The sequence below is a fragment of the Synechococcus sp. MIT S9507 genome (genome assembly GCF_047304715.1).
Lineage (GTDB): Bacteria > Cyanobacteriota > Cyanobacteriia > PCC-6307 > Cyanobiaceae > Synechococcus_C.
Genome location: NZ_CP138970.1, coordinates 2,307,201 through 2,415,514, shown reverse-complemented (window position 1 = coordinate 2,415,514; position 108,314 = coordinate 2,307,201). Strand labels below are relative to the sequence as shown.

The following is a 108,314-nucleotide window of genomic DNA, read 5'->3' as shown; positions in this document are numbered from 1 at the left end:
GGAGCTCCCAGCAACGGCGCAGATGCGGATGGGGCTTGAGATCAAGCTGCTCCACACGATCCAGGGCGAGGCGCAGGATCAGCAGATGGGAGGGGATCGGTTCCTCATCAGCCACCTCCTGCGGCCAGGGTCCTTCCGGGCAGAAACAATCGCCAGGTGTGGGCCAGGCCCAGACCATGCGACCGGATGGTGACAGGCGTTGCCAATGATCGCGTAACGCCTCAGGTTCCTGCTCAGCGCTGACCAACACTGACGATCCGCGCAGCCGGAACTGTTCTCGCGCCTTGCGGAATAACCAGCACAATTCAACCCTCGGCTGACCGAGCAGCTCCGAAGGCTTGTCACTGCGGGTGTCGGTCAGCAGTTCCAGTTCACCGGCGGAACTCCAACCTCGAAACACCAGGGTTCGCACTCGTGGGGTTCCGTCGTGTGCAGTTGTCGCCAACTGAAGCCAGGTGGTGCCTGGAGAGCGTCCCTCCCGTTGACGAGCACCGCGCAGAAGTGGCCGCCAGGGGGGAAGACTCATCGCCGTTTCGGGATCAGCCGACATCATTCAGCCATGGATCAAGAAACGCGAGCGGGCGCTCCATCGTCGCCGAGAATCCGAGGATGCCACGGTCGCGGTAGATGTAAAGCAGGGAATCGTCGCTATCCAGCAGAAAAGTGCCTCCACGTTGAGTGATGAAACGATCATCGGGTACATAGGTGCTCCAGTGGCGCAGAACCTCGTTCATGTTGCGCAGGCGCAGAGTGGCCAGCTCGAAAGGACGTTGAAAACCCTCACCACCCGCCCGGCGGAACAAGCCAGCTGGAATCGGAGGCAGCACACCGGTCGACACGATTTCATCACCGGCAAAGCGTTGAGCAGCTGAACGGTCACCGGTGTAACCCCGCAACACCTCCGCCAGCGTTCCAGGTGAGCCGATCCCGGCACACATCAACAGAAGCGATGGCCAGGGCCCTCCCGGTGCCTGCAGGCCTGGTGAGAGCTCAAGGGCCTGATGCAACCTGGCATCCGACTCCACCTGGAGGAGCTCCCGTGGCATTCCGGTGAACGCGCAGAAGCGCTCAGCCCCAGCGGAATCGCCGATTGCAATGGCCAGTGGACGAATCCCTGCCTGATCAAGTCTGGGCAGCACAGGCACAAGAGCCTGGGCATATTCCATCGAATCAAAATCACCAAGCTGTGTAAGCAGCAGAATCAGTCGCTTGAGACCCTGATCGCGGGCCTGATTGTCTCCAATGCGTTCCAGCAGGGCTTCCGGTGCTTTCATGACTGGGTTGATGACAGTGCCGACAAGGGATCTGACCTGAACCTCAGCATGGTCTTTTTCGACAACGAACGGTGAGAGACCACCGCCACTTCCTCACAAAGAATGCTTGCCGACGAGCCTTGGTCGGTGCAGCTTGGGGGCAGCACAGACAAGGCTGACCATGGGAAGGGTCCAGAGGTTGGCAGCTCAGCGGCAGGTCACGCCCTACGAGCTGTCGCGCAACATTCTCCAGGAAGCCGGTTATGGGATCACACGCAGAGAAGCGAAGAACGCTGCCGGGCATCGTGGCTATGACGTGATCTTTCCCTGCACGATTGACGGTCAGCCACATCAGAAAATGATGCGGCGATCATGGCTGATCGAACTGGCTGAGCTGGTGCTGGAGGGATTCAAGCCTGAGGAGATTGCCACCAACTATTTCAAACGAGACTTTGATTCATGAAATGGTTTTGATCTGAACTCTTCTGGAAGCTTTCAACTCAACCTGCAATCAAAACCCTCTTTACTATTGAGGAGAAGAGATCAGATCAGCCATCAGGAACAATCTTTCAAACAGAAGTTCCATTGCAGAGCCTCACTCCGAGAGCACGTTTCTCAGCAAACGACATTTTTTTCACATTGCTTTCCTTGATCACCTCATCAACGCAGTGATTGAAATAACGCGCCTGGTTCGCCAGTGGAGAAATCTGGATCGCTCCATAGATCACGGCAAAGATCAACAGCACTGGATAGAGATGTGCGTTGATCAGTTCACGCGCCTGAGACATCGATGAAACCATCACTGACTGCGCGGTAGCAACGAAGACAGCATCGCGTCAAGCGAGAGCCTCATCACCAGTCGCCGAAAGCTGAGTCCAACAGGCAACTCCTGTGGCCATACGGCTCGCCTGAACAGGGTTCGACTACCTGCGAAAACAATCAAGTTGACCAACCGATTCAGGCTGCAAGATCAACGCATTGATCACTCATCATTAACAGCTGCTAGCAAACAACTCTCCACGCACACCTCTGAAACGTGGCCGGCAGGCATCATCCAGCCAAGTGAGCAAAGGCTGAAAGCTGAATGATCTGTCTTGTCTGAAGGCACAAAACCATGTTTGATAACGATGTCTCACCCGGGAGCCCCCGCCGTGATCGGACAAATCAGGATTTACTGCCATCAGAACAAGGAGTTCCTGCTTGTTGAGGTTTCAAGCCGCGATGCCTTGCAACGCACCAAGGAACTCAAGGATCAGGGCTGGGACATCGAAGCTGAAATTCCAGTGTGAGAGCGCAGGAGACGCACCACCCCGAGAGTGGCTTCAAAACAGCGGAGATGAAAGTCAGCTTCGAAAGACCGATCCAAGAGCTGCAACGATCAGCTGGAGCGACCGGCGTCATCGTCATCGAATTTCTGGACCGCAGAATCGATCAACCCCTGGGTGTCGGTGTTGAGGGACGCCACGACAAAAAACACCAGTGACAGCAACCCAGCGGCGATTATCACGACGACGCTGAGATTACTCATCTCAAGATTGCCGTAACGGAAAGCGAAACAGGTCATCGTCGTCAGAACAGCACAGGCCCGATGAACTGGAGCCCATCCACCGCGCCATCAATGTAAGCGCGAACCGGAACACGACCACAACGCTCACGACGAGCGAAGCGGGGAGAAACATTGACACACTTGTACTACACCGCTAGAACAAATGTATCAGCAGAGGATCCATGGCTCCGAGCTCTCCCTATGCACCGTTCAAGGCTGAGGAGTGGATGCGTGCGTCCCTGATCACCCCCAGGAAGCGATGCCAAGCCATGGCTGGATCCAGGACCCCAGCACCCAGGAAACGAAACGGTTCCATGCCGACGAAAAAAGTCGGAACCGCGACCCGAGGGTGTTCGTGGATACAGGGCGACCTTTTCCAGACCAGGCACCTCTGCTGAGCACACGCGTATATCTGAGTCAGGGAACGGCTGAACGTCTCTGGGGTGAACTCCTGCGGGTTGGCTGGCGTCCCTGCAGGCCCCAGTGGTCAGCTGATGCTGAATTCTGAACAGGGAGTCGATTCCGGACGCCAGCGTCGTGTTCAGCCGAACTGGTAATGCTTGCGAACGGGTTGATGAACCTGCCAGGTGCATGACATTCCTGCCGGGAATTCAACAAGGTCGCCGGCACCGAATCGAACCGCCTCACCGTCTTCTGGAGTCACGGTGACATCCCCCTCCAGCAGCAGGCAGGTTTCCCGCTGGTCGTAATGCCAGGGGAAGGAGCTGATTTCACAGGCCCACACCGGCCAGTCGCGAACACCCAGGGCCAGGATCACACTTTCCGGGCAGTTGGCGGTCACACAGATCATCGCGGGGTCGATCGCGGCATCAGCAAACCATGATTACGCGGCACCGCCCCCGCGCATCAAGGCCCGGAGACTGATCACCTGATCGGCCAGCGATGATCACAACTGTGATCGAGTCTGTGCGAAAGCGGTCCATGATCGACTCCGGCGACTACGGCTATCCACCAAGCACCAGGAGGCAGGACTATGTGGTCGTTCTGCTGCAGCTGCTCTGGCGCATGCGCTTCGACCTGCTGTTGCTGCTGTTGGTCACAGTGTTCGTTCACAACGACTGGATCCCCCGCAGCTGGACCGCCGACGAGAGCGTGGTGAGGATCCTGGGAATCGCGGCATCGATTTTCCTCGCCTTTCGCAACACCCACGCAATCGGACGCTGGTGGGAAGCCCGAAAACTCTGGGGGATCGTGGTGAACGTGAGCCGAACCTGGGCCGACACGCTTCGCGCCCATCTCGACAGCAGCAGGCCGCCCGGACGTGAGGAACGCAAATTGCTGCGTCTTCAGGTGGCGATCGTCTGGCAGCTCAACTTTCAACTGCGCAACTTCTGGCAAAGAGATCTGAGACGGTTGCAGGATCAGCTTCTCCAGGATCTGAGGCTGCCCAGCTCCACCAACCTCCGCCAGCTTGGACAGCTGCGGGGGGTCTGGATCGGAGATCTACACCGCCAGGGATTGACCGATGGATTCGGACGTCTGCAGCTGATGCAGGTGGGAAACGCCTGCACGGATGCCATCGGCGGACTGGAGCGAATTCGCAACACACCACTTCCAGCGTCTTACGAGGTGTTCGTCAGACTTCTGAACTGGTTTTTCGTGCTGCTGCTGCTGATGTATTTCCACGACCTGGGGCCTGAATCACAGAGTCGTTTTGGCAGTCTTGTAATCGTGCTGCTTTTCCTGATGGCTGAACGGATCGGTGCCTATGTGGAAGGTCCTTTCGACGCAGATTGCAGCAGCTTTTCCATTCCTCTGGACAGCATCTGCCTCACAATCAGTCGAGACCTGCTTCATCAGGCGACAGATCACGTTCAACATCTGAAATCGGACGATCCCGTGCGCTGGACCTGATCAACACCGACCAGTCATGCAGGCAACGGTTAAGCATTACCCAGGTATTGATTACTGAACTCCCAGGCCACTGAACAGCGATACTGGTAATTCAGACCGGCGATGCCAATCCTTTTGCAGGATGCATCCGTGATTGCCGCTCCTTCCGGCACTTTCGAAAGAAGCTTGTTCAGGGTCACCTCTCTGTTACGACCGCTGCCTGAAATAGATAAGTCAGTGGCAAAAGCACCAGCTCCAAGCCCGAACAGCAACAAGCTCAGCAGAACTGCACTCAGGATTTTCATTGCCGACCGAACCGCTTCTCAAGCACTAGCCACGACACCAATCAGTGGCCAAATGCATGACACATAAGGATCTGCTTTGAATTCCGATGATGCCAACCGGCGGATTCAACGTTGGCGGCTTTGTCTTCATGGGTTCGCATGACTTGGCTCAGCGAAACATAACCAGGAAGACCTCATAGGATGGATGGATGCCCGTATTGTTGATCAACATGTCCTCCATTCTGGTTCAGATCACCATCCCTTTTGTCCTTGCTCTGTTCCATTTCGTTGGACCTGTGCCATCCGACCTGGGTGCTGATGGAGGAAACCTGAGTCCCTGCCCGGGACCCGAGCACTGCGCCAGCAACCTGTGGCAGGTTGCAGATTCATCCTCAGCACTGAAACAGCTTGCCGAGGTGATCGAGACCACTCCCCGCACCGAGATTGTCGACCAGAGCAGCAACTATCTTCACGCCACCTACAGCAGCAGAATCTTTGGTTTCGTTGATGACGTTGAACTCCACGCACGCGACGAAGTCACTCTTGAGGCACGATCAATCTCGCGCCTCGGAGAGTCGGACCTAGGGGTGAATGCACTTCGGCTGGAGAGCCTCGCCGAAACGATCGAAACACTGGACACCTAAACGGATGGACATACCTGTCCAATCAACAACAGTGATTACAGCTGTGTGTCGGGCGAGTCGCAGAGGTGTTGACTGAAAAATCCCCCAGCAGTGCCGATTCAGATGCGCTGTCACTTCTTTCGAAGCGACGGCGGCGGTGCGCTCATTGACAGAACCAATTACCGCCTTGAATCCATCCAGCATTCGCAGATTCATTTTCACTCTGATCACCGGGTATCTGGCGATTTTCGGAGTTCAGAAACTGCCCTATGAGTTTGAGAATCAGTGGCTTGTACTGATTCCAGTTCTGATTGTGGTTTATATCATCACTGTCTGGATGGATGGACTTTTTTTCAAGGATGTTGCTGTGGACGCAACAGCTGAACCCGGAGCCAAGAAAGTTAAGAAGCAGGCAGCGAGCAAGGGCTTTGGCCGATGAAAAGCCAAAGCTCAGAGCGAAACACTGAGCAGCGGCGCCCGAGCAATCAACGGAGCAGCCGGTTTGGTGTCCACGCACACGACCACATTTCTGCGTTGACGAGAAAGTTCGCATGTTCCCCTGCCATGGGTGGCACGACGAGAAACCGAGAGGCAGAGCTGGCACTCCGCCTCTTTTTCATGGGCGGCAGACATAAACAGTCAGAGTTTTCCCCTCATCGGTACTGCGGGTTCCAACCCGATGACAGTGAGCAGCGGCGGGTGGAATTCTCGAACCCACGTGAATGGTGTAATCGGCTCTGACGCCGCTTGCCGTGACAGCGACAAAGGCCGCCAGAAAAAACAGAACCGTGATCAGCAGGGATCAAGGGATCAAAGAGCCGAATTCTGAACACTCCCTGATCGTTCAGCGTATGACGCTGCTGGTCGCATCACCCCGACAGCGTTCTGAAAAAGCCCCCGGTCTCGCCTCCGAGGGCTGATCCAGCACTCTGCACTTCCTCACCATGACTGTTCAGAACGCTGACCCCCTCCCCCGAACAGGGGATCTTGCCCGGAGATGATCAGAAGCTTTTCTGAAGCCACTTGACCACCAACCACCGAATGCATTAGTACAAACGTACTGGCGCTTCAGGGTATGGACGAATGGGAGTACGTCGACGAAGAAGAGCTTCAGAACTGGAAAGGAGCACGGATCTGCCTCACGTGCCAGCACTTCACCTACGGAGTGGACGCTCACTGCCGAACGATGGTGGCCTGCAAGCTCAGACAGCAGCTGCTCCAGCAGGGGGACCACCTGACCAAGCGATGCCGGCACTGGTGTCCCACCTGGCAGGACCAGGCCGGATGGTGTCCGGAGTTCGGCTGACCATCACTGGTGGATCACCATGCTCCGACTCCTGGAGACTCAGCGTCTGCAGGTGGAATGGCGTCTACGCGATGGCCAACCGCAGGTGATACAACAACAAAAACCCCCTGAGCGACCTTGGTCAGCCTTGAACTCCATCCAGGCAGGCGTCTTCAGCTCATTGGCAGACATAAACGGATCGATGAGCCACAGCCAGTGGTCTGGTCTGCGAGACGATCTGGGTCAGACGTCGACGCAGGGCCACGCAGTCGTCGCACTGGCAGGGCTCGTCATCGTGAACACTGGCATGAACCCGGACAGGCTTGAATCTGCTGTTCATGGGAAACGACCTTTTCTCTGTTGTGACGCGCTCTGCGGATTCCGGCCAGCAGTTATCACAATCCTGTGACTGTTTTGCATGAACAAACGGTGCACACCGTTTCATGCAATGGAAGTCACCGCTCAGGCAGCGATCAACTCGGCCAGATCGAGACCACTCTGCAGAGCACCTTCCGCCATGCCGAAGCCAGGCCCTTCGATCCAGTCTCCACAGAAACCCACCTGGGTCTGTCTGCACCATTGCAGTGCATTCGGCAGTCCCGCTTCCAGTGGTTGAGCGGCACCCCAGCGCATCACTCCAAGCGAATGAACACTGGACAACTGCCTCTGCAGGGTTGGCCAGGGCTTCAGCAGATCCGGCAACACAGTCAGCAATCGCTGCTCCTGAACGTTCAGCAGCTGCGGTTGTGATTCAGGTGTGATCAACGCACCATCATCAAGACCGTGCATCACCAGGCCGAGATGTCCCTGCTGCTGCCGCTGAAGCACAAGGCGCTCCACTCCGGATTGCTCTTGAGCGCGAGGCGTCAGCCAGATCTGCCGAGGCAGTGGAGCAGGATCCACCGCCGGAAACTCCAGCATCAGATTCCAGCGGATGCTGGCATTGAGACCGGCAATCCAGTCGAGCGCTTCATCGAGAACAGAATCATGTCCCGCGGGGACGGCCTCACGCAAAGGCACATCACTCCAGCCGAGCATCGCCAGTGAACGCGGGTGAGCGAGGAGCGTTCCGCTCAACACCAGTCGAGCGGAACGAAGTCCACCTGGAAACACCCAGCTCTCATCCACTCTTGAGAGCCCCTGAATCCTCTCTCCGAAACAGGTATCCACAGCATCCCCACCATTGCGAAGCAACGTCTCAGCCACCGACGCCATGGTGGGGATTCCGCGCCAGCGCGGCCCCCGCAGCAGAGGGTGGTCAGGAGGGGCAACGACTTCACCATGGTGATCAAGACCCACAACGGGATCGAGGTCAACTCGAACAACGCCGCGTTGTTCGAGCGAAGTCATCAACCTGCGAAGCTCCCCGCACGGCTCGGCATGAAAGCTCAGGACTGGAGAGCCGTGATCCAGACGCCAGAGCAAATCATCACGCCGCCGCCGAGTCGCACATCGTCCGCCGGGTCCTCGGCCGGCTTCCAGAAGCTGAATGGTTCCTCTCCAGCCCCTGTTGTTCAGAGCCGCCACCAACGCGCAACCGGAAAGACCGGCACCGATCACAACAAGATCAACATCCTTGCCAGGCATCGAGATTGATGAAGAGGTTGTGATTCTGAATGAGCCGACAAAAAAGACGGGTGGCGGCCCGTCTCGACTCTCCTCAAGCACTGTCCGGAGCTGAGCCCCGAACTCGCTTGTTATCGCGCAGGCAGGGCCTTTACGCCTTAGGAATCGATACTCAAAATCACCTGATCAGGGAATGATTGATAATTTTAAAAGGTCTGCCCAGATCTCAGTGAAAATCCTTCTCAACGAGAGCTTTAACGAATGGCGGAAGATCATCAAGCACTCAGAATGGGAACACTGAATTCTGATTTGCTGCGGGCATAAACCAACCGCCATTTCCATGGCAACGTTTCTTGCCATTGACCCGGAATCGAACACCAACAACCTTCTCGGAGTGTGCACTTCAGAGAGCGAGTGCCTCGAATTAATCGAAAATTCCACTGATTCATTACTGATTTTCATCAGTGGGCGTCTGGACGACGAATCCGGCATCAGCCTGGTGAACGCCATTCATGACCAAAGCCTGACTGCATCAGTTGAAGATCACATCACCGTACTGACGCTCAACACGGTCAACCCTTTGCCACTCAGAGATGCACTGAATTCGAACGCAAACATCATTCTGACCCATCGCGGATTTGAAAATTCCACGATTCATCATGTTCTCCACGCTGTGAATCAAAGAATCAATTATGTAGATCCCTTGATCCGCCACATTCTTGATCCAAGCCACTTTAAAAAGAGCGATCTTTTATCAGAGAGAGAGCTTGATGTTCTCGAATTGATTTGCGACGGCATGACCAATCACGAAATCGGGCACAAATTACACATTGCTGACGTCACGGCTCGACAACACGTGCAGGCTGTCATCCGAAAGCTCCACGCAAAAACAGAACCGACAGCGCCGTCAAGGCCATCAGGGAAGAGTTAGTCGAATAGACAAAATCAGATCTCAAGGATTTGCGTCACAGCAAAGTCAATGACGGAAAATAATTATTTCAAGAACTCTGAACACCCAGTGATCTGAACATTAAAAGCTGAATGCGAAGACTTCACCTCCGAAACACTCAGTGAATTCATGCCGCACACCAACTCTCCCGAAAGTCAGGAACCGGCTTCCAGCGAGAGAGCCGAGGTCATTCTTCGCTCTTCACTGGCCAGAAAATCACACCACATGCCAACCAGAAAACTGAGTGTTGACAAGGCACGAACCTGTTCCTTAGAACCTGGTCTGGTGTATTTGAAATCCATGAACATCTGATCGGCGACAGATTGCTGCTCTTTGCAACGTGAATCAATCGACATCAGTCAACCTCTCTCCTGTTTGGACGGAAGTCAGGTCAGCTGGCTGAGCAACAAACACAAACTTTTGTAAACAATCATAACTCGTCCGTGACGTTCAGTGGGTTGGTGGGCTGGGCTCGTCTACTCGCAGCTGAAGTATCAGAGGTGAGGGCTGCGGCATGGCTCCATGGCTAGGTTCCACTTCAGCTTTAGACAGATATGACGCGCACAGTTGCCGTTAGCGGTGCCTCAGGAAAGACGGGCTTCCGCGTTGCTGAGGAAGTTCTGGCTGCAGGGGATCAGGCCAGGCTGCTGCTTCGCCCTGAGTCCAGGATTCCAGCATCGCTGGAAAGCTGTGAACAACATCGACTGAGCTTGATGGATGCGAATGCCCTGGATGATTGCTTGCGCGGTGTGGATGCTCTGGTGATCGCGACAGGAGCCCGGCCATCAGTTGATCTGACGGGGCCGATGAAAGTCGACGCATGGGGAGTTGAGCGCCAGATCGAAAGTTGCCAACGTGTTGGCGTGAGGCGAGTGGTGCTTGTGAGTTCCCTCTGTGCAGGGCGTTGGAAACACCCTCTCAACCTTTTTGGCCTAATCCTGGTGTGGAAGCGTGTTGGTGAACGGAATCTGGAAAACAGCGGGCTCGACTGGACAGTGATCAGACCTGGCGGCCTGAACGAGCGAGAAGATGACCTGGAAGGGGAAGGGGTGCTCTGGACCGGCGCTGACAGGCAGGAGAGCGATTCCATCCCGCGCCGTCTGGTCGCGCGCTGCTGCCTCGAAGCACTGAACACCCCTGATTCCATCGGCAGGATTCTGGAAGTCACCAGCTCACAGCAGCAGCCCGTGGTGAGCCTGCAGGAAGCGCTCGCCAGCTGCTGAAGTCACCGATCGAGACCTGTTTCGATGCTCAGATGTCAGACCGCCAAGCATGATCACGGTCAATGTCTTGAACAGATGAGTGGCCTGGAAACCGACTGAAGCCTGGACCAGCAGCACTCCCCGCTCGGGACGTCGTCATTTCCGCCTGGTTCTGCAAGGCGGCCGTGGCGATGGGCGCTGGGTGGAGCTGGCTTCGTTGCTGGAACCCCAGATGCGACTCAGGCAGAGCTGGAAGCAGCTTCAGGACAAAAGCCAGTGGCAGAGCGGCTGGCAACCGATCCCTGCTGAAGACTCAGACGGAATCTGACCCAAGGGGTCTGGTGGCGATCACTGCAAAAAACGGATCCCCCTTCGCACCCACCCAACCGAGCGGACCGGATTGCTGCGTCTGCTCAGCAATCAGTTCAGGCTTGGGCCACCCCTGAGCCATCATCACCTCCGCCACATAGCGAAGGTGATCGCCATCAGCGCCATCAGTCCAGATCTGAGGTGCCTTGGTGAAAAACATGCGATTACTGAAAGCACAGATGACCTGGCCTTTGGGTCGGGTGATGCGCAGCAGGTCAGCGGCCACAGCCTCCGGTTGCTGCAGATACTGCCATCCAGCAACAATCAACGTGCAGTCGACACTGGCATCATCCAGCGGTAACCGCTGATCACGGTTCAGGTTCTGCACCCAGTGACGGTCAAGACGCGGATTGGCCTGCAGCTCCTGTTCGTTGAGCCCGTGACCGATCACCTGCTCGTAGCGCTGATCGTCCGGCAGGTGACTCACCCAGCTGCTCATCAGATCCAACACCACGGCACAGCTGGGAATGCGTTCGCGGTAGAGCTGAGTCAGCCTCCGGCGGAACGCGTCGTCAAGATGCTGAACAAAGCGGGGATCGCTGTAGAACAGCGCATCATCACTGTCATCGAGCTTGAAGCGCTCGTTGTCGTTCAAGACCTTCACGACCACGGTGAATACCTCGTGTCCAACGTCACCGGAACCTAAAGAAACCATCAACGAAGCGCGTCCTTCACCGGGGAGCCGTGGCTAGTCCAGGGAAGACGTTCACCAACAGATGTAATGGCTCCACACCATGAACACAAGGTCTCCAGTAACGGTCAATCCGCCGTGGCGGAACCGGAACAAATCACCGATTCGAATCTGCGCACCGTCCGGAAGCAATTCGTGGAGGCCATTGATCCACTGCAGAAACAACTGGACGCCACACTGCATGAGCTTGATGAAACCCTTAGGCCGCGCCTTCAGCAACCAGTCAAGGACAAGCCATTGATTGCTGTGGCCGCCGCCGCCGCCGGAGGAGTTCTGCTCGGGGGACTCACGGTGCTGGCACTCCTGGCCGGTGGCCGCACACACACCGATTGATCCGGGAGCTCCGCGATCACTGCAGCAGGAAGCTCTCCGATATTCAGAGAGACAGGCACTCAAGCAGCTGCTTCTGAGCCCTCTGCCCGGTGATCGCGTGGGCGGCCATCGCACCGCTTGCAGCAACCGGAGGAATGCCGATGCCGGGGAAAGTGCTGGCACCGCACTGAAGCAATCCCTTCAGGGGTGTCTGCACACCGGGAAACAATCCTTTGGCAGCCGACAGCGCAGGGCCGTAACTGCCCTGGTGCACCGACAAAAAATGACGATGGGTGAGGGGTGTGCCCTCCATCACGATCCGGCAGCGGCTGCGAATGTCAGGGATGCGCTGCTCGAGAACGTTCCAGAACACCTGGCAGCGTCGCTCACGCTGCTGCTCATAGGCCTCAGTTGATCGTTCCAGGTCACTCCATTGGGCCCAGGGTTCGTTGGCCGGCGTGTAGGCATGCAGAACGTGCTGGCCTGCAGGAGCCATCGAAGCATCAAGTACCGACGGAATCGAAACCACCACGGCATTGCGTTCCGCATCGATTCCCCGTTCCCAGTTTCCGACCCAGACCGTGTGAATGGGCAGATCCTCGAGGCCACGGGCGTCGAATCCCAGATGCAGATGCAGAAAGGAGCCGCAGGCCGGTGTATCCAGACGTTGTCGGCGCCAGGAGGGAGATGTCGATTCCGGCAACAGCTTCGCGGTGCTCCAGGTATCGGCATTGCTCACAACATGCTCTGCAGCAAGCTGCTCGCCGTTGACAAGCTCGACACCGACAGCCCGATCACCATCCAGCAGGATCCGCGTCACGCGTGCTCCAAGGCGCAGGCTGCCGCCGTGTTTCTCAAGTCCGCGCACCAGAGCCTGAACAACGGCGGCACTCCCGCCCTTGGGGAAATCAAGGCAGGCATCAGGTTCAAACCATTCGCCGAACAACGTCGCCATGGCGGCGGCATTGGTATCGGCCATGGGCATTCCACTGATCAGAAAGCACAGCAGATCAACCCAGTGGCGAAGGAAGGGATCCTGAAGGTGACGGTCAACCATCGGCCCGAAGGCCCCGCTCAGGTGGCGCAATGCCGGCAGGTGGGGCAGCAGGCGACCGCTGCGGCGTAACAGGGGTCCAAGACCATCAAGTCCCCCCGGCGGCAGCGCGAGCAGCGGCAGGGCATCTGCGGCGGCAGCGATCGGCTGCAGGACCTCCGCAAAGCTGCGCCACTCCTCCACCGCCGCTGGCCCACGCAGCTCGGCAACAACCTTTTCAAAGCCATCGGCACCGACACCGATGCGCAGATGGCCTTCAGGGAACAGCACATCCCAGTCCCGGTAGGGGATCACCTCCACAGGCTCGTCAAGCGCCTTGAGGATCTGTGCCAGCGGATTACTGCTGGGCCAGCGTCCAAGACCGCTCCAGAGGGAGGGACCGGACTCGAACTGGTAGCCCTGTCGCTCGAATCCATGGGCAGCTCCGCCGGCCTGGCCGTGGGCCTCAAGAACCATGACTTCATGACCCGCCCTCGCACACAGAGCCGCGCAGCAGAGCCCGCCGATGCCGCTGCCGATCACGATCACCTCACACTTGGTGGTCATGGTGTGATCTGCCTGGCGACTGGTCAGTTCATAGCGGGTCAGAGCTGCATTCCGTCACATGAACATCGGCTGTCATCAACGCGTGCCGACGGGATCAGCAGCAAACTGCTTCAGTGAATCAAGAGATCGTCTCCGGCAGTGATCGCTCTTCCACTGATTCTGCTGGGCCTGGCCTGGCTGCAGGAACTGCTCGATCAACTGGTTTTCGCTGGTCGCTGGAACCTTGCAATGGGGCCTGGAAGTCCCTGGTGGACATTGCTGACAGCACCATTCAGTCACGCTGGATTCGGACATCTGCTGGCGAACAGCCTGGCCTTCCTGCCCCTGAGCTACCTCGTGCTGGCCCGAAGCAGAGAGGCCTATCTGGGCGTCTGGATCACCGTGATCCTGATGGAGATTCCGGTCTGGCTGCTCTGGCCGATCGGTGCCCACGGATTGTCAGGTGTGGTGTATGGCCTGCTGGGCTATCTGGTGCTGATCGGCTTTCTGGAACGCCGACCGCTTCCGGTTCTGCTCAGCATCGCTGCTCTGGTCCTCTACGGGAGTGCTCTGCCCGGCCTGCTGCCCTGGGCCTCACCCGCAGGCGTGAGCTGGATCGGACATGCCTCCGGTTTTGTGGCGGGACTGCTGACCGCGCTGGCGATTCATCAGGCACCCACTCAGTCGGGAAACTGATTACTGTCGGAGCCCTCGTCATCGACCTGGGAGTTGAACAGGAAGCGACTGGACAACCGCACCGCGAGAACGGAGGCAGCAGCTCCGTAGCCGGCGAATGTGGCGGCCTGACCGAAACTTCCTTCCTGATAGAGATCGGCATGGAGAAGCAGCCAATCCACGATCGAAGAGGCGGTGCCCCAGATCACAACCCAGACAGAAACGTAAATCACTCCCCTGGAGGTGTTGTTCAAGACTTGAGAACGAGCAATCACGTAACGCTAAGCGAACTTCAATCGCGTCTCAGCCAGGGATCAGCTCCCGCGAACCAGTCACCCAGGTCATCAGTCTCAGGCCTGTGATGTTGCTGATCCGGCTCGACGCTGCCCAGATCGAGATCACTGAGAAGGCTGTCAAGCGCACCGGGATGGCGCCCTGCAAGTTGTTGTCTGCGGGCGCGTCGCAGCCATGAGTAGACAGTGCGATCGCGATCGGCGAATTTCTGGAGATAAACGCGGTCTGACAGGCTGACGCTTGCACCTTCAGCCACTCGCCTGAGGATGGACTGCAGTTTCAGACGGGTGCTGGTGGTGAGCATGTTTCGATCACTCCGCGCTGATGACGTTGTCGCCTGTCATAGCGACAACAATCCCGACGATCAAACCGCTGGGCACCAAAAGACAAGACAACCGTCAATGGCTACAACCATGTCAGTGATGACAGGAAAGAGGATCTTCAATGAGTGAACAGGAACAGCAAAGGCCTGTTGTGATCCAGCAGGGGGGAAACGGCATTGGCCTGGTTCTTGCTGCTTTGATCGTGGGGGGAGCCATCGTCTATGCAGTGAATATCTGGTCCAACACCCAGGAGCAGAAGCTGAAGGTTCCCGCAGAAGCGATCCAGAAAGGCGTTGAATCAGTCAAGGAAGCGATCAAACCCGGGTCTTGAACTTCGCGGGACCAACACTTCAGGATTGGACGTGACTGCACCACTCCACTGAAAAAACTCATTGAAAAAACTCACTGAAAACCATCAAAAAACACATAAAAAGCTTCGTGGCCATCGTTCTGTCAATCACAACGCTGGTCGCGGGCTGCTCTGCCTCGGATCGTTTCGAAGAGAAAACATTCACCAGCAATGGCCCCTACCAACAAGGAACGATCGGGATTGACAGATCAAAACTTCAGACGGTTGTGACATGGTGCAGCCCAACTCTCCTGCAAATGGCTGTTTATGACGATGTCGCTGAGACCTACCCGATGCAGTACAAGCCCTTGGAGGGGAAAGATCATCCGCTTCAGGTCTCTGTGACGGTCTTCCCTCAAGAGCTGCCCTTCAACTATGCAGCGGACTACAGCAAACCAACGCATGTCACCAGTGTCTGCAGCCCCGCGAGCATCCAGACTTCTCTGAGTACTGAGACTGCCGGTTCAGCCGATCTCAATAATGAACTTGGCAGTGCATTTGAAGTGAACAGCGAAAAACTTGTGGCTGCGACCGTGGATTGCACTGCGCGTAAAGCCGGTTATTCAGAAATCGACAACTTTCGCGGTCCAGAGTATGGAAACAGCGGCGGCGTTGTTCTGATCCCAGCAGGCGAAGCTTCCGAAGTGACCGGGGAATGCAGGGATGATATGTTCTCTGTGCAGATCAATCCAATTAAGTCGTAATCGATCAAAGTTGAAGATCAAAAATATGATCAATTCAGAACAGATCAAAGAGAAGCTGGTCTCGGTCAACGGCACTCAAAAGACTTAAGTACTTTGTCGAGAACGATGATGTTTCTCATATGTTGAACTTCAGTGAGCCCGTTCACTCTCATGAACTCGGCAAGTCGATCCGGAAAGTCAATGATTTCACGCCCGGTTTCAACAAACTGGCGAAATGCCGTGAGCAGCTCATCCTTGTTATCGGCTCGCTGAACTGCACAGCAGCACCAATTGACTGCGGCATGCTCCTGCAGCTGATGCTCCCGGACCTGATGCCTTAAGTTTTTGATCACAGCTTTTGTTCGTCTTGCATAAAACGCCCACGCGAGACCGAGACATACCAAAGCGATGGTCTGCAACATGCTCTAAAGGCCACTGAAACAAGACTAATCAGACAGGAACAGAGCGTCAAAAAGACAATTGATTCAGCGGTGACAGCAAGGCAATGTCATGAAAACATCAGCACAAACTGAATGAAGATATTGCATTATCAAACATTCATAATTAAAGTATTATCACTTCTGATCAGCAACGAAGCATGAAGTATTTAATACTGCTAGTCCTTCTGTTTGTCATCGCAATTCTGGGAGCGTATCTGAACAGCCAAACAGAAACCCCCACAGAGAATCAAGACAACGTCAAAACCATCATTGAACTGCAGGTCACAACCTGAAGGCAGACATGCCTCAGATCATCAAGCATGCAAATCCTGAGATCCATGAAGCAGGTTTTCCAGAAGATACAGCTGCACAGATGAGAGCGTTGATCCAGGTTGTTCTATTCAGAAGAATCACCCTCAAGCACCAGTGACTTTTGATCCGGCTTTTGCTCTTCCGCTGACTCCTGAAAGACGATATCGATTTCAGCAACCCAGGCGACAATCGCAATCAAACCGACAGCGGTGCCAATCAGTAAAGCGATACGTCGACTTGACATGCAACCAGCAGAATCAGCTCTCAGCTTAAGGAACCAGGTCAAACCACATAATCAAGACAAAGCCGACCGCAACCGAGGATAAGCCTGTGGACAGCAATGAAAGCACCAGTGAATCACTCAACTCATGCCGCACTTGAAAGTCGAAAGCAGGTGACACGTGAACTCCCCCATAAACCTGACACCTGAATAACGCCGATAACACCAGCCAACCTGAGCTAAGACTGAGAGATGAATGAATGAATGAATGAATGCTTGATCTCAGCCGTCGACAGAAACGATCAAGACATTGGTTGAATGCAAAGAAACAGACACCTGGCAAGACATTTCGCAAATCATCCGCAAGCACGTCAATCGATCATCTCACCTGATTCGATGCCTTGAATTAACGCTTCGGCTACTCTTCCAAGGCGTGTTTTTTGTTGCATGGATCTTGTTATCGCTCTGGGAGTGCCACTTTTACTGTTCCTCGGGCTGACGGTTGTTTTCATCGCTGATGGCGTTCCAAACTGGGTTTACGCCATCAACAGCAGATACAGTCGAAAATTCTGGCTTTATGGAGTGATTGGCTTGAGCACTGTTTCAATACTGATTGCTTTTCTTCGGCGATAAAAACCAGCTCAAATCAATCCGTCTTCAAAGAAAGAGCTCCCTCCCATACTGGGGCAACTTTTCACAATGACTCCTGCAAAGCAATTGCCAACCTTCCAGGACCACAACACAAGAGAGCCGCTGAAACATCCTCAACCGCAATACAAAGACCTCAATGATCTTTGTTCAGTTCTTATACCTCGCACAAAAGTCCTCAATCTGTTCGGCAGACTCTTCAACTTTCATCCCTGGGCCGGTATCTGCAATTCCCAGCCGATCCATCGCTTCTCTGTGACCCAACTCCCCTGAACTGTACCGAACACACGTCCGCCTGTTTTGTCGATCTTCCCACCCACAGGAGATCATCAGCATTATGAAAGGCACAACGAGCAAAGGCCTGATTGACTTCATAAGCAGCGAGTTCTAACTCCAACAGTAGGAGACAAAAAGCAGGCCAGCAGGCAAAGAGCAAAACAGATCAACAGTCCTGCCCGGAAAAACAGATAAAAACATCTTCAGAAAGACACCGACAGGGCCAGTAAGTGAAGCAATTGGCTCAAACAGCTGTTCGATTCCGACGACGATCAAGCCGTGTATTGCTCACCTGAAGTGTGCGATTGAGGTGAGGTTTGATCTCGAGAATGACTCAACCTCCCTCCATCGATTGTTGATGACTGTGCTGGCGGAAAAGATCACTGGCCTCATCACTATCACCACCCTCAGCTTTGTCTTCAGCATCGGGCTGAGTGATGTCGTCCTGACACCCCTTCTGCTCAAGCTCCTGCTGCAGCTCTTCCCTGCGCACCACCCGTGCATAGGCATCACCTGAATCAGAGCTGATCCGGCGCTTTTCGGAGCCCATGAAACCTCAGTTCGACCGCCCGCCAATCTCTCATCCCATCAACGGCGCTGCAATCATGACTTTCGATCATGAGCAGTGATGAAGAAGAGCGAAAGGGCGAGAGTGGTCCTCGACCGGCTGAACGAGCACTATCCCGAAACACCGGTTCCCCTGGATCACAGTGATGCGTTCACGCTTCTGATTGCCGTGCTGCTCAGTGCCCAGTGCACTGACAAAAAAGTGAATGAGGTGACTCCGGCACTGTTCTCCGCTGGACCCACACCTGCTGCCATGGCAGCGCTCGATGAAACAGAGATCCACAGCCACATCCGTCAGCTGGGACTGGCGAAAACCAAAGCGCGCAATGTGCACAAACTCGCCCACATCCTTGTGAATGTCCACAGCGGAGAGGTGCCCAGGAGTTTCGAAGAGCTTGAGGCGCTACCGGGAGTCGGTCACAAAACCGCCAGCGTTGTGATGGCCCAGGCTTTCGGAGTCCCCGCTTTCCCAGTGGACACCCACATTCACCGGTTAGCTCAGCGCTGGGGGCTGAGCAAGGGCGACAACGTCGTGCAGACCGAGGCTGATCTCAAGGCTCTCTTTCCCAAGGAGCACTGGAACCGGCTGCATCTTCAGATCATTTTCTACGGACGCGAGCACTGCACCGCACGCGGATGCGATGGCACGATCTGCAAGCTGTGCCGAGAGCTCTATCCAAAACGCCGCAAGCCGGTGATCTGGCGTAAACCCTGATGCAGCCTCAACACATCACTCCACCGATTGCACTCACCATTGCCGGAAGCGATTCCGGAGGAGGTGCCGGAATCCAGGCTGATCTGCGGGCCTTCATGGCCTTCAGGGTTCATGGCTGCAGCGCTCTCTCCTGCGTCACCGCACAGAACACATGTGGAGTCCTTCGTGTTGACCCCATACCGCCCGAAGGCCTGGAAGCTCAGCTTCGGGCCGTCCGCAACGACCTTGCTGTCGATGCACTCAAAACCGGAATGCTTCTGAACAGGGGGCTTATCCAGACAACAGCTGAACTGCTGAGGAACTGGTCCATTCCCAAGGTGATCGACCCGGTCATGGTGAGCCGCACGGGTGCTGTGCTGCTTGAGGATGACGCGATCGAGGCGCTGCGGGATGACCTGCTGCCGCTTGCGACCCTGCTGACCCCGAATCGCCATGAGGCCCGCCTGCTCAGCGGTATCGAACTGAGCAACGACCATGAGACCGAAAAAGCCGCTGCCTTGATTCATGCCCAGGGCCCTGAAGCGGTTTTGATCAAAAGCGGTAGTGATCGATCGCTGGGAGGCAGGGATCTTTTCTTCAACGGACAGCCCCACTGGCTTGAGGGAACGTGGGTGAACACTCCTCACACACACGGCACAGGCTGCACTCTTTCAGCAGCCATCACAGCAGGGCTGGCTCTCGGTCAGCAGCTGGACCCGGCGATCGCCGCAGCGCGCACTTACGTCAATCGAGGCCTGAGGCAGGCTCTGGCCATCGGACAGGGGCAGGGGCCCATCTGCCACTGGGTATCAGACGAAAAAACTTTTGAAAGCCACTGAGAACAAAAGTCAATGTGCTGTTACATTGCTCAACATCCGCAACGGCACCATGAATCAGCAACAAGCCAGTGACAAGTGGTTCCAGGATTCCGCAGCCCGTGCCATCCATGAGCAACAGCTTGAGCAGGTGGAACGCTTCAACGGACGTGCAGCCATGCTGGGAATCGTGATCGGTGTGCTGACGGAAGCCATCACCGGTCAGGGAATCGTGCATCAGATCGGACTCGGCCCGCTCGTGGATGGGTATGTCGCCTGCAGCGCCAAATATCTTCCTTTCTGCTTCTGACCTCATCGAAGCCCTACGGACCTCAGTACGTCTGCAGGGCTCACTCCTAGGTTGAAGTCAGTCGAACCAGAGGAATGGCTCGCAAGCGGCGCAAACTGAGCAAGGAGATGGAGGCTGAGATCAAGGCGGCCGAGAAAAAGGTTGAATTTGTCTCGGCGATGATCAGAGACATCCGTGAGGAAGACGTTCAGAACGAGTACGCAGAAGCCTTTGCACAGGTCCATGCCGCGTGCACTCATCTGGCTGCGCTTTACGTCACCGATGGCGTGACCGAAGAGAGCGAGGGGACGCTGGCGCTTTACAAAGGCCTCCTGGCTCGGTTTGAGGAGGAATACGAGCTCTGATTCCAACCTCAGGGATCTCGTGGCGCCCATGGCCGAGCCGCAGGAAGCCGGTACAACCGGTGCATCGAGTTCCTTCACGCCATGGCCGATCAGGGCAAAACCACCCCAGAAAGCTCGGATCCCCGCTGGTTCATCCTGATCATGGCCAGCCGCTGGCCGCTGGCTGTGGTCATCGCGGCATGGGCCGTCGCTGTGGCGGCCATTCAGATTCTTCGCCAACCGATTCCGATTGGCTTGCCACTCAATCAGCCATTCCCCGTCCGGCTCGTGGGAGGCATCACCGTTGACCGACTCTCAGCCCCTGTGAGCGTGAAGGGCGATGAACCGCTTCGGATCGAAGCTGACCAAGCATTGCCCGTCAGTGGTGAAGTGGGTGTTCCAAAAGGTGTGGCCGTGACCCAACCGGTCAAGGTTGAGGGTGGTGTGGCTGTTGAGGGTGATGTCGCCGTCAAGGGTGGTGTGGCCGTTGATGGGCCTGTCACGGTGGGAGAAGTCACCGCTCCTGTCAGCGTGAATGGTTCCGACGGAGACCCGGTGATGGTGGGCACTTCCGACGGAGAACTGCTGAATGTGGCAGGGGAAGTGAAAGTGAATTCCGTTGGAGGCAGGATCAACGTGCAGCTGCGCGATGCCGCCAAATCCGTTCTGCCGCTCCCCTGACGCCATGACCAAGCCTTTGGACCATGCGCTGAAATCTCTCAATCTGGCGGTGGTGGGACATCAGGAATGGGTCACCTTTCTTGAGGTCGACGCCCTGCCCAGGCCCGGCCGGATCGGCAGAGCATTCCGCGAGCTGGAGGAACCTGCCGGGGCAGGCGCTGTGATCGCAGTTCAACTGGCACGCCTGACAGGCCGGAAAGTCCTGTTTTTCACTGCGCTGGGACGCGATACGATCGGCCAGCGGAGCGAACGTCGCCTCAGGGAACTGGGGGTTGAACCTGTGGTGGCCTGGCGCGACCAGGCCAGTCGCCGCGGAATCAGCCTGATGGACCCCAGCGGTGACCGTGCGATCACTGTGATCGGGGAACGGTTGATGCCGACAGCCGAAGACAAGCTCGGCTGGGACAGACTTGCAGAATGCGATGGCGTCTTTGTGACAGCCACCGATCGCGAGGGCCTGCGGCAGGCGCGCCGGGCACGGGTTCTTGGAGCGACTCCAAGGCTGGGGCTGGCGGTGTTGCAACAGGCATCGGTGACGCTGGACGCTCTGATCGGCAGCGGCCTGGACCCAGGCGAGCAGGTTCCAGAAAACTGCCTTGATCCGGCACCTGTCATTCGCATCGCCACGGAGGGAGCGGCCGGAGGTGTGCTGATTCCAGGCGGACGCTTTGAGGCTGTGCCCTTGCCGGGAGCGATGGTGGAGTCCTATGGCTGTGGCGACAGCTTTGCCGCTGGTGTCACCGCAGGACTGAGCGCAGGTTGGACCATCGGTGAGGCCGTCAGGCTGGGAGCGCGCTGCGGTGCAGCCTGTGCGACACGCTTCGGGCCATACGGCGATGGCTGATCAGATCACTGTCAGAAAGCATCAAAAAGGGCCATGCCGACCCCGCTCTTAGGCGCTTGGTCAGCTGCCCCTATTGCAACGTCATGATCACATTGAGCAGAGACCAGAAATCATTCAAATGTGATCCGGCAGCGGTAGCGATAGCTCCTGCCTGTTCCAACTCTGACGCAGGATGACTCCTTGATCGTTGCGCCCCGCGGCACTTTCGACAGGAGATTGTTCAATGTGACCTCCTCACTGGTGTGCCCCAGCCTGGTCAGGGTTCTGGGCTCTGCCAGAACCATGGGAGCCAGGGGGAGAATCCCCATGAGAAGGTTGATGAAGAGGGTCTTCAGAACAATGTCAGACATGATCAATGATCAAACCCCATGCCCCTGGTTTTAAGCATCAGGTCGAGCAACAACAACAGATGAAATTTGAATTCACAAAAAAAGAATTCGGCGAATTGATTGCCGCAGCCAAAGAAGCAGGAATTCGCTGGAAGAAAGCCAGAACATTGTGGAAAGTGGGTCATCATGCATACACCAGGCACAATGAACAAGAGCTGAGAGAAAACATCGAGCGCTTCAAACAGACTGAAAAAATGTTGATTGATCGCTACAAGACCGTCACTGGTGATGAATGGCCTGGCTGAATCCGGCAACTGCGATGGTCTGAATCAACTGAGCAGTGATGGGGCCAGAGCTCTGGCGCGCAATAACCAGTCCTTCACACATACGGAAGAAGCTGAAGTGGCCTTTCCGGCTTCGACGTCGCGATAGAGATCGGCAATCTTCCATGCGCTGGTGCGTGGATCATCAGCCGAGCGTGGGATCAGATGCAGATGCAGATGCCGGGCTCCCTCACCAAAGGCAATGACATAGACCCGTTCGCAGCCTGTCACCGCAAGGACCAGCTGGGAGGCGCGTTGCACAACCACGCCCCAGTCCTGCGCTTCCTCAGGTAAAAAGCTGATCGGTCCTCCGATGTGTCGCAGGGAGTCGAGCAGACACCAACCGGGCAGTGGAGCAGGACTGGGATGGTGTCGCAACAACCAGAGATCACTGCGCCAGACCTCATGGGCCTTCAACTCATCCCGATCGCAATGCAGAGCACAGATCGGGCAGGAGGCTTCCTCTGACGGAGAAACCATGACTTCTTGGGAACGACCTGAGCTCACTCTGTCTGCGTCCCAGAAAAGGAGGGGGTTTTCAAGTGCAATGCGCTCTATAAATCAGGAAAGCAGAAGGGCTCGCCTTCATGTCCATCCGTATCGGCATCAATGGCTTCGGACGCATCGGTCGTCTCGCCTTCCGACAGGCCATGGCCTGTCCCGATGTGGAGGTGGTTGCCATCAACGACCTGATCGACCTCGACTACCTGGCCTACCTGCTGCGTTACGACTCAACACATCGCCGTTTTCCAGGTGAAATCAAGGTCGTGGATGGGCACCTGATGGTGAATGACAGTCACATCCGCGTCACGGCCGAACGTGACCCCCGTCAGCTGCGCTGGGGGGAGGTTGGAGCTGACTACGTGCTTGAAAGCACTGGCTTCTTTCTGACCAACGACACCGCCCGCCAACATCTTGAAGCCGGCGCCAAACGTGTGGTGATGAGCGCTCCCTCCAAGGACGACACCCCGATGTTCGTCATGGGAGTGAATCACAACTCCTATGCAGGAGAAGACATCGTTTCCAATGCCAGCTGCACCACCAACTGTCTGGCGCCACTCGCCAAGGTGGTCAACGACCACTACGGAATCGTCAGCGGCTTGATGACCACAGTGCATGCCACCACGGCAACCCAGAAGCCGGTGGACAGCCCTTCACTGAAGGACTGGCGGGGTGGACGGGGAGCTGGCCAGAGCATCATTCCCAGCTCAACGGGTGCAGCAAGAGCGGTTGGGCGTGTGATTCCGGAGCTGAATGGAAAACTCACAGGAATGGCCTTCCGTGTACCGACTCCCGATGTCTCCGTCGTCGACCTGACCGTGAATCTGGCCAGACCAGCCAGTTACGAAGACATCAAGACAACCATGAAGGAAGCCTCTCAAAATGGTCTTTCCGGAATCCTCGGTTACACCGAAGATCCGATCGTCTCCAATGATCTTCTGGGTGAAAGCTGTACCTCAGTGTTTGATGCCGGAGCCGGCATGGCACTCAATGATCAATTCATGAAACTGGTGGCCTGGTACGACAATGAATGGGCTTACAGCTGCAAATGCATTGACCTGATGCAGCACATGGCCAAGCATTCAGCCAGGTGAATCACATCGAATCATTTGGACAAAGCTACTCGTCAAATAACGAGCGGGTATTAAGCAGTGGCAGATTGCTTTTGACAATTCAACAGATGAGCCAAGGATTGTTGACAAGTCCAACGAAGTGGAGCCCAAGCAGCAGTAGTGGAGAGTTCTTCCAGTAATTCCACCTGATCGAAAAGCTGCAAGTCAGCACAAGCCCAGGCAGCTGCAATTCGCGATTTTGTGTATTGCGGGGTTGTCTCCGCGAGAGCCGACCTAATCAAATCTTCTTTTTCCTGTAGTTTGCGCAAACCAACGATGCAAGTCAGATAATAGTGCGTTACATAATCTGACCACAGTCTTTCCTGCATGCTGTCAATCAGCTTCAAACACTCATCACGCTCAATTCTCATCAAGCTTGCTGCAGCACCATACTGCTTAGCCTCGTCACGATGACTGAGATTTTGTTCGATCTCATCCGGTTCATCACCACATTGCCACTCACTTTTGATGTCCAACAACAGAGGGTTGTCTCGCAAAAGTTGTTTCAACAAAATCTGATTCTGCGGATCAGATGCTGAATGATTGACTTCAACAATCTGGAAGAAACTTTTAGCCCTCAATGACATCGAGACTGGAGCTCGAATCAGATCCGGGAGAAGGTCCTCATCTCCTGAGTCTCCGATGTCAATGACGGCAGAGCGCCGCTTGCCAGCAACAAGATCAGTGAGACATGCCACCAACGGCTTCATCTGATTGAATTCGCCGTATAGCGATGCCATACATGCCCTGGCAGCACCGGAGATCAAGAGACTTTCGTGATCACATAAGCTGCCAATTCGTTTCTTAGAGCGAATACTTTTTATGCGAAGCCTTGTGAACAACTGAATAACTGCACGTGCCTGCGTGACCTCTCCATCGAGCAGATTCAGAAGATGGCTTTCTTCTACTTCACTTGGCGACCAGCCAATTCTGATCAATGCCGACAAGGCATTAATCACTGCCTCGGTATCTGAGCACTTCAGGACATCAACTAACGCAGGAATAGCCCTGATGTCTTTTCTTCTTCCCAGCGCCTCGACAGCCTTGCGACGCGTGATTCTGTCAAATAATTCTTCGATTTTGAGATCGCTCGTCGCCCTGATCAAGGCATCCAGAGTTTCATCACAATCACAAAGGCCTAATCGGGTGGCTGCAAAGTAGCGGTCAGAAGGCCTTTCGACAGAATCGGTTCTAGCAAACAATAATTGAAGCGCATCAGACTTTGATATTCCCTGAACTAAAACATCAAAACGCTCTGCCATACCCCTGCTTACTTCAACAAAGAATATCAAACTATCGTCAAACCAAGGGGAATCCAGGCCATCAAGAAAATGCGTTACAGTTTTTAATTACATTTTTCTGGCAATCAAGCAACCTAAAACAATGACAATGAAAGCCATCGCGCTTTCAATAAAAACTCACCCGAGCAGGAAACATGAACTTCTGAAAGCTTCTATCTATCGGGACACATCAAAGCGATACTCGAACAAGTCATTCAAACCTACTTGGAGCGGTGATCAATTAATTCAATGAGATGAGCATCATGCTTGTTGCAGAAGTCTGAAACACACTCACGCAAAATGTGCCCGATAGAAACGCCTTCGATATAACAAAGAAGCTTTAGTTTCTTATGGAGATCATCGCTGAGCTCAAATGTGACTCTTTTCATCTGAAACGATTTGCCTGGCAAGCGTGCGAAAAAAGAAGATTCTTATCACATACATCCTAGATCTTTTAATAAAAAATGGATACAAAAGACAGCACAGTTCACAAAGCTCAATAGCGACTACGCATGTTGCAAGCAAATATTGCAATCACAAGCGTGATGGCATTGAGAGAATCTCAAAGCAGTAAATTGAATAAAACATCCAGGAGCCCAATGTCTAAGGCTGCGCTGCATGCTTTTATTGACAGAGCTAGAGAGGATCAGGCATTTCGGGAGCAGTTGGCCGATCTTGGACCCCAACAAATCATTGATTATGCTGCTCGTAACGGTTTCATGTTCTCCGATGAGATCAAAGGCCGATTCATCAATCGATGTGCTGGTGTTTATTTCTGCCCCCAGGCGATTGAGGTTGGAACTCTTTGCCCCAAATTGGTTCCAGAAGGTTACAAGAATCTGATTCATTACGCTCAATCAACCTGCAGCTCTTCTGAGCTCAAAGAAGAAGAGCACGATTTCAGGTCAGGGCAAAAGTACTAAAGCAATTCAAAAGATTCAAACAGATCAGATACTTTGTTGGCTTTATTTTGATAACCGAAGTTACTTTAAACGCAGGCTTAAGCGCTGCCAGACAACAATCAAATTGCAACTGTCTCGAGCTTAATACTCTTGCTTATTACTCAATTTGCTTGCAGCTAAATACACCAGAGTCGGCGTCGCCGAATCCAAAAGACTTCGAATTTCAATCCAGTTGAATCAAAATATTTTTCTAATTTAAATATTCGTCAACACAACAACCAGCACACATGTATCTTCGAGCAGCAACCATTCTGAGGATTAATCCCTGATCTTTTCATCAGGTCAAAATCATCTGTTGTTGACTTCTCGTGGCAGCAATGGCCAACTTCTGAGCGACCAATGGTCCAACAATTCTTTGATCAAACAGCTGGCTGATCGAACAGCTCGTCAATCAACCAGCCAGCCATCAAAAAGCCCCCTCGTGAGAAGGGGCTTTCCGATTCAGCTAAAGCTGAATCTCTTGGAGACTTCAGCCTCAGCCGATGGCGGGAGCCTGCAGAGCCACAGGAGTGGACTCGACAGCAGCCAGGTCGAGGGGGAAGTTGTGAGCGTTGCGCTCGTGCATGACTTCCATGCCGAGGTTGGCGCGGTTCAGCACATCAGCCCAGGTGTTCAGGACACGGCCCTGACTGTCAAGGATGGACTGGTTGAAGTTGAAACCATTCAGGTTGAACGCCATGGTGCTGATGCCCATGGAAGTGAACCAGATGCCGACAACGGGCCAGGCAGCCAGGAAGAAGTGCAGGCTGCGGCTGTTGTTGAACGATGCGTATTGGAAGATCAGGCGGCCGAAGTAACCGTGGGCGGCCACGATGTTGTAGGTCTCTTCCTCCTGACCGAACTTGTAGCCGTAGTTGAGTGAATCATTCTCGGTGGTCTCGCGAACCAGGGAGGAGGTCACCAGTGAACCGTGCATGGCGGAGAACAGTGCGCCACCGAAGACGCCTGCCACACCAAGCATGTGGAAGGGGTGCATCAGGATGTTGTGCTCGGCCTGGAACACCAGCATGAAATTGAAGGTGCCGGAGATGCCCAGGGGCATACCGTCAGAGAAGGAACCCTGACCGAAGGGGTACACCAGGAAGACAGCGAAGGCTGCAGACAGTGGAGCGCTGTAGGCAACGCAGATCCAGGGGCGCATGCCAAGGCGGTAGGACAGTTCCCACTGACGCCCCATGTAGGCGGAGATGCCGATCAGGAAGTGGAAGACCACCAGCTGATAGGGACCGCCGTTGTACAGCCACTCGTCGAGAGAGGCAGCTTCCCAGATGGGATAGAAGTGAAGGCCGATGGCGTTCGAAGAAGGCACAACAGCACCGGAGATGATGTTGTTGCCGTAGATCAGGGAGCCGGCGACGGGCTCACGGATGCCGTCAATGTCAACCGCGGGAGCGGCGATGAAGGCGATGATGAAGCAGACGGTGGCTGCGAGCAGGCAGGGAATCATCAGCACACCGAACCAACCCACATAAATGCGGTTGTTGGTGTCGGTGACCCACTGACAGAAATTTTCCCAGCTGCCGCGGCGTCCGCTGCGGATTGCAGTAGCCATGAAAGGAAAGAGAACGGAGATGAATCAGCCTTCCAATCGGTCGGCAAAGATTCGTTTCAAGGCTATGGAAATGTCGACTTTTGACCTCTTATTCACATCATTCGAGTCAACTCGCAGCATTGATTCATGACGACTTCATGAACACTTCATGAAGAAAGATGAAGCGGAAGGGCGTGCGTCAGCTGATCTCAGCCCAATCATGCGGGTGTGCAACTGTTGCGGTCCTGAATCCATTCACGGGCCTGCTGAGCAAACCCGGGGAGGTTAAGTCGCTCCTGCTCCGCAGCACGCGCCACCAGCAATGGAGCCTGTCGCTTGAGCTCCTCCAGATCGGGCTCAGCGACGCCGGCATTCAGAGCCATCCAGTCGGCCATGGAAACGCCCACCACGCGGGTGAGATAGGCAGCACTCAACCCCTGCATGGCACCTGCGGCGATCCAGCTGGCCCCATCAAGCTTGGCCAGTCCAAGCAGGGCCTGGCCGCTCAACTCCACAACACCCTGAGCCAGGGCGGCACTGCCCAGTTGCCTGGCCACCACCTGCAGCACCTCGGCACTCCAGGAACATCCCCAGATCGTGGCCATCTCCTTCACCATCAGACCATTGCCCACTGCAACCGCCAACAGATCAACAGAGGGAACCGGTGATGCAATCACAACCCCAGCCACAATCCACTGACTGCGCTGCAGCAACAGGCGGAATCTCTCCCTTCGCAGCGTTTCAAGCTCGGCTTGCCAACGCCGGTGAAGGCTGCTGAGCAGACGTTGACGCGTGCCCTGTCGCACCCGCTGCGAACGCATCAGCTGTTGCCGGACCGGCTGGAGCACACCACGCAGCTCCAGAGCTTCACCGGACCAGGGAAGCAGGAACTGATGCCAGCGCTCCGGCAATTGACAGCACAAAGCCTCGAGATGGTCCTCGGCCGAAAGATCTGATGAGGACCGCAGCAGCAGCCAGACCGGACGATCCGCAGGCAGCTGATCCAACCAGAGCAGATCTGCAGCACGCAGAGGCAGGCTCAGCACGTGCATCAACACATCAAGCTCCTGCAGATCATCAGGCCAGCTCCAGGACCTGGAGGTCACCGGCAGCGGGTTGGCGAGACAGAGATCAAGCGAGCTCACCCCCGCCAACGCTTGCTGCAGATGAACAGTGGAGGGCAAACCTGATCCCTCGGTCGCCACAACACCAAGACTGAGCGGCGCATCAAAGTCTTCGATTCGCCGCAGCTCCTTTTCCCGCGGAGTGCGCAAACCCTGCAGTCCCAGCTCCGCCTCAAGCTCCTCGAACTGACTCAGCACCTCCTCACAGCGCTGGATCCAGCCTTTCAGGGATGCCGGTTCGCGAAAGCTGGGTTGCTTCACAGGCCTGGCCAACCACCAAAGGCCTGCTGCTGCTGCAACACCCAGTCCTCCTCCCGGGATATGCATCACATCCGACAACAGCCACTGACCGGTTCCGATCACACCGACAGACAGCAGTGCTCGCCTGATCAAACCCGACGTCATGGTTCCATCACCCTTCGACAGGGAGGGGATCAACTGGACCGGGAACTGCACTGGGAAACTTCAGATCTGGCCTTCTTAGCTCACCTCCATTGATACAGCCCGGAGAATCCTCAGCCTGCAATCGATCAACAAGTCAGTTCTGTCTGGCCGCTTTAACAGGCAGGTGGGTGCAGTGAGCAGCCGATATCGAACGCAGGCGATCGGAGCAAAGCTGTTTGCAACCGTTCAGGTCACTGTCAGAAGGGCGGTGATGCGTCACACTTGCGCCTGACTCCAGGCCCCAGGCCATGACTGATTCCTACAGCGATTCCCGCCATCAGGGCGGACAGGGTGACAACGGCCGCGACGGCGGTCGTGGAGGCCGCGGAGGACGCGGCCAGGGCAAACGTGAGGGCGGTGGCTTCAGAATCAGACTCAGCGACAACGAGATGCGCTCTGCACGAGCTCTTCAGGAGGCCCTGAATCTCCGCTCAACCGTGGCCGTGCTCGGCTTCGCCGTGCGCACGCTCGGCCAGATGCTTGAAGAGGGGAAGCTGGAGGAACTGGTGGCTGCGCAACGCGCCCAGGGCAATCAGAACAACCGTGGAGGTGGTCGGCGCGATGATGGCCGTGGAGGGCGCCGAGACGGCCGTGGCGAGGGTGGTCGCGGATCAAGGCCGGACCCCTTCGCTCGCCCTGCGAAGCCCCAGCCTCCCGCTCCGGAACCCGAGCCTGAAGAGACCGCCGAAACAGCAGCAGCTGCGGAAGCGGAAGCAACTCCTGAACAACCGGCAGGAGACGACAGTGCAAACCAGGACAGCTCTGCAGAGGCCTGATTGATGGGGCTGCCGCGTGTTCTTTCGGGTGTCCAGCCAACGGGCGCCCTTCATCTGGGCAACTGGCTGGGAGCGATCCGGAACTGGGTTGATCTGCAGAAGGATCACGACACCTTTTTCTGTGTTGTGGACCTGCATGCCATCACGGTTCCCCATGATCCCGATCGACTGGCCCGGGACACCCTCAGCACCGCAGCGCTGTACCTGGCCTGCGGACTGGATCCTGAGCGTTCAACAGTTTTCGTTCAGAGCCAGGTGGTTGCCCACAGCGAGCTCTGCTGGCTGTTGAACTGCGTCACCCCTCTGAACTGGCTGGAGCGCATGATCCAGTTCAAGGAGAAGGCGGTGAAGCAAGGAGACAACGTTTCCGTCGGCCTGCTCGACTACCCCGTGCTGATGGCGGCCGACATCCTTTTATATGACGCCGACCTGGTTCCTGTGGGTGAAGACCAGAAGCAACACCTGGAACTGGCCCGCGACATCGCTCAGCAGCGCATCAATGCACGCTTCGGCAACGCTGAGACCTCCGTGCTCAAGGTTCCAAAACCATTGATCCTCAAAGAGGGTGCAAGGGTGATGAGCCTCACGGATGGCCGCAGCAAGATGAGCAAAAGCGATCCCAATGAAGGAAGCCGCATCACCCTGCTGGATCCACCGGAGCTGATTGCCAAGAAGATCAAACGGGCCAAGACAGACCCTGAGCGTGGCCTTGAATTTGACAATGCCGATCGTCCTGAAACCGACAACCTGCTCGGGCTCTACGCCATTCTCAGCGGCAAGGGTCGCGATGCTGTGGCCCGCGAATGCTCCGAAATGGGCTGGGGCCAGTTCAAACCCCTGCTGGCGGAAGCCACCATTGCCGCTCTCGAACCGATTCAGGAGCGTTACCGCCTGCTGATGGATGACCGTGCTCAGCTGGAGATGGTCCTCCAGCAGGGACGCCAGCGCGCGAGCTCTGTCGCGGACTCCACAGTGAGACGAACACGGGAAGCGATGGGATTTCTCGGCGCCAGCTGATTAATCCTGGACAAATCGAAAAGATTCGCTAATACTTCCAGCCCGATGAGGGCCTCCGCCGCATCAAAGAGCACCGAGGCCAGGGGTTGCGCGCCATCAGGCCGGTCTCGCGAGTCCAGTGCCGAGATCTGCCTGAGCTTTTCTGCTTAGGCATATCGACTGCAAGGCGTCAAGGGAGAGCTGGAGGCCCTCGCCATCAAGCCATGCCATTGACGAGGGTGGCGACTCCTTTGTTTGGAGTTTTTTCGCTTGCTGCATCAATTCACCCAACAGATTCACCCCATTGCGAAGGCCGCACCAAAACTCATTGGTCTCGGCGCCCTCGGCATGGGACTGACGCTGTCCCTGGGTCAGAGCCTGCAGGCGGAACGCTCCAGCGAACGCAATCATCAGAACCGGATGGTTGCCCAGGCTCTGAAGCCACACCGTTCCACAAACACCACGACTGAAAGCATCAGCTCAGCTGCTGCCTCCGGCCAGCGGACAGCGCACTATGCGATCACTCCTGAACGCCGCGCCCTTCTGAATACCATTCGCTACGCCGAAGGCACCTGGAAAGACGGCAAGGATCTCGGCTACCGCATTCTTTATGGAGGAGGTCAGTTTCAGGACCTCTCCCGCCATCCCGAACGTGTGGTCGTGAAGCGCTACACGAGCGCTGCAGCAGGGGCTTATCAGTTCCTGCCAACCACCTGGCAGGAAGTCGCCCACAGGCTCCAGCTGCCCAGCTTCGATCCTGAGCATCAGGACCAGGCAGCGCTGCATCTGGTCAAGAAGCGTGGAGCCTTGCAGGAGATTGATCGCAATGGCCTGACCAAAGCCGCCATGAACCGGCTTGCACCGGAATGGGCCTCCTTCCCAACCCATGCCGGCCGGAGCGCCTATGGACAACCTGTGAAAAGCCACGACGAACTTGTGGCCTTCTACACCACCAACCTGAGTGAGCTTCGCCAGGGCGCCTGAGGGCATGCCTGGTGATCAGGCTTGAGAACCGACTCATCAACAGCAATCAGTCCCCATCAACAGCGGGCTCATCCGGTGGAGCGCGAAACCCTGGCGGAAAGAGCCCAGACCTCCATGACCAGCTGATGCCAGGGAGCCATCGCCTTCATCGATATGGCAACCGGTTCAGATGATGCCTGCAACAGAGAACGGGTTGCAGCGATCGATCGCTTTCCATCAGCAAGACGTTCGGCCAGAGCGACGCGATCGTCAGACGAAAGAACATCGTCAGGACATTGCTCGAGTATGACCTGTCCTCTGGTGAACCAGTGGTCGAAATCTGTCAGCAGCGAAGCAAGGAGTGACCCCAGCAGGTCACCAGCTTCAGCATCAGAGGTCAAGTTGGACGGATTTGGTTCTTTTGAGAGCGTACCTCCACCAATAAGATGACTGCGGCTTGCCGGCTAGTGCAGCGGCCATCAGATCAGATCTCAGGACTCACGCATCCATGCCAGTCGTCACCCTTCCAAACGGAACCACCAAAAGTTTCGAGGGGCCTGTCACCATCGCAGACGTTGCGGCATCAATCGGCCCGGGACTGGCCAAGGCAGCTGTTGCAGGAGTGGTTGATGGTGAATCACTGGACATGGCAATGCCGATCGAAAAAGACGCTGACCTGCGCCTTTTAACAGCAAAAGATGCTGAAGGAATTGACATTATCAGGCACTCTTTTGCTCACCTGGTTGGGCATGCAGTGAAACAGCTTTATCCTAATGCCCAGATGGCAATCGGTCCTGTCATCAAGGACGGGTTTTATTACGATATTGCCTATGAAAAACCTTTCACTCCTGAAGACTTAGAAGCAATAGAACAGCGAATGAAAGAGCTGATTGCCAAAGACTATGAAGTCAATGTGGAGGTGGTGAACCGCAATCAGGCAAAACAAGCATTTGAATCCAGAGAAGAGCCTTACAAGCTGGAAATCGTTGAAGAGATTCCTGATGGAGAAACCATAAAGCTTTATCACCATGAGGAATACACAGACATGTGTCGCGGACCACACGTACCCAACACAAGACATTTACGACATTTCAAGTTAATGAAAGTGTCTGGCGCCTACTGGAGAGGCGACTCCAACAACCAGATGCTTCAAAGGATCTACGGAACTGCCTGGGGAACGGAGAAAGAGCTCAAATCCCACCTGAAGCAACTCGAAGAAGCTGAGAAAAGAGATCACCGTCGCCTCGGCAAACAACTCTCACTGTTTCACATCCAGGACAACGCACCTGGCATGGTGTTTTGGCATCCCCCGGGATGGGCTATCTATCAAAAACTACAACAGTATATACGAAGAAGACTGCGAGAATCGGGCTACCAGGAGATCAGCACCCCTCAGATCGTTGATAGAACACTTTGGGAAAAATCAGGACATTGGGACAAATTCAAGGAGGACATGTTTACAACTTCATCGGAGAACAGAGATTACGCGGTGAAGCCGATGAATTGCCCGTGCCATGTACAGATCTTCAATCAGGGCCTACGCAGTTACAAAGATTTGCCAGTCAGACTCTCCGAGTTTGGCTCATGTCACCGAAATGAGCCATCTGGAACACTTCATGGCTTGATGCGAGTCAGAAACTTTGTTCAGGATGACGGACATATCTTCTGTTCAGAAGATCAAGTTCAGTCAGAAGTATCGAAATTCATCGACCTTGTTTTTGATGTCTACAAAACACTTGGTTTTGACACAATTTCCATCAAGCTGTCAACACGTCCCGATAAAAGAGTTGGCAGCGATGAAGTCTGGGATAAATCTGAAAAGGCACTTCAGGATGCTCTAGAGAACAAAAATCTTGAGTGGGAGCTCTACCCAGGGGAAGGAGCATTCTATGGTCCCAAAATTGAATTCTCTCTGGAGGACTGCCTGGGAAGAGTGTGGCAGTGCGGAACCATTCAGGTTGATTTTTCGATGCCAGATCGACTCGACGCCAGTTTCATCGGGGAAGACGGGTCACGACATACACCGGTGATGCTCCACAGAGCGGTCCTAGGTAGTTTTGAGCGCTTCATTGGGATCCTGATTGAAAATTACGCCGGTGAGTTTCCCTTCTGGCTTGCTCCAGAACAGGTCAGAATCCTTCCGGTGAGTGATGAAGCAAGAAACTTCTCTGAAAGCATTCAGACAAAGCTACTGAATCAAGGCATATCAGCCACTGTTGATGAATCAGGCGAGCGCCTCGGCAAATTGATCCGCAATGGCGAAAAAGCCAAAATCCCAGTGCTGGCAGTGATTGGAGCCAAAGAGGTTGAAAACAACACCGTCAGTCTCAGAAGCAGAAAGAATGGGGATCTTGGAGAACTACCTGTCAACGAGCTGATCGATTATTGCAATCAAGCCAACACCAGCAAATCTGAGGAGACTCTCGCCGCAACAGCGCATTCATGAGACTGAGTGACCTGAACCGATTGAGAACTGCACCATGTCTCAGTGCAAGCGAAAAAAATCTGATCATCTCTGAACTTCAGGCGCAGATGACCCTGTATCGATGGTTCACCGCGGGGATCATGGCTTGCAGCGCAGATCAGGCTGTTCAGTCGCTGCGCCAGCTGGAGCAGCACCTGGCCTGGCCGACTCATCAATTGATGACGGATACCGAGGTTTCCGGTCCGGTTTATCTCAAAGCCAATCAACAGACTTTGAGCGCCAGATTGCGCATTGAACACGGCTTGGGGGAAGGAATCCTGATCAGTGGTCACGGCAATGACAACACTGAGCCGAGTGCCACCTGGGGGCCTCTCCCACTGGATCTGTTTGAACCCACTGCCTGACCTTCCGTCATCCTTTCGCGCGGCAGATCCAATTGGTTGCCGGGTGACGCAGCCAGCTCCAGCCTGAAAGCAGCAGCCCTGAGCAGCATCCATGGCAGCCAAGACCTTCCTGGCAGGCGATCTTGGAGGCACAAAAACACTTCTGTGCGTTTACGCAGAGATCGACGGGCAGCTGAGGAAACAGCACAACCACCGCTACAGATCAGCGGACTGGCCAAACCTCGAGTCGATGCTCAGCCATTTTCTTGAGCAAACGCCTGCGGAGCTGGCGAAACCGGCCGGCAGCTGCATCGCCGTGGCAGGTCCTGTACATCAGGGCAGCGCAAGGCTCACAAACCTGCCCTGGCGGACGAGTCAGTCATCGTTATCAGCAGCAACGGGATTGCAACACCTTGAGCTGGTCAATGACTTCGCTGTTTTGATCCATGGTCTTCCCCATTTCAGCAACGAGCAGCAGGTGGTTCTGCAGACAGGCCGTGACCGATCCAGACCGGCACCTGCTGGAGTGGAGGACGGTCCGGTGGCCATTCTCGGTGCAGGAACCGGCCTTGGCATGGCGCGCGGACTGCCCGCAGCCAGTGGATGGCTTGCCATTCCGAGCGAAGGCGGTCACAGGGAATTCGCACCGCGAACCGATGCGGAATGGGAACTGACGCAATGGCTGAAACAGGATCTCGGACTGCAACGGTTGTCCATCGAGCGCATTGTCAGCGGCACAGGACTCGGACATGTCATGAACTGGTTGCTCAACCGTCAGACGGGACTTGCGCATGGTTTGCGTGATCACGCCCATGCATGGCGCACCATCCCAGCCGGTCAACCCGGTTACGTGGATCTCCCGTCCTTCACCGGCAAAGCTGCCGCGGACGGTGACCCTCTGGCAAGTGAAGCACTCAATCTCTGGCTCGGAGCCTATGGATCGGTCGCCGGCGATCTGGCACTGCAGGAACTCTGTATCGGAGGGCTGTGGATCGGAGGGGGAACCGCCCCCAAGAACCTGGATGGCCTCAGCTCCGAGCAGTTTCTGGAGCCGTTGCGTTCCAAAGGGCGGTTTCGTTCCCTGATCGAAGGATTGACGATCCGTGCGGTCATTGATCCCGAAGCGGGATTGTTTAGTGCTGCCTGCCGGGCACGTGATCTCGAGGAGTCGGGTGGGACACTGGCCTGAGTAGAGCAACAGGGATGGCGCAGCCGCGCATAGGTCAAACCGTTGTGGTGGATGTACCGGCCACAACCGCCAACATCGGGCCGGGCTTTGACTGCCTCGGCGCCGCCCTGGATCTCAACAATCGCTTCACGATGCGGCGCATCGAGGGCCACGGTGAGCGTTTTGAGCTGATCATCGAAGGGCAGGAGGGCTCACATCTGCGCGGTGGTGCTGAAAATCTCGTTTACAGAGCTGCTCAGCGTGTTTGGAAAGCCGCCGGCGAAGAGCCCGTGGCTCTGGAGGCAAGGGTGCGTCTGGCCGTCCCTCCGGCAAGGGGGCTAGGCAGCAGTGCCACCGCCATCGTGGCAGGTCTTGTGGGAGCCAATGCCCTGGTTGGAGAACCTCTGAGTCGGGAGAAACTGCTGGAGCTGGCAATCGATATCGAAGGTCATCCTGACAACGTCGTGCCATCGCTTCTGGGCGGACTATGCATGACAGCCAAGGCCGCCTCACAGCGCTGGCGGGTCGTGCGCTGCGAATGGATGAACAGTGTCAAGGCTGTGGTGGCGATTCCAGCAATCAGGCTGAGCACGAGCGAAGCCCGGCGTGCCATGCCCAAGGCCGTTCCGGTGGGCGATGCGGTGGTGAACCTCGGCGCGCTCACCCTGTTGCTCCAGGGATTGCGCACCGGCAACGGAGACCTGATCTCCGACGGGATGCACGACAGATTGCATGAGCCCTACCGCTGGCGACTGATCAAGGGTGGACAGGAGGTCAAGGAAGCCGCCCTGGCTGCCGGAGCCTGGGGATGCGCCATCAGCGGTGCCGGCCCCAGCATTCTGGCCCTTTGCTGCGAGGAACACGGTGCAGCCGTGAGCCAGGCCATGGTGAAGGCATGGGAGTCCGTGGGTGTGGCCAGTCGTGCACCGCTGCTGAGCCTTCAGACCGCTGGCAGTCACTGGCAGCCAAGGGAGACGGGCTGAGCGCTGATCTGGGTAGAAGTACTCAAGAGAGGCCCTGGAGCTGATAAGTTCAATCACAATTCTGGGAGTTCCATGGACGCCAACCTGCCGCTGTCGGCTGGGTCCGACGCAGGGTTCCCCTGGCTCTCGCTGATCGTGCTGCTTCCCGCAGCTGCGGCGCTTTTGATGCCTCTTCTCCCCGGAGAAGATCAGAAAACCTCACCGATCCCACGCAATCTCACCCTTGCGGTTCTGATTGCGGATCTGGGTCTGATGATCGTTGCGTTCAGCCGTCATTACGACCCGCTTGACAGTCAGCTTCAACTAGTTGAACGCGTCAGCTGGGTGCCTGCAATCGGCCTGGAGTGGTCGCTTGGAGCGGATGGACTTTCGGCCCCGCTTGTTGTGCTCAGTGGTCTGGTCACGCTGCTGACCGTTGCCGCCAGCTGGAATATCACCCACAAATCCAGGTTGTATTTCGCGCTGCTGCTTGTTCAGGCATCAGCGCAGGGCCTGGTCTTCCTGTCCCAGGACTTCCTGCTGTTCTTCCTGGCCTGGGAGCTGGAACTGGTTCCGGTGTATCTGCTGATTGCGATCTGGGGTGGTCAGAACCGTCAGTACGCAGCCACCAAATTCATTCTCTACACAGCTCTGGCATCGCTGCTGATCCTGATCAGCGGTCTGGCCATCGCCAACTCTGGCGACAGCTTCAGCCTCAACATGACGGAGATGGCCCGGCGCTCCCCGGGTGGAAGCTTCGGGCTGCTCTGCTATCTGGGCTTCCTGGTGGGTTTCGGTGTGAAACTGCCGATTTTCCCTCTGCACACCTGGCTGCCCGATGCCCATGGGGAAGCCAATGCTCCGGTCTCGATGCTGCTGGCCGGAGTGCTGCTCAAGATGGGCGGTTACGCACTGCTGCGCTTCAACGTGCAGATGCTGCCCGAAGCCCATCTGCTGCTGGCACCTGCCCTGATCATCCTGGGCATCGTCAACATCGTTTACGGCGCTCTGAATGCCTTCGCCCAGGACAACGTGAAGCGCAGGATCGCCTGCAGCTCAGTGAGTCATATGGGCTTCGTGCTGGTCGGAATCGGCGCTGTTGATGCTCTCGGTCTGAGTGGAGCCATGCTGCAGATGGTCAGCCACGGCCTGATCGCGGCAGCAATGTTCTTCGTCACGGGCTGTTTCTATGAACGCACCAAAACACTCTCGATTCCGAATATGGGAGGTCTGGCCAAAGCCCTGCCGATCACATTCGCTTTTTTCCTTGCCAGCTCACTAGCCTCACTGGCCCTCCCGGGCATGAGCGGCTTCATCAGCGAAATCACTGTTTTCCTCGGCATCACCAGTCAGGAAAGCTTCACCACCTTCTTCAGGGTCACCACCATCGTTCTGGCAGCCATCGGGCTGGTTCTCACCCCTATCTATCTACTGTCCATGTGTAGGAGAGTGTTTTTCGGACCACGAATTCCTGCCCTTGCCTTCGTGAAGGACATGCGACCCAGGGAAGTGGTGATCGGACTGCTGCTGCTTGTTCCGACACTGGTGATCGGCATCTGGCCACGCATTGCCATGGATCTCTATGAGGCATCAACCGATGCCCTGGCCTCCGATCTTGCAAGCCACACAGTTGTTGCTGCCCGTGCCCTCCTCACCACCGGCTGATCATCCATGAGCACTCCAGAACTGCTTCGCGGCGAGGGCCTGCCTCGCTTCGAGGCCATTGACCCCGAGCAGGTCAACAAGGACATCCCCGCACTCCTGAGCTCGCTGAACGAACAGCTGGAATCTCTGGAAACATCGCTGCAGCAGCGGCTGGCCACGCCTTCACCCCTGAGCTGGGACGAACTGATGCCGAGCCTGCATCAGCTCGGGGAACGTCTCCGCTGGAGCTGGGGCGTCGTCAGTCATCTCAGCGGAGTTCGCAACACCCCCGAGTTGCGTGAAGCTCATGCGAAGCAGCAACCAGAGGTGGTGCGCTTCAGCAATCGCCTCGGTCAGAGCCAGGTCCTGCACGAAGCTCTGAGCAGGCTGAAAACAGCTCCTGCTCAAACTCTCGACGGCACACAGTCACGCATCCTCGATGCTGAACTTCTCTCGATGCAGCATCGTGGCGTCGGACTGAGAGGCGATGCGCAGGAAGATTTCAACAAAACAAGCGAGCGATTAGCCGCCCTCTCCACCAGTTTCAGCAACCATGTGCTCGACGCCACGCAAACGTGGAGCCTGGTGATCCATGAACGTGCTCAGCTCAGGGGCGTTCCCGAGCGAGCCCTTGAGATCCTCGCTGCCGCAGCCAGGGAAGCCGGTGATCAGGCAGCTGACGGTTCCGAACCAAGCGCAGCCGAAGGCCCCTGGCGTCTGGGTCTGGACATGCCGCGCTACATCCCGGTCATCACTCACGCCAAGGACCGAAAACTGCGGGAGAGGCTCTACAAAGCGCACGTGAGCCGCGCCAGCAGCGGCGATCTCGACAATGCACCCCTGATCGAGGAGATCCTGCAACTGCGGCGTGAGCAGGCATCGCGGCTCGGCTACTCCAGCTGGGCAGAACTCAGCCTCGCCTCAAAGATGGCCGATGATGTTGCAGCCGTTGAATCGCTGCTGGAAGAACTGAGGGCTTCAGCGATGCCTGTGGCTCAGCAGGAACTCCAGGAACTGCGTGAATGCGCCCTGAGCCATGGGGCTTCCGAAGCCGATTCACTCGCTCCCTGGGATGTGAGCCACTGGGCGGAGCAGCTGAGACGGGAACGTTTTGACCTCGATCAGGAAGCCCTGCGTCCCTGGTTCCCTCTGCCCCAGGTGCTCGAGGGGCTCTTCAGTCTCTGCGAACGCCTGTTCAGCATTCACATCAGGGCGGCAGACGGCGAAGCGCCCATCTGGCATGAGGATGTGCGCTTTTTCCGTGTGATGGACTGCAGCGGCGAGGATCTGGCAGCCTTTTATCTGGATCCGTTCAGCCGTCCCGCCAGCAAGCGCGGCGGTGCCTGGATGGACGAATGCCTCAGCCGCCGGCGCAATGCCGATGGAGATCTCACCCTGCCTGTGGCTTATCTGATCTGCAATCAGACGCCTCCCGCCGGCGACACGCCGAGCCTGATGAGCTTTGAGGAAGTGGAGACCCTCTTCCATGAATTCGGTCATGGCCTCCAGCACATGCTCACCACGGTCGAGCACCCGGAAGCCGCTGGCATCAACAACGTGGAGTGGGACGCCGTGGAACTTCCCAGTCAGTTCATGGAGAACTGGTGTCTGGATCGAAGCACCCTGATGGGGATGGCCCGCCACTGGCAGACGGGAGAGCCTCTGCCGGAGGCCGATTATCAGAAGTTGTGCAGCAGTCGCACCTTCATGCAGGGCAATGGCACGCTGCGGCAGGTCCATTTCGCCCTGACCGACCTGCGCCTCCACAGCCAGTGGACACCTGAGCAGAAGATCAGCCCGGATCAGTTCCGTCGCCGCATCGCTGAAACCACAAGCGTGCTCCAGCCCGTGGAGGAAGACCGTTTCCTCTGCGCATTCGGCCACATCTTTGCCGGCGGATACGCCGCTGGCTATTACTCCTACAAATGGGCGGAAGTGCTCAGCGCCGATGCATTCGCCGCCTTTGAAGAGGTGGGCCTGGAGAAAGATGATGATGTCGCTGCCACCGGCGAACGATTCCGCAACACCATCCTCAGCCTGGGTGGGAGTCTGCGGCCTGCGGAGATCTACAGACGCTTCCGCGGCAGGGATGCGACCAGCGCGGCACTCATCCGCCATACCGGCCTGGCTGCCTCAACGTCCTGACCCCCTCGAGACCTGAGCGATGACAGACGATCAGCTCAGGCTCAGTTCAACATGGGGGCAGTCAGCTGAAGACGGCACCGCACTTGCCCCCCTGATTGAACTTGGTGAAGCTCTGGAGCAGAGCAGCTTGCGCCAAGGCATCAGTCGTGAAGCGTTTCTCAGGGAGCTGCTGAGCGATCTGCACCATCAACGGCTGATGCCGTTGCTGTTGATGCTTCCGCGGCGATGGCGCGGGAGCAGTGCAGACCTCCCGAAGCATCTGCGCGGACTGGGAAGCCTGCTGGAAAACAACCTGGTCAGCCCGCTGCTGTTGGCGACCCTTGCCGATGATCTGCAGCACATGTTGCCTGCGGTCTCCAAAGCCTCGGAACTCAATGCGCTTGATCGCTGGTGTCAGCGACAGATTCCCGGCAGCACCGGACAGACACTGACACTGCCGCAGTCCCTCGACGCACTGTGGGCAATGACGGCGAATACCGGCGAAAGTCTGCCTGCTATTCAACGGAAACCGCCTGGAACGCTGGCGAAGATCAGTGCCATGGGAGGGGTGCTGACCTGGAGCAACCGCGGACTCCCCAACGTGCAGCCAGAACCTGAGCGACTGCGCAACCGTCTGCTTGCACAGATCTTCAACGTGCTGGGGAGCAACCGACTGGACCATTCAGTGACGGCAGCCGAACCGTTCCGATTCGAAGGGGTCAGCAGCGGCCGTGAACTGCTGAAGCACCTCGGCAACCAGGGTTGGCAGTGTTGCGCACGCATCCGCACGAGCGTGGCCAGTTTCGGCCTCGGTGCCTGCACGCGCATCGGAGAACAGTGGGTGCAGATCCCGCTGGCAGTGCCCTACAGAACCGGGCTGATCAATGAAACAGGTGAAGAGATCCAGGCGCTGATGCCCCATGCCTCCCTGGAACTGGAACTGCAGCCTCCCCTGAGCTCCCCGCTTCTGTTGCAGTACTACCAGGGCGTTGAGGGATTGAACGGCTGGGCCGCCCTCAACGAACTGCATCGTCCCTGGCAGAACGACCGAAGCAACGGCACGGTTGCCTATCAATCCAGTGAACTCAGAGGGGAACAACTGGCTGAAACCCTCGATCTCTGCGAGCTGATGGGAGCTGTTCACAACAGTGAAGCCAGGTTCAGTCACCTGCATATGGGTGGATACGGAGCACTGGGTTTCTGCATTGATTCCACGGCCCTGCTGGAGCAGGCCATCACCGGACGAACCAATCTCTTTCCCCTGACGCTCGGAGACCTGTGGCGGCAGCGACTGCAGCGTCAGCTTCATCAACAACTGGAATCGGGTCTGCAGGCGACGGATGACAGCGTGAGCCGCTACCGCCTCTCCCTGGACCAGCTGCCCCAGGACCTCTGCCACAACAGCCAGTCACGTCATGGCGCTCTGCGAAGGCTGACAGCAAGCCAGCCACGGCACAGCCCTTTCACACTGGTGAGAGCACTCAATGGGGAATTCTCTGCGGGGGGCTGAGCAACGAACGCTCCAGCTCTCTGCAGATGGCTTCCACCACGGCGCCCCGAAACGCTGTGGAGAAGGGCCCGGACGAACCGTTATGACTCATTCCCTCGATCATGTAGCGCTGCAGGGAATGATGGCGCTGCCAGCAGTTCCAGTTTGACAACGGCAGGAAAGACAGGCGGCCTGGGTAGGCAATCCTTCCGAAAGCCGCAACGGGATCCTGGCTGCCCACCACCATCGCCACATCATTGACGGACTCCAGTTCGCCGTTGCCGCTGAAAACACCACAGATCGTGATCACCTGCACTCTCACACGGCAGAGCTGCTGCAGGATCTCAGCCGTTCCGATCGCCATCTCACCACCGCCGCTGTACCCAACAAGAATGATGCGGGACGCCTGATGGGGCCTGAAGCCGATCGCATCAAGACGACGAGCGATCTTCAAGGCCAGCTCGTAGTTCATCACCGGCCCGTAACGGCGATCTGAGGAGATGCCGACCTTGATGACGTTGTTCGCCTGAACGCAGAAGGCGCAGATGAAACGCACAAGACCGTTGGGGTGATGCTCCTGAAGAGCGAACAGTCGCTGCCAGAGCCAACCGGCAAATGTGGTTGAACGCAGCCCGGCATTGGTGATCGTGTAGGCCTCGATGCCTTTCACCAGCATGGTGTCTTCAGCAATCGACTCCTCCAGACATCCGAGGAAGTCGCTGACACGCGGTGGGTGGCTTTCCTCGCTCTGATGAATTCCGTCGAGATAGACGACATAGTGTTGATGTCGACCGGAAGCCTCTTCATCGGCGGTGAACAGTCGGCTGGGGTCCGGCAGGCCGTTCATCCAGCCTTCCCAGAAGACGAAATCCACCATCACTGAATACACCCCGGCGAGAGCCACCAACACCACAAGCACCGACCCGAACCAGATCAGCAACTCCAGCAGTGACTCAGGCTGCAGAAGTGAGGCCGCATCGCGGCGAACAGCTGTCAGACCAAGAAGGCCGAGCATGACGACACAGACCAGCACCACAACCAGCCAACGTCGGACTTTCCTGAGTCGCCGACGGTGATGCTGCACTGCTGCAGAGGTTTCAGACGAGGAAGACGCGTTCATGGCGACGTCAGTGCTGACACCTCTCGGGCAAGCATCTCGTAACTGGTTCGCCAGCGCTGTGCGAACAGCAGACCCACCAGCAACAGTGCAAGCACAAAGCCGGGAAGCGCCACCACAAGGCTCGTGTGCAGAGGGATGTCATAAACGGCCTGCAACAGCAGCATCACGTTGAGATGGATCCACGACAGCAAGGTCACCGCAATCAGATCACTGACATAAGGAGCTGCCACAAGCACGTAGAACAAACCGGGCCACATGGCTGCGCCCATGCGATTGGCGAACGTGATCGGTTGCAGAGGGACACCCTCCAGCAGCATCAGCATCAGGCTGTGGCAGAGGATTCCAACCATGAAGGCCAGACTCAGCACGAGGGCATCCACAATCATGTGCAGAAAGATCTGTCTTGGCGTCAGCCGGTTGGCGAGCAAGGCGAACAGATGAGACGCGGACATCGACACACCCACGCCGAACATCAGACCGACACCGGTATCCATGGCCAGCAGCAGCTGACCCATGGACTCCAGTGATGCCAAGATCTGATCAGCCATCAGCTTCAGGCCTGACGCAGATGGGGGCGATTGACGATCCAGATCACCATGATCGACAGCACAGCGCAGTAGAAGCACCAGACCGAGTTGAAGGTTGCGCTGTAGGTCAACCAGGTGAGGAAGATCGAAACGAAGATGAGCACGCCGAACAGTTTCACGGCCTTGTCGCTGAGTGCAACCAGCGGAAGCACGATGAAGCCCCAGTACACCAGTTCACCGACGGGCTCGGTGTTCACGAAGTTGTGCAGGATGCTGTGCAGATTGGAGATGTCGTAGAGCAGTCGTCCATTGCTTTGTACCGCTGGCTGAATCGCCGGCGGATTGAAGAGCATGGGTACGTAGAAGGCAACGCCAAGCACCGTGGCCACGATCGCAACCCATTTGAGCCGTCGTTGCAGGCCGGTGGACTCCGTGCTTCGACTGATCGACCAGGCACTCCATGGGATCCAGATCATCCAGAAGCAGTAGGCGAAGAACAGGAAACCGAGTCCGGCCAGGGTGGCAAGAGGTTCGATGTTGCCACCGTCAATGGCTGTCCACTCAAGTCCCTCGATGAACTGCTGCACCCCGAAGAAGAAGGGAACCAGAGCCAGAGGTTTGTAATCAGGACGCTCGTGACGGGTCGCCAGATGATGTGAATAAAGCCCGAGGGGGACCAGCACGGCCGACGCCGTGAAACTTGCAGAGGCCGAAAAGCACATGCGCGGCACTACTTGGAAGACATCCAAAGTGTGCCCATTAGTACAAAGGCTGTCAGTGTTCGAGAACCGATCAGTCGGCCAGAAGCGCCGTCAGCAGAGCATCAAGAGCAAGGGGATGTGACATCAACTGCTGGTGGGTGAGCACGGGAAGACTGCTGACACGACCCACAGGCAGATGGGCCTGCCAGCCAGGAACAACCATCAGATCCCATCGGCAGTAATAGCTGATGCAATCCAGTTCCCTGAGGACCTGAACATCATTATTCAGAGAGTGCAGCAGAGGGCTGCCTCGTTTCATGTCGGCGAGCCCTGCAAATAACCACGGCGGTATCCACTGAGCGGTGAACGTTCCCCGCTGCGGACTGCCCACACTCACGAAGCGGCGGGTGCGTCGTGCTCCACCCAGCTGCTGCAGCCAGACACGACCGATGATCCCCCCCATCGAAAACCCAAGCAGATCGACTTCGGTGGCATCGCCACAGCCGTCGCGGATGTGAGCGTCGAGTTGTTGCGCAAGGGTGTTCAGAGGAACGGCTCCGAGACGGTGCGGCAGATGGGGAACGAGCAGCGGAACACCATGCTGCTCCAGACGGCGCACCAGTCGCCGAAAAAGATGAGGCGTATCCCAGAGACCGTGAACAAGCACCAGCGTTCTCTGGGATCGAGAAGGCACCGTGGCGGTCATATCAGAACGGCTTGCGGCGCCAGCGCTCAAGGCTCACCGTACCTGCGAAACCTGGAATCGGAGCATGACATTTACTCAGCCGAAGCTGCATCGGCATAGCCCCGTAGATCGCCTCCAGCTCCTCGAACATGCGTTCACTGAAATGTTCGAGCGTGTGGCAGCGGATCTCTGCAGCAAGACGCTGGAGAGCCCGTACCCCCAGGCTGTAGTCAGCGGTTGCCGCCAGTGAGTCGGCAGAGGCCGATGCGCTCAGATCAAGATGCAGCTCAAGATCGACTCGGAACCACTGTCCGTGTTCACGCTCGTGATCGAGCACTCCCACGTGGGACCAGAGGCGAAGATTATCGACCCTGATGATGTCGAGTGGATGGGTGACATTGGTCATCGCAGCAGGTCCACATGGCTGAAGCGACGCGCACCGGAGGCATAGTCGGCAGCGGTGTGGCCATCACCACGCAACCGGTAGCGATAGGTCACCAGCCCCTCCAGACCAACGGGCCCGCGCGGGGGAAGGGTCTGGGTGCTGATGCCCACTTCCGCTCCGAACCCGTAGCGGAAACCATCAGCAAAGCGCGTGGAACAGTTGTGATAAACACCGGCACTGTCGACTGAACGCAGGAACCGCTCCGCGGTGCTGACATTGCGGGTTGCGATCGCCTCGGTGTGGCGTGAACCGTGGCAGCGGATGTGTTCCAGAGCCGAATCGAGATCGTCCACAACACGAACGGACAGGGTCAGCGCCAGATATTCCGTGTCCCAGTCCTCCGCCGCCGCGGCCTCGCTGATCCCGAGAGCACAGGCGGCCGGATCGCCGAGCAGCCGTACACCTTCGGCATGGAAGGCGGGGATGGCCTTCTCCAGGAAGATCCCGGCGATATCGGCATGAACCAGCAGGGTCTCCATTGCGTTGCATGCAGCCGGGTACTGCACCTTGCTGTCAAGGGCAATGGTCACAGCCTGATCCGGGTCCGCCTCGGCATCCACATACAGATGACAGACACCGTCGGCATGGCCGAGCACCGGAATGCGGGTGTTGTCCTGAATGAAGCGCACCAGTTCGTTGCTGCCCCTGGGAATGATGAGATCCACCAGACCCTCGAGTTTCAGCAGTGCAAGGCTGTCCTCACGGGTGGTGAGCAGGGCGAGGGCCTTGTGAGAGACCGACGTGCCGACAAGCCCCTCCTGCAGAGCTGCCATGACCGCTTTGTTGGTGCACTCAGCTTCACGCCCTCCCTTGAGGATCGCCCCGTTGCCGGATCGGATCGCGAGCGAGGCGATCTGAATCACGGCATCCGGACGGGCCTCGAAGATCACACCCACGACCCCGAGCGGAACGCTGACGCGTTCGAGCACAAGGCCGTCATCGAGCTCGCGATGCAACTGACGCTGGCCGAGGGGATCCGGGAGCTCCGCCAGCTGAAGCAGACCGCTGACCGCTCCCTCAAGCTTTGTCACATCAAGCTTGAGACGGGCCATGAGGGCGGGAGCCAGGCCGCTCCGTTCGGCTTGCTCACAATCGGTCCGGTTTGCGGCGACGATTGCGCTGGAGTGAGCCCGCAGCGAATCAGCCATCGCCAGCAGAGCTTCACGGCGCTGACTGTCGCTGGTCAGGCCAAGGTCGGTGGCAGCCCGGCGCAGGCCCGCCGCCAAAGACAGAAGCTCCGGAGAGGGGTCGGGAACGACCTGCACGGGCAACACGACAAAACGGCCTCCATCATCCCGCCTGGAGCGACGGCCTGGAGCGCAGACGATCAATCGCCAGGCGAGCTGCGCCCAGTCGACCTGCACCGTTGCCGAGAGCACAGGGCTTGATCTGGAGACCCTCCCGACTCACCGCCTGAACACGGGTGTTGACTTCACGACGCACGGCTGGAAGGAAATGCTCACTGGCACCGGCAAGCCCCCCGCCCAACAGCACCAGCTGAGGCGTGAACATGTAAACGAGCGAACTGATACCCGTCCCCAGAAGCTGGCCGTAGCGCTCCCACTGCGCCTTGGCCTGCTCATCTCCCCTGGATGCGGCCATCGCCAGCGAAGAGGGCTCAGCATCACTGAGCCGACCCAGGCCAGTGATGCTGGCGTATTGCTCGAGAGAGCCTCTGTTGCCGCTGTTGCAGTCGGGTCCTTCAGGGAACAACGTGATCAGCCCCGGTTCCGCGGCAGCACCGTTATGCCCTGTGAACAGTTTGCCCCCGAGCATCACCCCGCCTCCAACTCCGGTTCCCAGCGTGAGCAGCACCACATCGCTGCAGCCAACGGCCGCACCTTTCCAGGCTTCGCCGACCAGGGCACAGTTGCCGTCATTGGCGAGGGTGACCCTGCGCTTGAGACGTGGTTCCAACCATGCGGCCAGGGGAACCTCTTCCCAGCCGGGCAGGTTGATGCAGACACGCGCGACACGCGCATCCGCATCCATGGGGCCTGGCAAACCAATCCCAACCATGGATGCCAGACCGTCAGGATCGAGACTCCCGATCGCCTCGACGATTTCAACGCAGACCGAACCCGGTGTGGCCGGTTGAGGCGTAGGGCGCTGATGGTCCGCCAGCAGTTCCCCGTCGCGGCTGAACAGACCGAGCTTGATGGCGGTTCCCCCGAGATCCACCCCCAGAACGCATGAATCAGGCATCAATCAGAAGCGCATGAACAGCTGCAGCTGGCTCTGCCAGGTGCCCTGTGTATCGACCGAACCGGACAGACTGAAATTCGGATTGATCTGATAGGTGAGGGTTCCCTGCGAAGGAATGTCGTTGCGATTCGGAGCCGCCAGGACGGAAAAATCGAAGCGATCAGTGATGGAGACGCCCATGTCGGTCACCAGAGCGAGCTGAGGCGGCACCTGACCGGAAACGCGCTCCTCGTCATTCTGGACAACCGGTGTGACGTAAGTGGGATAAAGAGCGAACTGCAGCCTCTGATTGAAGGCATCGGTCAGCGTGCCCAGAACCGGCGACAACAGCGACTGTCCCAGAACAGCTGCCAGTGCAGCACCTGCTCCGGCTCCGGAAAGACCGGCCAGGGAGTTTCCGCCGATCAGAGCCAGCAACTGTGGTTCGGGGAGGGCGGGAGTGCTGCGCAACTGGATGCTCTGGGCCAGGCGATCGGCAGGCCCGGTGGCGGAAAGCATCACTTTGATGAGCCGCAGCTGACCTCCTGCACCGAGATTGCCGAGACCATTGGAATCAAAAACAGAGCTTCTGAAAGTCTCGTTGTCGCTGTTGATAGTCACGTTGTCGGAGACCCTGGTGACCATGGCAACGTCCACGTAGGGAATCAGCCCAAGGGATGGAGTGAAGACCGCCACATTCGCGGCGTTGCGATCCAGGTTGAAGGTTGTGGTGAAGAAGGGCATAGACACCCGACCTGACAGCAACTGCACAACCCCCCGCAGTTCGAGACTGGGATCAAGAGCTCCATTGACGGTGAGCAGGCCCGCCGTGGTGAAGTTGTAGAACGGCAGCCTTTCAACTTTCAGATTGGGGCCGAGTGTGAGACGCAGGTCGCGGAATCCGATGAACGGCAGCTTGGGCAGTGATGACTTGATCGAACGGCTGGTTGCCGCTTCCACCTCCGCACCCCGAAGAAGCAGTGGCTCCCTGAAATCCCACTGCTCTTCAAGCAATTCATCAACGGATACGTCCTTCTTGGAGACATCCTTATTTGATTTCCTGTTTCTCACCCGTGAGAGAAGGGAGCGGTTAGGCCGGATCGCGCCATTGCTGATCTGGAGAATCCCGCCGATGTCGGGTTTCACCAGCGCTCCTGTGAGCATCAGGTCAGCTCCGAGCTCAACGTCGGCATTGGGAAACTTGAGGCGGGCCTTCTCAAGCTGGATGCGCAGGGGTTCGGGTTCGGGGTAGGGGCTGAAAAGCGCCAGAGCACCACTTCCCTTCAGCTCGCCACCTTTGCCGAAACGTCCCGTGAGCGACTGCACTTCCAGCCGGTCGAAGTCGAAGAGCATCGAGCCATTGACCTTGGCAAGGCTCTGCCCCCTTGTCTTGAAGGCAACATCCTTGATCACGATGTAGCCGTTGGCCTCAGGAGCCGTGAGCGTGCCGCCGAGCAACAGGCGCAGATCAACATCACCCTTGTCCCATGACACGTTGTCGTTGGCCAGGCCGGTCAGAAACTTGAGGCCATCTCCAAGACTCACGATGCGCACATCAAGGGGGCGATCAGCCGCGAAGGGAATCCGCCCCGTGACGGTCACGGGCTCAGTGGAATTTTCTGAAACGAGAGCCAGGTCAAGGGTGAGGGCCTGATCACTCAGCAGCACCTGCCCCCGTCTCAAGGCAATCGGATTGGGGCCGACCCGAGCGTCTTCCAGGACAAGCTCGCTGCTGACCGCCGCATTGACACCGTCAAGGCGGTAGGTGCCGCTCATGCCGAGGGCTCCCATCAGTGACCTCGGCACGGGAGCCACCAGTGCCAGGAGGCTGAAAGGCAGATGGGCAAGCGAGAACTGGCCCTCGCCTCCCTGGAGGGGACCGTTAATTCTCGCGGTGAAGGGTTTCACCTGCAGGGCGTAATCAGCGTCATCTCCCTCGATCCACAGATGTCCCCGGGCGTTGAGATCGAGATTGAGACGACTGATCCGGGGACCGGTCAGATCGATCACCGCATCCAGCTGACCGCGCAGATCTTCGAGGCGGAAGGGTTCACGGTCGCGGTTCTGCGAACGCGCATCCAGCAAGGCCTTCCGGGCCTTGCGCAAAGCCTGCAGTTGTCCATCCAGATTGCCGCCGAATGTGTTGACCAGCAGTGTGCCCAGATCGGTTGCAGAGCCCTGCTGCAGGGGGGCATCCTGATTGAGTTTTGTCAGGCTGAGGGCGCTGTTGCTGAGCCAGCGTGCGCTCAGCCCCCGCACCACGGCCTGACCCTTGAAAGGCCCATCAAGCCGTCCCTCGGCATCCAAGGTGATCTGACCGGTATCGGGCGGCAGCATTTCGCCCGTGACCGTGTAACGACGATCTGAGTAACGTCCGGAAAGCAGCATCTGCTGAAGCTGCAGTCCCATGACGCCAGGGCGGCCGATGCTCAGATCGCCGGTCATGGCAAGAGGTTGCAGCCCAAGAGTTCCATCACCGCTCAGGCGGCCGTAAACCCCTTCCCAGCGTTTCCTGGGAGGAAGGACCAGTTCCAGTCCATCGACGCTGAAATCACGTGCGCTCCACTCGTAGGCAGCCGGTGTTCCCCTGAACTGAAGCTCTCCGTTGCGGCGGCGCAGCATCACATCGGTTGGAAGCCAGTTCGCACCGAGGCTGGCCTCCAGTGATCCGGCTATGACCGATCCAACCGAAGCCATCGACAGCACTCCTCCTCCGCCGGATGCGCCTCGGAAGGTTCCTGTCCAGTCCTCCACCAGTCTCACAGCGCCCGCCCGCGGATGATTCACCGCAAGCAGCAGATCAGGCCGCAGTGCATCGAGCGGGCCGCTCAGCTGGCCGGAGGCTGCAATCGTTCCATCCATCTCCGTGCCCAGTAGCGGCCCCAGGCGTTTGAGGGGATAGGAGTCGAGACGCAGATCGGCCTCCAGTGGACCTGGCTTCAACCCGCCTGCAACCAGGCTGAGCGGCAACCTGCCCCGTGCGGTGAGATCAGGGCTGAGGAACTGCTCGAGCCTGAGCAGCCCGGATTTCGCAGACCAGGCGGCCTGCAGCGACCATGACTGCAGCAAAGGATTGCTTGCCTGCGCCATGGCCAGGGCGATCCGGGGCCTGAGGGGTTCACCGCTCAACTGCAGCATTCCCTCCAGCGGCGCTGAGGTGCCGAGCAGAGTCGCGGCAAGCGGAAGGCGCTGCCAGGCGGGCTCAGACATCGCAAGACGCTGGGTCGCAACCTTCAGTTCAGGATGCAGACCTCCTCTGGCCTTCACATCCAGGCCAGAGCCCTTGAGCTCAAGCTCATCCAGACTTGCCGTCCAGTTCTGAAGGTCCCGCCAGTCAGCGCTCAGTTGCGCTCCCAAGCGGAGTGGTCCATCCAGAGGAATCGAGTTGGGCAGAGTCCAGAGGCCATCAAGACGCAGTTGCGGTTGCCGCCAGTCACCATCGAGCTGAAAAGCCAGATTGCGGTTCTGATTCAGTTCCTGCAGATCTCCCTTCAGATCGAAGGAACGGTTGAGACGTACGCTGCCTCCGAGGGAGGCTCGGTAGGGCCCGTAGTTCCAGCGACTGTTCATGACCCTGAGAACGTCCCCACGACAACTGATGCGCAGCTGAGGAGACTCGAGCCTGTGCTCCATTGATGGGCCGCTGAACCGGGCTCCCTGCAGAGACACTCCCCCGCCGCAGCTGGCTCGTCCCCGACTCCAGCCCAGACGCAGGTCGCCACCAAGCTGCCCCTTCATCTCAACAGGCAGCTTCGACGGCAGCAGGCCCTGATATCGGGCCAGCTGAAGCCGTTCCAGTCGGGTCGTGAGCTGAAACTCCGGGCGCACCCAGCGGCCACGTCCCTTGACGGTGATGCGTCCCTTGTCGGGAAGAACAATCTTGAGGAAGGCATCCGCCCTGTGCTCATCGAGGCGGATGCCGCTCCAGCCATCAGCAGTCAGGCTCAGTCCGGCCGGAGCGATGTTGATCCTGGCGGGATCGCTGACACGCACCTGCAGATCCAGGCGGGGTGGATCTCCTTGCTTTGGAAGAGGGCCAGGAACCCAGTAGGCGCCATCGTCATTGCGGCGCAGATCGACATCGGCTCCTCTGACACGCACAGTGAGAACTGGCCTGAGTCGCTGCAGGCTGGCCAGGGGATCAAGGCCGATCGTGATGCGGTTGATCTCGGCGGTCGACCGGTCCAGTGGGCCTTGGCGAACCTGTACGGGGCCCACACCCAGTCCGTGCAGACCGAGGCCGCGATAGCGGCCGATGCTGACGGGGTGGCCGAGGGGCTTTGAAATCTGCGCCTCGATACCTGGACGCACCCTCTGAAACAGCGCATCAGCCAGGCGATCGGCGACGATCCAGAGTGCAGCCCCTCCGAGCAGGGACCCGCCCAGAACAGTCAGAACGACCCTGTTGCGCCTCATGCTGGGTTGACCACCTCGCATCGATGCCCGTCAACACGCTGGAGGTCGACGCAATATAAGGACCACATTCCGAGCACACCAGCCCATGCCACTTGAGGAATTGCTCTCCACCTCCAGCATCTGGCTGGCCAGGGGCGGAATTGCGCTGTTCGGCCTGACCCTGATCGCCTTCATCGCCCGTTGGGGGATCCGTTTCCGCCTGGTGGGCGTGAGCAGTTTCACGCTGCTGTTGTCAGCCAGCTGCTGGGCTTTCGGCCTGAGCTACACACCCAGCGTCAGCGTGGAGGGAGCGCTGCGAGCACCGGTGGTGTTTGACAATGGTGATGATCTGATCGTGGCTCAGGCCCAGGACGATTTCCCGGACGAAGCGATCAGACCGACCCTTGAACAACTGGCGGGGAACGTGCGTCCCGGTGGCCGCAGCAGTCCAGAGGTGACGGTGCGTCTGCGTCAGCTGCAGCCTGCGGGTGACGGAGCTTCCAGATCGGTGGTTCTGGGCGAAACAGTGCGCGACCTTCGAGCCGGATGAGACCCGAGGATCCATTGCGGGAGCTCCCCATGGGCCTGCGCGATGAGCAGAAGCAACTTCTCGCATCAGGCATCACCACCTGGGGGGAAGTGCAGTCTCTCGATGACTTGCAGATCAGTCGACTGGCCTCCAGCGGCAGATCGTCGGCCCGGAACCTCAAACGACTCAGAGGCATGGCGGATCTCGCCTGCAGCCTTGACCTGGCTCCCCAGGATGCGGCTCTGCTGATGCATGCCGGACTGGCCACCGTGACAGCCATTGCCGGTTCATCCCCTCAGGAGCTGGTCACCCGAACCGGACGGCTTGAAAGGCAGCTGCGAAGCGGACGTGCCCCTGTTGTGGACCTGGCTCTGGCGCGGCGGTGGATCCTGCTTGCCAGGGAGAGGCAGAACACGAACTGACCGTCGAAACCAGCCATCTCCGTCTCACCCGTTTCAAATGAGGTGAAATTCGGACAGAGGTTCCGATGCGTTTTCTCAACAACCTCAAAATCGCCTCCGTTGCCGTTGTTTCAACGTTGATCGCGGTCAGTCCTGCCAGCGAGGCTCAGTCTTCACTTCTGGAGAGTGTCAAGCGCAATCCCGGTGAAGCCAAAGCGCTCTGTCAGGAGTTCAAGTCGATCAATGCACAGGGGGAGTCAGCGCTTTCGGGACAATCCATCGCGAAGATTGCAGGCACCCGCAATCTCAACAGAACGGAAGCCGAAATCGTGGCGACCTATGTGATCGGACTCAACTGCCCGGATGTTCGCTGATGCGTCACTGACCACCCGAGACGGCGTTGAACTCGTTTCAAGGGTGTGGCGTCCGCAGGGGAATGGTCCATGGCCTGCGCTGTTGATGAGACAGCCCTATGGCAGAGCCCTCGCTTCAACAGTCACGCTTCCTCACCCCGACTGGTGGAGCAACCACGGTTTTCTCGTGGTTGTTCAGGATGTTCGCGGTCAGGGGGACTCAGGCGGAAGCTTCCGCGGGTTCAGCGTGGAAGCCCAGGACACCGCTGACACATTGACGTGGCTGAGGGAGATGCCGGAGGTCAATGGTCGTATCGGGATGTACGGCTTTTCCTATCAGGGTCTGACCCAGCTGCTTGGCCCTCCGGACTGTCCCCCTCCCGACTGCCTGGCACCGGCGATGTGCGGCCTGCATGAACGGGAGCACTGGAGCTGCGAAGGCAACGCTCACTGGTGGCATCTGGGACTGGGCTGGGGATTGCAGCTTGCTTGTCTGCAGGCCAGACGAAGGGGCGATCACGCGGCCTGGGAGGAGATGCGACGCAGCCTTGAGGACGGCAGTTATCTGAGGGAGGGCATCCGACTGCTTGAGCGCCATGACCCTGAGGGGATGACCCTGCGCTGGCTCAAGCAGACGCCTGAGCATGACAGCGAATGGATCCAACATTCCATGCCGCACCGATGGCTGCAGCAACCGATGCTGTTGCTTGGTGGATGGTGGGATCCCCATCTCCGCGGTGTGATTGATCTTGCCGAGCAGGCCAGAGCGGCTGGAGGTCGACCCGAGCTCCATATCGGGCCGGCCACTCATCTGCAGTGGTGGGAAGACAGCAGCAGGCTGCTGCTGCATTTCTTTCAGCGGCATCTGACCTCCCCTTCCAATGCAGCCACAGATGATCTGGTTGCCGGTGACATCAATGTCCGCCTGTGGGACCTGGTCAGCGAAAGCTGGTGCGGACCGAACGATCACCAACAGGATCCGAATCGGGCGGCAATCGCACCCTCAACCGGAGCCCTGGTCGATCAGCCCTGGCATCTCTGCAGTCAGGGACTTGCCTGTCTTGAGTCAGAGGAGGGACAGATTCTGTCTTCAGCACCTGACCATGCCGGCAGGGTGGTGATCGTGCATGACCCATGGCGACCTGTGCCCTCCATCGGGGGGCATCTCAGCCCGAACGCCGGGCCCTGTGACAGAGCCTCCCTGGATCGACGCAGTGACGTGGCGGTGTTCACTGGTGAATCACTGAAGGAGGCAATCGCGCTGAGCGGTAAGCCGAAGCTGCGGATACTCGCCTGTGCCGACCAACCAGGCTTTGACCTTTGCGTGGCACTGTCGCGATTGCCCTTGGGAACGGAAGCCGTGCAGCAGCTGTCAACGGGACTGTTGCGGGTTCGCGGCCAGGAAGCCCTCAGACTCTGCGAAAGGGAGGTGGAACTTCAGTCTCTGCATGCCACCCTCAGGCCGGGTGACCGGCTGCGGCTGTCAATCGCAGGTGCCGCCTGGCCCGCCATCGGCATCAACCCCGGGGAACCTGCCGTTGCCTGCGCCGCTCCCAGCAGCGATTGCCACGTGATCAGCATCGCGTTGCACCTCGAGATGGCTCAGTTGTCGATGCTGCCTCTGCTGTCGCCCCAAGCCATGGGAACTCCGGCAGACTGACACAACCGTTCTGACGATTGCCGTGAAGTTCACCTCCTGTCTTCTGGCCGCTGCCTTGGCCACCTGCACTGTGGAGCTGATCCCGGCGGCGAGCGTCCGAGCAGACGTACGGCTTGCACAGGCCCTCGATACTCCACGAACCAATCTCACTCCAGACGAAGCCAGGGCAACAGCCAGCGAACTTCTCAAATCAATTCAGACCAGGAACGCTCAGGGGGTCTACCGGCTGCTGGCTTCCCCCCTGCAATCTGCCACCAGCACTGAAGCCATCAGCCAACGCCTGCAGAGCGCACCTTTGATCGAGTCCTTCCGGGTGGTTGCCGTCAATCCAGGGCTTGACGACACGACCGTCGAAACAATGGCCGTGACCAACAGCGGCACGCGTGAGCTGCCCCTGTTGCTGGTGCTTGATGACGACGGAAAACTGCTGGCCTGGAAATGGGTCGACACGATGCTCCCCATCGAACAGACCGCACTCAGCTTCGTGAAGGACCTGGATGCCGGTCGCTGGGTGGCTGCCCGTTACTACCTGGACCTCGACTTTCAGAAGGAGATCTCTCCGGCCGACCTCAAGCGCAAGTGGTCGAAGCTCGAGCGGGTACTCGGAGGCGTCAAGCGCATCAAGAGCGCGGTTGCAGCCTCCAGCAGCGATGAACAGCAGCTGGTGCTGATCACAATCGAATTCGGCAATATGACTGACAACCTCTTCGTCATCTTCAACCGCCAGGGTCGGATCATCAACGTCGACTTCTCCGCGGATCTGGTCTGAAATCCCTGGCAGGAAGAGAGTTTGAGCGGACTTTCCGCTTAAGCTCCCGGCCTACGAAAGCTCCGTCGTCATGACCATCGCTGTGCAGGACTGGATGGTTGAGGACGCCCAGCGACTGGCGGAGTGTCGTCACGACCATCCCTTCTCGATCCTCGGTCCACAACCGCAGGAGAACGGTGCATGGGTGATCCGTGTCTGGATGCCGGAAGCCAGAACCGTGACTCTTCTGATCGGTTCAGAGGAGATCGCCATGACATCTCCCCACCATCCCTGGATCTTCGAAGCCGAGGTCAATCACAACCCAGGCAGTGACTACCGGGTTCGCGTGAGTCGCGGAGAGATCACGCACGAACAGCATGATCCCTGGGCTTTCCGTCAGGAATGGATGGGTGAAATGGATCGCCATCTGTTCGCGGAGGGCAATCACCACCACATCTGGCGAAGGATGGGTGCCCATCGCTGCGATCAGGATGGAGTCCAGGGGGTGATGTTCTGCCTGTGGGCGCCCAACGCCCGCAGCGTCAGCGTGATCGGCGACCTCAACTCATGGGATGGGCGCCAGCACCCCATGCAACAGCGCCTTGGCGGGATCTGGGAGCTGTTCGTCCCTGAGCTGGCTGAAGGAGAGCTCTACAAATACGAAATCCGTACCCAGGACGGTCACTGCTATCAGAAGGCCGATCCCTACGGCTTCCAGCACGAGGTGCGTCCAGCCACAAGCTCCCTGGTGAGCCATCTCGATGGTTTCAACTGGAGTGACAGCAGCTGGATGCAGACACGGGACAGCAGCAATGTGCTGGACCAGCCGATCTCTGTTTATGAAATGCACCTTGGGAGCTGGATTCATGCTTCCGCGGAAGAGCCTTTCATCGAGGCCGATGGCAGCGCCCGACCTCCCGTTCCCGCAGCAGATCTGAAACCAGGCGCTCGCCTGCTCACCTACCCCGAACTGGCTGATCGGCTGATTCCCTACGTCAAGGAAAGGGGCTTCACCCACATCGAACTGATGCCGATCACCGAGCATCCTTTCGATGGCTCATGGGGCTACCAGGTCACTGGCTGGTATGCCCCAACCAGCCGATATGGAACCCCGGATGAATTCCGGGCTTTCGTGGATCGCTGCCACGCCGAGGGTATCGGCGTGATCATCGACTGGGTGCCCGGTCACTTCCCCCGCGACAGTCACGGTCTTGCCTTTTTTGATGGCTGTCACCTGTATGAGCACGCCGATCCCCGCATCGGCGAACACAAGGAATGGGGCACGCTGATCTTCAACTACAGCCGCAATGAAGTGCGCAACTTCCTTGTGGCGAATCTGGTGTTCTGGTTCGACCAGTTCCACATCGATGGCATTCGCGTTGATGCGGTGGCCTCCATGCTTTACCGCGACTACCTGCGACCGGACGGTGAGTGGCTACCGAACGAGCACGGCGGCCGTGAGAACACCGAAGCGGTGCGTTTTCTTCAGCAGGCCAATCATGTGCTCTTCCAGCATTTCCCTGGAGCACTGTCGATTGCGGAGGAATCCACCACCTGGCCGATGGTGACCCAGCCCACCGACAGTGGCGGACTCGGTTTCAACCTGAAATGGAACATGGGCTGGATGCACGACATGCTCGATTACTTCGAGCTTGATCCCTGGTTCCGGCAGTTTCATCAGAACAACATCACCTTCTCGATCTGGTACACCTACACCGAGAATTTCATGCTTGCTCTGAGCCACGATGAGGTGGTGCACGGCAAGAGCCATCTTCTGCACAAGATGCCGGGAGACGACTGGCAGAAATACGCGAACACGCGCGCGCTTCTGGCCTACATGTGGACTCACCCAGGCAAGAAGACGATCTTCATGGGCATGGAATTCGGTCAGCGTGCCGAATGGAATGTCTGGGGCGATCTGCAATGGGATCTGCTGAACCATGAACCGCATCAGGGGCTGCAGCTCCTGGTGGGCGATCTCAATGCTCTCTACAAACAGGAACCTTCTTTATGGAGAGATGACTTTGATCAGTTCGGTTTCCAGTGGATCGACTGCAATGACAATCGCCATTCCGTGATCAGCTTCATGCGCAGGGAAAGCAGCAGTGGAACCTGGCTCGTGGTGGTTGCCAATTTCACTCCCCAGAGCCATTCCCACTACAGAGTGGGCGTTCCGCTGGCGGGCTTCTACGAGGAGATCCTCAACACCGATGCAGCCAAATACGGCGGCAGCAATCTGGGCAACATGGGCGGGAAACGCACCGATGAATGGGGCATACACGGCTACGAGAACTCACTCGATCTGTGTCTTCCGCCGCTGAGTCTGATGGTGTTCAGACACGATCCGAAACGCAGCTTGAGCGCTCTTGAACAACCGGGGAGCGACTGAATCGCGGGCTGCGATGTGACGAACGAATCAGCATGCCTGAAATCCAGAGCTTCTGCACAGTTTCTTCAGGTAGGTTTCCGACTGATCTGATTTCGGCTTGATGAGCGACTCTCTGCCTCTGTTGCTGCGTGCAGCCCGCGGTGAAGCGGTGGAGCGTCCTCCGGTCTGGATGATGCGCCAGGCCGGCCGCTACATGAAGATCTATCGCGACCTCAGAGACCGCTACCCGAGTTTTCGTGAGCGCTCGGAAAATCCCGATCTCTCCTACGAGATTTCGATGCAACCCTTCAGGGCCTTCAAGCCAGACGGGGTGATTCTGTTCTCCGACATCCTCACGCCACTTCCAGGCATGGGCATCGACTTCGACATCATCGAGAGCAAAGGGCCGCAGATCGGTGAGCCGATCCGCACGATCGACCAGGTCAATGCTCTGCGTCCCCTGCTTCCAGGCGAATCAATGCCTTTCGTTGGCGAAGTGCTCGGTCGTCTGCGTGAAAGCGTCGGCAACGAGGCGGCAGTGCTCGGATTCGTCGGTGCTCCCTGGACGCTGGCTGCCTACGTCGTGGAAGGCAAGAGCAGCAAGAACTATGCGGTGATCAAGGCCATGGCCTTCCGCGAACCTGAACTGCTGCACAAGCTGCTTGATCATTTCGCCGAGTCCATCGCCAGCTATCTGCGCTATCAGATCGATTCCGGGGCACAGGTGGTGCAGATGTTCGACTCCTGGGCAGGGCAGCTCAGCCCAGCCGACTACGACGTTTTCGCGGCTCCTTATCAGAAAAAGGTGGTCGACCTGGTCAAGCAGACCCACCCAGACACCCCGTTCATCCTCTACATCTCCGGCAGCGCAGGCGTGATCGAGCGGATGGCCCAGACCGGAGTGGACATCATCTCCCTCGACTGGACCGTGGACATGGCGGAGGCCTGTGCACGACTGCCTGAACACATCGGTGTTCAGGGCAATGTTGATCCAGGCCTGCTGTTCGGAACCCCGCAGGCCATCGAGGCCCGCATCGATGACTGCGTGCGCAAGGCCAGAGGCCGCCGCCACATCCTCAACCTCGGCCATGGAATCCTTCCCGGCACCCCCGAGGAGAACGGCGCGGCCTTCTTCACCGCAGGCAAGAGTGTGATGGACCGGGTCGGGGCTCTCGCTTGAGTCAGACCACCACTCCGTCGCGCATCCTGATCACGGGTGCCAGCGGCTGCGTCGGGCAGTACACCACCGCATGGCTGCTGGACAACAGCGAGGCGGAGCTCCTGCTCTGGCTGCGTGATCCCAGCAAACTCACTGCGGTTGCCGCGGATCATCCGCGGATCCAGCTGCTGGTGGGCGACCTTCGCGAAGCTGATCGATTCGCGTCCGAACTGGCCAGTGTGCACCGAGTGATTCACACAGCCACTGCCTGGGGAGATCCCGAGCGGGCTCAGCAGGTGAATGTGGTGGCCGTGAAGCGAATGCTCTCACTGCTCAACCCATCCCTGATCGAGCAGATCACCTATTTCTCAACAGCCAGCATTCTCGACAGGCATCTGCAGCCACTGACCGAGGCACTGGCCTACGGCACTGAATACATCCAGACCAAGGCCCAGTGCCTGAAGGATCTCGAAGAGCATCCTCTCGCCGGGAAAATCGTTGCCGTCTTTCCCACCCTTGTGTTCGGAGGCCGGGTTGATGGCAGCAGCCCTTTCCCCACCAGTTACCTCACCGAAGGCCTCACGGAGGCCAGCAAATGGCTCTGGCTTGCGCGATTTCTCCGGGCCGATGCCAGTTTCCACTTCATCCATGCAGCAGACATCGCTGCGATCTGCGGCCATCTCGCCACCCATCCCCATCAACCCAACCCTGAGCCAGGCCAGGGCGCTGTGCGCAGGATCGTGATGGGGCAGAAGGCCATCAGCGTGGACGAAGCTGTAGCCAGCCTCTGCCGCTGGCGGGGAGTGCGTCGAACCCCCGGGATCCCGCTTTGGCCCTGGTTAATCGAAACACTGATTCGGGTGCTGCCGATCGAGGTCAATGCCTGGGATCGTTTCTCCATTCGTCAGCGCCATTTCATTCACCAACCCGTGACCCAGCCGGAGCGCTTCGGTGACCGAAGTCATGCGGCAGACCTTGAAGCGGTGTTGCTGGATTCGGGTTTACCAAGGCGAGGAACCGCCTGAGATACGCCTATAATTAATCAACTTCAACAGTCGTCATGCTGAAGAGCCTTAAATCAATTTTCTATTCCGCCCTTGCCATTGTGCTGGCGTGCACACTGGGAGTTGCTTCCGCCAGTGCAGCCACCGTTGAGGTGAAGCTCGGCGCTGATTCAGGAATGCTTGCTTTCGAGCCCAGCTCCGTCACGATCAAAGCCGGTGACACGGTCAAGTTCGTCAACAACAAGATGGCCCCTCACAACGCCGTCTTCGACGGTCATGACGAGTACAGCCACCCCGACCTGGCCTTCTCCCCAGGCGAATCCTGGGAGGAAACCTTCAGTGAAGCGGGCACCTACGACTTCTACTGCGAGCCCCACCGCGGCGCAGGCATGGTCGGACAGGTGATCGTCGAGTGATTGACATGCTGATCTCCTGAATTTTCAGGTTTCAACACATCCAGGCCCCGGAATGTCAATGTTCATTCTGGGGTCTTTTCATGTTCTTGAAGATGGATAGGTTTGGCTCAGAAATGAAAGCGAAGGGATGCCGAACCCTGCTTCAGCACTGGCGCTGATCATCAGCCTTTTCCTGAGCCTTGTGGTTGCTTTGCCCGTTGAAGCCATCAGTGACCCTGACCTGTCCCATGGCGCCCAGCTGTTTTCCAGCAACTGCGCTGCATGCCACATGGGTGGTGGCAATGTGATCAGAGCCAGCCGCACACTGAGCCAGGCCGATCTGCAGGCCTACCTCGACTCCTACAGCCAGCATCCGATTGAAGCCATCGAGCACCAGATCGAGAACGGTAAGAATGCGATGCCGTCCTACGAAGGCAAGCTGAGTCTCACTGAAATCGACGATGTGGCCGCTTTTGTTGAGAAGCAGGCTGAAAAAGGCTGGTCACGATGAGCAGGGAAGCATTGAGTGCCTTTGTGCATGCCCTTGAGCACAGCGCATCGCTCAGAAGAGAACTGAAGTGCTGTTCTGATGATGCTGAAATTGTTTCACTGGCACGACGTTGCGACTTCGCCTTGAATCGTGCCGATCTGTACGAAGACGGTCGGATATCAAACATGGAGAGCTGGTTCAGCCGCAGTGCTCTTGGGATCAGAAAGCAGGGCGGCACAGACTGAACCTTTGCTGCCCACACCATGCCGGTCGTGACACTGCTGAGCGACTTCGTTGACGGGACCTCCATGGCCCTCAGCGAAGACACCGATGCGCACAGCCTCAACAGCTATATGCTGCGAAACCAAGGTCAGCTCTGGGCAGGCATGCAACAACGACGCCTGGCAAGACACCTCACGCGCCGCCGAAGAGGGCCTGGAACGCTGTATTACGCACCCACGGAGAAAGCTCAGGCTTGCGTGAATGCCTACCTGCAGACTGTTACAGGTTCGCGCGAAGAAAAGGAGCAGCAGCACGCCATGCAGTCCAGTGGCGTTGAAATAGCCCCCCATGTGGGAGAAGCGATTGAACGCAAGGTTCTGTTCAGCCGCAAGCAACGCAGGCTCACACCTCAGGCCCGGGCCAAAGGCTTCGGATGAACAACCTGCGACGCTGAAACAGTAGCAATCGACACATTTTTAACTTCCTTTAAGGATTTTGAGGGCGGCCTGTTCCGGATCCTGCTGATCAACGAAAGTGCACTGGCTCGAGAATGCCCATGAACGACACCGTTCACAACCGTCGCGGGACCAGCCTGAAATGGGAAACCAACGGAGAACTGGCTGGAGCTGATCTGCGCAACATCCTGCTTCGACTCCAGGAAGTCGACCCCAATGCTCAGGGGCTGAATCAATGCGACCTGGTGGATCGACCGCTCCAGAAATGACTGAACCGGCAGGAGCGCAGGAGGCCAGCGACAGGATCAGAGCAGAGCGGCCATGCGATCAACACTGGATCCGATGCACTCGACCACAAAACCCTCCATTCCCTGTTCATCACGGCCTGGACTGAGCCTGAAGAGATAGGCGTTCACCCAGGCCGTTTGCGCGTTGTTGACATCATGTCCGCGGTCTACGAAACCTGGCTTCTGTTGAAACAGGTGCAGAAGGATCTCCAGCACATCCTGCCTGGAAAGACTTTCAGGATCGATCAAGGGCAGCTGGTCCCTGATCTCGAGAAACGAGATCGAGGCGGAATAATCGAAATCCTCAGGCACCACAACCGACATCGGCTCACCCTCGATGCTGAGATGCTAGTTGCGACACTTACAGGGACTGTCAGTCAGTCATGGGTGATGAACCGAACGACCGCCAACACTGGATCGAAGAGATCGCGTTTCTTGAATCCCGCCTCAACGGTCATCAGGGAGACATCGACAGGGGATAGTTCAGCCTGTGAAGAGGCCCTGAAAGCTGCAAAAAGCAAGCTTGAATCCTGGCGCTGAACGGTCACATCCTCAGGGTGTGTCCAGGAGAAACGAAACTCTGCCGCTTGGCGAAAAGCTGCTTGCGAGGCCTGGAAGCACCCTGAAGGCGAATCGTCTCCGACAGGAGCTTGGCCTGCAGCGAAATCTGACGGTTCTCCTGATCGCGCCAGTACTCCTGGATCGTGCGCGGCCAGTGCTCTGACACCCGATCAAGCTTTGAGGACTTGTCGCCGGAGATATTGATCACGGACATGCAACTCACCATCAGTGGGATCCTCACCAATCCCTAGCCAGAGCTCAACGGTGTGACAGCAACCATGTCACTGCTGACATGGATCCATACCATGACGTTGACAACAGCCCACGGACGACGGCAACAGCCCACGGTTGCGACCGCTTCAAGGCTTCGTCTTCGGCCCGGGGACATCCACCTCACTTTTCAGATTGCAGCAGGGAAGCTGCTGGTGGTACTGAGCAGGTTCTCTCATCGCCCAGTATTCATCCACCACCCCGAGAAGGTGAGCACTGATCCGAGTCAGCCATGAGCGTCTTTTCATCCCTTCATGGTGCCGAACTGAGGACGATTCAGCCACGCGAAGCACCCTGACAATCCTCGCCGCTGAATTGGTGCGCAGACTCTGATTCCAGTTCCAACGCCCACTGCCTCCACTCGGAAGCGGACGTTGGCGATACAGCCTCAACCAGAGCGTTGTCAGTCCAGTAATCGGGTGAATCGAGAATCCCCAGATGCAGGGGACAGGACGGGGCAGCCTTCACAACCCACTCCTTCAGATTTGCTTAACCATGGCCCAGGCGTCGGTTGCGATGCAACTGGGCGAACACGGTGATGTCTGACGACCGACCTGGTGCGAAGACCAAAGAAAACCTGGAATAGGAGCACCTGGATAGGCCCCATTCACACCCTTTCAGGAGGTGCTGCAGAACGTGATGGCCTCAACGATGCAACGTGCCCTGGCCATGGGGCTTGGTGTCGGGATCGGAATCGCCAGTGCCGGCATCGGCGCGGCCTCGGCCTGCACCAGTTTCACCTTGAGGGGCAATGACGGTGGAAGGGTCTATGGACGAACCATGGAATTCGCCAAACCACTGAACAGCGAGGCAGTGCTGATCCAACGCGGCACCCTGATCAGAGGAGCCGGGCCTTCAGGCCAGGAGGGAAGCGGTCTGAGCTGGACAAGCCGGTACGCGGTGGTAGGCCTGAACGCCGTAGGAGTCAACGACGCGCTCGTCGATGGCATGAATGAGAAGGGAATGGCAGGAGGATTGCTGTATTTCGAGGGCTACGCACAGTTTCAGAATGTTCCGGCCAATCAGAGTGATCGGTCGATCGCTAGCTGGCAATTGCTCGCTTATGTGCTGAGCAATTTTGCGTCCCTTGCCGAAGTCAAACAGTCACTCCCGGGCGTTCTGGTAAATGGATCCGTACTGAAGGCCTTTGGAGGAACCGTTCCAATTCACATGATCCTGCACGATCGCGAAGGCAACAGCCTCTCTGTGGAATACATCAAAGGGGAGCTGAACATGCTCGATAACCCGACCAATGTTTACACCAACTCCCCGCCACTTCCCTATCAACTGATTGCAGCGGGTAACTACGGCAACCTCAACGCCATGCCTCCGGCAGAGATCACCATGAATGGACTGGCATTGCCTCCTGTCAGCGCTGGTGCGGGATTGGTGGGAATGCCAGGCGATTTCCTCTCCACATCACGGTTCATCAGGGCGTTGATCTTCAGCAGAAATGCACCCACCAATCTGAGTTCAGCCGAGCAGGTGGGTACAGCTTTCCATCTGCTCGACCAATTCGATCTGCCTCCTGGAAGCCAGGGCATTCCAGCTGGAGGCGGATTTGGAGGTGGTGGCTCGAAAGACACCTATGAAATCACGGAGTGGTCAGTCGTATCCGACCAGAAAAATGGCACCTATTCCATCAAAACTTTTGAGAATCCCGATATCAGGCAGATGCGTTTTGCAGATATGCCTCTATCAGATGGATCAATCAAAGTGATGCCGCTTGATCAACAACAAAAGATCACTATTCTGAAACCTTGAGATTGTATCGGTAGTTCTTTTCAATTCAACGATTCCGCAAAAATCAATTCAAACCCAATAAAAAATATTCAGATGTAATGCATACTCAATCGCTGAGCAATATGAACTCGATCGGTCGATCTCTCATACGGCTCATTCCTGTTGCCGAGCTGCCATCAGCACAGCCAGATAAAGATCCTCATCAATTTCGCGGATGTCGTACTCGGAGGGCATGGCTCCATGGTGATGCTCGTGGACGACCGTCCAGCACATCCTCTCCAGATCTGAGGGTTCAGGCCCGTAAAGCTCCCGGACTCTGGCCACCAGTGTGTTGACCAGAGCGGGATTCACAACGTTTTCGCCCATCTCTCGCAGACATCATTCGGTGGACCCTACCGATCCGGATCGGTTGACCGCATGCTGGCGTGCAGACCGAACCGCCTGGATCGGTTCCCCGTGGCCTTGATAAGAATAACCCTCATACGGTTGTTCCAGTACGAACGGAATCATGCAACCCACGGCCGAACAATTCACAGAAAAGGCCTGGGCCGCGATCCTCTCGGCCCAGAACCTGGCCCAGAAGCGACGCCATCAGCAACTGGAAACCGAGCATCTGATGCTGGCTCTCCTGGAGCAGGACGGACTGGCCAGCCGCATGCTCGAAAAAGCCGGTGTCACTCCATCGACTCTTCAGAGCAACCTGGAAGCCCATCTCCGTCAGCAACCTGCTCTGCAGTCTCCACCGGAATCCGTTTACCTGGGCACAGGGCTCAATACCCTGCTGGATCGTTCCGAATCTCTCAAGCAGGAATACGGAGACAGCTACATCTCGATCGAACACCTGCTGCTGGCTCTGGCAGAGGATTCACGCTGCGGCCAACGTCTGCTCAGTCAGGTGGGCGCCGACGCCAAAACACTGAAAACCGCCATTGATGCCGTACGCGGCAGTCAGACCGTGACCGACCAGAACCCGGAAGCAACCTACGAATCACTCGAGAAATACGGACGTGATCTCACGGCAGCTGCCAGGGACGGCAAGCTTGATCCTGTGATCGGTCGCGACGAGGAGATCCGCCGCACGATTCAGATCCTCAGCCGCAGAACCAAAAACAACCCAGTGCTGATCGGCGAACCGGGCGTCGGCAAGACCGCCATTGTGGAAGGACTTGCCCAGCGGATCGTGAACGGCGACGTTCCTCAGGCATTGCAGAATCGACAGCTCATCGCCCTCGACATGGGGGCTCTGATTGCCGGTGCCAAATATCGTGGTGAATTCGAGGAACGACTCAAAGCGGTCCTGAAGGAAGTCACCGACTCCGAAGGACAGATCGTTCTGTTCATCGACGAGATCCACACGGTTGTGGGAGCCGGCGCCACCGGCGGCGCGATGGACGCCAGCAACCTGCTCAAACCGATGCTGGCCCGGGGGGAACTGCGCTGCATCGGCGCCACAACACTCGACGAACATCGCCAGCACATCGAAAAAGATCCGGCGCTGGAGCGTCGCTTCCAGCAGGTGCTCGTGGACCAGCCCACAGTGGAGGACACCATCTCCATCCTGCGCGGACTCAAAGAGCGCTATGAGGTGCATCACGGCGTTCGCATCGCTGACAGCGCTCTGGTGGCTGCCGCTGTGCTCAGCAGTCGCTATATCGCCGACCGCTTTCTGCCTGACAAGGCCATCGATCTTGTCGATGAATCCGCAGCTCGTCTGAAGATGGAGATCACCTCCAAACCGGAGGAGATCGACGAGATTGATCGCAAGATCCTGCAGCTCGAGATGGAGAAACTCTCCCTCGGTCGCGAATCGGATGCCGCCAGCCAGGAGCGACTGGAGAGACTCGAGCGGGAACTTGCGGAGCTGTCTGAACAGCAAAGCACCCTCAACGCTCAGTGGCAGCAGGAGAAGGGAGCGATTGATGAGCTCTCCAACCTCAAGGAGGAGATCGAGCGAGTGCAGCTGCAGGTTGAGCAGGCCAAACGCAGTTATGACCTGAACAAGGCGGCGGAACTGGAGTATGGAACCCTCGCCACACTCCAGAAGCAGCTGGCTGAAAAAGAGAGCGCACTGGCTGAGCACGACGACAATGGCCAGGAGAAATCCCTGCTGCGTGAGGAGGTCACCGAAGACGACATCGCCGAAGTGATCGCCAAGTGGACCGGCATTCCCGTCGCCAAGCTCGTGCAGTCGGAAATGGCCAAGCTTCTGGGACTCGAGAACCAGCTGCACCAGAGAGTTGTGGGCCAGCAGCAGGCTGTCGCTGCCGTCGCTGATGCGATTCAGCGTTCACGCGCCGGGCTGAGTGATCCCCACAGACCGATCGCCAGCTTTCTGTTTCTCGGCCCCACCGGTGTCGGTAAAACCGAGCTCTCCAAAGCCCTGGCAGCTCAGCTTTTCGACAGCGAAGACGCGATGGTGCGCATCGACATGAGTGAATACATGGAGAAGCACACGGTCAGTCGACTGATCGGAGCTCCTCCTGGCTATGTCGGCTACGAGGCGGGCGGTCAGCTCACTGAAGCCGTGCGCCGGCGCCCCTATGCCGTGATCCTGTTCGACGAAGTGGAGAAGGCGCACCCCGACGTGTTCAATGTTATGCTGCAGATCCTGGATGACGGACGGGTCACCGACGGTCAGGGTAGGACAGTTGACTTCACCAATGCCGTGCTGATTCTCACCAGCAACATCGGCAGCCAGTCGATCCTCGATCTCGGTGGCGATGACGGGCAGCACGTTGAGATGGAACGGCGGGTGAATGAAGCCCTGCGCGGCCACTTCAGACCCGAATTCCTCAATCGACTTGATGATCAGATCATCTTCCACAGTCTGCGCAGAGACGAACTGCGCCAGATCGTGAACCTGCAGGTGGAACGGTTGCGTCAACGTCTCATGGAGCGCAAGCTCGGTCTGACCATCAGCGACAACGCCACCGGCTGGCTTGCCGATGCCGGCTATGACCCGGTCTACGGCGCCCGTCCGCTCAAGCGAGCCATCCAGCGCGAACTGGAAACACCAATCGCCAAGGCCATCCTGGCCGGACGTTACGGCGACGGCGATGACGTCACTGTGGATGTGCAGGCGGCCAGCAGCAACGACGAGCAGCTGAAACTGGTGCTGCGCTGATCACTGGTCTGGTGGTCGGTTCGCGGGATCGAACCACTCAGGCAGGGCCTCATAGCAGGCCGCGTTGGCCCGGTTCTCCCGGGCCTCGACTTTCCAGCAGCAGCTGCGACCGCCGTCACGCGCCTGCAACAGGGTGTTGGCCCAGCCCCAGACCAGCTCAGCGGTGGACTCCATTCCGACGTTGTCCATCACGCGCAGATCAAGAGCACCCTGTTCGTGCAACGCCTGCCACTGCGCCATCAACGGATCATCGGCATTGATGAGAAAGGTGTGATCGAACTGACGACTGAGCTGCGCCTCCAGAGGCCTCAGACTCGAGAAATCCACCACAAACCCACATTGATCGAGGTGGGTCGCGGCGAACCAAACGGTGAAACTGCGGCTGTAACCGTGAACGAACCGACAATGGCCTGGATGCTGCCACTGCCGGTGGCAACAGGGATAACCCTCGAAATGCTTGCTGCAGGTGTGACCGGCGGGGGGCAGAGGCATCGTGCGGATAAAAGGGACGTCACTGCGGGAGGATTCCTCCTGTCTACATCTGCAACATGCGCAGACCGATGCAGCCGCTCACCTCAGCCTTCATTGATCAGCTTCGTTTCAATGAGGCGGGCCTGATCCCCGCGATCGCGCAGGACTGGCTCGACGGTGCGGTGCTGATGGTGGCCTGGATGAACAGGAACTCCATCGAACTGACGCTCACCAGCGGGGAGGTTCATTACTGGAGCCGCTCCCGCAAGGAGCTCTGGCACAAGGGAGCCACCAGCGGGCATACCCAGAAAGTGAAGAGCATCCGCTACGACTGCGATGCGGATGTGATCCTCATCACCATTGAACAGACCGGTGATGTTGCCTGTCACACCGGAGCACGCAGCTGCTTCTACGAAGACAGTGATCACAGAGCCGCAGGAGGCCCGGAATCACTGCAGCCCCCGGCTGACGCCTGCACCGAACTGATGCGTGTGATCGAGCAGCGTCGTGATCATCCCGAGGAAGGAAGTTACACCAACAAACTGCTCAAGGGCGGCGACAACAGCATCCTCAAGAAGATCGGAGAGGAGAGCACGGAATTCGTGATGGCCTGCAAAGACGGCAAGGCGGATGACATCGCCGGCGAGGCTGCCGACATCCTGTTTCATCTGCAGGTCGCCCTGGCCCATCACGAAGTGAGCTGGCGTCAGGTGCAGGAAGTTCTTGCGGCCCGTCGCGGAGCACCGCGCAGACATTGATCAGGGGGTGCAGGGAGACTCGGAACTGATCACCACTTCATCCCCGAGCTGCACGACTTCCAGAAGATCAGTCATCACCTTGCGACCCACATTGATGCAGCCACCGGTCACCGACTGGCCCACTCTGCCGGGATCGTTGGTGCCGTGGATGGCAAAGCTGTACCAGCGGAAGGTGCCGTCGTAGGTGTTGAAGCGAAACGGCTGCGGCGTTGCAGGTACAGGGGCCAGGCTGATGTAACCGAGCCCGTACTCACCCGTCTCCCCATCACCCTTGAAGTCGATGGAGCTCATGTTGCGGAACAGATTCTTGCGGAGATAGGCCTCACTCTTCCCCGACTCATTCACCAGAGAAGGGTCCATGGCGAAGCGATCCTCGCTGAGAATTGCGTTCACGCGGAAGGTGCCCAGCGGAGTCCAGCCCTCCTCGAACGTTGAACCGGCGCAGGCGATCCCATTGCGCCCATATCCCACCTTGAATCGCAAGGTGTCGCCCTTCAGATTCAGCTGCCCCCTGCTTGCGGAAGGCTGGGCTCCATCAAGCTCGATCAGGATTCTGCCCTTGTCGGCGCCGCCTCGTCCGGAGAGAGAATCCGACGAACCACAGCCGGACACCGAAACGAGCATCAACCCCAGGAGCAGTGAACGCATCAGCCTCCCCGAGAGCAGCAAGGTCGCAATCCTCAAGGCAAGGAGTTTCACTGCCGGCAGCATGCCGGGTTTTCAGCGGACTGTCAGAAGCTTGAAACGTGCGTCAGAAACACATCACCGGTCTGTGGCATCGGCAGGATTGAAGGGCTCACCGAACCGAGTGGGCTGATCACGCAACCAGTTCAGGGTGCGTCGGTCACTGACTGATGGAACAAGAACCGGTGAGGCTCCCTGCACAGGTGCAAGGGCATCATTGGAATCATCGCTGTGCCCCCAGAGGCCAAAAGCGTGGCCCAGCTCATGCAAGGCCGTCGCCTGAATGGCCTGTGCTCTCAGTTCAGGCGACACCAATACGGTCACACCAGGCTCCATTCGCCAGATGTCTTCACGACGAACTTCGAGCAGTTGCAGCACGGCGCGACCATTGCTGGCCCGCCAGCCTCCTGCCAGCTGACGCCTCGGCGGCCGGCGACGTTCCACCCGGATGTGAGCCCGTTTCGGATCATCGACAAGTGTGATGGGCAACAGGGGTATCCACTGATTCAGAGCGGCGTCGACGGCATTCAGCCAGCGGCGCTCCCAGCGATCCACCTCCTCACCAGCGGCGGGTTCGATCCACACACACCAGCGAGAGAGGGACGGAACCCCGAAATCCGTGGTCGCAAGGCGCGCCCCGTATCCAGGAGCTTGTTGAGCAGCCGCGGCCGTGAGGGGCTGGCCCTCCAGTTTGCGAACCTGCTGAACCGGTGGACAGGGGTCATCAAGCATCGGACTCTTTTCTCAGGCAGCGGAAATACCAACGCCCCTGGCCATCAGTGTGGCGAGCATCGGAACCAGGGCAAATCCCACCAGCTCCACATTGATGATCCAGCCCAGACGGGTTGCCAGCTTCTGGCCCACTTCGGGCAACTCACCCTTCCGCAACGGAATTGCCCACAGGACGTAAGTGATAGTGGGATAAAGCGACAGAGCGCCAACACTCAGATAAAGACCGACTTTCCACCAGAACAGGGGGTTTTCGGTGTAGAAATCACTGCCTTGACCGAAATAGAGCACGCGCAGGATTCCACTGACCAGCAGCGCTAGAGCGGCGATTCCATAGATGATGTCGGTGATCACCATGGCAGTGGCCGTTCTGCGATCAGGGTCCGGACGAATCAGCCTGCGCTCCACCACCAGTGCAGCGAAGCAGAGCATGAAGCTCAGGTAATGGACGTAGGCCACTCCAGCACTCTTGGCGATCTCCGGAGTCAGCACGGCGGCCAGCAACATGGGGGCGAATCATTTGTTGCTGGCGACAGTAGCGGCTGAGAGGAAACCTCCGCTGCCTCGATGAGACCGATCTGAACTACCAATCCAACGCAAATATGAAGCGAAACGAATCACACTATGAACAAAACTTGAATTCGGTACAAATTCAGAATTACGTCTGAAATATGAATTCCGCAGTCTTCATTACACGCACCAGATAAAAAGCCTTTCGCCCTAAGTTCAAAGAAACATGGCAGACATGTGATGGTGAGTTCACTGAGTGCATTTCTGGGCGAAATCGGCAGACATCAACTACTGACTCCTGAACAGGAGTTAACCATGGGTCGCAAAGTTCAGGCGATGGTCGCTCTTAACGAGCGTTGTCAGCTTGCCGGAGGAAGTGGGCCTGCCTGTGTCTACAACGATGAAGAGAAGCGCATCATTAAACGTGGTGAAAGAGCAAAGAATCAGATGATCACCTCCAATCTGAGGTTGGTGGTCAACCTTGCAAAGCGATATCAGGGGAAAGGGCTCGACCTTCTGGACCTGATTCAGGAAGGAACCCTTGGCCTCACTCGCGCTGTTGAGAAATATGACCCCACCCGCGGCCACCGTTTCTCCACCTATGCCTATTGGTGGATTCGTCAGGGACTGAACCGCGCTCTTTCCACACAGAGCAGAACCATTCGTATTCCTGTGAATGTGAATGAAAAACTCACCAAACTTCGTGCTGCCAAAGCGCGACTGATGCAGAGCAATGGCCTTGCTCCCACATCCGAACAACTTGCTGAGTCGATGCAAATCTCCCTGAGCGAAGTGGAGGATCTGCTCGGCTGCGAGTTACGCAGTGTGACGGTCAGCCTGCAGGGGGTCGTGAAGTCAAAATCAGATCCATCAGAGCTGGTTGACGTTCTCCCCAGCGATGAAATTCCGCCGATGGAACGGGCGGAAATCGCAGAGAGAACGGCTTCAGCCTGGAAACTGCTTGATAAATCAAATCTCACCCCGAAAGAGCGCACGGTGGTGATGCTGCGATTCGGCCTCGACGGCAGTCACGAATGGCGAACACTTGCTGAGGTGGCTCGGCACATGAACTGCAGTCGTGAATATTGCCGGCAGGTGGTGCAACGCGCCTTGCGCAAACTGCGCAAGACCGGAATCCAGCACGGGCTGGTTGAGATGAGCGTCTGAACGGGAACCCGCCCGTGGAGATTCGGATCTCCCCCTGACGCATAAAACTCTGGCAATGAGACTGTTAAAGATGACCCCCTGCACTCCCCGTCATGACCTCTGGTTCCACGTCCGGCACCACTGAGTTCAATGCGGAGGTCATCGATGCAGAGGTTCTCGACAGTGAAGTGATCGATGAATCCGCATTTCGGCAGCTGCTGAAACGCGCCGGCAGATCAATGACCCGTCCAGCCCTTGAAGCGCTGGAGATGCTGATTGATCCTGCGACTCCTCCCCAGGCGAGACTCACCCTGCTGGCAGCACTCACCTATCTGCTTGTTCCCACCGACCTGATCCCGGATCTCTTGCCTGTTGCCGGTTTCAGTGATGACCTGGTGGCGATCACCGCTGTGCTGGGTCTGTGCCGGAATCACATCACACCGGAGATCAGGCAAAGGGCGCAACGCAGACTGGATCAATGGTTCCCGATCCACCGCCCATGAGTCGCTGGTCACAAGAACTGGAGGATGACCTTGCAGCGTTGCTGAAGGACTGGCTGAAACAGCAGGGGCGCACCCAGTCGGACCTGCGCCGCAGCCTGAGAGCAACCTCCACCCGCATGCCAGCCCTGATGGAGGTGCTGGAACGTGAACATGTGCTCGGGGGAATGCCTCGGCTGGCAGCCAGGCTCTGCTCCATCGAAGCCGAATGGGCTGCCGATCCCGGAACACCTGCCACTGAGGATTCAGGATCCGGCTCCGGTCAAAACAAGGCTGATCCTTTCGGTCAGCTGGATCTGCTGCTGAGAGAAATCAGAGACGACTGCACCGGCTGAACAGAATCACAGGCAACATGGGGATATCTTCCAAACACCCCATGGCCTCCGTCTCGCAACGACTGCTTGGTGTCAGCCTTCTCACCGCCGTCAGCGTGATGCTTCCTCAGAGAGCGATGGCACAATCAGAGGTCTGGCTGCTTGGTCCCAACAGCCGCACCGGTGAACAGAGCACAGTGGTGCCCACCGATTGCGTCGAAGGAGCTGACGGGTCAATCACCTGCAACACCAAGATCGTGAATCCCCCCGGCGACACACCCGCCAAACCCTTCTTCAATCCGTTCAGCAACAACTGAGCACAGTGATCCAGTCTCGACGCAAACGCCGAAGCTTCCTGCAGTGGGTTGATGCGGGCGAAAAACAGGTCGCCATTCTTCTCACTGCGATCACCGCTGTTGTGATCGCGGCTTCGATCGTGCAGCTCACGATTCGCGTCGCCCTTTCGCTGATCACCAATGAACAGGACTCCTACTGGCTCGGTGACGGCCTGATCCGCATCCTCGGCGATCTGCTGACAGTACTGATTGCCCTTGAAGTGCTTCAGAACATCACCAGTTACCTGCGCCGACACGTTGTCCAGATCGAACTGGTGCTTGTCACCGCCCTGACAGCCGTTGCCAGAAAAGTGATCGTGCTTCCGAAGGGCGCGGAAGACAAACCCCAGCTCCTGATCGGTCTCGGAGTCTCCGCCATCGCTCTGGCCGGGGCCTACTGGCTGGTCAAACGTTCAGCTGACCAGGATGGTCGTCCGGACTCCCACTCCAGTAGAGCGCAAGCCACACCGTTCCAGGATCAACATCCGTCCTCTCAACCCGATGACGTCGACCGGCTGGCAAGATCAACTGATCCCCCACGCTGAGCTCAACCCATTCCTCTGGATCGTCGAGACGCAAGCGCGCGCTCCCTTTCAACAGGGTGAGCCACTCATGATCCTTCTGCTCATACCAGAATCCATCCGGACTGTTCGCGCCATTGGAACTGATCCTCACCAGCCTCCAGTCCCTGCCTGAACACAACTCCTCTTCAATCTCATGCCCTGCAGCCGCAGGCGCAGCGATCAGCAGATTGGATGAACGGGGTGCATCAACACTTGGCTCCCCCCAGCGTCGACCGATGTTGTACCCCCAGGAATGGGCCAGCTGGACAACTGCATTGTGATCAGAGCACGCCGCGAGCTGACGACGTCGTTCCGGCTCAGCATCAAGGCTGCTGACCAGTGCATTGAGCTGTTGAACCTTCAACAGAAAACGCTGCAGATCCTCTTCCGCCATCAGCTCCGGAGCAACTGTCGTGATCCTGACAACCCGTGGATGGAGATCAGAGCAATCACCTGCGCCGCGTCACACTGAAATCACCTGCTGAATGACGATGAGGACTCTGCTGGCAGGAGCACTGATGTTGATCACACTGCTCTGGCAGAGTTCAGCCTCATGGGCGATGGATGAAGCTGGAGCACAGCTGTTTGATCTGCACTGCGCTGGATGTCACCCGAACGGCGGCAACATCATCCGTCGAGGTCGGACACTGAAACTCAAGGCGCTCGAAAAACAAGGGCTCAATAATGCTCCTGCAATTGCACAGATCGCCCGTGAAGGAATCGGTCAGATGAGCGGCTATGTCGATGCTCTTGGGGAGGGCAATGATCTTGTTGTTGCCGAATGGGTCTGGCGACAGGCTCAGAATGCCTGGATCCAGGGATAAACATCCAGTCGGGTCCAGATTCCTTCCCGCCAGTACACATCTGCCTCCAGCAGTGCGCGCACAGTTGTTTCACTCTCGGACTCAAAGACTGCAAAAACGTGGGTACTGCCAACAGTTGGGCCAAGAGTTATCAATGTCCCACTTTCCTTGAGGGCTTTAAGCCGTTCGAGATGCTCATCACGAAACGGAGCTCTTTTTTCCAAGGCATTGTCGCAATAGGTCCCCCAGAGAACGAAGCGGGCCATAGTTTCACCTCCGGTTAAAAGAATCTGCGCCAAAAGGTTGGCGCGTACTGCACATTAAGCGCTATGTTAATTGGGTATATTACTTTTATGATGATGCTCACTGGTGCTGAACTCCTTGCAAAGGTCAAGGATTTAGGTGACGTCTCCAAAACAGACCTGGCAACTGCCTGTGGGTATGTCTCGAAAAAGAAGGATGGTTCTGATCGCGTTAACTTCACTGCTTTTTATGAAGCACTTCTCAATGCGAAGGGCATTGAACTTGGTGGTGGATCAGCCGGCATTGGCAAAGGCGGCCGCAAGCTTTCTTACGTGGCAACAGTTCAGGGGAACGGCAATCTGTTGATCGGTAAGGCTTACACCGCGATGCTCGATCTCAAACCCGGCGATGAATTCGAGATCAAGCTTGGTCGCAAACAGATCCGCCTGGTTCCGGTAGGCGGCGCTGACGAAGACGAAGAGTGATCTTCAGCCTGCTGCTGCTCGCAGTTCACGACAAAATTCACCAGCTTCAGCCGCTGCGCATCCCTCCTGCGCAGCGGCGATTCTTTTGACAAGAGCACTGCCGACAATGGCTCCGTCTGCACCCCATGAGCGAACCTGACGAACCTGCTCAGGTCCGGAAATTCCGAATCCCACAGCGACAGGACCGGCGGCACATCGCTTCAGAGAAGTGACTAGCTGGCCGACGCGATCTTGCAGACTTGATCGTTCTCCGGTGACACCATTGACTGAAACCAGATAAGTGAAACCACGACTGGAAGCAGCAATGCGCTGCATCCGCTTTTCAGGAGTTGTGGGAGCCACCAGCAGCACAAGATCAAGATCATGTTGTGCCGCAAGTGGAGACAAACGCTCCGCTTCCTCAAGGGGAAGATCAGGGACAACCAGACCGGAGACACCAGCGGCGGCAGCGTCCGAAAAAAAAGCGTTCTGCTCCTCGATTCAGCAGAGGATTGCTGTAGGTGAACAGAACAACCGGCATGGTGAGTTGTCCACGCAATCCACTCAACATCTCCAGCACTTTTGCCGGGGTTGTGTTTTGTTCAAGAGCTCGGTGAGCAGCAGCCTGAATCACTGGTCCGTCCGCCAGAGGGTCGCTGTAGGGGATGCCAAGCTCCACCACATCAGCCCCGTGATTCTGAAGACTGAGCAGAACATCAGCCGTGCTCTGGAGCTCTGGATCACCTGCCATCACAAAAGGCATCAGTGCCAGGCGCTGCTCACGGGCGGTCTTCACAAAGACCTCTGCAATGCGTGAAGACTGCTCTCTCACGGATTCTGAAACTGTGATGCAGGCGAGCCTAGAGGTCGGCTGCAATCACTCAGGAGCCTGACTGGTCTCCTCTTCCGCGATGGAGGCCATCAGCTCCTGCTGCTGCTCAGGTGTCATGGCGTCGAACCGCTCCTGAAGCTGCTGGGCGGTGAGTTGGTCATAACCGCTGCGGTAGCGACGGCGTTGCTGCATGTAGGTCATGCGGCCAGTCACCACTCTGAACAGATAGGAGCTGGTCCAGACAACCACTACAACAACGAGGAGAGCCTCGGCGGCAATACCCGCCGAAAATCCCTCCAGCCCAAGGGCTTGGAACAACCAGTAGCCCAAACCTCCCGTCAGCAGCAGACCGAGACCAAGTTTCAGAACTCCGGCACGCGTCAACAGTCAGACCTCGCCCTGGCCGCTGAAGCGGAGATTGAGGAATGGAGCAAACACAATCATCCCCGGAAAGAAGAAGAACACCAGTGAATAAATTCCAAGGCGCTCGTATTTACCCATGACGGTCCAGCGCCGACTCATCCAGGCGTAAAGAAGGAGAGGCACCACCACCAGATAGGCACCACCCAGTGCCACATAGGCAGCGATCACCAGCAGGGTGTCCAGGGAAACCGCGTTGAGAAGAGTCTCCATGGTCAGCGAAATGGGCCATCTCGGTGGAATCTAGAATGCCGCCACGATGCTGGTGGCACCCGGGGGCGTGGCGGAATCGGTAGACGCACGCGACTTAAAATCGTTTGGGATGAAAATCCTGTGGGGGTTCAAGTCCCCCCGCCCCCACCACCGGCATCGCCCCACCACGGGAAGTGATGGAAGCCAGTGCATCATGGGCATTCCAGATCACCCTCATTAGCTTCTGGAACATGAGGGTGTTTGGGTCATGGCGACTTCGGTGATCTCCAACGCTCAGCTGGGCGAGGAGCCCGCCGAGCTGATTCGCTGCAGGGAACGTGACGGCGGGGATCAACCCTGGGATCGATGGGGTACGTATCTCAGCGACAGGCAATGGGGAACGGTTCGTGAGGACTATTCCGCGGACGGCAATGCCTGGAACTCATTCCCCTTTGATCACAGCCACCTGCGCACCTACCGCTGGGGCGAGGACGGACTGCTCGGCTTCAGCGATGAACAGGGCCTCCTCTGTTTCGCACCGGTGCTCTGGAACGGACAGGACCCTGTTCTGAAGGAACGGCTCTTCGGCCTCGGCAATCCCGAGGGCAATCACGGTGAAGACATCAAGGACATGATGTATCACCTGGCTGGAACACCCACAGGCAGTTACGCCAAAGCGCTCTACCGCTACCCCCAGAAACGCTTCCCCTATGAACAGCTGAGAGACGAGAACCGCCGCCGCGGCCGTGACCAGAACGAGTTCGAACTGGTGCACACGGGCATCTTCGCTGAGAACCGTTTCTTCGATCTGGAGGTCGAATACGCCAAGGCATCACCGGAGGATGTGCTGATCCGTCTCACGCTCACCAACCATGGACCCGACAGTGCAGAGCTCCATCTGCTGCCAAGCCTCTGGTTTCGCAACACCTGGGGATGGGGCCAAAACAGCGAACATGACTTCATCAGACCATCGCTCTGCTTGCAGGATGGACTGCTGGTCAGCAGTGCTGTTGGGGGTCTTGGCTCCTATGGCCTGAGTTGCAGCGAAGGGGGAACCTGGCTGTTCACCGAAAACGAGACCAATACCCAGCGGCTTTACAACCAGCCTCTGAAGCAGCCCTACGTGAAAGATGCCTTTCACCGTTATCTGATCGAGAAACAGGCTGATGCGGTGAATCCGGACCAGACAGGAAGCAAGGCAGCTCTTCACCTGCAGCGAATGCTCAGGCCTGGAGAGATCTGGCAGGTGGATCTCAGACTGTGCCGACGCGACATGGGCGACAGGTCGACATCAACTGGCCTCGAGCTGACCAGCGTCAACGCCCTCGTCGAGCAGCGCCGCCAGGACTGGCAGGACCATCTGCACTGGGTGGCTCCAGGCCTGAACGAAGAGGACAGAGCCATCCATACTGCAGCGGCAGCTGGTCTGTTCTGGTGCCGCAAGTTCTACAACTGGTATGTGGCCCGCTGGCTGCGGGGAGACAGCAATTCAGCCAAGCCACCCGAGCAGCGCTGGCACACCGACAACGCCTACTGGCGCAACCTGCGGTCCCGCAACATCATCTCCATGCCCGACTGCTGGGAGTATCCCTATTTCTGTCAGTGGGACCTGATGTTCCATGCAGTGGCGTTCGCGGAACTTGATCCGGGCGAGGCCAAGCGACAGTCACGCATGCTGCGCCAGGCGTCCTACACCGCCAACAACGGCCAGTCACCTGCCTATGAGTGGGCGCTCTCCGATGCCAACCCACCGATCGGGGCCTGGGCGGCGCTGCGCATTTTTCAGGTCTCCGGACGCTGCTACGGCCGCAAGGACTATCCCTTTCTGCGTGCAAGCCTTCGGGAACTACTGCTGGAATACGGCTGGTGGGCCAACCGCACGGACCGCAACGGCGACAGTTTGTTCGAAGGTGGATTCCTCGGACTCGACAACATCGCGATCTTCGACCGGCGATACCCCCTGAAAGACGGAAGCCTGATCGAACAGACCGATGGCACGGCCTGGATGGGCATGCTCAGCCTGAACATGCTGGAGGCCTGCGTTCTGCTCGCTGAAGACAGAGAGGAATACAAAAGCCTGTGCGAACGGTTCGTGACTGACTTCAGTCGTCTCACCTACGCCTTGAACAGTCCCTGCGGGCGTGGCTACGTCAACTGGGACGAGGAGGACGGCTTTTATTACGACGTACTCAAACGCCCGGACGGAAGCAGTGACTATCTGAGGACACGTTCTCTCAGTGGACTGATCCCGCTTCTGGCCATCGCCACATTCGATGCACGCACTGTCGAATCCATCCCTGCCCTGGATGTTCGCAGCTATCTCAGAGACCTGGGCGAAGAGCGTGGGGCCCCGTTTGACGCGATCAGTCATCTCGGTTCGAGGCATCGCGATCGCGTGCTGTTCTCGATCGTGCCTCCCGATCGACTGCGACGGATCCTCACCCGGGTCTTTGATGAACAGGAGTTCTTATCCCCTTACGGCATCCGCAGCCTCTCCATGGTGTATCAGAACAACCCCTACTCCTATCAACAGGGTGACGACCACGCGACGATCAGCTACAGCCCCGCCGACAGTCCGGTTGCCATGTTCGGCGGGAACTCCAACTGGCGCGGTCCGGTGTGGATTCCAATCAACTATCTGCTGATTGAAGCCCTCCAGAAGTTCGGCCACGCCCTCGGAGACGAATTCAGGATGGAGTTTCCGACCGGTTCTGGACGTGAACTGAACCTCTGGCAGATCTCACTTGAACTGGAGAAACGACTCGTCGGGATTTTCAGGCGGAATGAGGAAGGCCGACGAGCCTTCAACGGAGACATTGAGCTGTTCCAGAACGACACAGCCTGGAGCGAACTCTTTCAGTTCCATGAATACTTCAACGGCTGCACAGGGGCTGGTGTTGGAGCCAGTCACCAGACAGGCTGGACGGCTGTTGTCTCCAAAATGATCACTCAACTTCAGCGCTGGGGCTGATGGCGCTTACAACAGCTCCTGACGGAAGGCGGAATCACGATGAGCCGGCCATGGCTCCCATCAGGAGTGTTCCTTCAACGAACTGTCGGTTCAACAGACCATGAGAGGGTTTCCCCGGCATGGAACAGCAACGGCCATTCGCTGTCAGGGATGGCATCATCTCCGACACGGGCTGATTCAGGTGGAATCAGGCGATTCGGAACGGATTGATCCCGTCGAACCAGCGTGATGGTGTCAGCGTTGAGAGGCATGCCGTAGAAGCGCGGGCCGTGCTCGCTGGCAAATCCTTCGAGATGGTCCAGAGCTCCCGCCTGTTCAAAGACAGCGGCATAACTCTCCATTGCATGGAGTGCATTGAAAATACCTGCACAACCGCAGGATGACTCCTTGCCGGAGCGGGGATGTGGGGCGGAATCCGTGCCGAGAAAGAAGCAGGGCAGACCACTGGTTGCGGCCGCGACCAGGGCCCTTCGATGGCACTCCCGCTTCACAACCGGGAGGCAGTAGAAGTCGCTGCGAAGGCCGCCAATGAACATCGCGTTGCGATTGAGATGCAGATGATGGGGGGTGATTGTGGCGGCAATGCGTTCATCACCGCTCAGATGGGCCTCCGTGATGTAAGTCGCCGATTCCTCCGTGGTGATGTGCTCCAGCACGATGCGCAGGCGTGGATGCCGCTGACGCAGGGGCTTCAGATGCCGTTCGATGAAGATGGCTTCACGATCGAAAACATCCACGTCCGGATCCGTGACTTCACCGTGAATCAACAGAGGCATGTCCACGGCCTCCATCCGCCTCAGCACAGCGGAGATCCGGGAGAGATCACTCACGCCTGCCGCTGAATTGGTGGTCGCATTGGCGGGGTAGAGCTTGGCCGCACGGAAGACGCCCATGGCGAAGCCCCTGGCCAGCTCGTCCGGATCAAGATCGTCCGTCAGATAGGCCGTCATCAGTGGCTCGAAGTCGATGTCTTCGGGCAGTGCTTCGAGAATCCTGCTGCGATAGGCCAGTGCCGCATCAACAGATGTGACCGGTGGACGCAGGTTGGGCATCACAATGGCCCGTGCAAAGGTTCTCGCTGTTGCCGGCAGCACGGCCCTGAGCATGGCTCCGTCCCTGAGGTGCACATGCCAGTCATCCGGCCGACGCAGCACCAGGGAGCTTGGAGCCTCGGCCAAGTCAGACCTCCTGGAGGACTGGTAGCTCACCAACCGCGCGACGGAGAATCTCCTCTCGATCTTCGCTCACATGATTGTCGGGCAGCAGTTCGAGCAGCTTGAGTTTCTCCAGGCGGTTGCGTGTGGAGCCGTTCATCACGACCAGATAGACAGAACGGCCCACCTCAACCGCTTCCTTGATGGCGTTTTCGAGAGCCAGTGAAGCTGTCACTCCCAGATGGGAAACCTCAGTGAGATCGAACAGAACCGCCTCACAATCCTCAATGGCGTTGTGTTCCCTGCTGATGGTCTTGGCCACGCCGAAGATCATCGGTCCGGTGAGCTGAAACAGCAGCAGGCGACCCGCAGCCTGATCGAGCAGTGCTTGCTGGTCTTCAGGAAGTTCAACGTCATCGTCCGTGGTGCTGATGGTTTTCACACCCCTGGCCTGCAGGGCCGTCATCCGTTCGATCGTGAGCACGTTGGCCACGAACACCCCGATGAAGACCGCCCAGATCAGGTCAACCAGCACGGTGAGTGCAATCACGCCATAGGTGATGCAGGCCGCTTTGATCGAAAGATGATGAGCACGCTGCAGAAAACTCCAGTCAATGATGTCGAAGCCCACCTTCAGAGCGATTCCCGCCAGTACCGCCAGAGGGATCTGAGATGCAAGTGGAGCGGCCAGCAGAATCACCAGCATCAGGATCAGGGCCCTGACGATGCCTGAAAGGGCAGAACGGCCACCCGCCTGAATGTTGACCACGGTTCCCATGGTGGCTCCGGCGCCCGGAAGTCCCCCGAACAGACCTGACATCACATTGCCCAGTCCCTGCCCGATCAGTTCCTTGTTGGAGTCATGCTCGGTGCGGGTCAGGCTGTCAGCCACCACGGAGGTCAGAAGGGCGTCGATGCAACCGAGCATGCCCAGCACAGCGCCGTTCACCACCATCAACCTGATCTGCTCACCGGAGAAGGTGGGAGGATTGAAACTGGGAAATTCCGCCGTGAATTCAGGAATCCTGCGCAGTTCAATGTCTCCGAAGAGCGTGAGTGACAGCACGGTTCCCACAACGAGAGCCAGCAGCTGAGGAGGACAGAACCGTTTCAGCTGCTCTGGTGTGAACCAGAGGATCAGCAGGGTGATCACGGCCAGTGCGAGCTCCAGAGGCTGCACGCCGGCAGCCAGCTCGGGGAGAGCGCCCAGTGTTCCGATCACACCCCCGGGAGGACTGCTCTGTCCCAGGAAGGGCGCCAGTTGCAGAATGACCAGGATCACACCGATCCCGGACATGAAGCCCGAAATCACCGTGTAGGGCATCATCGTGATGTATCGGCCCAGACGGAAGAAGCCGAACAGAATCTGGAACACACCGGCGAGCACCACCACGGTGAAAGCCATTGCCAGTGCAGTCCCCTTGTCGGGGATCTGGCTTGTGAAACTGAGAATGACGGCGGTGAACACCACCGTCATTGGACCTGTCGGTTCAGATATCAGTGTGGGTGTGCCACCGAAGAGCGATGCGACCAGGCCGATGATCACCGCACCCCAGAGCCCGGCAGCGGCTCCGGCACCGGAGGCAACCCCGAAAGCAAGAGCCATCGGCAACGCCACAACCGCCGCCGTCACACCACCGAAAACATCCCCGCGGACGTTGCGTGTGCTGATGTGATTCAGAAACACGCCAGACCGATTCGAATTTGGCGGAATGCTAATTCCCGAGCAGGGCAATGGACTGAATCCCTGCAGGCTTGCTCCCCTTCGGACACGGGGTGGCATCGCACAATGAGATCAGGCCGATGAGCACGATGCCCGACTTTCTGACATCCGCCCTGGAGGTCCTCATCGGGATCGGTCTTTTGTTTGCGGGCGGCGAAGTGTTTGTTCAGGGGTCGGTGACGCTGTCGCTGATCTTCGGAATCCCACAACTGGTGATTGGACTGACCGTGGTGTCCTTCGGAACCAGTGCCCCGGAACTGTTCGTCAGTGTCAATTCAGTGCTGCGGGGATTGGATTCCCTGGCCGTGAGCAACGTCGTGGGCAGCAACATTTTCAATGTGATGGTGGTGCTCGGCAGCAGTGCGGTGGTGATGCCGCTGCAGGTGGAAAGCCGCCTCGTCCGCAGGGATGTGCCGGTGATGATTGCTGTGTCCGCCGCGGTGTGGGGCATGGCATCGGCGGGCCGGGTCACCTGGCAGTCGGGCGTGGCACTGCTGCTCGCACTGCTGATCAACTCGATCTGGGAGATCCGCACAGCCAGAGAGGAACCGGCGGGAGTCGAGGAAGCCGAGCCCGATGTGAATCCCGATCAGGGCAAACGGGGCCTGCTGAAAGCGCTGATGTCACTGCTGCTCGGCGTTCTGCTTCTGGGAGTTGGATCGCGGGTTCTCGTCAGCGGTGCCAGTGGTGCCGCTGCTTATCTGGGGGTGAGTGAAGCGGTGATCGGACTCACGATCGTGTCAGCCGGAACCTCGATGCCGGAACTGATCACCTCGCTGGTGGCCGCCATCAAGGGCCGAACGGATCTGGCGATCGGCAACGTCGTGGGCAGCAACCTGCTCAACCAGCTGCTCGTGCTTGCGGCCAGTGCACTGGCCGCAGCGGGAACCGGAGGGCTGCAGGTGAGCCCCATGCTGATTCAGCGCGATATGCCGGTGATGCTGCTGACCGCTCTGGCCTGCATGCCGATCTTCTGGACCAAGGGCCGGATCACGCGCCTGGAGGGAGGAATCCTTCTGACCCTTTACATATTCTATGTGGTGGATCAGGTGCTGCCTCGCACACTGCCCACCTGGCAGGACGAATTCCGTCTGGTGATGCTGTGCCTTGTGGTTCCTGCTGTGATTGTTGTGATTGTTGCTCAGGCAGGGCTCTACTGGCGACAACTGCAACGCAAACGCCTGAGAAAAGCCGACGACCTGAACTGACTGCCGCGGGTCGTATCAGGAGTCCTGTCACAGCATCGCGAGCATTCGTAAATGAAAGGCTGACTGCATCCTGAATGCTGTCCATCCTTGGAGAGCGTTGCGCGGCTTGCCGATGCTCGAGCTGCTTCCACCTCTCAACGACAAAAATCTTCCCTGGCTGGATGTCATTCATCCAATCGTGGTTCACTTCGTGATCGCGATGGCGCTGATCACAGTTGTCTTTGATCTGATTGGCGTCATTACTCGCAAACGCAATCTGTTTGAAGTCAGCTTTTGGAATCTGGTGGTGGCGACAGTTGCAATCTTCGTCGCCATCATCTTCGGCCAGATTGAAGCTGGACTGGCCAGTCCCTACGGAGCTTCAAGGGACATCCTGAATTACCACAGCACGATCGGCTGGTCGCTTGCCGGTGTTCTTGGTCTCTTCACAGGCTGGCGCTACGTGGTGAGGCAAAAGGATCCAACCCGACTGCCCGCTGGTTTTCTTGTGCTCGATGGTGTGCTCGCAACGCTCGTGTTCTGCCAGGTGTATCTGGGAGACATGCTCGTTTGGATTTACGGACTCCACACAGTGCCTGTGGTTGATGCGATCCGCAGTGGAGCGGTGTCATGAACCCTGAGACATTCCTCCACTTGATGGCGATTCCTTCTCCCATCAATGAGATTGCAGATCAGCTCGGTGCGAATGATCTTCCCTACACGATTCCGATCCATCCGAATCTGGTTCACTTCACGATCGGATTGTTCGCAATCGGCATTGCCTTTGATTTCGCAGGTGCGTTCTACCCCCTTGAAAAACGAATTTTCCGCTTTCTGGCCCTGCCGGTGACCCGCACGGGCTTTCATGACGTAGGCTGGTACAACGTTCTTGCCTGCAGTGTGATCACCTTCTTCACGGTGGCTGCCGGCTTCTACGAAATGCTGCTGGCCGTTCCGCTTCCAGGGGACATCCGCACCGTGATCGGGCAGAACGCCATCAACACAATGCTCTGGCATGCCATCGGCGGTGTGGCCCTGCTGCTGATCATCGTGGCGATGACCATCTGGCGCGGATACCAACGCTTCGTATGGCGCAAGGACTTCGGTCGACAAGTGACTTGGCTGTATCTGTTCTGCGGGGCCACGATCCTGCTGGTGATGGGCGTCCACGGAAGTCTTGGGGCCTGGCTTGCCAGTGAATTCGGCGTTCACATCACCGCCGATCAACTTCTCGCTGCTGGAGCCGATCTCAAGGAGTCGCTGCCATGACATCGACTCGCGGAGCCACGAAAAAACGCTTCCCGTTCAAGCTGTTTCTGACAGTTCTGATCTCGACTGCCATAGATCTTCTGGCAAGTCTTCAGATCTCCAAGTGGGCCTACGGATGGCTGCCGGTTCCGGCCTCCACGGCAGCGCCATATGTCGACGATCTCTTCAGCCTGGAGGTCGGAATCGGTGCATTCATCTTCATCGGCTGCGTGGGATTCATCATCTGGTCCGTTCTTTTCAGTCGTGCCGAAAAATATGACGAAAGCGACGGTCTCCCCATTGAGGGGAACACAAAGCTGGAAATCATCTGGACGGTGATTCCTTTTCTGATTGTGATGGCGCTGGCTCTTTATTCAATCCATGTGAATGAAACTCTCGCCACACTCGGGCCAAAGCAGAAATATGACGTTGCCATCAATCAGGACCCCGAAGCTGTTGCAACACTGGATGTCCGCCGTGAGGTGGGACCCATTGAAGTGATCTCCAGGCAGTGGTCCTGGGAGTTTGTCTACCCCGATGGAGTGCGTAGTTCTGAACTGCACCTCCCGATCGATTTACGAGCCAATTTTCTGCTCAGCTCAGAGGACGTGATTCACAGCTTCTACATCCCAGCATTCCGCCTGAAACAGGACATCATTCCTGGCAGCGTGATCTCCTACAGCATCACACCAACCCGTGAGGGTCGTTTCAGGCTGCGCGACGCCATGTTCAGCGGCGCTTATTTCTCACAGAACCAGACCGATGTGATCGTCGAGTCGGAGGAGAACTACGACGCATGGCTGACAACAACCGCCAAGCGGCCGATGGTGAAGGGACTGAGCCCGGGCACCCCTCTTTACGAAAAGCGCCTCAAGGAAGGTGACCGTGGCTGGGCCACGGTCGCTCCCTCTGCTCCTCCCATGGTCAACGACCCCGGCAATCCCGAAGCGCCCCACGACTCCTGAAACGATGACGCTCACCAATTACGACCCGAGGGTGCTCAAGGCTCCTCACCCCGTTCCAGGTGCTCCCGACAACTGGAAGCGCTTCTTCAGCTTCAACACCGATGCGAAGGTGATCGGCATTCAGTACATCGGTCTCTCGCTGCTCTTCCTTCTTCTGGGTGGATTGCTGGCCATGGTGATGCGCGGGGAATTGATCACTCCGCCGGCGGATCTGGTGGACCCGAGCGTTTACAACGGTCTCTACACAATGCACGGAACAGTGATGCTGTTCCTGTTCCTCTTCCCGGTTCTGAATGGCTTCAACAACCTGTTGATCCCCACCATGATCGGGGCTCCCGACATGGCCTTCCCCAAGCTCAATGCCGCGGCCTTCTGGCTGGTCCCTGTGTTTGCGGTCGTGCTCCTGAGCAGCTTCTTCGTGCCTGGCGGACCGGCTTCATCCGGCTGGTGGTCCTATCCACCGATGAGCATTCAGAACCCACTCGGACATTTCATCAACGGTGAATTCCTGTGGATCCTCGCCGTGGCGATCTCAGGGGTCTCCTCGATCATGGGAGCGATCAATTTCGTCACCACAATCATCCGCATGCGGGCTCCCGGCATGGGCTACTTCCGGATGCCCGTGTTCGTCTGGACCGCGTGGGCTGCGCAGACCCTGCAGCTGATCGGGCTTCCGGCACTCACCGGAGGAGCGATCATGTTGCTGTTTGATCTCAGTTTCGGCACCAGTTTCTTCAGGCCTGAAGGGGGAGGTGATCCCGTGCTTTACCAGCACTTCTTCTGGTTCTATTCACACCCGGCGGTGTACGTGATGGTGCTGCCCGTGTTCGGCATCTTCTCTGAACTGATCACGGTGTATTCACGCAAACCTCTGTTCGGCTACAAGTTTGTGGCGCTGGCCTCGTTCATCATCACCTTTCTCGGTCTGATTGTTTGGGTCCACCATATGTTTTACACCGGAACTCCACAGTGGATGCGCAATCTTTTCATGGTCACCACCATGCTGATCGCGGTACCTACGGGAGTGAAAGTGTTTGCCTGGCTGGGGACGCTTTGGGGAGGCAAGATACGCCTGACAACTCCGATGCTGTTTGTGCTGGGGGGCCTGGTCAACTTCATCTTCGGAGGCATTACAGGAGTGATGCTTGGCACAGTTCCAATTGATATCCACGTGGGAAATACTTATTTCGTTGTGGCTCATTTTCATTACATCATTTTCAATACAATCGGATTTGGAGTCTTTGCCGGCATCTACCACTGGTTCCCGAAATTCACCGGTCGCATGTACTACGAGGGGTTGGGAAAAGTTCATTTCACTCTCACCTTCATCGGTGCCACACTCAACTGGCTACCTCTCCACTGGGCCGGCCTTTATGGCATGCCTAGGCGGGTTGCCTCCTATGACCCTGAATTCGCGCTCTGGAATGTGATCGCGAGTATCGGGGCCTTCATGCTGGGAGTGGCCTCGATCCCCTTCATTCTCAACATCGTCAGCTCCTGGGCGAGGGGTGCCAGAGCCCCGGCCAATCCCTGGAGAGCAATCGGGCTGGAGTGGTTGCTTCCCTCACCTCCTCCCGCTGAAAACTTCGAGGATGATGTACCCACCGTGATCAGTGAGCCCTATGGCTACGGCCTGGGCAAACCCCTTGTCGAAGACGAGGAGTTCTATGTCCGACGTTCCATGGAGGCCTGAACGATGACCAGCGCCAATGTTGATCTGGAACTGAAGCACGAACCCGGTCATATCAAACATGACGGCCACAATCTCACCGGATTCGTGATCTTCCTCTGCTCGGAAAGCATCATCTTCCTGGCATTTTTTGTTGGTTATGCACTTCTGAGGATCACCAGTCCGGAATGGCTTCCTGAAGGAGTCGAGGGTCTGGAAACGCGGATGCCCCTGATCAACACGGTCATTCTGGTGAGCTCAAGCTTTGTCGCCTATTTCGCCGAGCTCTATCTCCACAAAGAAAATCTCTGGGGATTCCGTGGCCTGTGGCTGCTCACAATGGCCATGGGCAGCTACTTCGTGTATGGACAATACGTTGAGTGGTCTGAGCTGAGTTTCAGCCTGAGCAGCGGAGTGTTCGGTGGAACGTTTTATCTGCTGACCGGTTTTCACGGCCTGCATGTGATCACGGGAATCCTGCTGATGGGACTGATGCTGGCGCGTTCGTTCCGCCCGAACAACTACGCCAAGGGTGAGATGGGTGTCACCGCCGTGAGCCTGTTCTGGCACTTCGTGGATGTCATCTGGATCATTCTCTACGTGCTGATTTATGTGTGGCAGCGCACTAGCTGATCGCCGTCTGCATCACGCAGTTCTCAACGACATGAGTCATCCATGATCATCGACGACCGCCACTACGACATCATCATCATCGGAAGTGGTGCTGGAGGCGGCACCCTGGCAGGTTGCCTCAGCAGCAAGGGACACAGTGTGCTTCTGCTCGAGCGAGGTGAAGCTGTGGAAGCCGGTTGGCAGAGCCGTCCTCGTGTGAAGGATGAACAGTGGTTCGGTCCCGATGGTGATCCCTTCTCACCGCAGACGTTCTATGCCGTGGGCGGAAACACCAAAATCTGGGGAGCGGTGCTCGAGCGCATGCGCGAAAAGGATTTCACCGACCTGCCGTTGCAGGAGGGGGTGTCGCCGTCATGGCCATTCGATTACACGCATCTGGCTCCTTACTACGACCAGGCTGAGACGTTGTATCGAGTTCATGGCAAAGCTGGTGTCGATCCCACTGAGCCATCACGAACCAAAGGCTTTGACCATTCACCCCGCGCGGTGATGCCATTCCTCGAAGAACTGCGGGAAGGACTGGAACGCCACGGTTGTCAGCCCTACGACCTTCCTCTCAGCTGGTCGGACAATGACGGTGACCCAGTCGGAGATGCCGAGCTCTGCGGACTCGCGCATGCCGACAGCGCCAATCTGGAAATCCGCCACAAAGCGAAAGCCCTGAGGCTGCATGTCAGTCCGAGCGGACGGGAAGTGAAGAGGGTGGAGGCGGATGTGGAAGGCGAAATCTGGTTGTTCTCCTCAGATCTGGTTGTGCTTGCAGCCGGTGCGATCAACACTCCGGCGATTCTGCTGAGATCCGGCAATGAACGTCATCCAGGCGGTCTCAGCAACTCGTCAGACCAGGTGGGCAGAAATCTGATGAACGTTCAGATCACCTCAATCCTGCAACGTTCCGCGGCACCCAACAGCGGCCGCTATCCACGTTCCTATGGGGTGAACGACTATTACTGGGGAGACAAAAACGTGACCTTTCCCTTAGGTCACATTCAGGCTGCTGGAGGAGTGCTGCAGGACGCACTGTTCGCCGAATCCCCACCGGTCCTGTCCCTTGTCAGCAAGCTCATCCCTAATTTCGGCATCAAGCGACTTGCTTCCCGCACCGTGGCCTGGTGGGCCATGACAGAAGTGCTTCCCGAGCAGGACAACAGAGTGTGGCTGAACAAGGAGCAGATTCGCATCAACTACCTTCACAACAACCGTGAAGCCCACGACCGACTGGTTTATAGGTGGATCGACACCATCAAATCCGTCGAGGCCGATCCCGCCATCAAGGTGGTGACATCGGAGCCTGTGCATCCCCGCGGCGAAGCTCCTCTGAGTGTGGTGGGCTTTGCCTGCGGAACCTGTCGCATGGGAGAGGATCCCTCCGCATCCGTGGTGGATTCAACGGGACAGTGCCATGACCTTGACAACGTCTACATCGCCGACAGCAGCGTTTTCCCCAGCTGCCCGAGCGTGGGACCCGGTCTGACCACCATCGCCCTGGCACTGCGCATGGCGGAGACACTCCATAAGAGACTCGAGGCCTGATCGGAAGAGCACAACGCTGACGCAGCTGTCAGGTCATCGTGACGAATTCCTCTGACACCGTGGGGTGCAGAGCCATGGTGCGATCGAAATCGGCCTTGGTGGCCCCCATCCCGACAGCGATCGCAGCCATTTGAATGATCTCGGCGGCATGCTCCCCGACCATATGGCATCCGAGCACCCGTTCGGTTCCCGCCTCGAGCACCAGCTTGAGCAGACAGCGGGTGCCGCGCTTGGGCAGTGCCTGCGCCATGGAACGGAACCGTGCTCTGTGAATCACCACGCCATCGGCTCCGTGCTGAGCGATGGCGTCCTCTTCCGACAATCCAACCGTTGCCAGCTCAGGCTGACTGAACACAGCACTGGCCACCAGGGCATGATCGACCTGCCGAGGACGATCTCCATAGACGCTGTCCGCGAAAGCACGACCCTCATCAATGGCCACAGGCGTGAGGCAGATGCGATCGGTCACATCGCCAACAGCAAACACGTGAGGCACATTGGTGCATTGGTCGGCATCCACGGGAATGCGGTTGCCCTGAACAGTGACTCCGGCAGCTTCAAGGTTGAGACCCTGCAGGAAAGGCCGACGTCCAGTGGCCAGCAGCACCCCGCCGCAGGCAATTCGATCCCCTCGATGGGTTCGCACAACCAGATCACCCGGCGTTCCCTCGATGGCTTCAGGGCCGTTGGAGAACTGCACATCCACTCCTTTGTCAGCCATACCTTCCTGCACGACACCTGCCAGTTCGGCATCAAAGCCTCGCAACAGGTGATCACGGCGCACCAGCTGGGTCACCTCAACACCGAGACCACTGAGAATTCCTGCGAATTCGCAGGCGATGAAGCCGGCACCCACCACAACCATGCGCTCCGGAAAACGCTCCAGCAGGAACATGTCATCGCTGACCCAGCCGAGCTCGGCACCCGGGATATGGGGTCGCTGAGGGCGGCCGCCGACACCGACCATGATTCTTTCGGCATACAGACGCTCCAACGGTGCACCACCCGGTTCCGCCGAGACAAGAATGTGATGGTCATCTTCGAACCGTCCCCATCCCTTGATCAACGCCACTCCGGCCTTCGCCAGGAATTCGATGTGCATGGCATTGAGGCGATCCACCTCAGCACGCACGTTGCTCAGCAACTGTGCTGAATCAATCCGGACATCGGAGGGAAAGACTCCATAACTGGAGGCCTCCTCCATCTGCCCGGCCATCTGAGATCCGTAAACCAGCAGTTTCTTGGGGACGCACCCTCTGATTACGCAGGTGCCACCAACCCGATCACCTTCCACGATGGCAACGCGCGCACCATGACGCGCAGCCCGCTTGGCGGCCGCCAGGCCTCCGGAACCGGCACCGAGCACCACAAGATCAAACGACTGGTCCACCGCAGCTGCTTTTCAACTAACCACCATTCTGATGGGTCCGGTTTCAGACTCATCACGAGGGGCGATCCATATCAGCGAACCAAACAATCAGCGAACCAAACACACACCGAGATCCGCATAGTGTTGAATCCGTCGAGACCTGGAGTCGGGTGTGCATCTGCCTCGCTATGACCGGATTCCAGATCATGACGATGATCAGAGTCTGATCGAAGTCAGGGTTTGTGATCTCCAGCCCACGCAGATGTGCGTTGGGCTCGCTGAAGTCCGGAGCCGTCAGCGGGACTTCAGCAATGAAAGCAGAAGGGAGCGTCTCGAGTACCTGCGCGGCAAGCCGGTTCCCATGGTGCGCAACCGCCTCGGAGGGCTCTGGATGGTGGATCGACACCACCGCCTGAGGGCTTTGCTGGAAATGGATCCCAAGGTCACCACCTACGGCTACGTCATCGCTGAGCTTGACAGCGAAAGCCGCGATGCCGCCCTCCTGGCCCTGCAGCAACGGGGGTGGCTTTATCTTCATGACGGTCGCGGTAACGGTCCCTGGGAACCCTCCAAACTGCCCCAGTCCTTGCTTGATCTTGAAGACGATCCCTACCGCAGCCTCGTCTGGAAACTCAAGAAGGAGGGATTGATCAAGCCACAGCGTCTGATTCCATATCACGAATTTCGCTGGGGAGCATGGCTGCGTACGCGCCCGCTGCCTCCGTTCAGTTCGTCCCAGCTGGATCCTGCACTGCCGGCATCCCGGCGACTGTCGCAGTCACAGGCTGCGGCTCATCTGGCCGGCTGGACCGGCGGGCGCTGAAAGCATCAGAGAACGGGTCCCTGCAGCTGCTCAGAATGGTGACGATCCGGAAATCCCCGCGTTGCTCATGGATTGATGACTTCAACACCAAGCGCAGCTGTGCTGATGTCAACCGCAACGGCGGAAATGCGGAGATTAAAAACCCACCAGAGCGAAGCTCATCAACAACGACTGACACTGCTTTGAATGCCGCACCATGACCGACTTACTCCTGATTTCCTGGAGGATGATGGTGCCGGTTTGCCGTTTTTATCCAACACTTATCCAACACGGAAAATTTCATGAGATCAATACACAGAAGTCAAATTGATTACTGCTTTTAAACAGGTGACGACTTGAATCATTCAATAAAACACACCGCACTTTGTGCGACTAGCCAGTGAATGAAATTCAGACAAAAATATTTTCTTGGAAACCTTTTGCCATCACAGCAACACCACGACAAGCTGCGAACTCTTTCTTATGCGGCCCTTTCATTGCCCGAGGTCATGCCTCAGTCCAAGATGGCTGTTGAATCTCTCTCGAACAGCATCCATCCCAATCGCTTCAACGAGGCATATTCCAAAACAAGTTAAACAATAGAAATCTCCCCATGCAGATCACTCGCAATTACATTAACAATGCCATCCATCTATTGGAGACCGGCGCCATTGATCAATTCCTGGCCAATTTCATAGCGGAGAATGTCGAATGGGTAATCACAGGATCAAGCATCCTTGCTGGTCTTTATACATCCAGGGATCACTTTGTTGATACAGCGATCTCAAGATTAAAGTCCTCTTTGGATGGTGGCATTCAATGGAAAGTACATAATGTCATCATTGATGGCTCGTTCGTTGTGCTGGAAATGACCTCAAAGGCTATTGCCAAGAGCGGGCAACCTTACAACAACCAATACGCCTGGATATTGGAGTTTGACGGCAAAATGTTTAACAAGGTGCGGGTCTATTTTGATGATGCTTTAGCAGACAAAATCATTCAATAAATTGCATTGAAAATCGAGCATTCCCCACCCAAAATCACAACAGCGTTAGCAGCAAAGACTATAAGTTTCATTCGCTTAATCTGTTTAGCGAAGGCCGTTCCTCTGATGCATCACCATCGCTGAGCCGAAACGAATGGAACCAACCGCGGCATCACACGCAAACCCCGCACCTGGCAGGGTTTATGGATTAGTTCTGAACGTTGCAGCGCTCATGATAATCGAGATGCTCCCTTACGGTCAGATCCGGCATCGCCATGATCTTCTTCATAAGGTCCTGCTTGTAGTTGTAGAGCCCGCTGCAACCTTTCAAGGGTTCGAGCAATCGTTCAAGCAAATGGGCTTTTGCAGTTGTCCCTGACATTGATTCACTCATTCAGATTTATCTTGTTTGTATGGTTGTTCTGTCGGGAGATCGATAGCGTCCACTCAATGCCCCCTGCTTTTCCCTTCAAGGGTTTTGTATTGCTTTCAGCCACCTCGCAATGGCTTCAGGCTTCCCGACAATCAGATCAGAAGCAGTTCGTAAATGCAGAGTGATCAACCAAGTTGGTGGTGCAATATTGAGGTTGGATCTGATTCAAACGATTCATAGCGCGAGCTTCATATGCTCTTTGAGCATTGATTTCCCTTTTGCTTGCTTGACAGTCAGCAAAGCAACCATGAGCAACAGTTCGCTTCAAAAAAGACTGCCAGCCTTTATTCGTCGAAAGGAGTGTCATTGGTTTGATGTGAATAGAAAAGGTCATTCCTCCCTGTATCCACCATTGCGGAACTGATTGGAAGCCACATCACCCGATCAGGTTGTCTTCGACCTGTATCTTTCACCCGAATGAGTGATGCACATGCGGTGCTGTTGGGTGATCTTGAGGAGGCCCACCTCTGACAGCCAGGTGCATGGAGCGGTTTGCGACCACCGCTCCATGCACCTGGCTGTTGACCAGCTCCTGCGCAGACAGTCAATACCACAACGCCACGGCAACAACCCTTTCCGGAAAGCAATGCAGGCTCGCTGGAGCGCATCGGCCTCATGCGGGTGATCGCTTAAAGCTCAGCGAAAATTTCTGAATCCTCATGACGTATCAGCAGGAAAGGCTTAGCGCTTGCGGCGTGAATCGATCTGCAGCAGATCACGCACCCTCCGCACCTGACTGGCCAGTTGTGGATCAGTGCCGAGCCTCTTCTCCACCTGCTCGATGGCATACATCACCGTGGTGTGATCCTTTCCTCCGAACGCCTCACCGATTCGCGGCAGGCTGAGCCCCGTGCCCTGACGCATCAGGAACATCCCCACCTGCCTGGCCTGGCTGACCGCCCGGCGACGGCTGCTGCTGCGCATGTCATCCGCGGTCACCCCGAAGACCTCCGAAACCTTCTCGATCACCTGTTGAGGTGTGACCTCAACACCCTGACCGCTGGGATCCAGCATCGGAGCGACCGATTCAACGGTCATCGGCATCCCGGTGATCGAGGAGAAGGCGACCGCCCTCGTCAGCGCACCCTCAAGCTCACGGATGTTGGAGGTGAAACGACCGGAGATGTACTGGATCAGATCCCTGGGCAGGGAGACACGCTCCTGTTCTGCCTTTTTCTGAAGAATCGCCATGCGTGTCTCAAGGTCAGGTGCCTGGATGTCAGCGATCAGTCCCATCGAGAAGCGCGAGATCAGGCGTTCCTGCAGTCTTGGAATCTGGCTGGGGGGCCTGTCACTGGCGATCACGATCTGCCGACCTGCCTCGTGCAGCGCGTTGAAGGTGTGGAAGAACTCTTCCTGGGTGTATTCCTTACCTTCGATGAACTGAATGTCGTCCACAAGGATGAGATCGGCGGCCCTGTAGCGGTCACGGAAGGCCTGCATGCCGTCCTTGCGGATGGCACCGATCAGATCGTTGGTGAAGGTCTCGGTGGAGACGTAGAACACCTTGGCGTCTGGATCGATCTCAAGGCGGTAATGGCCGATGGCCTGCATGAGATGGGTTTTGCCGAGGCCCACACCTCCGCAGATGAACAGCGGATTGAATTCTCGGCCCGGGGCCTCAGCCACAGCGAGTGCAGCGGCATGGGCCATGCGGCTGTTGGGCCCCACAACGAAGCGGTTGAACACGTAACGCATGTTCAGCCCCGGCAGACGACGGGGCGCCCTTGTGGCTGGGGTGGGTGGCGCCAATGAAGCCGGCACCGCAGCGGTTGTGGCTGCCGGCGTGACGCCTGCGCCTGGCGAACCTGGCTGGGGGTCTTCGCCATCACGCGCCAGAACAGACACCATCACAGGCTGACCGACGATTTCAGCCGCCACATCCGCGATGGTGCTCGCGTAGTTCTTGCGCAGCCAGTTGCTGGCGAAACTGTTGGGAGCCAGCAATGTGAGGGTTCCTTCCCGGAATCCGCTGCACTGGGCAGGGCGAATCCAGGTCTCGAAAGTCGGCTTGCTGAGGTTGCTCTGAAGGGCCTGCTGAACCTTGCTCCACAGCTCACTGCCCGTCAGCACTGCACCCTCCGAATCACGGTGGCTGAATCTACGCACCCCAGGCCGGATCGGTCCGTCTTTAATGAGGTGCTGACGACATCACACCTCTTCATGGCCTCCGCCATCCAGCGTCCCCTGCAGCGAGCACTCACGCTCATCGGCGTCGGCCTGATCGGCTCCAGCCTCAGCGGCTGCGGATCCACCTGGAAGCAGCGCATCGGACTGGATCAGCCACCTGCCAGCGACCCCCTGCCGGAAGTGAGCGATGGCCCCCGCTCAGCCCCCCTTCAACCGGGGAAAAACATCATTGTCCAGGCTGTGGACAGAGTCGGGCCCTCCGTGGTGCGGATCGACACGGTGAAACGTGTGGTCAATCCGCTGGGCAATCTGTTCGGCGGCAGAGCTCCGATTCAGCAGCAGGCGGGACAGGGATCCGGATTCATCACCCGCTCCGATGGCCTGATCTTCACGAACGCACACGTTGTCGAGGGTGCGGACCAGGTCTCGGTGACGCTGCCGGACGGCCGCAGCTTCAGTGGCCGCGTTCTGGGGAGCGACCCACTCACGGATATCGCTGTGGTGCGCGTGGTGGCCGACAAACTACCGGTCGCGCCCCTTGGAAATTCCAATGCTCTCAAGCCAGGGGAATGGGCCATCGCGATCGGTAATCCCCTTGGCCTCAACAACACGGTGACTGCGGGGATCATCAGTGCCGTGGATCGCACCAATGCGATCGGAGAGGGGCAGAGAGTGCCCTACATCCAGACTGATGCAGCCGTGAATCCAGGCAACAGCGGCGGGCCGCTGATCAACGCAGCCGGCCAGGTGATCGGCATCAACACCGCCATCAAGAAGGCCCCGGGAGCCGGCCTCAGTTTTGCCATCCCGATCAATCTGGCCAAGCGGATCGCCCAGCAGATCATCAGCACCGGACAGGCGTCTCACCCCTTCATCGGGGTCCGGCTCCAGAGCCTGACGCCCCAGCTCGCCAAGGAGATCAATGCCGCAGCCAACAGCAATCTCTGCCAGGTGCCTGAATTGAACGGTGTGGTGGTGATCGAAGTGGTGGAGAACAGTCCTGCCTCCTCAGGAGGAATCCGCCCCTGCGATCTGATCCGTGAAGTGAACGGCACCAAGGTTCAGGACCCTTCCCAGGTGCAGCTGGCGGTCGACCGGGGCCGCGTCGGCGAGGCCATGCCGATCGTTGTGGAACGCGATGGCGACAGCATCGAGCTGATGGTGAAACCCGAGGAACTTCCGCGGCAGCAGTGATCCTCCGGGGCAGATCCGATGAGCGAGCCCATCCTGATCGTGATGACCCGCTGGCCTGCCAGCGGGCGGTGCAAACGTCGCCTCGCACACAAACTGGGTGAGTCGAGCGCGGCAGCGATTCAGGCCAGACTGATCAGTCACACCCTGACTGTGGCTCAAGGTCTCGCCAGGGCTGGAACGCTGAAGCTTCACGTCGCCATCAGCGGTGCCGGACCGCGCGCCTGGCGCCGCTGGCTGAGCTCCGTTCCCGAGGCCAGCATCAGCGCACAGGGCCGCGGAGACCTTGGCAACCGGATGCGCAGGGAGGTGCTTCAGGCACGTCGCAGTCATCCTGGAGCTCCTGTGATTCTGATCGGCACGGATCTTCCCGACCTGGCTCCGCGAGACCTGATCAGAGCCGTCGAGTTTCTGCACAACTCACCGCTGGTGATCGGGCCATCACGCGATGGTGGTTACTGGCTGCTGGGCCTGTCGGCAACGCTGCCGGGAGTCCCCCGCTGGCCCTTTCATTCGATCCCGTGGGGAAGCGATCAGGTCTTGCGCCTCACATCCCAGAGAGCCCACGAGCACGGACTGGCCCCCGCTGAGCTCGAGATGCGCAATGACATCGACCATCTCGAGGATCTTGAGAAATGGCTGGCATGAACAGACCAGCGGAGCTGAGCGTGGTGATTCCTTGCCTGAATGAGGCAACTCGGCTGCCGCTGCTGCTGGCGGACCTGCAGCACGGCGGGCTCCGACTGGAGATCCTGCTTGCCGATGGAGGGAGCAGTGATGCCACGGTCAGGATCGCCCACCTGACAGGGTCTCAGTTGATCAACGTTCAAGAGCCTGGCCGCGGCCGTCAACTTCGCGCCGCCGCAGCGCAGGCACAGACTGACTGGCTGCTGTTCCTGCATGCCGACAGCCGGTTGTCAGCGCAATGGTCGGGGGTGTTGAGCACACTGCTGCAGCATTCCTCGACCGAGAGATCCGCCTGGTACTTCGATCTGCAGATCAGCCCGTCCACTCCGGCGAGGAGGCTGCTTGAAGGGGTTGTGGGCCTGCGCAGCCGCATGTTGCAACGCCCATACGGTGACCAGGGACTGTTCCTGCATCGCAATCTCTACGAGCATTGCGGCGGCTTTGCCGAGCTGCCGCTGATGGAGGATCTGGATCTGGTCGAGCGCCTGGGCCGCGTTGCTGATCTCAGGCGGATCGGTCTGCCCCTGACCACCGATGGCCGTCGCTGGCAGGAGGAGGGAGTCCTCCGTCGCAGCTGGCGCAATGCTCGGCTGCGCAGACGCTGGAAGCAGGGTGAGTCCCCGGAGAGGCTCGCCGCTGATTACTACGGAACTCAGTTCGCGTACCAGAAACCGCAGCGGTGACCATTGGGCTCAAGGTCCCAGCCCAGACGTTTGTAGAAGGGCAGAACCCCCGGATCGGCGAACAAGGTTGCCCGTTCGGTGCCAAGGGCACGCAGAGCATCGAGGATGTAATCCATCAGCTGACTGCCCAGACCGGAACCCTGATAGAGGGGGTGAACCGCCACATCCCAGATGGTCGCTTCGAGCACTCCATCACCGGTGCAGCGCGCGAAGCCCACGAGACGGGGAATCCGGGCATCGTGGCGCCAGAGACCGACCCTGATCAGGCTGTTGTCGAGAGCCTTGCGAACCCGTCGTACAGGTCGCCTGCTCCAGCCCACCGCCTCAAGCAGCTGCTCCAGTTCCACCAGATCAAACGGGCGATGCTGGCTGAACACCAGCGTGAGCTGGCTCGCAGGGGTCGCACACAGCTTCGCCTGATCGCCGTACATCACTTGCAGTGTCTCTGGCGTAAGCGAAGGGTCGTCGATCACTGACGATGCTGCAGTGTCACGATCCTGGCGCACGGAAGGCGCGAAGAGCGGCAAGGTGGGTGGGCAAGTTCTGCGTCGATGCCTGCAACTCAACTGCTGATTGCTGTTCACGGCTGGCTTTTGAGCAGGCAGGTCTGGTCGCCTTTCGCCACCTGCTGGAGAGAGAGCCACCCTGATATCGAGCTCTGGTGCCCTGATCTTCCTGGCTTCGGTGACGCGGAGCGCCCCTCAGGCATGCTTCCCAACCTGTCGGCTTACGGCCGCTGGCTGGCGCAGGGTGCCGTTCAGCAGGCGCAGGGACGGCCATTCATACTGCTGGGGCATTCCCTCGGCGGCAGCGTGGTGCTGCATGCCGAAGCGCATCTGCGTCAGCGGAAACAACCTGGGCTGACGGGCGTCGTTCTGCTGGCGGCGGGAGGAGGGATCTATCAGCCGCGGCCCTTTCGCCGACTGCGCAGCTTCGGACGCCTGATTCTGGAGCTGCGTCCAGATGCTCTCGGTCAGCTGCCAGCTCCCATAGGAACGCTGGGCCCGTTCAAGGCAGAGCGACGGGCCGCCCGCGGACTGCTGGTGAACAGCACCAGTCGTGGTGCTGTTCGGGAGCTGCCTGGATTGGTTTCGGATCTGGGTGTCGACAGCCTCTGGATCAGCGGTGACAACGATCAGGTGATGGAACCTGGCTATGTGCGCCATCTTGCGGCCTACAGCCCCGGTCATGACTACCGCCAGATCGCTGGCTGTGGTCATCTGCCGATGCGGGAGAGGCCCGACGTTCTCAGAGACATTGTTCACGGCTGGGTTCAGGATCAGAGCCTTGCCAGCCCTCGCTCCTGAAGTTCGGCGAGTTCGGCGTAAAGACCTCCCTGCGCCCTCAGCTGCAGATGGGTTCCCTGCTCGATCAAACGACCACGTCGGAGAACGAGGATCCGATCTGCGGCTTCAACGGTGGCGAGACGATGGGCGATCACGATGGCGGTGCGACGTTCCAGCAGATGGTCAAGATCCCTCTGCAGGGTTGCTTCCGTGGAAGGATCCATGAATGCGGTCGCCTCGTCCATCACAAGCACATTGGGATTGCGGATCGCCACGCGTGCAACGGCGAGCAGCTGGCGCTCTCCGGAGCTGAGGTTTCCACCACGCTCACGCAGCTCCGTGTCCAGCCCCTGAGGGAGTCTGCCGAGCAATGAGCTGAGGCCCAGGTCCCTGCAGACATCCTTGAGCTGGTTGTCATCGATGTCCCGGTCAAGACGCAGGTTGTCGCCAACGCTGCCACTGAACAGGAACGTGTCCTGCAGCACCACTCCAAGCTGGCGGCGCAGATCAGGCAGCGAGAGAGTGCGGATGTCACGTCCATCAAGAAGAATGCGGCCTTGCTGAGGTTCATAGAGCCTGCACAGCAACCGGATCACTGTGGTCTTGCCCGAGCCGGTGGGACCCACCAGCGCCACGTGTTCACCCGGAGCAAGTCGGAAGCTCAGATCCTGAAGGATCGGTTCATCCGGTCGATAGGAGAAATGGACCCTTTCGAACACCACTTCGCCACGAGGCGACGGCATGACCTGAAGCGGAGCAGGAATGTTTTCAGCCGTTGACTCTGCTGCTGATGCGGGGACCGCGAGGGTGTGATCGCGAATTTCGAGTGGTTCTTCCAGCAGTTCGCCGATTCGCTCGACAGCGGTCAGACCACCCTGAATCTGAGTGAATCGCTCGGCCATCTGTCGCAGTGGGTCAAACAAACGCTGCGAATAGAGGATGAACGTCGTGAGAGTGCCGAGCCCCATTGCCCCGGAGGTGACCATCCAGCCCCCCAGGGCCAGTACGACCGCCACCGCTCCGAGTGAGACCCACTCCAGGAATGCGGAGATGCTGCTGTCAAAAAGTATCGTTCCATTCACCGCTTCTCGGTAAGCCAGGCCGGTTCGTTGAAAACGAGCTCCATTGAAGGCCTCACGACGAAACATCTGAACGACGTCCAGACCCTGCAGGTTTTCCTGAAAATCTGCATTCAGCTGTGACAGCTCCTCACGCACCCGATAGTTCGCTCTGCGATATCGCCCCTGCAACCAGAGAACGACCAGGGTCACGGGAACCTGGGAAACGAGAAGCAGAAGTCCAAGTCTCCACTCAATTAGCAGCATGAACCCCGCGATCACGGTGAGCGTCACCAGATCGCCCAGAACCCCTACAGCACCGCTGCCGAACACCTCAGCCAACGCATCAACATCACTGGTGAGTCGGGTGAGCAACTTGCCCACAGGCATGCGGTCATGGAACCGCAGGGAGAGATCCATCGCATGGGAGAAAAGATCACGGCGAATTCTGGCCGTGAGTCGTTGACCAACCGACTCGATGTAGTACTTCTGCACTCCACCTAGTGCCAGACGCACCAGCACGGAAATCAGTAGAGCAGCAATGATCAGACGCAAAGCCAACGTGCTCTCGAGAGGTTGGAGAATCGGTGCAACCGCCTCATTGGTGGCCCCGGACACGGTGCGCAGAACCGAAATGGCCTGACCAACAAGCAACGGCTGAATCGCTCCGGCGAGCGCCACCGGAATCAACAGAATCAAGGAGAGCAGCAGGCGACGACGGTCGCGTCCCAGGTAGCGCCCCAGCCGGCTGATGCGCTGCAGATCGGAACCGGCCATCAGGTCGTGCTCACCATCTCCCGACTGGGAGCGTCCATCGCCTCAATGACCTGTTGCAGCTCTCCCTGGTCCAGACGCAGGGAGAGGGGGTGCCCCACCAGTCGGGCAGTGGTGAGAAAGAGGTCTTCGATGGCCACCAGACCGTTGTCCCGGAGTGTTCGACCTGTGGCCACAAGGTCCACAATCGCTTCAGCGATTCCGGTGATCGGACCGAGTTCCACCGATCCGGTGAGATGCACAAGCTCGACAGGCAGATCGATTGAATCGAAATACTGTCGGGCGCAGCGCGTGAATTTGCTGGCCACCCGGCAGTGCGGCGGCAGGTCGGTGGCTCTCTGGTATCCGCTGCTGGACTTCACGGCAACAGACATGCGACAGCCACCGAAACCGAGGTCCACCAGATGAGCCACAGGCATCTGGTGTTCTCGCAGCACGTCGTAACCGACCACCCCGAGCTGGGCCTGCCCATAAGCCACGTACACCGGCACATCACCGTTTCGGACCAGCAGAGCTCGGGCCTGACCACAGACCGAAGGCACCATCAGCTGTCGGTTGTCGGGATCAAGCACCGCCGAAAAATCAAGACCTGCAAGCCTGAACCGTTCAACGGACTCCCTCAGCAGAGCTCCCTTGGCAAGTGCAACGGTGATCATGGAAGCCTGCATTGCCCAAAACTTTAACGATGGGCCACCCATGTCAGAGCGAAGGAATCAAGCCACTGCCGTTGCTGCAGGACAACATTGTCTGGATCTGGACACGGGGGCACGAGGCGGTGGTGGTCGATCCCGCCGTCGCTGAACCAGTGCGGCAATGGCTGGTGGGTCACGGGCTGGAACTCAAGGCCGTTCTGCAGACCCACCACCACGCAGACCACATCGGCGGCACGCCGGAGCTTTTGCACCAATGGCCCTCAGCTGCCGTGATCGCAGCCGCCGCTGACCGCGAGCGGATTCCTTTCCAGACGGTTTCGGTGGATCCGGACATGCGGCTCGAACTGCTGGGACAGACCGTCAGCGTGATCGACGTGAAAGCCCATACAAGGGCGCATCTGGCCTACTTGCTCCCCGAGGGTTGCACCCCGGATGATCCGACGCCTGCACTGTTCTGCGGTGACACCCTGTTCGGAGGTGGCTGCGGACGACTGATGGAAGGATCAGCCGAGGACATGCACCTGGCCCTCACGCGCCTGCGGGCGCTGCCGGACGAGACCATCGTCTATTGCGCCCATGAATACACCGAAAGCAACCTGCGCTGGGCCCATGCCGTGAGGCCCGATGATGAGGCCATTGCCGAACGCCTGAGCTCTGTCCGAGAGCTTCGCAGCCAGGGAGAACTTTCCCTTCCCAGCACCATGGGCGAGGAGCGCAGCACCAATCTCTTCCTGAGAGCGAGTACAGCCCAGGAACTGCGTGAACTGAGACTCCATAAGGACAGCTGGCGTGGCTGAGCTGGACAAGCCTGGTTGAGTCGGCGCAGTTCCAACAGCTCAGCTGGCACGGCTCAGCAGGGATCGTCGCAGAGGATGCAGCAGCACTGATGAGCCTGGCTGGAGACGCAAACGACAGCTCTGGCCGCGCTGAAAGTCCTCGGAAAGCGGTCTCAGCAGCCTCAGCTGCCGATCCCCGCTCTTCACCCTGTACATCCAGCTGTGGCCGAGAAACTCCCGTCCCACGATCTGATCCTCACCACTGGAATCCTCCAGCAGCGTGATGGCTTCAGGAGCAACCAGAACCGTTGCCTCTTCAGGCAGAGAATCGGCCTGGAGATCACCAGGTCTCTCGAGATCACCCAGAGGACAGCGCAGGCAACCCTCGCTGGCGTCATTCCATACCGGCAGAACATTGCGCTGGAGAACAAAGCTGCCCACAAAAGGAGTGGCCGGAGATTTCACCATGTCTTTCGGGCTGGCGCACTGATGCAGACAGCCGTCACGCAGCACAGCCACTCGACTGCAGATCGCCAGCGCCTCCTCGGGGTCATGGGTCACCAGAACTCCGCTGGCGTTGCAGGCACTGAGAACAGATGGAAGTTCACTGCGAAGGCGCAGGCGAACCTCCACATCAAGATTCGAGAAGGGCTCATCAAGCAGCACCACCGACGGCGCCGGTGCCAGGGCTCTGGCCAGAGCAAGACGTTGACGCTGACCACCTGAGAGCTCGTGGGGATAACGCTCTTTCAGCTGGTCCAGTCCAAGCAGATCAAGAAGCCAGGTCGCCCGGGCTGTGTCCTGCCCGCGGCGAAGACCGAAACAGGTGTTGTCCCAGGCGTTGAGATGCGGAAACAGGGCGTAGTCCTGAAACACCATGCCCACGCCACGGCGTTCTGCAGCCAGCGAGCGCTGGGGACTGGCCACCTCGCGGCCGTGCAGACGGATGCTGCCGCGAACCGGAGTCTCGAACCCGGCGATCAGCCTCAGGAGAGTGGTCTTGCCACAACCGGAAGGTCCCAGCAACCCCACAAGTTCGCCAGCCCCCAGGCCGAGATTGATGTCCTGAAGAGTCCACTCCGCCCCGGAGGAGCCATAGCTGTGCCAGAGACCATCGATCTCGACCGGTAAGGACTCCATCGACACGGGGCGCGAAAATGCAGCCCCATTGTGATCCACATTTATGACGACCACCACCCATCAGGCCATCACCACCACTGATGCACCCGCCCCGGTGGGGCCCTACAACCAGGCCGTACAAGCCGGTGGATGGCTTTACTGCTCGGGGCAGATCCCTCTGGACCCTGCCACCGGTGAGATGGTGGGAGGTGGGGATGTGGAGGCGGAAACACGACAGGTGCTGCGCAATCTCAACGCCGTGTTGAGCGCTGCGGGGACCGAGGCCGCCAAGGTGGTCCGCACAACGGTGTATCTGGTCGATCTCGCGGACTTTCAGACGGTTAATACGATCTATGCAGAGATGTTCGGCAGCGGCGTAAGCCCTGCCAGAGCCTGTGTGCAGGTGGCAGCACTGCCTAAGGGCTCCAAGGTCGAGATCGACTGCGTCGCCTGGCTTGGATGAAGCGTTCCGACGGTTTCATAAGTTAAGAGATGCACCGAGCGACCTTCATGGCCCAGGCCAAGCTGACCATCGGCGAACTGGAAGCGGGCTATCCCCTTTACTGCAAGGCGTTACGGCGACTCCTCAAGGAAGGACGCGAGGTGAAGGACATCGAAAAAACGGTGTGCTGGGGCCATCTTGAGACCCTGAACCGTTGCCTGCCAGGGCGCTATAAAGCGCCCTCCTACCTGATGGCGCTGATTCGACGCGACCTGGAACAGCCGAGTCCTGGGTGAGCATTGTCTTGCTCAGCCCTGCTGTGGAGTGATCAGTCTGCTGCGCCGGTCAGTGGCCTGGAAGGGTCGGCTCCCTCCACTTCACCCTGGAAAACACGACTGGAGTAGACATCGGCTGCTTCGATGGTGATCAGGGCTTCACGGCTGAGAGGTTGATCGCGCCGCGAGAACAGGCGATTGGCATGCCGCAGTCGCAGACGATCAATGGCATTGCGGATTGAGCGGGCATTGGCGAAGAAGGGCAATTGACGCCGCCTGCTGATGTAGCTCCCAAAGGCTTCCAGCGCGGCATCGCTGAATCGATACTGCTGTTGTTCCAGCAACAGTTGCGCAATCGCCATCAATTCACCCTGGCTGTAATCAGGGAAATCGATGTGGTGAGCAACCCTTGAGGACAGGCCTGGATTGGATTGATAAAAAGCTGTCATCCGGTCTTTGTAACCGGCAAAGATCACCACAAGATCATTGCGCTGACTCTCCATCTCCTGCAGAAGAATCTCAATCGCTTCAGCGCCGTAATCTCGTTCATTTCCCGGTTTGTAGAGGTAATAGGCCTCGTCGATGAACAGAACGCCTCCCTGAGCGCGCTTGATCATCTCTTTTGTTTTCGGTGCCGTATGCCCCACATACTGACCAACCAGGTCATCCCTGGTGACCGTTATCACATGCCCTTTTCGTAGATAACCAAGCCGATGCAGGATCTGCGACATCTTCTGCGCAACCGTTGTTTTTCCGGTTCCTGGCTGACCTGTGAACGACATGTGCAGGCTCGGGGCCCTGCTCACCAGATCCAGGGACTGTCGAGCCTGATCCACCAGCAGCAAAGCCGCGATCTCACGAATTCTGGTTTTGACGGGCCGCAGACCGATCAGCTCGGTGTCCAGATGGTCGAGGACCTCACCGACTCCCGAAGCAATGAAACTGGATTCCAGATCAATCGATGAGTCCATCAATTGCCGCGGCGAAGGCGTGATCTGAATCGCTCAGGCTCGCATCTTCCGCGTCCTCATCAGGGCGCAAAGTGATGTTCACATAGGTTTTCCCAAAGCTGATATCGGGATAGCGCTTGTTCAGTTCACTGAACTCACCAAGCCGATCCAGGAAATCACGGGTGGTGCTGTAACTGTCGAACTCGAATCGCTTCTCCAGACAGACCGGTCGCTTGCGTTCATTCCAGGCTTCCATCAACAACCTCGTGGCCTCTCCGAAACCTAAAGGAGGGCTCCCCTCTGACAGCCCATCAGACGTTCCGACCAGGCCGACGCGTAGGCACGGTTGGCCGCCTGCTGCTCGGGATCCTTGGTGTCGAGAGGATTGGGCATTGTGCCGGCGATGGCTGCATTGGTGACACAGAACATCGACTTCTGGAAGCTGATGCAGATCTGAACATGGGCATCTGCCTGTCCACGACCGTGACGGTCATACCAGCGGCTGAGCTCCTCGGGAAGATTCCTGTACATGTCCGACATGCAGAGGCTCGGGGGGATCCCAGCTCCCATGCTCGGCAAAGGATCCGCGTAGAGAGCTCCGTACTTGAACAGACTCTGGTCCGCTGCGATCTGACGGGCCTGGGCGTTGTAAGACACCGTTCCGAGAAACGGCATGCCTCGAAAGAACACCGCCTCCACATAAGGCACGGCGACATCAACCAGAAAGGTGAGACCTGCTTCCGGGGGGAGAACCCATACGGACTCACCACCCACCATCACCTCGTAGGTGATGGGATTTCCTGCGGCCGTGACCAGACCATCACGGATGTGATGAACCACATCCAGCACGCAGGCCACTTCTCCGATGCGATAACGGCGTGCCAGGTCAATGAAGATGTCACTCATCACCCGCCAGAACAGACCCAGCGCATAGATCGTCGTCATCGATCTGATCGCTTCAGGTGCGAAGCCCGGATAGAGACCATTCACCAGACGCAGAAGAGGATCCCGCCTGGAGCGCAGGGCGATCACGCGGCGACACACGTCTTCAAAAGGCTCTGAATCGAAATAGGCATCCATCCCTCCAGTTCCGTGCCAGAACATCGCTTTCTGGCAGTACTCGGCATATTCGAAGTTGATCCGGTCACCCATCAGGTGCTCCCAGAAGCGCTTAGGAGTGAATCCCTCGTGGAAGAAGCGGAACACCGGGAACGGATTGAGAAGTTGCGTCTTTCCCTGATGCACGAGGTTGCAGCTGTAGGCATCCAGCACAAGGCCATAACTTTCCAGCACATTCACCACCTGCAGCAGATGGTCTGGGGTGTCAGCCAGCAGAGGGGTGTCCGACAGCAGACGCCTGATCAGCTCTTCCTGATCCGGGAGCGTGGGTTCGGTCGCTTGAGGTCTGGCAGTGGTGGTCATGAGAGCCCTCCAGGCTGGACCAGTGTGGCGAGTTCGCTGAGCTGGGCGGTGGCTGGCTGGCTGAGGCCCACGAGAAGATTGGGAACAACACCAAGCAGAAGGATCAGCAGAGACATCGACAGAGCAGGGATCTGCTGGGCGAAGGGCACCTGATTCAGGATTCTCGGATTCTGATTGGCGCCGGAAGCCACCGCAAGACGACCGAAGAACGCACGGTTGACCAGCAGCAGGAAATAGACAGCTGTGAGGCCTGAGCCGACCATCGAGAGAAGAGTCGCCACAGGGAACATCTCGAAACTTCCCTTGAAAACGAGGAACTCGGAGATGAAACCAGCCATGCCTGGGATTCCTGCACTGGCCATCACACCGATGATCATCAAGGTGCCGGTCAGAGGCAGGCCACGCTGAGGATTCAACAGCCCCCGCAACACGTTGAGGTCACGGGTGCCTGTGCGCTCGTACACAACGCCAACCGCAAGGAAAAGAACAGCTGAGATCAGGCCGTGACTGACCATCTGGAACAGAGCACCAATCAGCGCGAGGGGAGTGGCCGCAGCGGCGGCGAGCAGCACATAGCCCATGTGACCCACCGAGCTGTAGGCCACCATCCGCTTCATGTCGGTCTGCGCGATGGCCGCCAGGGATCCGTACAGCACTGAAACAGCTGCCCAGCCGGCCAGCCAGGGGGCAGCCACGGACCATGCCTCCGGGAAAAGGCCGAGGCAGAAACGCAGAAGGCCGTAGGTGCCCAGCTTCAGCAAAACACCGGCCAGCAGCACCGAAACAGGCGTGGAAGCCTCGGTGTGAGCATCCGGAAGCCAGGTATGGAAAGGGAAGAGAGGGATCTTGATTCCGAAGCCGATCAGCAGACAGCTCATCAGCACAAGCTGACTGGTCAGCCCC

The 108,314-nt window shown here is 57.8% G+C and carries 128 protein-coding genes, 1 tRNA gene and 2 pseudogenes (2 of these 131 cut by a window edge); 76 read left to right on the top strand and 55 right to left on the bottom strand.

All coding sequences use genetic code 11. From position 1 onward, the window contains the following. Together SIB83_RS12960 and SIB83_RS12955 are read right to left on the bottom strand one after the other, a co-directional pair. Window positions 1-526, bottom strand: partial view of a pyridoxamine 5'-phosphate oxidase family protein gene (locus SIB83_RS12960; RefSeq protein ID WP_413746053.1) — the 5' portion only. The gene continues 35 nt to the left of window position 1, outside the view; only the first 526 of its 561 coding nucleotides appear in the window; it begins with the start codon at window positions 524-526; the stop codon falls past the left edge of the window. Window positions 527-539: 13 nt separating this feature from the next. Next, window positions 540-1,274 (bottom strand): peroxiredoxin-like family protein, encoded by a 735-nt coding sequence (locus tag SIB83_RS12955; RefSeq protein ID WP_413746052.1) that lies wholly within the window; start codon window positions 1,272-1,274, stop codon window positions 540-542. Window positions 1,275-1,434: 160 nt separating this feature from the next. On the opposite strand from SIB83_RS12955, the gene SIB83_RS12950 reads away from it, so the two are divergent. Then, window positions 1,435-1,716: a hypothetical protein gene (locus SIB83_RS12950; RefSeq protein WP_413401777.1), complete on the top strand. Its 282-nt coding sequence runs from the start codon at window positions 1,435-1,437 to the stop codon at window positions 1,714-1,716. A 106-nt stretch (window positions 1,717-1,822) separates the two neighbouring features. Here the strand turns inward: SIB83_RS12950 and SIB83_RS12945 are convergent, their stop codons facing one another. Continuing rightward, a complete protein-coding gene (locus SIB83_RS12945; RefSeq protein WP_413401775.1) occupies window positions 1,823-2,041 on the bottom strand; it encodes a hypothetical protein in 219 nt (72 codons plus the stop codon). A gap of 363 nt (window positions 2,042-2,404) precedes the next feature. Between SIB83_RS12945 and SIB83_RS12940 the strand changes: the two genes are divergently transcribed. Further along, the gene (locus SIB83_RS12940) at window positions 2,405-2,542 is read left to right on the top strand and encodes a hypothetical protein (protein WP_413746051.1); all 138 of its coding nucleotides are present in this window, start codon (window positions 2,405-2,407) and stop codon (window positions 2,540-2,542) included. An 89-nt stretch (window positions 2,543-2,631) separates the two neighbouring features. Here SIB83_RS12940 and SIB83_RS12935 read toward each other — a convergent pair whose 3' ends face one another. Next, window positions 2,632-2,817 carry a hypothetical protein gene (locus SIB83_RS12935; protein ID WP_413746050.1) on the bottom strand — a complete coding sequence of 62 codons (186 nt, stop codon included), beginning with the start codon at window positions 2,815-2,817 and terminating at the stop codon, window positions 2,632-2,634. Between the two features lie 205 nt (window positions 2,818-3,022). On the opposite strand from SIB83_RS12935, the gene SIB83_RS12930 reads away from it, so the two are divergent. After that, on the top strand, window positions 3,023-3,307 hold the full coding sequence (locus SIB83_RS12930) for a DUF1651 domain-containing protein (RefSeq protein ID WP_413746049.1): 285 nt from the start codon (window positions 3,023-3,025) through the stop codon (window positions 3,305-3,307). Between the two features lie 33 nt (window positions 3,308-3,340). On the opposite strand, the gene SIB83_RS12925 is transcribed toward SIB83_RS12930, so the two are convergent. Beyond that, a complete protein-coding gene (locus SIB83_RS12925; protein WP_413401767.1) occupies window positions 3,341-3,610 on the bottom strand; it encodes a cupin domain-containing protein in 270 nt (89 codons plus the stop codon). A 92-nt stretch (window positions 3,611-3,702) separates the two neighbouring features. Here SIB83_RS12925 and SIB83_RS12920 point away from each other — a divergent pair, with 92 nt between their 5' ends. Continuing rightward, window positions 3,703-4,674, top strand: a complete 972-nt coding sequence (locus SIB83_RS12920; protein ID WP_413401765.1) for a bestrophin family ion channel — start codon at window positions 3,703-3,705, stop codon at window positions 4,672-4,674. Between the two features lie 29 nt (window positions 4,675-4,703). Here the strand turns inward: SIB83_RS12920 and SIB83_RS12915 are convergent, their stop codons facing one another. Continuing rightward, window positions 4,704-4,958 carry a hypothetical protein gene (locus SIB83_RS12915; RefSeq protein ID WP_413746048.1) on the bottom strand — a complete coding sequence of 85 codons (255 nt, stop codon included), beginning with the start codon at window positions 4,956-4,958 and terminating at the stop codon, window positions 4,704-4,706. Between the two features lie 209 nt (window positions 4,959-5,167). Here SIB83_RS12915 and SIB83_RS12910 point away from each other — a divergent pair, with 209 nt between their 5' ends. Together SIB83_RS12910 and SIB83_RS12905 are read left to right on the top strand one after the other, a co-directional pair. Then, window positions 5,168-5,581 carry a DUF1499 domain-containing protein gene (locus SIB83_RS12910; protein WP_413746047.1) on the top strand — a complete coding sequence of 138 codons (414 nt, stop codon included), beginning with the start codon at window positions 5,168-5,170 and terminating at the stop codon, window positions 5,579-5,581. 166 nt (window positions 5,582-5,747) lie between these two features. Further along, window positions 5,748-5,999, top strand: a complete 252-nt coding sequence (locus SIB83_RS12905; RefSeq protein ID WP_413746046.1) for a hypothetical protein — start codon at window positions 5,748-5,750, stop codon at window positions 5,997-5,999. Window positions 6,000-6,010: 11 nt separating this feature from the next. On the opposite strand, the gene SIB83_RS12900 is transcribed toward SIB83_RS12905, so the two are convergent. Continuing rightward, entirely contained in the window at window positions 6,011-6,193 is a 183-nt protein-coding gene (locus SIB83_RS12900; RefSeq protein ID WP_413746045.1) for a hypothetical protein, read from the bottom strand. A 119-nt stretch (window positions 6,194-6,312) separates the two neighbouring features. On the opposite strand from SIB83_RS12900, the gene SIB83_RS12895 reads away from it, so the two are divergent. Together SIB83_RS12895 and SIB83_RS12890 are read left to right on the top strand one after the other, a co-directional pair. Further along, window positions 6,313-6,480, top strand: a complete 168-nt coding sequence (locus SIB83_RS12895) for a hypothetical protein (protein WP_413746044.1) — start codon at window positions 6,313-6,315, stop codon at window positions 6,478-6,480. Between the two features lie 155 nt (window positions 6,481-6,635). Further along, complete coding sequence (locus tag SIB83_RS12890) at window positions 6,636-6,866, top strand: hypothetical protein (protein WP_413401756.1); 231 nt, start codon at window positions 6,636-6,638, stop codon at window positions 6,864-6,866. 157 nt (window positions 6,867-7,023) lie between these two features. Here SIB83_RS12890 and SIB83_RS12885 read toward each other — a convergent pair whose 3' ends face one another. Both SIB83_RS12885 and SIB83_RS12880 read right to left on the bottom strand, forming a co-directional pair. Continuing rightward, window positions 7,024-7,185: a hypothetical protein gene (locus SIB83_RS12885; protein ID WP_413401755.1), complete on the bottom strand. Its 162-nt coding sequence runs from the start codon at window positions 7,183-7,185 to the stop codon at window positions 7,024-7,026. Window positions 7,186-7,307: 122 nt separating this feature from the next. Next, window positions 7,308-8,432 (bottom strand): NAD(P)-binding protein, encoded by a 1,125-nt coding sequence (locus SIB83_RS12880; RefSeq protein ID WP_413746043.1) that lies wholly within the window; start codon window positions 8,430-8,432, stop codon window positions 7,308-7,310. Window positions 8,433-8,751: 319 nt separating this feature from the next. Between SIB83_RS12880 and SIB83_RS12875 the strand changes: the two genes are divergently transcribed. Then, window positions 8,752-9,342 (top strand): response regulator transcription factor, encoded by a 591-nt coding sequence (locus tag SIB83_RS12875; protein WP_413746042.1) that lies wholly within the window; start codon window positions 8,752-8,754, stop codon window positions 9,340-9,342. Between the two features lie 173 nt (window positions 9,343-9,515). On the opposite strand, the gene SIB83_RS12870 is transcribed toward SIB83_RS12875, so the two are convergent. Beyond that, complete coding sequence (locus SIB83_RS12870; RefSeq protein ID WP_413746041.1) at window positions 9,516-9,716, bottom strand: hypothetical protein; 201 nt, start codon at window positions 9,714-9,716, stop codon at window positions 9,516-9,518. A gap of 198 nt (window positions 9,717-9,914) precedes the next feature. Between SIB83_RS12870 and SIB83_RS12865 the strand changes: the two genes are divergently transcribed. Continuing rightward, the gene (locus tag SIB83_RS12865; RefSeq protein WP_413746040.1) at window positions 9,915-10,583 is read left to right on the top strand and encodes an SDR family oxidoreductase; all 669 of its coding nucleotides are present in this window, start codon (window positions 9,915-9,917) and stop codon (window positions 10,581-10,583) included. 79 nt (window positions 10,584-10,662) lie between these two features. Then, a complete protein-coding gene (locus tag SIB83_RS12860) occupies window positions 10,663-10,890 on the top strand; it encodes a TIGR02450 family Trp-rich protein (protein ID WP_413401747.1) in 228 nt (75 codons plus the stop codon). Here SIB83_RS12860 and SIB83_RS12855 read toward each other — a convergent pair. Continuing rightward, window positions 10,876-11,541 (bottom strand): methyltransferase domain-containing protein, encoded by a 666-nt coding sequence (locus SIB83_RS12855; RefSeq protein ID WP_413746039.1) that lies wholly within the window; start codon window positions 11,539-11,541, stop codon window positions 10,876-10,878. The genes SIB83_RS12860 and SIB83_RS12855 overlap by 15 nt on opposite strands. A gap of 111 nt (window positions 11,542-11,652) precedes the next feature. Here SIB83_RS12855 and SIB83_RS12850 point away from each other — a divergent pair, with 111 nt between their 5' ends. Beyond that, window positions 11,653-11,955, top strand: coding sequence for a hypothetical protein (locus SIB83_RS12850; RefSeq protein ID WP_413439774.1), 303 nt, complete (start codon window positions 11,653-11,655; stop codon window positions 11,953-11,955). A gap of 43 nt (window positions 11,956-11,998) precedes the next feature. Here the strand turns inward: SIB83_RS12850 and SIB83_RS12845 are convergent, their stop codons facing one another. After that, a complete protein-coding gene (locus SIB83_RS12845) occupies window positions 11,999-13,534 on the bottom strand; it encodes a phytoene desaturase family protein (protein WP_413746038.1) in 1,536 nt (511 codons plus the stop codon). 138 nt (window positions 13,535-13,672) lie between these two features. On the opposite strand from SIB83_RS12845, the gene SIB83_RS12840 reads away from it, so the two are divergent. After that, on the top strand, window positions 13,673-14,209 hold the full coding sequence (locus SIB83_RS12840; protein WP_413746037.1) for a rhomboid family intramembrane serine protease: 537 nt from the start codon (window positions 13,673-13,675) through the stop codon (window positions 14,207-14,209). Here SIB83_RS12840 and SIB83_RS12835 read toward each other — a convergent pair. Both SIB83_RS12835 and SIB83_RS12830 read right to left on the bottom strand, forming a co-directional pair. Continuing rightward, the gene (locus SIB83_RS12835) at window positions 14,194-14,442 is read right to left on the bottom strand and encodes a hypothetical protein (RefSeq protein ID WP_413401739.1); all 249 of its coding nucleotides are present in this window, start codon (window positions 14,440-14,442) and stop codon (window positions 14,194-14,196) included. The genes SIB83_RS12840 and SIB83_RS12835 overlap by 16 nt on opposite strands. A 38-nt stretch (window positions 14,443-14,480) precedes the next feature. Beyond that, window positions 14,481-14,786, bottom strand: coding sequence for a hypothetical protein (locus tag SIB83_RS12830; RefSeq protein ID WP_413401737.1), 306 nt, complete (start codon window positions 14,784-14,786; stop codon window positions 14,481-14,483). A 140-nt stretch (window positions 14,787-14,926) separates the two neighbouring features. Here SIB83_RS12830 and SIB83_RS12825 point away from each other — a divergent pair, with 140 nt between their 5' ends. Then, a complete protein-coding gene (locus tag SIB83_RS12825) occupies window positions 14,927-15,136 on the top strand; it encodes a hypothetical protein (protein ID WP_413401736.1) in 210 nt (69 codons plus the stop codon). Window positions 15,137-15,447: 311 nt separating this feature from the next. Continuing rightward, entirely contained in the window at window positions 15,448-15,858 is a 411-nt protein-coding gene (locus SIB83_RS12820; protein ID WP_413746036.1) for a hypothetical protein, read from the top strand. A gap of 65 nt (window positions 15,859-15,923) precedes the next feature. On the opposite strand, the gene SIB83_RS12815 is transcribed toward SIB83_RS12820, so the two are convergent. Next, window positions 15,924-16,259, bottom strand: coding sequence for a hypothetical protein (locus SIB83_RS12815; protein WP_413746035.1), 336 nt, complete (start codon window positions 16,257-16,259; stop codon window positions 15,924-15,926). A gap of 319 nt (window positions 16,260-16,578) precedes the next feature. On the opposite strand from SIB83_RS12815, the gene SIB83_RS12810 reads away from it, so the two are divergent. Continuing rightward, the gene (locus SIB83_RS12810; protein WP_413746034.1) at window positions 16,579-16,707 is read left to right on the top strand and encodes a hypothetical protein; all 129 of its coding nucleotides are present in this window, start codon (window positions 16,579-16,581) and stop codon (window positions 16,705-16,707) included. Between the two features lie 1,360 nt (window positions 16,708-18,067). On the opposite strand, the gene SIB83_RS12805 is transcribed toward SIB83_RS12810, so the two are convergent. Beyond that, on the bottom strand, window positions 18,068-18,283 hold the full coding sequence (locus SIB83_RS12805) for a hypothetical protein (protein ID WP_413401728.1): 216 nt from the start codon (window positions 18,281-18,283) through the stop codon (window positions 18,068-18,070). Between the two features lie 78 nt (window positions 18,284-18,361). On the opposite strand from SIB83_RS12805, the gene nth reads away from it, so the two are divergent. From nth to SIB83_RS12775, 6 genes are all read left to right on the top strand, one after another. After that, window positions 18,362-19,015 (top strand): endonuclease III, encoded by a 654-nt coding sequence (nth, locus tag SIB83_RS12800; protein WP_413746033.1) that lies wholly within the window; start codon window positions 18,362-18,364, stop codon window positions 19,013-19,015. After that, window positions 19,015-19,833, top strand: a complete 819-nt coding sequence (thiD, locus tag SIB83_RS12795; protein WP_413746032.1) for a bifunctional hydroxymethylpyrimidine kinase/phosphomethylpyrimidine kinase — start codon at window positions 19,015-19,017, stop codon at window positions 19,831-19,833. The genes nth and thiD overlap by 1 nt, the downstream gene beginning before the upstream one ends. 49 nt (window positions 19,834-19,882) lie before the next feature. Continuing rightward, complete coding sequence (locus SIB83_RS12790) at window positions 19,883-20,119, top strand: high light inducible protein (protein WP_413401723.1); 237 nt, start codon at window positions 19,883-19,885, stop codon at window positions 20,117-20,119. Window positions 20,120-20,193: 74 nt separating this feature from the next. Next, window positions 20,194-20,463: a hypothetical protein gene (locus tag SIB83_RS12785; RefSeq protein WP_413746031.1), complete on the top strand. Its 270-nt coding sequence runs from the start codon at window positions 20,194-20,196 to the stop codon at window positions 20,461-20,463. A gap of 81 nt (window positions 20,464-20,544) precedes the next feature. Beyond that, complete coding sequence (locus SIB83_RS12780) at window positions 20,545-21,123, top strand: hypothetical protein (RefSeq protein WP_413746030.1); 579 nt, start codon at window positions 20,545-20,547, stop codon at window positions 21,121-21,123. 4 nt (window positions 21,124-21,127) lie between these two features. Then, window positions 21,128-21,967, top strand: coding sequence for a PfkB family carbohydrate kinase (locus SIB83_RS12775; protein WP_413746029.1), 840 nt, complete (start codon window positions 21,128-21,130; stop codon window positions 21,965-21,967). A 110-nt stretch (window positions 21,968-22,077) separates the two neighbouring features. On the opposite strand, the gene SIB83_RS12770 is transcribed toward SIB83_RS12775, so the two are convergent. Beyond that, window positions 22,078-22,317 carry a hypothetical protein gene (locus SIB83_RS12770; RefSeq protein WP_413746028.1) on the bottom strand — a complete coding sequence of 80 codons (240 nt, stop codon included), beginning with the start codon at window positions 22,315-22,317 and terminating at the stop codon, window positions 22,078-22,080. Between the two features lie 5 nt (window positions 22,318-22,322). Here SIB83_RS12770 and SIB83_RS12765 point away from each other — a divergent pair, with 5 nt between their 5' ends. Beyond that, window positions 22,323-22,601, top strand: coding sequence for a hypothetical protein (locus SIB83_RS12765; protein ID WP_413401714.1), 279 nt, complete (start codon window positions 22,323-22,325; stop codon window positions 22,599-22,601). 24 nt (window positions 22,602-22,625) lie between these two features. On the opposite strand, the gene SIB83_RS12760 is transcribed toward SIB83_RS12765, so the two are convergent. Then, window positions 22,626-23,099 (bottom strand): HIT family protein, encoded by a 474-nt coding sequence (locus tag SIB83_RS12760; protein ID WP_413746027.1) that lies wholly within the window; start codon window positions 23,097-23,099, stop codon window positions 22,626-22,628. A gap of 107 nt (window positions 23,100-23,206) precedes the next feature. Between SIB83_RS12760 and gap the strand changes: the two genes are divergently transcribed. Continuing rightward, window positions 23,207-24,214: a type I glyceraldehyde-3-phosphate dehydrogenase gene (gap, locus tag SIB83_RS12755; protein ID WP_413746026.1), complete on the top strand. Its 1,008-nt coding sequence runs from the start codon at window positions 23,207-23,209 to the stop codon at window positions 24,212-24,214. A 50-nt stretch (window positions 24,215-24,264) separates the two neighbouring features. On the opposite strand, the gene SIB83_RS12750 is transcribed toward gap, so the two are convergent. Beyond that, window positions 24,265-25,494 carry a HEAT repeat domain-containing protein gene (locus SIB83_RS12750; protein ID WP_413746025.1) on the bottom strand — a complete coding sequence of 410 codons (1,230 nt, stop codon included), beginning with the start codon at window positions 25,492-25,494 and terminating at the stop codon, window positions 24,265-24,267. Between the two features lie 617 nt (window positions 25,495-26,111). Between SIB83_RS12750 and SIB83_RS12745 the strand changes: the two genes are divergently transcribed. Continuing rightward, window positions 26,112-26,435 carry a Nif11-like leader peptide family natural product precursor gene (locus SIB83_RS12745; protein WP_413746024.1) on the top strand — a complete coding sequence of 108 codons (324 nt, stop codon included), beginning with the start codon at window positions 26,112-26,114 and terminating at the stop codon, window positions 26,433-26,435. A 514-nt stretch (window positions 26,436-26,949) separates the two neighbouring features. Here the strand turns inward: SIB83_RS12745 and psbA are convergent. Beyond that, entirely contained in the window at window positions 26,950-28,026 is a 1,077-nt protein-coding gene (gene psbA, locus SIB83_RS12740) for a photosystem II q(b) protein (RefSeq protein ID WP_413401704.1), read from the bottom strand. 197 nt (window positions 28,027-28,223) lie between these two features. Continuing rightward, complete coding sequence (locus SIB83_RS12735) at window positions 28,224-29,585, bottom strand: YcjF family protein (protein WP_413746023.1); 1,362 nt, start codon at window positions 29,583-29,585, stop codon at window positions 28,224-28,226. A 236-nt stretch (window positions 29,586-29,821) separates the two neighbouring features. Here SIB83_RS12735 and SIB83_RS12730 point away from each other — a divergent pair, with 236 nt between their 5' ends. From SIB83_RS12730 to SIB83_RS12720, 3 genes are all read left to right on the top strand, one after another. Then, window positions 29,822-30,349 carry a hypothetical protein gene (locus SIB83_RS12730; RefSeq protein WP_413746022.1) on the top strand — a complete coding sequence of 176 codons (528 nt, stop codon included), beginning with the start codon at window positions 29,822-29,824 and terminating at the stop codon, window positions 30,347-30,349. Window positions 30,350-30,352: 3 nt separating this feature from the next. Next, window positions 30,353-31,366 (top strand): tryptophan--tRNA ligase, encoded by a 1,014-nt coding sequence (trpS, locus tag SIB83_RS12725; protein WP_413746021.1) that lies wholly within the window; start codon window positions 30,353-30,355, stop codon window positions 31,364-31,366. Between the two features lie 327 nt (window positions 31,367-31,693). After that, window positions 31,694-32,329 (top strand): endolysin, encoded by a 636-nt coding sequence (locus tag SIB83_RS12720; RefSeq protein WP_413746020.1) that lies wholly within the window; start codon window positions 31,694-31,696, stop codon window positions 32,327-32,329. Window positions 32,330-32,397: 68 nt separating this feature from the next. Here SIB83_RS12720 and SIB83_RS12715 read toward each other — a convergent pair whose 3' ends face one another. Then, on the bottom strand, window positions 32,398-32,709 hold the full coding sequence (locus tag SIB83_RS12715; RefSeq protein ID WP_413401694.1) for a DUF2605 domain-containing protein: 312 nt from the start codon (window positions 32,707-32,709) through the stop codon (window positions 32,398-32,400). Between the two features lie 107 nt (window positions 32,710-32,816). On the opposite strand from SIB83_RS12715, the gene thrS reads away from it, so the two are divergent. The 7 genes from thrS to SIB83_RS12680 all read left to right on the top strand — a co-directional run bounded on the left by thrS (window position 32,817) and on the right by SIB83_RS12680 (window position 42,524). Next, window positions 32,817-34,754 (top strand): threonine--tRNA ligase, encoded by a 1,938-nt coding sequence (gene thrS, locus SIB83_RS12710; protein ID WP_413746019.1) that lies wholly within the window; start codon window positions 32,817-32,819, stop codon window positions 34,752-34,754. Beyond that, window positions 34,751-35,137, top strand: a complete 387-nt coding sequence (locus tag SIB83_RS12705) for a DUF1824 family protein (protein ID WP_413746018.1) — start codon at window positions 34,751-34,753, stop codon at window positions 35,135-35,137. The genes thrS and SIB83_RS12705 overlap by 4 nt, the downstream gene beginning before the upstream one ends. Before the next feature lie 91 nt (window positions 35,138-35,228). After that, on the top strand, window positions 35,229-36,305 hold the full coding sequence (locus SIB83_RS12700) for a glucokinase (protein ID WP_413746017.1): 1,077 nt from the start codon (window positions 35,229-35,231) through the stop codon (window positions 36,303-36,305). 14 nt (window positions 36,306-36,319) lie between these two features. After that, window positions 36,320-37,267: a homoserine kinase gene (gene thrB, locus SIB83_RS12695; RefSeq protein ID WP_413401688.1), complete on the top strand. Its 948-nt coding sequence runs from the start codon at window positions 36,320-36,322 to the stop codon at window positions 37,265-37,267. A gap of 72 nt (window positions 37,268-37,339) precedes the next feature. Beyond that, a complete protein-coding gene (locus tag SIB83_RS12690; protein WP_413746016.1) occupies window positions 37,340-38,911 on the top strand; it encodes an NAD(P)H-quinone oxidoreductase subunit 4 in 1,572 nt (523 codons plus the stop codon). Between the two features lie 6 nt (window positions 38,912-38,917). Then, window positions 38,918-41,035 (top strand): M3 family metallopeptidase, encoded by a 2,118-nt coding sequence (locus SIB83_RS12685; protein WP_413746015.1) that lies wholly within the window; start codon window positions 38,918-38,920, stop codon window positions 41,033-41,035. Between the two features lie 19 nt (window positions 41,036-41,054). Beyond that, the gene (locus tag SIB83_RS12680) at window positions 41,055-42,524 is read left to right on the top strand and encodes an ArgR family transcriptional regulator (protein WP_413746014.1); all 1,470 of its coding nucleotides are present in this window, start codon (window positions 41,055-41,057) and stop codon (window positions 42,522-42,524) included. On the opposite strand, the gene SIB83_RS12675 is transcribed toward SIB83_RS12680, so the two are convergent. The 8 genes from SIB83_RS12675 to SIB83_RS12640 form a co-directional block, all read right to left on the bottom strand. Continuing rightward, window positions 42,496-43,623: an alpha/beta hydrolase gene (locus tag SIB83_RS12675; RefSeq protein WP_413746013.1), complete on the bottom strand. Its 1,128-nt coding sequence runs from the start codon at window positions 43,621-43,623 to the stop codon at window positions 42,496-42,498. The genes SIB83_RS12680 and SIB83_RS12675 overlap by 29 nt on opposite strands. After that, the gene (locus SIB83_RS12670) at window positions 43,620-44,171 is read right to left on the bottom strand and encodes a hypothetical protein (protein WP_413746012.1); all 552 of its coding nucleotides are present in this window, start codon (window positions 44,169-44,171) and stop codon (window positions 43,620-43,622) included. Before SIB83_RS12670 ends, SIB83_RS12675 begins: the two co-directional genes overlap by 4 nt. A gap of 5 nt (window positions 44,172-44,176) precedes the next feature. Further along, window positions 44,177-44,872: a DUF6629 family protein gene (locus tag SIB83_RS12665; RefSeq protein WP_413406359.1), complete on the bottom strand. Its 696-nt coding sequence runs from the start codon at window positions 44,870-44,872 to the stop codon at window positions 44,177-44,179. A 70-nt stretch (window positions 44,873-44,942) separates the two neighbouring features. Continuing rightward, window positions 44,943-45,557, bottom strand: a complete 615-nt coding sequence (locus SIB83_RS12660) for an esterase/lipase family protein (RefSeq protein WP_413746011.1) — start codon at window positions 45,555-45,557, stop codon at window positions 44,943-44,945. 1 nt (window position 45,558) lies between these two features. Then, window positions 45,559-45,942: a dihydroneopterin aldolase gene (locus SIB83_RS12655; protein WP_413746010.1), complete on the bottom strand. Its 384-nt coding sequence runs from the start codon at window positions 45,940-45,942 to the stop codon at window positions 45,559-45,561. Beyond that, the gene (locus SIB83_RS12650) at window positions 45,939-47,246 is read right to left on the bottom strand and encodes a glutamate-5-semialdehyde dehydrogenase (protein ID WP_413747381.1); all 1,308 of its coding nucleotides are present in this window, start codon (window positions 47,244-47,246) and stop codon (window positions 45,939-45,941) included. The genes SIB83_RS12655 and SIB83_RS12650 overlap by 4 nt, the downstream gene beginning before the upstream one ends. A 25-nt stretch (window positions 47,247-47,271) precedes the next feature. Beyond that, on the bottom strand, window positions 47,272-48,186 hold the full coding sequence (locus SIB83_RS12645; RefSeq protein ID WP_413746009.1) for an ROK family protein: 915 nt from the start codon (window positions 48,184-48,186) through the stop codon (window positions 47,272-47,274). 3 nt (window positions 48,187-48,189) lie between these two features. After that, window positions 48,190-52,581, bottom strand: coding sequence for a translocation/assembly module TamB domain-containing protein (locus SIB83_RS12640; protein ID WP_413746008.1), 4,392 nt, complete (start codon window positions 52,579-52,581; stop codon window positions 48,190-48,192). Window positions 52,582-52,666: 85 nt separating this feature from the next. On the opposite strand from SIB83_RS12640, the gene SIB83_RS12635 reads away from it, so the two are divergent. The 13 genes from SIB83_RS12635 to SIB83_RS12575 all read left to right on the top strand — a co-directional run bounded on the left by SIB83_RS12635 (window position 52,667) and on the right by SIB83_RS12575 (window position 62,613). Then, on the top strand, window positions 52,667-53,110 hold the full coding sequence (locus SIB83_RS12635) for a Ycf51 family protein (protein WP_413746007.1): 444 nt from the start codon (window positions 52,667-52,669) through the stop codon (window positions 53,108-53,110). After that, window positions 53,107-53,511 (top strand): DUF4332 domain-containing protein, encoded by a 405-nt coding sequence (locus SIB83_RS12630; RefSeq protein ID WP_413401668.1) that lies wholly within the window; start codon window positions 53,107-53,109, stop codon window positions 53,509-53,511. Before SIB83_RS12635 ends, SIB83_RS12630 begins: the two co-directional genes overlap by 4 nt. A 65-nt stretch (window positions 53,512-53,576) precedes the next feature. Further along, complete coding sequence (locus SIB83_RS12625) at window positions 53,577-53,864, top strand: hypothetical protein (RefSeq protein WP_413401667.1); 288 nt, start codon at window positions 53,577-53,579, stop codon at window positions 53,862-53,864. Then, window positions 53,854-55,503 (top strand): CocE/NonD family hydrolase, encoded by a 1,650-nt coding sequence (locus tag SIB83_RS12620; protein ID WP_413746006.1) that lies wholly within the window; start codon window positions 53,854-53,856, stop codon window positions 55,501-55,503. The genes SIB83_RS12625 and SIB83_RS12620 overlap by 11 nt, the downstream gene beginning before the upstream one ends. 22 nt (window positions 55,504-55,525) lie before the next feature. Next, entirely contained in the window at window positions 55,526-56,272 is a 747-nt protein-coding gene (locus tag SIB83_RS12615) for a DUF3887 domain-containing protein (RefSeq protein ID WP_413401664.1), read from the top strand. A 70-nt stretch (window positions 56,273-56,342) separates the two neighbouring features. Beyond that, window positions 56,343-58,640, top strand: coding sequence for a 1,4-alpha-glucan branching protein GlgB (gene glgB, locus SIB83_RS12610; RefSeq protein ID WP_413746005.1), 2,298 nt, complete (start codon window positions 56,343-56,345; stop codon window positions 58,638-58,640). A 100-nt stretch (window positions 58,641-58,740) separates the two neighbouring features. Continuing rightward, complete coding sequence (gene hemE / locus SIB83_RS12605) at window positions 58,741-59,799, top strand: uroporphyrinogen decarboxylase (RefSeq protein WP_413746004.1); 1,059 nt, start codon at window positions 58,741-58,743, stop codon at window positions 59,797-59,799. Further along, window positions 59,796-60,803 (top strand): NAD-dependent epimerase/dehydratase family protein, encoded by a 1,008-nt coding sequence (locus SIB83_RS12600; protein ID WP_413746003.1) that lies wholly within the window; start codon window positions 59,796-59,798, stop codon window positions 60,801-60,803. The genes hemE and SIB83_RS12600 overlap by 4 nt, the downstream gene beginning before the upstream one ends. Before the next feature lie 35 nt (window positions 60,804-60,838). Beyond that, window positions 60,839-61,198 (top strand): plastocyanin, encoded by a 360-nt coding sequence (gene petE / locus SIB83_RS12595; protein WP_413746002.1) that lies wholly within the window; start codon window positions 60,839-60,841, stop codon window positions 61,196-61,198. 127 nt (window positions 61,199-61,325) lie between these two features. Beyond that, entirely contained in the window at window positions 61,326-61,688 is a 363-nt protein-coding gene (locus SIB83_RS12590) for a c-type cytochrome (RefSeq protein ID WP_413401655.1), read from the top strand. Further along, window positions 61,685-61,912 carry a Nif11-like leader peptide family natural product precursor gene (locus tag SIB83_RS12585; RefSeq protein WP_413746001.1) on the top strand — a complete coding sequence of 76 codons (228 nt, stop codon included), beginning with the start codon at window positions 61,685-61,687 and terminating at the stop codon, window positions 61,910-61,912. Before SIB83_RS12590 ends, SIB83_RS12585 begins: the two co-directional genes overlap by 4 nt. An 18-nt stretch (window positions 61,913-61,930) precedes the next feature. Beyond that, a complete protein-coding gene (locus tag SIB83_RS12580; protein WP_413746000.1) occupies window positions 61,931-62,326 on the top strand; it encodes a hypothetical protein in 396 nt (131 codons plus the stop codon). Window positions 62,327-62,445: 119 nt separating this feature from the next. After that, window positions 62,446-62,613, top strand: coding sequence for a hypothetical protein (locus SIB83_RS12575; RefSeq protein ID WP_413401650.1), 168 nt, complete (start codon window positions 62,446-62,448; stop codon window positions 62,611-62,613). Window positions 62,614-62,649: 36 nt separating this feature from the next. Here the strand turns inward: SIB83_RS12575 and SIB83_RS12570 are convergent, their stop codons facing one another. From SIB83_RS12570 to SIB83_RS12560, 3 genes are all read right to left on the bottom strand, one after another. Continuing rightward, complete coding sequence (locus tag SIB83_RS12570; protein ID WP_413745999.1) at window positions 62,650-62,955, bottom strand: hypothetical protein; 306 nt, start codon at window positions 62,953-62,955, stop codon at window positions 62,650-62,652. 220 nt (window positions 62,956-63,175) lie between these two features. Continuing rightward, window positions 63,176-63,418, bottom strand: a complete 243-nt coding sequence (locus SIB83_RS12565; RefSeq protein ID WP_413745998.1) for a hypothetical protein — start codon at window positions 63,416-63,418, stop codon at window positions 63,176-63,178. Between the two features lie 133 nt (window positions 63,419-63,551). After that, the gene (locus SIB83_RS12560) at window positions 63,552-63,854 is read right to left on the bottom strand and encodes a hypothetical protein (RefSeq protein WP_413745997.1); all 303 of its coding nucleotides are present in this window, start codon (window positions 63,852-63,854) and stop codon (window positions 63,552-63,554) included. Between the two features lie 232 nt (window positions 63,855-64,086). On the opposite strand from SIB83_RS12560, the gene SIB83_RS12555 reads away from it, so the two are divergent. Further along, window positions 64,087-65,226 carry a choloylglycine hydrolase family protein gene (locus tag SIB83_RS12555; RefSeq protein WP_413745996.1) on the top strand — a complete coding sequence of 380 codons (1,140 nt, stop codon included), beginning with the start codon at window positions 64,087-64,089 and terminating at the stop codon, window positions 65,224-65,226. Between the two features lie 132 nt (window positions 65,227-65,358). Here SIB83_RS12555 and SIB83_RS12550 read toward each other — a convergent pair whose 3' ends face one another. Next, window positions 65,359-65,571, bottom strand: coding sequence for a hypothetical protein (locus tag SIB83_RS12550; RefSeq protein WP_413401640.1), 213 nt, complete (start codon window positions 65,569-65,571; stop codon window positions 65,359-65,361). A 142-nt stretch (window positions 65,572-65,713) separates the two neighbouring features. Between SIB83_RS12550 and clpB the strand changes: the two genes are divergently transcribed. Then, complete coding sequence (clpB, locus tag SIB83_RS12545) at window positions 65,714-68,329, top strand: ATP-dependent chaperone ClpB (protein ID WP_413401638.1); 2,616 nt, start codon at window positions 65,714-65,716, stop codon at window positions 68,327-68,329. Here clpB and SIB83_RS12540 read toward each other — a convergent pair whose 3' ends face one another. After that, the gene (locus tag SIB83_RS12540; RefSeq protein ID WP_413401636.1) at window positions 68,330-68,821 is read right to left on the bottom strand and encodes a 6-carboxytetrahydropterin synthase; all 492 of its coding nucleotides are present in this window, start codon (window positions 68,819-68,821) and stop codon (window positions 68,330-68,332) included. It abuts the gene before it with no gap. A 68-nt stretch (window positions 68,822-68,889) separates the two neighbouring features. Between SIB83_RS12540 and hisIE the strand changes: the two genes are divergently transcribed. Next, a complete protein-coding gene (gene hisIE / locus SIB83_RS12535) occupies window positions 68,890-69,558 on the top strand; it encodes a bifunctional phosphoribosyl-AMP cyclohydrolase/phosphoribosyl-ATP diphosphatase HisIE (protein WP_413745995.1) in 669 nt (222 codons plus the stop codon). On the opposite strand, the gene SIB83_RS12530 is transcribed toward hisIE, so the two are convergent. The 3 genes from SIB83_RS12530 to SIB83_RS12520 form a co-directional block, all read right to left on the bottom strand. Next, window positions 69,559-70,206, bottom strand: a complete 648-nt coding sequence (locus tag SIB83_RS12530) for a L,D-transpeptidase (RefSeq protein WP_413745994.1) — start codon at window positions 70,204-70,206, stop codon at window positions 69,559-69,561. A 114-nt stretch (window positions 70,207-70,320) separates the two neighbouring features. Beyond that, a complete protein-coding gene (locus tag SIB83_RS12525) occupies window positions 70,321-70,974 on the bottom strand; it encodes a peptidase (RefSeq protein ID WP_413745993.1) in 654 nt (217 codons plus the stop codon). A gap of 12 nt (window positions 70,975-70,986) precedes the next feature. Next, complete coding sequence (locus tag SIB83_RS12520) at window positions 70,987-71,478, bottom strand: DUF2214 family protein (RefSeq protein ID WP_413745992.1); 492 nt, start codon at window positions 71,476-71,478, stop codon at window positions 70,987-70,989. 243 nt (window positions 71,479-71,721) lie between these two features. Here SIB83_RS12520 and SIB83_RS12515 point away from each other — a divergent pair, with 243 nt between their 5' ends. The 5 genes from SIB83_RS12515 to SIB83_RS12495 all read left to right on the top strand — a co-directional run bounded on the left by SIB83_RS12515 (window position 71,722) and on the right by SIB83_RS12495 (window position 74,321). Further along, complete coding sequence (locus tag SIB83_RS12515) at window positions 71,722-72,648, top strand: sigma-70 family RNA polymerase sigma factor (protein WP_413401627.1); 927 nt, start codon at window positions 71,722-71,724, stop codon at window positions 72,646-72,648. 92 nt (window positions 72,649-72,740) lie between these two features. Further along, complete coding sequence (locus SIB83_RS12510; protein WP_413745991.1) at window positions 72,741-73,130, top strand: YkvA family protein; 390 nt, start codon at window positions 72,741-72,743, stop codon at window positions 73,128-73,130. Next, entirely contained in the window at window positions 73,127-73,462 is a 336-nt protein-coding gene (locus SIB83_RS12505; protein ID WP_413401624.1) for a hypothetical protein, read from the top strand. The genes SIB83_RS12510 and SIB83_RS12505 overlap by 4 nt, the downstream gene beginning before the upstream one ends. Before the next feature lie 41 nt (window positions 73,463-73,503). After that, window positions 73,504-73,758, top strand: a complete 255-nt coding sequence (locus SIB83_RS12500) for a hypothetical protein (RefSeq protein ID WP_413401622.1) — start codon at window positions 73,504-73,506, stop codon at window positions 73,756-73,758. Between the two features lie 5 nt (window positions 73,759-73,763). After that, window positions 73,764-74,321: a phosphate-starvation-inducible PsiE family protein gene (locus SIB83_RS12495; RefSeq protein WP_413745990.1), complete on the top strand. Its 558-nt coding sequence runs from the start codon at window positions 73,764-73,766 to the stop codon at window positions 74,319-74,321. Here SIB83_RS12495 and SIB83_RS12490 read toward each other — a convergent pair. Further along, a pseudogene (locus tag SIB83_RS12490) lies at window positions 74,221-74,733 on the bottom strand (Nif11 domain/cupin domain-containing protein); the annotation flags it as partial. The gene SIB83_RS12495 and the pseudogene SIB83_RS12490 overlap by 101 nt on opposite strands. A 97-nt stretch (window positions 74,734-74,830) precedes the next feature. Between SIB83_RS12490 and SIB83_RS12485 the strand changes: the two are divergent. Continuing rightward, window positions 74,831-75,163 (top strand): c-type cytochrome, encoded by a 333-nt coding sequence (locus tag SIB83_RS12485; RefSeq protein WP_413747380.1) that lies wholly within the window; start codon window positions 74,831-74,833, stop codon window positions 75,161-75,163. On the opposite strand, the gene SIB83_RS12480 is transcribed toward SIB83_RS12485, so the two are convergent. Beyond that, window positions 75,139-75,408 carry a YciI family protein gene (locus SIB83_RS12480; RefSeq protein WP_413401617.1) on the bottom strand — a complete coding sequence of 90 codons (270 nt, stop codon included), beginning with the start codon at window positions 75,406-75,408 and terminating at the stop codon, window positions 75,139-75,141. The two genes, SIB83_RS12485 and SIB83_RS12480, sit on opposite strands and share 25 nt — an antisense overlap. A gap of 93 nt (window positions 75,409-75,501) precedes the next feature. On the opposite strand from SIB83_RS12480, the gene SIB83_RS12475 reads away from it, so the two are divergent. Then, window positions 75,502-75,870 (top strand): AbrB family transcriptional regulator, encoded by a 369-nt coding sequence (locus SIB83_RS12475; protein WP_413406355.1) that lies wholly within the window; start codon window positions 75,502-75,504, stop codon window positions 75,868-75,870. Window positions 75,871-75,873: 3 nt separating this feature from the next. On the opposite strand, the pseudogene trpA reads toward SIB83_RS12475, so the two are convergent. The 3 genes and pseudogenes from trpA to SIB83_RS12460 all read right to left on the bottom strand — a co-directional run bounded on the left by trpA (window position 75,874) and on the right by SIB83_RS12460 (window position 77,314). Continuing rightward, window positions 75,874-76,681 (bottom strand): annotated as a pseudogene (trpA, locus tag SIB83_RS12470) (tryptophan synthase subunit alpha). Between the two features lie 45 nt (window positions 76,682-76,726). After that, a complete protein-coding gene (locus tag SIB83_RS12465; protein WP_413401615.1) occupies window positions 76,727-77,065 on the bottom strand; it encodes a DUF3007 family protein in 339 nt (112 codons plus the stop codon). 3 nt (window positions 77,066-77,068) lie between these two features. Beyond that, the gene (locus SIB83_RS12460) at window positions 77,069-77,314 is read right to left on the bottom strand and encodes an NAD(P)H-quinone oxidoreductase subunit L (protein ID WP_413401613.1); all 246 of its coding nucleotides are present in this window, start codon (window positions 77,312-77,314) and stop codon (window positions 77,069-77,071) included. A gap of 61 nt (window positions 77,315-77,375) precedes the next feature. Between SIB83_RS12460 and SIB83_RS12455 the strand changes: the two genes are divergently transcribed. Continuing rightward, window positions 77,376-77,464 (top strand) — tRNA-Leu (locus SIB83_RS12455). 97 nt (window positions 77,465-77,561) lie between these two features. Beyond that, window positions 77,562-80,264 carry an MGH1-like glycoside hydrolase domain-containing protein gene (locus SIB83_RS12450; RefSeq protein ID WP_413745989.1) on the top strand — a complete coding sequence of 901 codons (2,703 nt, stop codon included), beginning with the start codon at window positions 77,562-77,564 and terminating at the stop codon, window positions 80,262-80,264. A gap of 74 nt (window positions 80,265-80,338) precedes the next feature. On the opposite strand, the gene pyrC is transcribed toward SIB83_RS12450, so the two are convergent. Both pyrC and SIB83_RS12440 read right to left on the bottom strand, forming a co-directional pair. Beyond that, window positions 80,339-81,442, bottom strand: a complete 1,104-nt coding sequence (gene pyrC / locus SIB83_RS12445; protein WP_413745988.1) for a dihydroorotase — start codon at window positions 81,440-81,442, stop codon at window positions 80,339-80,341. A 1-nt stretch (window position 81,443) separates the two neighbouring features. After that, window positions 81,444-83,105 (bottom strand): SulP family inorganic anion transporter, encoded by a 1,662-nt coding sequence (locus tag SIB83_RS12440; RefSeq protein WP_413745987.1) that lies wholly within the window; start codon window positions 83,103-83,105, stop codon window positions 81,444-81,446. Between the two features lie 125 nt (window positions 83,106-83,230). On the opposite strand from SIB83_RS12440, the gene SIB83_RS12435 reads away from it, so the two are divergent. The 7 genes from SIB83_RS12435 to SIB83_RS12405 all read left to right on the top strand — a co-directional run bounded on the left by SIB83_RS12435 (window position 83,231) and on the right by SIB83_RS12405 (window position 90,376). After that, window positions 83,231-84,349: a calcium/sodium antiporter gene (locus SIB83_RS12435; RefSeq protein WP_413747379.1), complete on the top strand. Its 1,119-nt coding sequence runs from the start codon at window positions 83,231-83,233 to the stop codon at window positions 84,347-84,349. Between the two features lie 112 nt (window positions 84,350-84,461). After that, a complete protein-coding gene (locus tag SIB83_RS12430; RefSeq protein WP_413406350.1) occupies window positions 84,462-84,962 on the top strand; it encodes a DUF2231 domain-containing protein in 501 nt (166 codons plus the stop codon). Between the two features lie 23 nt (window positions 84,963-84,985). Continuing rightward, window positions 84,986-85,597 (top strand): DUF2231 domain-containing protein, encoded by a 612-nt coding sequence (locus SIB83_RS12425; protein ID WP_413401606.1) that lies wholly within the window; start codon window positions 84,986-84,988, stop codon window positions 85,595-85,597. Further along, a complete protein-coding gene (locus tag SIB83_RS12420; protein WP_413401604.1) occupies window positions 85,594-86,541 on the top strand; it encodes a cytochrome c oxidase subunit II in 948 nt (315 codons plus the stop codon). The genes SIB83_RS12425 and SIB83_RS12420 overlap by 4 nt, the downstream gene beginning before the upstream one ends. 4 nt (window positions 86,542-86,545) lie before the next feature. Continuing rightward, on the top strand, window positions 86,546-88,234 hold the full coding sequence (locus SIB83_RS12415) for a cytochrome c oxidase subunit I (protein WP_413745986.1): 1,689 nt from the start codon (window positions 86,546-86,548) through the stop codon (window positions 88,232-88,234). Window positions 88,235-88,237: 3 nt separating this feature from the next. After that, window positions 88,238-88,843, top strand: coding sequence for a heme-copper oxidase subunit III (locus SIB83_RS12410; protein WP_413745985.1), 606 nt, complete (start codon window positions 88,238-88,240; stop codon window positions 88,841-88,843). Between the two features lie 42 nt (window positions 88,844-88,885). Beyond that, window positions 88,886-90,376 carry a GMC oxidoreductase gene (locus SIB83_RS12405; protein ID WP_413401597.1) on the top strand — a complete coding sequence of 497 codons (1,491 nt, stop codon included), beginning with the start codon at window positions 88,886-88,888 and terminating at the stop codon, window positions 90,374-90,376. A gap of 28 nt (window positions 90,377-90,404) precedes the next feature. Here SIB83_RS12405 and gorA read toward each other — a convergent pair whose 3' ends face one another. After that, window positions 90,405-91,766, bottom strand: a complete 1,362-nt coding sequence (gene gorA / locus SIB83_RS12400; protein WP_413745984.1) for a glutathione-disulfide reductase — start codon at window positions 91,764-91,766, stop codon at window positions 90,405-90,407. A gap of 151 nt (window positions 91,767-91,917) precedes the next feature. Between gorA and SIB83_RS12395 the strand changes: the two genes are divergently transcribed. Next, entirely contained in the window at window positions 91,918-92,568 is a 651-nt protein-coding gene (locus SIB83_RS12395) for a ParB-like protein (protein ID WP_413401593.1), read from the top strand. A gap of 592 nt (window positions 92,569-93,160) precedes the next feature. Next, window positions 93,161-93,553 carry a nuclear transport factor 2 family protein gene (locus tag SIB83_RS12390; RefSeq protein WP_413745983.1) on the top strand — a complete coding sequence of 131 codons (393 nt, stop codon included), beginning with the start codon at window positions 93,161-93,163 and terminating at the stop codon, window positions 93,551-93,553. Between the two features lie 1,093 nt (window positions 93,554-94,646). On the opposite strand, the gene dnaA is transcribed toward SIB83_RS12390, so the two are convergent. Then, window positions 94,647-96,074 carry a chromosomal replication initiator protein DnaA gene (gene dnaA / locus SIB83_RS12385; RefSeq protein WP_413745982.1) on the bottom strand — a complete coding sequence of 476 codons (1,428 nt, stop codon included), beginning with the start codon at window positions 96,072-96,074 and terminating at the stop codon, window positions 94,647-94,649. A gap of 54 nt (window positions 96,075-96,128) precedes the next feature. Between dnaA and SIB83_RS12380 the strand changes: the two genes are divergently transcribed. The 3 genes from SIB83_RS12380 to SIB83_RS12370 are packed head-to-tail and all read left to right on the top strand — an operon-like array spanning window position 96,129 to window position 98,656. Continuing rightward, window positions 96,129-97,289, top strand: coding sequence for a trypsin-like peptidase domain-containing protein (locus tag SIB83_RS12380; RefSeq protein WP_413745981.1), 1,161 nt, complete (start codon window positions 96,129-96,131; stop codon window positions 97,287-97,289). A gap of 18 nt (window positions 97,290-97,307) precedes the next feature. Beyond that, window positions 97,308-97,934: a TIGR04282 family arsenosugar biosynthesis glycosyltransferase gene (locus tag SIB83_RS12375; RefSeq protein WP_413401584.1), complete on the top strand. Its 627-nt coding sequence runs from the start codon at window positions 97,308-97,310 to the stop codon at window positions 97,932-97,934. Continuing rightward, on the top strand, window positions 97,922-98,656 hold the full coding sequence (locus SIB83_RS12370; protein WP_413745980.1) for a TIGR04283 family arsenosugar biosynthesis glycosyltransferase: 735 nt from the start codon (window positions 97,922-97,924) through the stop codon (window positions 98,654-98,656). Before SIB83_RS12375 ends, SIB83_RS12370 begins: the two co-directional genes overlap by 13 nt. Here SIB83_RS12370 and SIB83_RS12365 read toward each other — a convergent pair. Then, window positions 98,626-99,087: a GNAT family N-acetyltransferase gene (locus SIB83_RS12365; RefSeq protein WP_074159282.1), complete on the bottom strand. Its 462-nt coding sequence runs from the start codon at window positions 99,085-99,087 to the stop codon at window positions 98,626-98,628. The two genes, SIB83_RS12370 and SIB83_RS12365, sit on opposite strands and share 31 nt — an antisense overlap. 120 nt (window positions 99,088-99,207) lie before the next feature. Between SIB83_RS12365 and SIB83_RS12360 the strand changes: the two genes are divergently transcribed. Next, entirely contained in the window at window positions 99,208-99,963 is a 756-nt protein-coding gene (locus SIB83_RS12360) for an alpha/beta fold hydrolase (RefSeq protein ID WP_413745979.1), read from the top strand. On the opposite strand, the gene SIB83_RS12355 is transcribed toward SIB83_RS12360, so the two are convergent. Together SIB83_RS12355 and hisG are read right to left on the bottom strand one after the other, a co-directional pair. Continuing rightward, complete coding sequence (locus SIB83_RS12355; protein WP_413745978.1) at window positions 99,936-101,777, bottom strand: ABC transporter ATP-binding protein; 1,842 nt, start codon at window positions 101,775-101,777, stop codon at window positions 99,936-99,938. The two genes, SIB83_RS12360 and SIB83_RS12355, sit on opposite strands and share 28 nt — an antisense overlap. After that, entirely contained in the window at window positions 101,777-102,430 is a 654-nt protein-coding gene (hisG, locus tag SIB83_RS12350; RefSeq protein WP_413745977.1) for an ATP phosphoribosyltransferase, read from the bottom strand. Before hisG ends, SIB83_RS12355 begins: the two co-directional genes overlap by 1 nt. A gap of 29 nt (window positions 102,431-102,459) precedes the next feature. On the opposite strand from hisG, the gene gloB reads away from it, so the two are divergent. Further along, the gene (gene gloB, locus SIB83_RS12345; protein ID WP_413745976.1) at window positions 102,460-103,224 is read left to right on the top strand and encodes a hydroxyacylglutathione hydrolase; all 765 of its coding nucleotides are present in this window, start codon (window positions 102,460-102,462) and stop codon (window positions 103,222-103,224) included. 39 nt (window positions 103,225-103,263) lie between these two features. Here the strand turns inward: gloB and SIB83_RS12340 are convergent, their stop codons facing one another. Next, window positions 103,264-104,343 carry an ABC transporter ATP-binding protein gene (locus tag SIB83_RS12340; RefSeq protein WP_413747378.1) on the bottom strand — a complete coding sequence of 360 codons (1,080 nt, stop codon included), beginning with the start codon at window positions 104,341-104,343 and terminating at the stop codon, window positions 103,264-103,266. A 43-nt stretch (window positions 104,344-104,386) separates the two neighbouring features. Here SIB83_RS12340 and SIB83_RS12335 point away from each other — a divergent pair, with 43 nt between their 5' ends. Continuing rightward, window positions 104,387-104,785: a Rid family detoxifying hydrolase gene (locus tag SIB83_RS12335; protein WP_413745975.1), complete on the top strand. Its 399-nt coding sequence runs from the start codon at window positions 104,387-104,389 to the stop codon at window positions 104,783-104,785. A 47-nt stretch (window positions 104,786-104,832) separates the two neighbouring features. Further along, a complete protein-coding gene (locus SIB83_RS12330; RefSeq protein WP_066906102.1) occupies window positions 104,833-105,060 on the top strand; it encodes a DUF3136 domain-containing protein in 228 nt (75 codons plus the stop codon). A gap of 32 nt (window positions 105,061-105,092) precedes the next feature. On the opposite strand, the gene cbbX is transcribed toward SIB83_RS12330, so the two are convergent. The 4 genes in view from cbbX to SIB83_RS12310 are tightly spaced (at most 26 nt apart) and all read right to left on the bottom strand, a layout consistent with a single transcriptional unit that may run on beyond the window. Continuing rightward, window positions 105,093-106,010, bottom strand: a complete 918-nt coding sequence (gene cbbX / locus SIB83_RS12325) for a CbbX protein (protein ID WP_413745974.1) — start codon at window positions 106,008-106,010, stop codon at window positions 105,093-105,095. Further along, on the bottom strand, window positions 105,994-106,245 hold the full coding sequence (locus SIB83_RS12320) for a 4a-hydroxytetrahydrobiopterin dehydratase (RefSeq protein ID WP_413401568.1): 252 nt from the start codon (window positions 106,243-106,245) through the stop codon (window positions 105,994-105,996). Before SIB83_RS12320 ends, cbbX begins: the two co-directional genes overlap by 17 nt. Before the next feature lie 26 nt (window positions 106,246-106,271). Next, complete coding sequence (locus SIB83_RS12315; RefSeq protein WP_413745973.1) at window positions 106,272-107,411, bottom strand: CO2 hydration protein; 1,140 nt, start codon at window positions 107,409-107,411, stop codon at window positions 106,272-106,274. After that, a protein-coding gene (locus SIB83_RS12310; RefSeq protein WP_413747377.1) for an NADH-quinone oxidoreductase subunit M crosses the window boundary here: on the bottom strand, window positions 107,408-108,314 show its 3' portion. It continues 599 nt past the right edge of the window; 907 of the gene's 1,506 nt are visible here — the last part of the coding sequence; its start codon lies off the right edge, out of view; it ends in the stop codon at window positions 107,408-107,410. The genes SIB83_RS12315 and SIB83_RS12310 overlap by 4 nt, the downstream gene beginning before the upstream one ends.

Bases quoted from the DNA above. Each gene is read 5' to 3' on its own strand.
- SIB83_RS12955 (WP_413746052.1), bottom strand. From the start codon at position 1,274: ATGAAAGCACCGGAAGCCCTGCTGGAACGCATTGGAGACAATCAGGCC.
- SIB83_RS12950 (WP_413401777.1), top strand. From the start codon at position 1,435: ATGGGAAGGGTCCAGAGGTTGGCAGCTCAGCGGCAGGTCACGCCCTAC.
- SIB83_RS12945 (WP_413401775.1), bottom strand. From the start codon at position 2,041: ATGTCTCAGGCGCGTGAACTGATCAACGCACATCTCTATCCAGTGCTG.
- SIB83_RS12935 (WP_413746050.1), bottom strand. From the start codon at position 2,817: ATGACCTGTTTCGCTTTCCGTTACGGCAATCTTGAGATGAGTAATCTC.
- SIB83_RS12925 (WP_413401767.1), bottom strand. From the start codon at position 3,610: ATGATCTGTGTGACCGCCAACTGCCCGGAAAGTGTGATCCTGGCCCTG.
- SIB83_RS12920 (WP_413401765.1), top strand. From the start codon at position 3,703: ATGATCACAACTGTGATCGAGTCTGTGCGAAAGCGGTCCATGATCGAC.
- SIB83_RS12915 (WP_413746048.1), bottom strand. From the start codon at position 4,958: ATGAAAATCCTGAGTGCAGTTCTGCTGAGCTTGTTGCTGTTCGGGCTT.
- SIB83_RS12910 (WP_413746047.1), top strand. From the start codon at position 5,168: ATGTCCTCCATTCTGGTTCAGATCACCATCCCTTTTGTCCTTGCTCTG.
- SIB83_RS12900 (WP_413746045.1), bottom strand. From the start codon at position 6,193: ATGTCTGCCGCCCATGAAAAAGAGGCGGAGTGCCAGCTCTGCCTCTCG.
- SIB83_RS12890 (WP_413401756.1), top strand. From the start codon at position 6,636: ATGGACGAATGGGAGTACGTCGACGAAGAAGAGCTTCAGAACTGGAAA.
- SIB83_RS12885 (WP_413401755.1), bottom strand. From the start codon at position 7,185: ATGAACAGCAGATTCAAGCCTGTCCGGGTTCATGCCAGTGTTCACGAT.
- SIB83_RS12880 (WP_413746043.1), bottom strand. From the start codon at position 8,432: ATGCCTGGCAAGGATGTTGATCTTGTTGTGATCGGTGCCGGTCTTTCC.
- SIB83_RS12875 (WP_413746042.1), top strand. From the start codon at position 8,752: ATGGCAACGTTTCTTGCCATTGACCCGGAATCGAACACCAACAACCTT.
- SIB83_RS12870 (WP_413746041.1), bottom strand. From the start codon at position 9,716: ATGTCGATTGATTCACGTTGCAAAGAGCAGCAATCTGTCGCCGATCAG.
- SIB83_RS12865 (WP_413746040.1), top strand. From the start codon at position 9,915: ATGACGCGCACAGTTGCCGTTAGCGGTGCCTCAGGAAAGACGGGCTTC.
- SIB83_RS12850 (WP_413439774.1), top strand. From the start codon at position 11,653: ATGGCTCCACACCATGAACACAAGGTCTCCAGTAACGGTCAATCCGCC.
- SIB83_RS12845 (WP_413746038.1), bottom strand. From the start codon at position 13,534: ATGACCACCAAGTGTGAGGTGATCGTGATCGGCAGCGGCATCGGCGGG.
- SIB83_RS12830 (WP_413401737.1), bottom strand. From the start codon at position 14,786: ATGCTCACCACCAGCACCCGTCTGAAACTGCAGTCCATCCTCAGGCGA.
- SIB83_RS12825 (WP_413401736.1), top strand. From the start codon at position 14,927: ATGAGTGAACAGGAACAGCAAAGGCCTGTTGTGATCCAGCAGGGGGGA.
- SIB83_RS12820 (WP_413746036.1), top strand. From the start codon at position 15,448: ATGCAGTACAAGCCCTTGGAGGGGAAAGATCATCCGCTTCAGGTCTCT.
- SIB83_RS12815 (WP_413746035.1), bottom strand. From the start codon at position 16,259: ATGTTGCAGACCATCGCTTTGGTATGTCTCGGTCTCGCGTGGGCGTTT.
- SIB83_RS12810 (WP_413746034.1), top strand. From the start codon at position 16,579: ATGCCTCAGATCATCAAGCATGCAAATCCTGAGATCCATGAAGCAGGT.
- SIB83_RS12805 (WP_413401728.1), bottom strand. From the start codon at position 18,283: ATGGGCTCCGAAAAGCGCCGGATCAGCTCTGATTCAGGTGATGCCTAT.
- nth (WP_413746033.1), top strand. From the start codon at position 18,362: ATGAAGAAGAGCGAAAGGGCGAGAGTGGTCCTCGACCGGCTGAACGAG.
- thiD (WP_413746032.1), top strand. From the start codon at position 19,015: ATGCAGCCTCAACACATCACTCCACCGATTGCACTCACCATTGCCGGA.
- SIB83_RS12790 (WP_413401723.1), top strand. From the start codon at position 19,883: ATGAATCAGCAACAAGCCAGTGACAAGTGGTTCCAGGATTCCGCAGCC.
- SIB83_RS12785 (WP_413746031.1), top strand. From the start codon at position 20,194: ATGGCTCGCAAGCGGCGCAAACTGAGCAAGGAGATGGAGGCTGAGATC.
- SIB83_RS12780 (WP_413746030.1), top strand. From the start codon at position 20,545: ATGGCCGATCAGGGCAAAACCACCCCAGAAAGCTCGGATCCCCGCTGG.
- SIB83_RS12775 (WP_413746029.1), top strand. From the start codon at position 21,128: ATGACCAAGCCTTTGGACCATGCGCTGAAATCTCTCAATCTGGCGGTG.
- SIB83_RS12770 (WP_413746028.1), bottom strand. From the start codon at position 22,317: ATGTCTGACATTGTTCTGAAGACCCTCTTCATCAACCTTCTCATGGGG.
- SIB83_RS12765 (WP_413401714.1), top strand. From the start codon at position 22,323: ATGATCAAACCCCATGCCCCTGGTTTTAAGCATCAGGTCGAGCAACAA.
- SIB83_RS12760 (WP_413746027.1), bottom strand. From the start codon at position 23,099: ATGGTTTCTCCGTCAGAGGAAGCCTCCTGCCCGATCTGTGCTCTGCAT.
- gap (WP_413746026.1), top strand. From the start codon at position 23,207: ATGTCCATCCGTATCGGCATCAATGGCTTCGGACGCATCGGTCGTCTC.
- SIB83_RS12750 (WP_413746025.1), bottom strand. From the start codon at position 25,494: ATGGCAGAGCGTTTTGATGTTTTAGTTCAGGGAATATCAAAGTCTGAT.
- SIB83_RS12745 (WP_413746024.1), top strand. From the start codon at position 26,112: ATGTCTAAGGCTGCGCTGCATGCTTTTATTGACAGAGCTAGAGAGGAT.
- psbA (WP_413401704.1), bottom strand. From the start codon at position 28,026: ATGGCTACTGCAATCCGCAGCGGACGCCGCGGCAGCTGGGAAAATTTC.
- SIB83_RS12730 (WP_413746022.1), top strand. From the start codon at position 29,822: ATGACTGATTCCTACAGCGATTCCCGCCATCAGGGCGGACAGGGTGAC.
- trpS (WP_413746021.1), top strand. From the start codon at position 30,353: ATGGGGCTGCCGCGTGTTCTTTCGGGTGTCCAGCCAACGGGCGCCCTT.
- SIB83_RS12720 (WP_413746020.1), top strand. From the start codon at position 31,694: ATGGGACTGACGCTGTCCCTGGGTCAGAGCCTGCAGGCGGAACGCTCC.
- thrS (WP_413746019.1), top strand. From the start codon at position 32,817: ATGCCAGTCGTCACCCTTCCAAACGGAACCACCAAAAGTTTCGAGGGG.
- SIB83_RS12705 (WP_413746018.1), top strand. From the start codon at position 34,751: ATGAGACTGAGTGACCTGAACCGATTGAGAACTGCACCATGTCTCAGT.
- SIB83_RS12700 (WP_413746017.1), top strand. From the start codon at position 35,229: ATGGCAGCCAAGACCTTCCTGGCAGGCGATCTTGGAGGCACAAAAACA.
- thrB (WP_413401688.1), top strand. From the start codon at position 36,320: ATGGCGCAGCCGCGCATAGGTCAAACCGTTGTGGTGGATGTACCGGCC.
- SIB83_RS12690 (WP_413746016.1), top strand. From the start codon at position 37,340: ATGGACGCCAACCTGCCGCTGTCGGCTGGGTCCGACGCAGGGTTCCCC.
- SIB83_RS12685 (WP_413746015.1), top strand. From the start codon at position 38,918: ATGAGCACTCCAGAACTGCTTCGCGGCGAGGGCCTGCCTCGCTTCGAG.
- SIB83_RS12680 (WP_413746014.1), top strand. From the start codon at position 41,055: ATGACAGACGATCAGCTCAGGCTCAGTTCAACATGGGGGCAGTCAGCT.
- SIB83_RS12675 (WP_413746013.1), bottom strand. From the start codon at position 43,623: ATGAACGCGTCTTCCTCGTCTGAAACCTCTGCAGCAGTGCAGCATCAC.
- SIB83_RS12670 (WP_413746012.1), bottom strand. From the start codon at position 44,171: ATGGCTGATCAGATCTTGGCATCACTGGAGTCCATGGGTCAGCTGCTG.
- SIB83_RS12665 (WP_413406359.1), bottom strand. From the start codon at position 44,872: ATGTGCTTTTCGGCCTCTGCAAGTTTCACGGCGTCGGCCGTGCTGGTC.
- SIB83_RS12660 (WP_413746011.1), bottom strand. From the start codon at position 45,557: ATGACCGCCACGGTGCCTTCTCGATCCCAGAGAACGCTGGTGCTTGTT.
- SIB83_RS12655 (WP_413746010.1), bottom strand. From the start codon at position 45,942: ATGACCAATGTCACCCATCCACTCGACATCATCAGGGTCGATAATCTT.
- SIB83_RS12645 (WP_413746009.1), bottom strand. From the start codon at position 48,186: ATGCCTGATTCATGCGTTCTGGGGGTGGATCTCGGGGGAACCGCCATC.
- SIB83_RS12640 (WP_413746008.1), bottom strand. From the start codon at position 52,581: ATGAGGCGCAACAGGGTCGTTCTGACTGTTCTGGGCGGGTCCCTGCTC.
- SIB83_RS12635 (WP_413746007.1), top strand. From the start codon at position 52,667: ATGCCACTTGAGGAATTGCTCTCCACCTCCAGCATCTGGCTGGCCAGG.
- SIB83_RS12630 (WP_413401668.1), top strand. From the start codon at position 53,107: ATGAGACCCGAGGATCCATTGCGGGAGCTCCCCATGGGCCTGCGCGAT.
- SIB83_RS12625 (WP_413401667.1), top strand. From the start codon at position 53,577: ATGCGTTTTCTCAACAACCTCAAAATCGCCTCCGTTGCCGTTGTTTCA.
- SIB83_RS12620 (WP_413746006.1), top strand. From the start codon at position 53,854: ATGTTCGCTGATGCGTCACTGACCACCCGAGACGGCGTTGAACTCGTT.
- glgB (WP_413746005.1), top strand. From the start codon at position 56,343: ATGACCATCGCTGTGCAGGACTGGATGGTTGAGGACGCCCAGCGACTG.
- hemE (WP_413746004.1), top strand. From the start codon at position 58,741: ATGAGCGACTCTCTGCCTCTGTTGCTGCGTGCAGCCCGCGGTGAAGCG.
- petE (WP_413746002.1), top strand. From the start codon at position 60,839: ATGCTGAAGAGCCTTAAATCAATTTTCTATTCCGCCCTTGCCATTGTG.
- SIB83_RS12590 (WP_413401655.1), top strand. From the start codon at position 61,326: ATGCCGAACCCTGCTTCAGCACTGGCGCTGATCATCAGCCTTTTCCTG.
- SIB83_RS12585 (WP_413746001.1), top strand. From the start codon at position 61,685: ATGAGCAGGGAAGCATTGAGTGCCTTTGTGCATGCCCTTGAGCACAGC.
- SIB83_RS12580 (WP_413746000.1), top strand. From the start codon at position 61,931: ATGCCGGTCGTGACACTGCTGAGCGACTTCGTTGACGGGACCTCCATG.
- SIB83_RS12575 (WP_413401650.1), top strand. From the start codon at position 62,446: ATGAACGACACCGTTCACAACCGTCGCGGGACCAGCCTGAAATGGGAA.
- SIB83_RS12570 (WP_413745999.1), bottom strand. From the start codon at position 62,955: ATGTCGGTTGTGGTGCCTGAGGATTTCGATTATTCCGCCTCGATCTCG.
- SIB83_RS12565 (WP_413745998.1), bottom strand. From the start codon at position 63,418: ATGGTGAGTTGCATGTCCGTGATCAATATCTCCGGCGACAAGTCCTCA.
- SIB83_RS12550 (WP_413401640.1), bottom strand. From the start codon at position 65,571: ATGGGCGAAAACGTTGTGAATCCCGCTCTGGTCAACACACTGGTGGCC.
- clpB (WP_413401638.1), top strand. From the start codon at position 65,714: ATGCAACCCACGGCCGAACAATTCACAGAAAAGGCCTGGGCCGCGATC.
- SIB83_RS12540 (WP_413401636.1), bottom strand. From the start codon at position 68,821: ATGCCTCTGCCCCCCGCCGGTCACACCTGCAGCAAGCATTTCGAGGGT.
- hisIE (WP_413745995.1), top strand. From the start codon at position 68,890: ATGCAGCCGCTCACCTCAGCCTTCATTGATCAGCTTCGTTTCAATGAG.
- SIB83_RS12530 (WP_413745994.1), bottom strand. From the start codon at position 70,206: ATGCGTTCACTGCTCCTGGGGTTGATGCTCGTTTCGGTGTCCGGCTGT.
- SIB83_RS12525 (WP_413745993.1), bottom strand. From the start codon at position 70,974: ATGCTTGATGACCCCTGTCCACCGGTTCAGCAGGTTCGCAAACTGGAG.
- SIB83_RS12520 (WP_413745992.1), bottom strand. From the start codon at position 71,478: ATGTTGCTGGCCGCCGTGCTGACTCCGGAGATCGCCAAGAGTGCTGGA.
- SIB83_RS12515 (WP_413401627.1), top strand. From the start codon at position 71,722: ATGGTGAGTTCACTGAGTGCATTTCTGGGCGAAATCGGCAGACATCAA.
- SIB83_RS12510 (WP_413745991.1), top strand. From the start codon at position 72,741: ATGACCTCTGGTTCCACGTCCGGCACCACTGAGTTCAATGCGGAGGTC.
- SIB83_RS12505 (WP_413401624.1), top strand. From the start codon at position 73,127: ATGAGTCGCTGGTCACAAGAACTGGAGGATGACCTTGCAGCGTTGCTG.
- SIB83_RS12500 (WP_413401622.1), top strand. From the start codon at position 73,504: ATGGCCTCCGTCTCGCAACGACTGCTTGGTGTCAGCCTTCTCACCGCC.
- SIB83_RS12485 (WP_413747380.1), top strand. From the start codon at position 74,831: ATGAGGACTCTGCTGGCAGGAGCACTGATGTTGATCACACTGCTCTGG.
- SIB83_RS12480 (WP_413401617.1), bottom strand. From the start codon at position 75,408: ATGGCCCGCTTCGTTCTCTGGGGGACCTATTGCGACAATGCCTTGGAA.
- SIB83_RS12475 (WP_413406355.1), top strand. From the start codon at position 75,502: ATGCTCACTGGTGCTGAACTCCTTGCAAAGGTCAAGGATTTAGGTGAC.
- SIB83_RS12460 (WP_413401613.1), bottom strand. From the start codon at position 77,314: ATGGAGACTCTTCTCAACGCGGTTTCCCTGGACACCCTGCTGGTGATC.
- SIB83_RS12450 (WP_413745989.1), top strand. From the start codon at position 77,562: ATGGCGACTTCGGTGATCTCCAACGCTCAGCTGGGCGAGGAGCCCGCC.
- SIB83_RS12435 (WP_413747379.1), top strand. From the start codon at position 83,231: ATGCCCGACTTTCTGACATCCGCCCTGGAGGTCCTCATCGGGATCGGT.
- SIB83_RS12430 (WP_413406350.1), top strand. From the start codon at position 84,462: ATGCTCGAGCTGCTTCCACCTCTCAACGACAAAAATCTTCCCTGGCTG.
- SIB83_RS12425 (WP_413401606.1), top strand. From the start codon at position 84,986: ATGGCGATTCCTTCTCCCATCAATGAGATTGCAGATCAGCTCGGTGCG.
- SIB83_RS12420 (WP_413401604.1), top strand. From the start codon at position 85,594: ATGACATCGACTCGCGGAGCCACGAAAAAACGCTTCCCGTTCAAGCTG.
- SIB83_RS12415 (WP_413745986.1), top strand. From the start codon at position 86,546: ATGACGCTCACCAATTACGACCCGAGGGTGCTCAAGGCTCCTCACCCC.
- SIB83_RS12410 (WP_413745985.1), top strand. From the start codon at position 88,238: ATGACCAGCGCCAATGTTGATCTGGAACTGAAGCACGAACCCGGTCAT.
- SIB83_RS12405 (WP_413401597.1), top strand. From the start codon at position 88,886: ATGATCATCGACGACCGCCACTACGACATCATCATCATCGGAAGTGGT.
- SIB83_RS12390 (WP_413745983.1), top strand. From the start codon at position 93,161: ATGCAGATCACTCGCAATTACATTAACAATGCCATCCATCTATTGGAG.
- SIB83_RS12380 (WP_413745981.1), top strand. From the start codon at position 96,129: ATGGCCTCCGCCATCCAGCGTCCCCTGCAGCGAGCACTCACGCTCATC.
- SIB83_RS12375 (WP_413401584.1), top strand. From the start codon at position 97,308: ATGAGCGAGCCCATCCTGATCGTGATGACCCGCTGGCCTGCCAGCGGG.
- SIB83_RS12370 (WP_413745980.1), top strand. From the start codon at position 97,922: ATGGCTGGCATGAACAGACCAGCGGAGCTGAGCGTGGTGATTCCTTGC.
- SIB83_RS12365 (WP_074159282.1), bottom strand. From the start codon at position 99,087: ATGTACGGCGATCAGGCGAAGCTGTGTGCGACCCCTGCGAGCCAGCTC.
- SIB83_RS12360 (WP_413745979.1), top strand. From the start codon at position 99,208: ATGCCTGCAACTCAACTGCTGATTGCTGTTCACGGCTGGCTTTTGAGC.
- SIB83_RS12355 (WP_413745978.1), bottom strand. From the start codon at position 101,777: ATGGCCGGTTCCGATCTGCAGCGCATCAGCCGGCTGGGGCGCTACCTG.
- hisG (WP_413745977.1), bottom strand. From the start codon at position 102,430: ATGATCACCGTTGCACTTGCCAAGGGAGCTCTGCTGAGGGAGTCCGTT.
- gloB (WP_413745976.1), top strand. From the start codon at position 102,460: ATGGGCCACCCATGTCAGAGCGAAGGAATCAAGCCACTGCCGTTGCTG.
- SIB83_RS12340 (WP_413747378.1), bottom strand. From the start codon at position 104,343: ATGGAGTCCTTACCGGTCGAGATCGATGGTCTCTGGCACAGCTATGGC.
- SIB83_RS12335 (WP_413745975.1), top strand. From the start codon at position 104,387: ATGACGACCACCACCCATCAGGCCATCACCACCACTGATGCACCCGCC.
- SIB83_RS12330 (WP_066906102.1), top strand. From the start codon at position 104,833: ATGGCCCAGGCCAAGCTGACCATCGGCGAACTGGAAGCGGGCTATCCC.
- cbbX (WP_413745974.1), bottom strand. From the start codon at position 106,010: ATGGACTCATCGATTGATCTGGAATCCAGTTTCATTGCTTCGGGAGTC.
- SIB83_RS12320 (WP_413401568.1), bottom strand. From the start codon at position 106,245: ATGGAAGCCTGGAATGAACGCAAGCGACCGGTCTGTCTGGAGAAGCGA.
- SIB83_RS12315 (WP_413745973.1), bottom strand. From the start codon at position 107,411: ATGACCACCACTGCCAGACCTCAAGCGACCGAACCCACGCTCCCGGAT.